Origin of the sequence: Herbiconiux aconitum (genome assembly GCF_024979235.1) — a bacterium.
Lineage (GTDB): Bacteria > Actinomycetota > Actinomycetes > Actinomycetales > Microbacteriaceae > Herbiconiux > Herbiconiux aconitum.
On sequence record NZ_JANLCM010000002.1, the window covers coordinates 1371058 to 1482559 of the forward strand.

The following is a 111502-nucleotide window of genomic DNA, read 5'->3' on the forward strand; positions in this document are numbered from 1 at the left end:
TCAGCGACAACAAGAACCAGGTCTGGACCACCGACGATCGAGCCGTTCTTCGCAGCGATCGCTAGCCGGCGAATACCGGATGCCGCCTTGGATCACCCCGCCGCAGCTCTCCTCGTCGGCGCCCTACACCCCTCAGAAACTCAGCGCGCTCGACGGCCCGCGAACAGCGCGTGCAGCAGCGGCACGACCGACACGATCATCAGCACCGTTCCGAACACCGCGTCGTCGGCCCGCAGCACAGCCCCCGCCACGAGCAACGCACCGAACAGCACCGCCGAGACGATCCGCCCCACCGACCGCTCGAGGCGCCCCACCCGCTTCTCGAGATCGGGACTCCGGAACGCCACCGACCCGTCGTCGATGCGCGTGACGAGCTCATCGATCCGCTTCGGCAAGCGCCACACGAGCCCGAGGTTCGAGACGGCCTGCTTACCGACATCCTGCACCACGTTCCCGCGCTCCTCGCGGATGAGCTGCTGCGCGTAGGGCTCGACCGAATCCCACAGGTTGAACGCCGGATCGAGCGCGCTGCACACCCCTGAGGTGAGCGACATGGCCCGGATGACGAGCAAAAAGTTCTCGGGCAGCTGGAACGGCAACGACCGCACCACGTCGCCGAACTCCACCGCGAACTCGCGGAACTCGCGCGGATCGACCTCGCGCAACTCGGCGAATCCCATCCCCCCGAACCGGCCGAACAGGTGCGTCATGGCGCGCTCGAGCTCGGAGGTGTCGGCCGTCGGAAGCAGCACACCCACCTCGCGCGCGGCCTCCACGAGCCCCTTGCCGTCGCGCGAAGCGGCCGCGATGAGCATCTTGCGAAGGCCGCTGCGCGTCGACGCACCGACCTCGCCCATCATGCCGAAGTCGATGAACGTGAGTTTCCACGGCAGCGCGTCCGAGCCATCCGCGACGGCGACGGGCGTCACGAAGATGTTCCCGGGGTGCGGATCGGCGTGGAAGAACCCGTTCGTGAAGAGCTGATCGAACATCACGGCAGCGAACACCGGAGCCACCTCGGCCGGGTCGATCCCGGCCGCAGCGAGAGCCGCGGCATCCGTGATCTTGATGGCGGTGACGTCTTCGAGGGTGAGCACGCGGCGAGTGGTGCGCTCCCACACGACTTCCGGCACCGCCACCCGCGAGTCGCCGGCGAACTCCTCGGCGAACCGCACTGAGCTCGCGGCTTCGTGCAGGTAGTCGATCTCTTCGAGCGAGGTCGCGGCAAACTCCTCGACGAGCGCCGGCGCGTCGACCCGCGAATACACGAGCCGCACATGGCTGAGCCATCCGCCCACGCGACGCAGCGCCGCCAGGTCGACCGTGACGATCGAGTCGATGCCCGGCCGCTGCACCTTGATCACCACACCGCTCAGACCGGTGTCGGCCGCGTCGAGCGGGGCGAGCCGGGCCCGATGCGCTTGACCGAGGGATGCCGCGGCGACCGGATTCGGGTCGACCCACGAGTAGGCACGCGACAGCGGCATGCCCAGCTCGGCCTCGGCGAGCTGCTGGATGAGTGGGAACGGCACGGCAGGCACTTCGTCCTGCAGCCCTTCGAGTTCTTTGGTGATCTCCGGCGGCAGCACGTCGAGGCGCGACGACATGAACTGCCCGACCTTGATCATCAACCCGCCGAGATCGACGGCGAGCACGTGGAAGCGTCGCGCGAAGCGCTGCATCCGTTTCGACCGGGTGCGCTCAGCGACCCTCGTGAGTCCGATGCGCGGCAGCAACAGCTCGTACCACCACGTCACCGCGAGGTTCCACGCCGCGAACCGAAGGATGCGGCGGTACCGCGCGCGGGCAACCCGTGCCGCGGGAACCTCGTCTCCGCGGTCGGGTCGAACCGTCGTCACCCGAGTCAGTTCTGGGCGAGGATCGAGTAGATCCGGCGGCGAGCATCCTCGAGCTCGGCCACGGCCTGCTTGACCTGCTCGGGGGTGCCGGTTCGGCCCACCTGGGCTGCGGCCTGGGCGAGCTCGAAGCCAGCCTTGGGCAGTGCGGCGAAGTCGCCCTTGTCGTCGTCGGCTCCGGTGGAGTCGGATGCCCAGGGTGCCGTTGCGCCGGCACTCGCGGCCACGGCGCGCCCGGCGTCGGTGAGGGCGTAGGTCTTGCGCCCGTTGGACTCCTCGGCGGCGATGAGACCCTCGTCGGCCAGCAGCTGAAGTGTCGGGTAGACCGATCCGGGGCTCGGCTTCCAACTGCCGCCGCTGCGCTCCTCGATCTCGTGGATGATCTGGTAGCCGTGCATCGGCCGCTCGGCGAGCAATGCGAGCACGGCGGCGCGCACGTCGCCCTTGCCGACGCGGCTGCCGACCTTCTTCTCGAATCGGGCGCGGAACTGTTCCATCGCCTGCCAGATGCCGTCTGCGGCGTTGCCTGTGCCGGTGCCGAATGCTCCGTTGGGGAATGAGTTGCCCATGGTGCCCTCCTCGATAGATCGCGAACGATACTCAACGATATACACGGGCGACTGCGAGCGACATAGGAGTTCTCCGATGCGCGAGTTATTGACAGGAAGGTGCCGGGGCCGCACGTCGGCTTGGTGCCGAGCACCCGCTGCACCCCACTACTGGGGCTGCCACGCACCACGCACTACCCATAGCCTTCACGCGGGGGTCGCACGCGATGCAGCACGGTAATCCGCCAGTGCAACCGGATCCCTCCCGATCCGATTGCGACGACCGATGACGACGGCTCTTCCTCCTGCTGGCTGGTTTCCCGATCCGCACGATGCCACGCAGCAGCGATGGTGGGACGGCACCACCTGGACAGAGTTCACGACGGCGTGGGCCACGACTGCGGGTGACCCCGCGGTGACACCTCAGGAGGCCCCTGGAACGACAGTCGCGACCGCTCCCGCTCGGTGGCGCCCGACGCCTCTGACGTGGACCGTCGGCGCGATCGCGGTCGTCTGTGGCATCGTCATCCTGCCGACGCTAGGCATCGGCGGCTTCCTGGTGGCTGTTTCCCTGTTCGCGCTCGGTGCCGGCATCTGGACGATCGTCAAGAGGCGACCGAGCTGGCTGAACCTATCCCCCACGCGCGGAGCAGGCGCGGCCGTGCTGGGCATTTCTTTCGCAATACTCCTGCTCGGCTCACTCATCGCGATCCCGCCACAACAATCGAGTTCACCCGAAACAGCGAATATCGCCGATGCGATCGACCCGGTCGCAGGAGCGGCGACCGAGCCGAGTGCCGCGGCGCACCCGAAGAAGAGTTCGTCTCCGACGGCCACCACAGCACCGACTCCGGCGCCGGTCAAGACGACGCAGATGGTCGACGTTCCCGAGCCGATCGCCTTCGCGCAAGAGAGTTACGAAGAACCGACGCTGGACATCGGAACCAACGCGGTCGTCACGGCAGGGGCGCAGGGAACGAAGATTTCGAGATGGGAGATCGCGCTGGTCGACGGTGTCGAAGTAAGCCGCGTGCTCATTTCAGAAACTGTGACCGTCCCACCGGTGAACGAAGTGACAGCGGTCGGCACCCGGCAGCCTCCCCCGGCCCCGGAGCCGGAATCCGAACAGGCTCAGGGCGATGGATGCGACCCCAACTACGAGTGGGGATGCGTCCCGATCGCCTCCGACGTCGATTGCCCAGGCGGAAGTGGCAACGGCCCCGCTTATGCGCCCGGAACAGTGCATGTCATCGGCAACGACATCTACGACCTCGACCGCGACGGCGACGGAATCGCGTGCGACTGACGCGTGGGACGTCCTCGCACTCGTGCCACCGAACCACGCGGGCGCCCCAGAAACATCGGCGACCGACGACCAAGAGCTACGATCAGGCAACGCACTAATGCAAGCGTGTCATGGGAGACACTTGGCAAGACTTGGTCAGCGTGGTGTCATCCACCCGAACGCATCTTGCTTCCGCCCCGTGGCGCTCAATCGGGGGGAAGACCATGTCAGACAACAACATCACGCCGCCGGGCTGGTATCCCGACGAGTCTCAGTCGAACCTTCAGCGCTACTGGGACGGTTCTGCTTGGACGTCGCACACGGCTCCGATCCACCCTGAGGCGGTATCGACGGCCCCACTTTCTCGTGCCCCGGGACAGCCATGGCCTCACACTTCGGGCTTTCCGCATTCCGATCGGCCCACGACGAAGGGGCCCGGAAAGGCCAAGTGGTGGTTAATCGGTTCGGGAGCGGCCGTCCTGCTTCTGGTCATCGGAATCAGTGTGGGGGCGGGGGGACGCGCCAATATCAGCTCCGGGGCAGAGGCCGCAGCAGTCGCAGAGACCACGGTTCCGTCAGATACGCCGAGCCCAACCTCGACTCCGACCCCAACCGTCGAAGCAGTTGTGCCTGCACCCGACCCCGAGCCTGTCGAGGCCCCAGTGATCGATGCAGCGGCCTTCACGGCCAGTGCGAACAGTCAACTCGACGATGTCAATAAGGACCTCAATGACATGATCATCACGCTTGACGAAGACGGCTTCTGGCGTCTGCTGTCGAACTATGGGGAACTGAGCTTCAACCTCGGCCAACTCCAGTCATTGACTCCCCCACCCAACATCGCCGCCGAGTGGAACACGCAGCTCGTGCAGCTGGAGGCAAACTTCGGAGCAATCGGTGACGCGATCTCCGCGGACCAGAAGGACGCAGTTCGTCCGGCCGTCGAGGCCGCGGCTTATCAATCCGCTACATTGCGTGAGGTTGCCTCGCGGGCAGCGCAATAGCCTTCCCGAACCGCTCAAGCTCCAGAAAAGCCTGCTCCTGACGGCTCATCGAGTCGACGCTCAAAATCTTGTCGGCCGGCTGGATGCGCGGCGGGCCCCTCAGAAATAGGCTCGGGTCATGGTGAACCACGCGCAGGCAGACCGCATGACATCGGGCAAGGGCTTCATCGCCGCACTCGACCAGAGCGGCGGGTCGACACCGAAGGCCCTGAGCCTCTACGGCATCGAGCCGAGCGAGTACTCCACCGATGCCGAGATGTTCGATCTGATGCACCAGATGCGCACCCGCATCGTCATGTCGCCCGCTTTCGGCGGCGACCGGGTGCTGGCGGCGATCCTCTTCGAAGAGACGATGAACCGCGAGTTCGGCGGCAAACCGGCGGCGCACTACCTGTGGAACGACAAGGGCGTGGTGCCTTTCCTGAAGATCGACAAGGGCCTGGCCTACGCCGCCGACGGTGTGCAGGTGATGAAGCCGATCCCGGGTCTCGATGCCCTCCTCGAGAAGGCGGTGCAGCACGGCATCTTCGGCACCAAGGCGCGTTCGGTGATCGGTGAGGCGAATGCCGCCGGCATCGCGGCGATCGTCGAGCAGCAGTTCGAGATCGCGCACCAGGTGCTGTCGCACGGCCTGATCCCCATCCTCGAACCCGAGGTCACCATCACGATCCCCGACAAGGCGGCCGCCGAAGACCTGCTGCTCGAGCACCTCACGACGCACCTCGACGCCGTGCCCGAGGGCCAGCACGTGATGGTGAAGCTGTCGCTGCCGACGGTCACGAATCACTACCGGTCGCTCACCGAGCATCCGCGAGTCATGCGCGTGGTGGCGCTCTCGGGCGGCTACACGCGCGCTGAGGCCGATGCCCTCCTCGCGCAGGACGTCGGTGAGATCGCGAGTTTCAGTCGCGCGCTCTCGGAGGGTCTGTCGGTGCAGCAGTCCGACCAGGAGTTCAACGCCACCCTCGACGAGGCCATCCAGGACATCTACGACGCGTCGGTGTCGCCGGAGTAGTTTTCGATCGGGTCAGCCGCGGCGCGGGATGTATAGTTGTAGCTATACAAGGAGCCACCGTGTCCGACCTCATCCGAACCGCCAGAGCCCGCTCGGGCATGTCGATCTACGACCTGGCACCGCGCCTCGGCGTCACAGCAGGAGCCGTCTCCCAGCTCGAGCGGTCAGAGAGGGCAGGCACGATCAAGCTGGCATCGCTCGAACGAGCTCTCGACGCCCTCGGCGAGCGCCTTCACATCTCGACGACTCCCGCGACCATGGCCGAAAAGCACCTGATGTCCGCTCGAAGCGCGGCACGAGCCATCGATGCCGAGCTCAAGGCGGCCGACCCCGCAGCTGCCCTCCGCCTCACCACGCAGGCGATCGACCACTTCCGTCGAGCTGATTCCGAGAACGAGATCGCGGATTTCCTCAAGAAACCGCCGGCGATCAGCGACCCGCGATGGGACACTCTCTTCGCGACGGCAGTCGCATGGGATGCCGCGCGACGCGGGATCACTCCCCCGCGTTGGACCATGAAGCCGGCTCTTGAGCGTGAGTGGGTTCCCGGACCGGATTCTGGCTACTCCGCCCGGTACGTCGAATTGATCAAGAGCACCGCTGAGCCCGAGTTCCTGGAACGGGGCATCGTCATTCGCGAGAAAGACCTCACGGCAGCCTGAGCGGTGCACCCCTGTTCTCCGGCGAGGAATTGCGCGATCTCCTCGACGAACTAGGCGACCGAATCCAGCGGCGAGGTGAATCGGTCGACGCGTACATCATCAGGGAACGGCCATGGCGATCGGCCTCGGGTCCCGCCGTGCGACAGAAGACATCGACGGGCTCTTCCGCCCGTTCGAGGTCGTGAAGGAAGAAGCTGCGTCGATGGCCGACGAACGCGGCCTACCGGCGGGTTGGATCAATCAAAGCGCGTTCTCTTTCATGACCTTCGAAAGCGATGACACGGATGCCCGCACGATCGAGTTCGGTGGCATGCACGTGCGGCTCGCTTCTCCGCGGTTCCTGTTGGCGATGAAGATGGCGGCCGGCCGTCTGAAAGATCACGACGACATCGTCACGCTGATCCGACACCTACGAATCACCGCGCCCGAAGAGATCGTGAATCTCACGTTCGACGTCTTCGGCGAAGACGGCGTCACGTTGACCGACAGCCGCGAGAGCGTGCTGCTCCAGGCCGAAGAGATGATTCGGCTTTCACGTCAGAGCTGATCCGGCAGACCCGCCCGACGGAGGAAGGCGGCCCGGTCCGCGTTCAGCGGGATCGGCCGGGTCGCCGTGTCATCCGACGCGCGGCCGGAGTCACCACCCTCCCACTCAGCGTCGTCTCCGAAGAGCGCAGCGATCTCAGCGGTGGCATCGCGCGACTCTCCGAAGCCTCGCGACCCCGCTGCGTCCCGCGACGCCACGACACCGAGCGGCTCGGTCGCATCCCACTGGCCCGCAGTGCCACGCGCCGACGCCGCATCCCACTGGGTCGCCGCCTCACGCGCAGCCGCCGCATCACGTGCCGCCGCCGCATCACGCCCGCCCGCGGCATCCGGCTCGGCCGCCTCCAGCGACCGCTCCCACTCCCCCATCCGCTCCGCAGCGCGCGAGGCGGCGTAGCTGCCCCACACCTCGAGGGCTTGCGAGATCACGGCTTCCTGCTGCTGCAACACGGCCTTGTTGATGCGCTTGCCGAACTTCAGCTGCCGGTCGGCACGGTCCGACGCCACGGCCACCTGCACCGAAGCCTCGACCTCGATGGCCTTGGCGCGTTCGGCGGCCCAGACGGAACCGCCCGACACTTCGCCGTCTTCGCGCACCTCCACTAGCCGGTCGTACGCCGTCGGCACACCCAGGTTCGCGAGCACCTTCACGATCACCGGCAGCAGCTCGATGCAGATGAACAGCAGCGCGATCATGATGTGCGCCACGTTCAGCAGCGGGTTCGCCTCGCCCAGCCGGAACAACGCCGACAGCCGCGAGAGCAGCCCCGCGCTGTTGTCGACGGCGCTGTCGTGGGCCGCTTGCTCGGTCGTGCGCTCATCCTGAGCCCTGGCCAGTGTGGCCTGGTCGTCGGCGAGCTGCGATTTGGCGGCGTCGAGCCGGCTCTGAGCGGATGCCTGCAGGTTCTGCGATGCCGTCGTCTCCGCTGCTTGCTCGGCGGTCTTGGCCGCATCGAGGCGGGCTTCGGCCTGCTGCACCGCCACGAGCTTCGACTGCGTCACGTCGCCGTCGCCCCGGATGCCGGTGCCACCAGTTCCGTCGATCTCGGCCAGGTAGGCGGTCTGCGCCGCGTCGTAGGCGGTCTGTGCGGCGGCGGTCGCGGCAACGGCCGCGGCGTAGTTCGGGTCGGACGACAGATCGGTCTGCAGCCCCTTGTCGACGATGGCCTGGTTCGCAGCGATCGAGTCCTGCAGGTCGGGGATGGCGGCGAACCGCGGGTCGTTGGCCATCTGCTGCTCGAACGCCGACTTCTCCTCGGCCTGCATCACCTGGATCTCCGAGTTGATCTCGGCGTTGAAGATCTGCAGTGTGAGCGGCGTCGAGATGACCGTTCCGATGATGAGCGCGAGCGCGACGCGCGGCAGGGCGAGCCCGATGTTACGCGCGACTCCCTTCTGCTTGGCCATGCCGATGATGAGCAGCCGGTCGAGGTTCAGGATGATGACACCCCAGAACACGCCGATGATCACGGCAACGGGAATGGGCGCCCCCACCGCCATCACGAGCGCGAACGTCGCTGACACCGCCGACAGGAAGGCCGTGCTCAGGATGACGCCGCCCATCGCGACGAATCGTGCACGGTCGCCGGGCGCATCCGCCAGCACGTCGAGGCGGGCGCCGCCGAGCCAGGCCATGAAGTTGGAGACGGGGTTGGAGTTGTAGCGACGAGCCATTGCGACCTTTCGGGAGGTGACGTCGGTCAGAACAACGGATGCGCGCTCGACCGCGCCCGCACGTCCTGACACGAGGAGCGAAGCTACCGCACCAGAATCTGCGTTCCCTGGCACGCCCCTGTGTTCGCCGTTTGATGCCGATTCCTGCGCGATAGTCAAGCGGTTCACGAATGGCGGTTTTCGGCGGAAGGTGGGAGGAACATCAGACGACGGGACCCCCAATGACGAACGCACGAGACATCATGACCCCCGACCCGGAGGGCATCCGGGAGAGCCACACCTTGCGCGAGGCCGCGGTGCTGATGCGCGACCTCGACGTCGGTGCGCTGCCGATCCTCGGCGACGGCGGCGCGCTGGTCGGCGTGATCACCGACCGCGACATCGTGGTGGGATGCGTGGCCGACGGCTCCGACCCCGAGACGATGCTCGTCGGCGAGCTGGCCGACCGCGAGCCCGTGACGGTCGAGGCCGACGACGACGTGCGTGAGGCCCTCAGCGCGATGCAGGAGCACCAGGTGCGGCGCGTGCCGGTGCTCGAGGGCGGGCGCCTGGTGGGCATCATCAGTCAGGCCGACATCGCGCTGTCGCTGTCGCCGATCGAGACCGGCGAGACGGTCGAGGAGATCTCCGAGTAGTCCCACGGAAGCCGCCTGCGGGCGTGCTTCGCCCAGCTCCAGGTGGACTACGGATGCAGCGTCAGCGCGACCCCGCCGATAGGCCGTTGCGCCGACGAGGAGCCGCAGACCGCGGCGGCGTGGGGCAGCCAGAATTCGGGCGGTCGTCGTTGGGACTTCGTTCCACGCGGCCGCCCGATTCGCTTCAGCGGCGCTTCAGCGGCGCTTCTTCTCGGAGCCGATGTCGCCCAGAAACTCTTCGAACGAGGGAAAGAGCCGGTCGCGCGACGCCCGCTCGGCCTCGACGCCGATGCGGATGACCTCGTGCAGCGGCACGGCATCCGCGTCGAGCCGAGCGCGCAGCTCCGCGACGCGGTCGAGCGGCGAGCGCTCCCCCGCATCGCCGGAGCTGGGAGGCGTCGAGATCCCGAGCGCCGCTTCAAGCGCTGCAAGATCGGGCAGCACGCCGAGCGATGCCGGCACAACCGGTGACGCGACGGCGATCTGCGCGGGTGCGGGCACGGGCAGCACCCGCACCACGTTGGACAGCGCGGCGACCTCCCCGTGCGCGTTGGTGGCTCGCACCCCGATCCGTCCGCTCTGGCGCGCGGTGAACCGCTCGAACACGACGCGCCCGCCGACCTCGCGCCGGATGTCGGCTCGCCCGGGCATCTCGATCGTGAGCTGCTGCGCTCCGGAGAGTTCGACTTCGAGTCGCACCTCATCGCCTTCGGCCACGAGGGCCGGGCTAACGTCGACGCGCAGAATGACGGGTGCAGCGAGGTTCTCCACGATCACGGTGCGCAGATACTGGTACCACTCGGATGCGCTGGGCCGCCCCTCAGGGTCGTCACCCAACGCGTCACGCATCATCCGCTGCCCGGTCTCATCGAGCACGCTCCGGATGCGGTCGGCGTCGCGGCTCCGCTCGAGTCCGTCGCCGGCCGGCGCGAGCACGCGCAGAATCAGCAGCCCCAGCTTGTAGCGATCGGTGGCGACAGTCTGCACCGAGGGCGCACGAGACATCGAGACATCCGTCGTTCCGTCGTCGCCGATGTCTTCGAACGTCTCGGGCGCCGCCCACCCCGCGCTGTTGCGCTGTAGGGCGCCGTCGTCGCCGAACACCGCCCCTTCGGCCCCGATGACGAACGCTTCGGCCACGTCGCCGACGCCGAAGAGCACAGACCGCTCGGACAGGTCGCCGTAAACGATCCCATGCCGATGCAGCAGCTCGAGCAGCAAGGACACCCGCGCGAGCACGGTGCTCCGTGGGACTAGATCCCGCTCCCCCGGTGCAACCGCGCCGGCCCGCCGGGCTCGCTTGGGTGCGGACACGAGCCATTTGGCATCCTGAGGCGCTTTGTCGGCGCGCTTGTCGTCGGAGGGCACGTAGTAGAACGGATGCGCGGCCAGCGGCACGAGGCATCCGACGAACGCCCCTCCGTCGTCGGCCACGAGCGCCAGGGGCCACGCGGCGACTCCGTCGAGTGTGGCGCGTTCGCTCGCGTCAAGCCCGTTCCGCCACGCGATGAGCCGTCGAAGCGTCACCGGGTGCCAGTGCTTCGCGTCGCGATCCCGGATGCGTACGAAGGCCAGTCCCCCTTGGTGCCCTGCGACGGTGAACGCGTCGAGTCGTTCGACGTCGGTGGCGGCCCCGCTCCCGATCTGCGTGCGCAGCCCCAGATCCGACTCGCGCACGACGACCACCGCGCTGCCGCCCGCGGACTTCGGCGCCCGCTCCTCTATACCGTCACGTTCCGACACGAGGAGCGAAGCTACCGCATCAGAATCTGCGTTCCCTGGAACGCTTCGGGCGAAGGCCTGCTCATCACCGGCGAAGACTCGGCAGGCCCGCGGCGAAGAGCGCGGCGGTGGCTCCGTGATCGATTGCCGGCCGGCAAGACCTCCACGGGCTCCTCTCGCACCCGACGGCAATGCCGAGTAGCGTGACGACCATGAAAAGCGGAGCCGGGCGCATAACGCTCATCGTCGTCGGTATCGTCGCTCTACTGGTCGGAGTCGTCTTCGCCGGGCAGGGCGCAAACCTGATCCCCGGAAGCTCCATGACCGGCGATAGTACCTGGCTCTACGTCGGCATCGCGCTCGCGGTCGTCGGTGTCGTGCTGCTGGTAATCGGGATCCGGCGTCGCAAAGACGGCCACTGAGCGCGCGCGAGCCTGTGGCCGAACAGCAGGAGGATGGATGCCCGCCACGAAGACGAGCACCTGCGTCGGCGCCGGCAGCGTCGGGTCTTCTCGTTGCCGGATGGCGACGGAGTCTTATCCGGTTGGAGCCATAGTCCCCCGCCCGCTGCGCGGGCTCCCGCCAATCCCGATGCCAATGGCTCCAACCGGATAACCACCATCCCCATCCTCCCGTTCGACTTCTCGCACGCCTTCACAAAAGGACGTCGCTACTCACGGTCAAATGTGATGGTCGAGGATGCGACGCCCACGCGGGTCGGGTCATCACCTGCCAAGCGCACGAGGCGCACCCCCGCCGATCGGGACCCGTTGAGGATCGGCTCCTCGACGAAGAGCTGGTAGGTGCGGTCTCCGCGCTCGCCCTCAGCCCACGCGATGACCTCGAACACATCTCTGGCGTCGCGGATGCGCCACTCCCAGGACTGCGCCGCCCACGCAGGATCCGGTTGCAGCCAGAAGTACACCCGATAGACGGGGTAGTCCTCGTCCTGCAGAACGTCTCGAGGATCGACGGGCTCGGCGATCACACTTACTCCACTTCGCTCGGTTCAAACCGGATCGTCCCGAGCACCACGTTAGACCCGACTCCATCCGGATCATCGCCGCTCGTCAGTGGGTCTCCGCAAGCCAAGGGCAGCACGAAGCCGTTCGCCGATCCTGATGCTGATCGCGGCGACCATCCCGCGGGCGGAACGGCAGTGACGCGAGCCTCACCCCAATACTGTCCCGAACCGGCCGAACATGAGGTAGCCGCATTCGCTTTGAGGTACGACGCGTTGTTCATCGAGTTCGGCGTTCCTGCCCAATCGCCACCGCCTTGCTTGTGCAAGTACAACCGAATGTAGATGCTTTCCATCCTCTGTCCGCAGTCGACCCGGCCTTCGACATTGATGGTGCCGCTCACGTGATGAGACGCATGAGGATGCGCGACTGATATCACGCAGTTGAACGCGGAGAGGCTCGCCTCTGCCGGGGAGGGACTCATCTGGCTCGCGACAGTGCCGCCGCCAAGTGCCATCGAAAACGCCGCCACCATTGACGCTCGCCGCAGCCACTTCTTCATGATCGAACCTTCCGTCGGCCCGCACTGGCGGGATGCCGGACAGCCTGCTCGCATGGAGGCGGTAGGCATTATGAGCAATTGCTACTCAACTGAAGCCACCTGGGCTGAAGAGAGATCACGATGACGCTCGGTCTCTTGCTGATCGGCTCCTCGCTGCTTGCTCGCTCACTCGAGGGGCCGCGTCAGCCGTAGATCCAAATCCGTACACCCGGAGCAGGCTGGGTAGTGGCCTGAGACCAGACCGATCAGCCACTAACCGAAGGAAAAGTCAATGGATGCACCCAGCGTGATCATCGGCATCATCGTCTACGTCGTCGGCTTCGTCGTCGCGATCCTCGTCCTGTCGGCCGTCATCCGTAATGCGGTCAGGCGCGGCGTCGAAGACGTGCTCTACACGAAGGGCAAGGACGGTCTGTGGTCGGCGAATCCGTGGGTCATCTCCATCGCCAAAGAGATCGCAGCGGAGACGCGCAAGACCGACGCCTGATCGCGGGCTGCCCAACGCCCGAGGCAGTGAGTTCCAACAGGCGGCCCGACGGCAAAGCCGAGTAGCGTGACGACCATGAGAAGCAGAGCCGGGCGCATAACGCTCATCGTCGTCGGTATCGTCGCCCTGCTGATCGGAGTCGTCTTCGCAGGACAGGGCGCGAACCTGATCCCCGGAAGCTCAATGACCGGAGACCGCACCTGGCTCTACATCGGCCTCGCGCTCGCGCTCGTCGGCGTTGTGCTGCTCGTGGCTGGCATCCGGCGTCGCGGAAGCGGTGGCTGAGGCGCTAGGCGTCCGTTCGGGGTTGCTGTAGGTGTCGCCTTAGATTCGCTCCGTGTCGCGAGGTGAGATTTGAGCGCTCCCAGGATCGAACTCTGACGAGTCCGGGCACACATCGGGTAACGTGACCCCACATACGCGCGTCTCCGACTTAGCCACGAGCGCGCTCAAACTGGGGGACACATGGGCGACGAACTCGAGCTGATTAGCGACGGCGACGGCCTCGCGATCATCGGCGAGCCGGCGGCGGTCGAGCGCTTCCTCAGCTCTGCCGGTGTCCCATCAAGGGACCTCCCACTTCAGAAGCGTCTCGGCGCTGCCCTCAGCACGGGATCCGGTGTCGCCCAGGCGGGCTCGGACATCGCTGCTAACGCAGGTCGTTGGGTCAAACTGACCGAGGAGTCAGCGAAGGCCATGAAGGTCGGCCAGCTGATGAAAGGCTCGTCGTCGGGAGTGAGTCGCGCCGTCGTCACGAACAAGGGCAAGGTCACGAAGCTTCTGGAGTTCACGAAGCCTGGTTCAATCGGCTCGATACTGACGAGCCCGGCCATGCTGGCTGGCGCTGCGGGGATCATGGCTCAGCTCGCCATGCAGCAGACGATGGAAGAGATCACCCAGTACCTCGCTGTCATCGACGAGAAGGTCGACGACATACTCCGCGCGCAGAAGGATGCGGCGATTGCGCAGATGATCGGTGTTGGTTTCGTCATCGACGACGCCATGACACTCCGGGAGCATACGGGTCGCGTGTCGGAGGTCACCTGGTCAAAGGTGCAAGGCGCCGAGCAGATAATCGCGACGACGCAGGGGTACGCACTCCGTCAGCTTGACGCCCTCGCCGAGAAGATGGAGAAGAGGTCCAAGGTCGGAGACCTGGCAAAGCTCGCGGAAGATGCCGAGACGACAGTCGAGGAATGGCTCGCGGTCCTGGCCCGGTGCTTCCAGCTCCAGGACGGGCTGGCCATCCTCGAGCTCGACCGGGTCCTCGACTCGGGAGCCGACGATCTTGACCGCCATCGCACTGGTCTGCAGTCCGCGAGGAGGAAGCGCCGTGATCAGATCGCACGCAGTACAGCACGTCTCATGGAGCGAATGGACGCGGCATCCGGCATCGCCAACACTCAAGTCCTGCTGCACCCGCTCAAGGCCGGCGCCGTCGTCAGGTCTGGTAATGAGGTGGCGGCTGACGTCATTGTCTTCAATGAACGTCTTGGCATCGAGGCGGGTCGGCGATCGCTGGAGGCGAAGCGCTGGAAACAGGCACTCGGCGAGGCAAAGGATCAGGCAGTCGAGACGGGCGTCGACGGTGTGGAACTAGCCAGGCGCCTAGGCGCCTGGACCGTCGAGGGCGCGAAGTCGGTGGCAGGGAAGGTTTCGCACGATATCGCCGAACGGTTGCCTCACCGACGCCCCGATGAATTGGACGACGACCGCGACCTCTGAGCTCGCGAGCGTGAGTTACGACTAGCAGGACTTTGCCGATTGTAGCCCTCCCGTCTTAGCACTGTTCCACTGAGGGCGCTGCAGATACCAACTAGGGAGAGGAGAGGCTCCCGGAGCGGGCGATGCATCTGAAGGACGTAGTGGTCGACGTTGGTGAACATCTCCTTGCTGCCGTTGCACGCTCCTATTGACTGACCTGCTCGCAACTGTGACTGTGCCGCTGCCTGATCGCCGATCGGTGTTGGCGATGGCGACAAAGGCGCGTCAATCGTCCGGCTTCCGGCAGAGCCAACGTGCTCGGTCTATCGATGACGGAACGCCTACCCACTGAGCCCAATGATGGGACTAGATATCGGAGGAATTGCGATTAGCAGTCAAGGCAGCTCTGCCATGGTGCGAGCGCGTCAGCCTCGGCGTCAAACCTGGCGCTTTGCCAATGTCCCCGCGCAACGAGATCGACGGGCGCAGCGCGTTCGATCCAGTCCTTGTCCACCGAGTACACGAGTTCTATCGCAGATAGGTCGTGCGAGAGAACACAAAAGACCAACTCCCACGACGAATCGCGAAGCATCGTCTGATACTCATTCCGGGAAAGATAGAACTCCGTGCGACCACGCCGAGTGGTGGATTTCACCTCAAGGTGCGTCTCTAGGTCGTCTCCCACAACCGCGATGTCATACCCGTAGCCATCTGAAATCTGCGACATATGGACGACCTGGGCTCTGCACGATTGCTCTAGAGCCTGAAGGAGCAGGCTTTCGCCCGCTGCCCCAACTTCTGACCTTCGGGCGAGATCGATGCGTGCCCAAGCGCTCGCCAGCTCCGCGTACGCTGCATTTGGGTTCAGCCCGAGAACCTCCGCGACTCCCAATGCATCGCTAGGAAGTTCGTCTGGTCCCTTAATTAGATTCCCGAAATCATGCATCCAGTTAGTGTCCCCAACACCCGCGGTGAGAAGCGAAGTTCGCCTCTTGAGCTCACCCAGTTCAAGGATTTCCGGAAGCAAGTTGGAACGGATTAGCCAGGCCAGACCTGCTTCGTGCTGTGTCGGAGTCAGGTCCGAGTATTGAGGCGCCGTACTGAGGAGCGAACGAGCTCGGGTTTCTCCACCCGGTAGGAGATCAAGCCAGCGAATTGCTGCACGAATTGTTGTGTTAGCTGGAACTGACACGAAGGTGGTCCAAAAGGCTTTGGATATCTCCAGAGTCCAAGCTGCCGCCGATCGCGGACTCTTCTGAGAGGTCCCCAAGCCGCTCTACGGCGGGATCGTCAAGAATCTGGCCCATGAATCGAAGCTTGAGCTCGAGGCGCTGATTCACCACATCATCAATCGTGCCTTCGGATGTGAGGACCGTAATCCGCGTGTCAGTATCCGGAGCCAATCCGAGTCGGTGAATGCGATCAAGCGATTGCAGAAATCGTCCTGCTGCGAAGTCACGATCGACATACACCGCATCATGGCACTCATGGTGAAGGCTGATCCCCTCGCCCAGAGTCGCTGGATTCGAGAGCAGGACGAAGCACTCCGGGTCGCTGCGAAACCGGGCAATGCTGCTTTCCCGATCTTCCGATCCCCCATAGACCAACGCAGGCGAATAGTTGCGCAGCAGCTCATTGAGTGTGGTTAAAGACCGTACGAACGTCGACCAAACGAGCGTTTTTCTCCCAGCCCGAGCGTTCTCTGCAACGATCGCAACGGTCTCTTGATACTTCGGTGAAAGTTCGTAGAGGGGCAGGTCTCGCATTAGATCAAACAGAGGCGTGCCGACTGGCGCAAGCAATGGAGGAACCTGATAAGCCAAAGGTTCGTAACGCGTAGTGCCCACTGACAATAGCGCGGGACTAGTCGCCGCCATCAACAAGTACACGACAGCTTTTCCGAGCGATCGAAGATCATCCGGCGAGCTGACACTGCGGTTTGAGACTTGAGAAACGAGCGCGTCGTACACTTCACGATGCAGTGGAGAAAGAGCAAGCGCACGCACCCGCGTTTGCTCGGGCTTGAGGCCCAATTCCTTCTTCGTGGTGCGCGTAAAGAGTGGCTTAAGGACCGTGCTCGCGTGCCTGAGGTCACCGTCAGCTACGGCTCTATTGACCGTCTGGCGTCCCTGTCCAGGCCACACAAAACCAAATAGGTTCTCGAGGTCGCGGACTCCATTTGGCGCAGGGGTTCCAGTAAGGATAAGACGGCGCTTCGCTCTAGGCCCGAGCGCCAAGCACGCAGCTCCGTAGGCCCCATCAGCGCCAAGCTTCATGCGGTGGGCCTCATCCAGAATCAACATGGACGGCCTCGCGGCCAGCCACCTCGTGAGTTCTGGAAGCGAAGCGACAAGGCGCTCGTAGTTAATGATGACGACGTCGGCGGATACCGGAGCATGGCCATCAAGGACAACAACATTGAACTTCTTGTCAAAACAACCGTCTAGCTCGTCAAGCCAAGCTTCGTAGGATGATTTCGGTCCAACAACTAGGAGCCGTTCGACTTCATCGGCATGCTTTGCGGCCGAGAATACCGCCGCTCCAACCCGTGTCTTGCCAGCGCCAGGGACTGAGAAATTCGCACCGTGCCTCATCGAAAGCAGCGCTGACACATCACGCTGTTGAAAGTCGGTTAGGGGCCCGATCCAATTAGGGCCAAGCATCGCCTGCAGATCAGCTGGCGAAATCGCCTCAGTGGCCCCACCGTGAAGCGATCTCTCTGCGTGAAGCGCGTCCGCGCTCGCACTGGTCACGACCGCAACGAGCTCCGGGGCCCACTCGACTGTATCGGGGTCCGGCCAGGACGCTAGCTCGACCAGTGAACCTAAAAGCTCGTCTAGTTCGACGTCAACCGCATCCACGCCAATCTGACGCGCCGATCGAAACTTCGGGGCCATTCGGCGCAGATCAGACTCCCAGCCGGCACCTGCCGTTAGTCGCACATGTAGCGGCCCGTCAGAAAAGGACAAACGCAGGCTCGCCTGTTTCACTGTGCTGAGTCTTCTTCCACCCGAAGGAGCCAGTCCACACCCGCGGACGAATTTGTAGCAGCTTTTCGTGTAATCCGGGCGAGGCGACCGAGGCTCTTCCTCAGTAGTACTAGGGCTTCGTCAAGCGATTCCTGGTCAACAGCTTTTGTGGCCATAGCCGCAGCGATCTCTTTGGCTGCTAGGTCTAGCTGATCAGCGGCATCTGATATCCGTTCTCCCGCCGCAACCTTGCGCTGACGCAGGCGCTCGTCTTTGCCAGCAGGCTCTAACGCGCGATCGATCGAGCTGTGAAGCGCGGCAATTACCGCGTGCGACTCGTCGGTGGGCAATGCCGTCGGACTCTGAGCAGAAGCCTTGGCGCGCAGAAGCTTGTCAGTCAAAGCTTTGACTGACTGAACATCCGACGTCGCGGCACGCACAGTCACCGGGATGCCAGGGATGGCGATCGGCGCTTCATCTGCGACTTTGTCACTCTTCAAGTTCTCCGGAAGCTTCGGTACGAGGTATTTCTGGTGGAAATCTGGTTTTGCGAGACGCACGTCTGTCTTCGAGAACCCGAGGACAATCATCGCGAGCCTCGATTCCTTTAATGACTCCGCGGTGTCACGGTTAGTCGCTACCTCTTTCACGTATGCGCGATGCAGCTCCCGAAGCTTCTCCTGATGGTCTTCGAAATCGATCAGACGCAGCGAATCACCATTCTCTAAAGCGCTCCTCGAGATTGCATCCTGGATTAATGAGTAGACCCAACGATCCCTTTCCAGCGTTTGCACCTGGATCCGAAATTCTTTCGCTATGTCCTCAGGCTTGCGGCCCTGTGCGAGCTGCTCATCCATGGCGATGAGTTGGTTTATGTAGGAGTAGTCACGCTTATTCTCCTTACGCAGCTGCAAGGAGAGTTCCACGGCGTTTACGTCGTCTCGACCCGTGTCGGGTGGCAGCACCGCAACTCTGATGTGACGAAGCCCCAGTTCGCGAAGGGCTGCGCAGCGGGTGTTGCCGTTGACGAGGATCCCCTCTTGTGTGATCAGCCCGGGCTGCTGTTGCCCAAATTGCTCGACATCGTCCCGCAAAGTCTCAAAATCCGGATCGGTTCGATCCGGATCCGAAGGCTGTGATCGCAAGAGTTTTTCCAGGTAGGCCTGCCCCTCCTTACCCCAAGGATCCTCCGCCAAGACCTTATTCTTCTCTGGGTCAATTGTTCTTTGAGCTCGAATTCGGTGAGTGTCTGGGTTGTAGAGGAGCAGGTCCACAGGCATTGATATGACGGGCAAGTGGATACGCTGATCTCGCAGCTCAACTGTCAACTTTTCACCGTTGTCCTCTTTCGCCTGCTTAAGGCGATCGGTGACAATCGAGACCACGTCAGCTGCCGTCGACGGCAACCCGAAATTCGACTCCAATGTCTGTTCCCCCCTGGGTGACAATAATGTTGCCTTTGCATGATTACACACGCATCGTCATACGCGTCGAAGTTGGAGAGTGCAAATGGAAACGCCGAATTGGACTGACCCAAAGAGCGGCGGCACGATGGCAAGGTCGGCCCTCTGGCTGCTTCAGGAAGTCGGAATTGGTGAAACATTCACTAAAGCGAACCTTCGAGATTCATTTCCAGGTGTCGCCCAGATCGATCGGAGGATGCGAGATCTCCGCAAGTATGGGTGGGCGATCGACACCAGCGCCAATGACGCGAGTTTGGCTCCAGATGAGCAGCGATTCGTGCGACAAGGAGAGCCAGTGTGGGAATCCACGTGGCACGCTCCAGCTGTATCCAACCAACCCACCTCCCGTCAGCGAAGTGCGGCATTCGAGGCCGATGACTACGTGTGCGTAGTATGTGGCATCGCCGGCGGCGAGACCTACCCCGACATTCCCTCGAAGACAGCAGTGTTGACCGCGACTCCAGTGAACACGATCGTGGGAGCTCGTTCTAGCGTCGAGTTCGTCACCAATTGTGGCGTGTGTCGTTCGGGCACACCGAGCCAGGGGTTTGAGCTTGATGAATTACGCGCCGAGCTTCGACGTCTCGATCCAGCTGAACTGAGCAAACTCAAGCGTTGGATCGCCAAATCTCGCCGAATTCCGACTCCAGCAGATCGGCTCTGGATGCAGCTAAGACGATTGCCCGCACCCGTGCGGGAGGAACTCAGCAAGTATCTGGATTAGCGGCCATGCGCGGAGAGCGCATTACTCGCGATGAGCGCGTAGATCCGATGCCTCGGCGTGCGGCGAATAGACGAGGTCAAGCGTCTAGCTGATTCGCCCTCGGTACTTCTCCATGTACAAATGCCGCTCATGGTCCTGTTGGCCGGTGAAGCCTTTGAATCTGCCGAGGCGATAGGAAGTCCCTGAAGAAGTTGTCCTCACATCGATCTGAAAATCATGGGACAGCGCAGCGAGCTTTCGTTCGATTACTGCTTGCGTATTTGACGCGTCGAGCAGATTGTGTAGATGTTCAAGCGTCACATATCCTGTCGCCGTCGCAAGCGCCTTGTATATCGGGTCGTGAACGGCAGAGTTAAGGCCAGGCACATCATGTCGCTGGCCTTCATGAAGGAGCGCCGATCTGATTGACCGGCCGATTGCCTCGGCGACTGGGGGCGGGAATGCATTCCCGATCTGGCGGTACTGCGCAGTCTTGCGACCAGCGAAGCGCCATTCGTACCCGTCGCTCCACCCCTGCAATCGCGCGACCATCGGCACAGTAAGTTTTGGCATGCGAATCGACGGATGAGGCCAATCCGAGCCTGGCGCTTCGTCTGCGACGCCACGCCCATCTACGGCGAGATTTGCCCAGGCGGCTTTTGCTCTTGTGGGACCGAGATCCGCTCCGCCGTGCTTCTTGCTTCCGCCGACCAATGTAGGCCCGATGTCGTCAGCGAGACGGGCCCAATCTTCCGCGTGCTTCCATCCATTCGAAGCCATTAGGTCTTGTAGAGCAGCACCGACGGTTACGACCTGGCCGTTCGGCTCGGGCCAGTGAAAGTAGCCGGCGTCTTCTTCCTTCATTGCAACAAGAACAAATCGGGGGCGGAGTTGAGCAACGCCGAAATCAGCGGAGTGGAGCAGCCGCCAGTCTGCGACATATCCGAACTCCGCAAGACGATCAAGTATCCGCTGCCGATATCCAGCGAATCGGTTGGAGGCGAGGCCTCGCACGTTTTCTAAAAGAAGAGCTCGAGGCTGGATCACACCCACTTGCTCGACTGCCCAAGCGAAGAGGTCTCGCTCATCCGACGATCCAAGCTGTTTTCCGGCAATTGAGAACGGCGGGCAGGGGACGCCCCCCGCCAGCAAGTCAATACCGACATAGTCGGAAGGATCCCAAACATCGATGTCAGCCACGTCACCCTCTGCGACTTTCCAAGAGGTGTTGTCGCGCAACGTCTGGCACGCGTAGGCATCAAGTTCCACGGCGAGGGCGTGACTGAATCCTGCGTTATGCAAGCCCAGCGCCTGTCCCCCTGCTCCTGCGCAGATTTCGACGACCGTCAGATCAGTTTTCATGCAGCACTCCAGGCCATCATGTGCTCGCCCGTCGCAACTCTCTTGCAGGACGAGGCGAGATTGGTACTTTGAGAATAGATGTACATCATCACCGATACCTCCGACACGCGAGACTCCCCGACCAGCGCCGGCCGATCGCGAAACATGCGCGCGATCAAACGGGTCGATACCAAACCCGAGCTCGAACTGCGATCCGCTCTGCATCGAAGAGGCTACAGATTCCGTAAGGACTTTCGAATTGACACCGCGCAGCAACGAGCCCGCCCAGACGTTGTGTTCACGAAGCGGAAGGTGGCCGTCTTTATAGATGGTTGTTTCTGGCATTCCTGCCCTGTTCACGGTCGGCGGCCCACGGTCAACCAGACCTACTGGAACCCGAAGCTAGCCAGGAACATCGATCGTGACATCGCAACGAACGACGCGCTTGTAGCCGAGGGCTGGATCGTCATTCGAGTCTGGGAACATGTCGCGCTTGCGGAGGCTGTCGACCGAATCGAGCAGGTACTCGCCGATCGCGCAGTCAATGCCCACAATTCCACGCTGAAGAGCTCGCTCGTTCAGATGAAGTGAATTCGCCCTGCGCTGAGCGTGCGTCTCTTACTTGAAGTTGGCCTTGATCCAAATCTCATCAGCGCAATCCTCAGAGCAAGCCTTCCACGGCATGATGCGCTCCTTCTTCGTCACGCGAATCCCGCAATTTCGGCATCGATACAGACGCCGTTCCTTCAATCGCGCTTCGATAAGCCGGTTCACGATTTTGCCTGCACATAGTTGGCGAGCTCCTCGGCCACGACAGCGTTTAGCTCGTCGCCGTATTGCATAGCTTTTGCTTGGGCAGCCATCCAGAGCTCCGCAGAGACCTCGACGTGAATTGTTCGAATTGTCGGTGTCATGACACCATGATATCGCTCGTCATGACACCCTGCAAGACTGAATGTCATGACACCATTGGTGCCATGCCCAATCAACCGAAGACACCGATGAAGTCCTTCAGAATTTCTGAAGACCTCTATCGATCCGCACTCTCGAAGGCCCAGTCAGAAGGGAAGTCGCTCAGCGACGTGGTGCGCGAAGCTCTGGAACGCTACGTCAGCTCATGAGTTGTGCCGCTGGCTCTCGGAGCGATCATAGGCTCTAAACTTCCTCGTCGAGTTCTTCGACGGTCCCCCGCTCCGGGAGCTGTGGCGCATCCTTGACGACTACATCGTCGGCCTTCGCGCGTCGCCAACGCTCGCCAGCAATGATGGCGCCCGAGCCGTCAGTCGACGGAACTACACGGACTGAAATGTACTCGGTAGCAGATGGCACCGGCACCGCGAGCGCCTTGGCGATGTGAGCATGGTACTTCCCACTCAGTATGACGATGCCTTCGCTCGCCAGTACTGAACGCGAGCCACCGTTTCCACGAACCCGCTTCTGAGCGTCCAGTTGCCGTGCCACGGTCGCAACAGTAGTGCGATGGACAATGCGACCTTCGGCGGCTCGGAACAGTCGATGCAGTCTCTGCGTGCCTTTCGTGCTGTCGAGGATGTGGGTGACGACGTCTTCGGGAAGCTGCAAAAGCACGTTCGGTGGCAACTGGGCCTCACGCCATAACCACTTGATGGCTGCACGGCCGGTCAGACTCAATTGACTCTTCTGGTCGCGGTTGGTCTTATCTCGGCGGTTCACTTCCGACACCCGCACGAGCCCTATGGACCAACGCGATTCGGCGTCGTCTGCAGTACCTACAAGCGCAATCTGGTCAAATACCTCCGGCGGAAGCATCCAGCCACCCATCGACTGACTCCACTTGGCGTCTACTTCATAGCCTTCGATGAAGAAGTCGAGCTTCGCACCGCCTTCGAAGGAGAACTCGCGCTGAGCATTGATTTCGAATAGCGAGCCGAAATGAGTCTTTTCGGTTTTCATCAGTTCGTCCCACTTGTAGCGGCCAGTCTCCTGGCCGTTATAGATCATGTCGAACGTGTGCCGAATCACACTGCCCCACCGCGAACCGTCAGGGTCAAGTCTCAGTAGCTCTTCCGCGATCGCCTCGAGCGGGAGGTCAACTACTGACATCGTGACTTCTTCATCATTGGACACGAGGCGAGCATACAGATCGCCCGTGCCGAACGATGCGTGGCGGCGCTGCGCACGGCGGGGTCGAGGCCGTCCGACAACACAACGATATGCCCGCCGCCGAAGTATCCGACTGGCCTCCCCGAATCAACCGGAACGAACCCGGCGACGCGATCCAGTCGGTCTGGGTGCTGTTCCAGCGCATCCGCAGCTCACTGATCTCGATGTCGCGGCCCGGCTTGTTGCCCTTTGTCTTCCACTCCCAGGCGTAGCCCGCCACCACGCGCGAGAGGCCGACCTCGCGGTCTCGACGCACGATCTCCGCACGCATCTCGGAGACGTCGTCGAACATCCGGAAGTCGTAGTCACCGGTAACCGGGACGGATGCGGGATCGAGAACCTGGCGTCATTTAGGAACTACGTGACCGACATGGGACATAGCCAGAACCCGCACACACCTGCGAACTACTCAGGATTCTAACTTGGGTCTGGGTTTAGCTCCGGGTCAAGTTCACGAACGCGCTCGAGATCACGCTCGCGCTTCATTTGATATTCGTATTCCTCTTGTGGAGTCGCCTTCCGGACCACTCGAGATTGTGCTCGGCGGTACTCATCGACGTCTTGGTAGTCACGTTCGTTTATCCGGACGCCTTGCCCATCTGAACGGATTGCTCGGCCGACCGCGATTCCATCGCGGCCGACTCTGTCTCTGCGTTCAAGCAGGGCGATGCTCCTCGCCATGCCGGACATCTGAGTAAGCAACGACTCGAGCACGTCGGCCAATTCACCGCTCGACCCGCCCGCGCTTGCGACATGTTGGAACGCGTCACGCGTTGACAACGGATTGCGAAACAGGTCCTTGTCTTCGAGCCAACTTGCGGCCTGCTGGATTGCGTTGATACTCGCGTCAACAGATGCAGGATCCGCAAGGTTGTAGACAATGGTTCGCTGGTCAGCAATGTCGAAGGGAATTGATTCACCCTCGCTGATTACCTGAATAACTGGGCGCTTATATCCGTGTGCAACTGCTAACTCGTAGAAGACGTTCGCATTGTGTCCAGTCAGATCAGCGATCACCAGATCAGCCGTGAGAATCCGTTCGACTATCTGCGTGGAGATGGAGTCAGTGCTGGTCTCCTCATCCCCACGGATAACAGTCCACTCTGGCGATGTAAGCGCCTTCCGAAATATGTATGTCAGAGCCAAATCAGACAGATGTCTCGGCTGCGTACCCTTTTGTCCAATTGGCGAAACGACGAAAGCTACCTTGCTATCGATATTCACTTCCCCGGAATCACTGCTCGTCATTGTTCCCCCCTCGATTAGATTTGCTGATCGACTCTATCCACCAGCGATCAAATAGGGATACGTCCCGTTGCCCCGCAACGACTCCGATCCCTAGGGTTTGCCGGATAAATCTCTAGCTCCAGGCGGCCTCGATCTCATTGGCGAAGGGAGCAGGGACGATTAAGCGGAGCGAATTACCTACTAGAGCCACTGCTAATCCCGCGACGCCCCTTCTGCGTTGCTGTGCGCCAACGTCCCCGGCACGCATGAACTGCCGCAGATGCACTCTTAGCGCCAGGTCGTGACCATAGACGTAGGTGCCACGAATGCCACGCGTGAGCAGCACGGCGTAGACGTTCTGGATGTACCAGAGCAGGTCGTCGTTGGAGTAGATGCGGCCGAGCGCCTTGTTCGCCTCCTTGCCCTTCTTGTCGAAGTACAAGGCGCGGTCGACGACGATGCGGCCGGTGGTCGTGTCGAAGCGGAGGTCGGGGCCGATGATCACGCCGGCATAGTTGAGGTCGTAGCCCTGCACCGTGTGGATCGAACCCACCTCGTCTAGCGAACCCGGCGACGCGATCCAGTCGGTCTGGGTGCTGTTCCAGCGCATCCGCAGCTCGCCGATCTCGATGTCGTGACCCGGCTTGTTGCCCTTCGTCTTCCACTCCCAGGCGTAGCCCGCGACCAGGCGTGAGAGGCCGACCTCGCGGTCTCGGCGCACGATCTCCGCACGCATTTCGGCGACGTCGTCGAACATCCGGAAGTCGTAGTCGCCGAAGTCGAGGATAATCGGCTGCCTTGGCGTCGGCCACGAGCCGCTCGAGAGGGATGTCGGCCGGCTTCACGCTCTGCGCGGGGTCGACCAGGAAGATCTGGTGGATGCCCTTGGCCGTGATCCAGTCGAGCTGGGTCTTCGACGTGTCGCCGTGGCCGAACAGCCTCGTCGTGATTTCGCGGAACTTGATGTTCAGTGCTGCCGCCGGCTGATTCGCGCGCTGGTTCAAGCGATGCGTCTCATCGACGATGACCACTTATCCGACGAAGCTCCGCGGTCTTTTGCGGCTCGTCGCCGGAGACTTCGGGCCCGGCGCGGGCTCGGTTTCGCGCGTGCGCACCACACGTGCAGAATAGGCAAAGGTCGACAAGTAGGCGGCCCGGAGGGGACGCCGATGAAGGCACGATCGATGGTGGCCGCAGCAGGGATCACCGCCCTGCTGCTATTGGCTGCACCCGTTGCGGCTGATGCATCCGTTTCGGTTCAGGGCCGGTCGGCTAGCCCCGCACCAGCTTCGGCGAATGAGGTCATCGCAACCGTCCAGAGCGAGCCGTATTACTACAACTCGTACGAGACGTTCATTGCCACCCCGAACAACCTTCCAGCCCCGGTTACCCCGGTCACAACAGTGCTGCATGTGGAACTGAGCGATGCGTTTCTCGCGGGAGCATCCGACAGCCTGATCTGGAAAGCGTTGAGTGTAGATGCCCTGACAGGGACCTCGATCATCGACCGAGAGGCGAAGTTCGTCGACATCGCACTTCCGGCCAACTTCTATGACCTGGCATCGACGGCGATCTGGCCTGGAACGCTGTATCTGGAAGTCTCCTCGCGTGCTAGGAGCACGGACCGCCTGCCATCCGTTCCCGCGCGATTCACCCAGGACAAGGCCTTCGGCTGGACCAGCACCACCGACTATGTGCTCAAGCTCCAACCTGCCAAGGCGGATTCCGAATCGACAGTGCAGATTCCGATGTCCAACATTCACTCTCCTGGGCCCCAACTCACCAGACTTTACTGGGCCACAACGGAAGAGGGGGCTGTCATCGACCAGACAACGACGCTCCGCTTCGTGTCTCCCGACCCGATCTGGGCGGCGTCGGGCCCGGCCACCGCACCCAGTGCCTACATTCAGCGACCATCACTCGACTGGAGCGACGGATATCGCGTTCCGACGAGCGAGCGTCCGTCGGTTTCAGCCGACAACTCGTCGATCGCGGTGCCGTTCTCCTCCGTGACCGGGCTGGACGAGCCCTCGATCGGCGGTGCCTCCATGATTCAGTTCACTGCGGGCATGGCCAATCAGTACCTCGAGGGAACGCTTGCGACCGCGGTCATTCCGATCGGCACGAACACCTCCATTGCTAGCACACGCTCGACCCGGCTGGCTGGCTCGGACCGCTACAACGGAAGCATCGCGGATGCCGCGGTCGCCTTTCCTGAGCGAACGCGACGGGTCTACCTCGCTTCCGGCCAGGTCTTCGCCGACGCCTTGAGCGCAGGGCCGGCCGCCGTTCACAACGGCGCCCCGCTCGTGCTCGTCGCGGCGTTGGATTACGCCTCGGCGTATTACCTCTCGTGGCTGCAACCCGAAGAGATAGTCGTTCTCGGCGGCCAAGCGTCAACGCCGGATGACGTGATCGCTGACATCCTTCGCGAAGCCAAGCTCGACCCCGATTCGTACACGCTGCGGCGTGATGCGGGCGCTGACCGGTACGCCGCTTCCCTCGCCATCTCGGCCTCAGAGTTTCCGGACGGCGCAGCGACCGCCTTTCTCGCATCCGGCGCCGGCTTCGCGGATGCGCTTACCGCGATCCCTGCCGCCTCCCGTGAAGACGCCCCCGTCATCCTCATCCGCGGCGATCAGCCACGACTGGATGACGCCACTCGCGACGAACTTGACCGTCTCGGGGTGTCGAAGGTCGTGATCGCCGGCGGCCCTGCCAGTGTGTCGACCGGCATCGAGAAGCAGCTGGCCCAGCTGTACCCCGGCAACGTGACACGATTCGGCGGGGCCACACGCTTCGACGTCGCCGAATCTCTCAATGCTGCCTACTTTCCGACAGCGACGACAGCCTATGTAGCGACTGGGGCCAACTTTCCGGATGCCCTGACCGGCGGCGTCCTCGCCGGCGTGAAGGACGCGCCGCTCGTTCTGGCGCGCACCGAGTGCATTCCGGCGTCGACGTGGCAGCGCCTGGCCGCGTGGGCGCCATCCAAAGTCACCTTGCTTGGCGGCCCCAACAGTCTCTCGCCCGCAATGCAGAGTCTTCCGCGGTGCAATTGAGCTCGCGGCCTGGCGGTAGTGCGGACTCGAGACCAACGAGGACTGAGTAGCAATTGCTCAGCTAGCCACTAGTAACGGGACCCGTTATTATTGAGCATGATCCACTCGTTCGCCGACCTCAACACGGAGCGGGTCTGGAATCGGCAGCACGTTCGCCGGTTCGGCAGTGATCTGCAGCGCATGGCGAACCGCAAACTCCTCATCCTCGACGCGGCTGAGGATCTCATTGAGCTTCGCATTCCGCCCGGCAACCGTCTCGAACAGTTGAAGGGCGATCGCGAAGGTCAGCACAGCATCCGGATCAACGACCAATGGCGCATCTGCTTCGTCTGGACTCCTACGGGCCCGGTCGACGTCGAGATCGTCGACTACCACTGAGAGGAGACATCATGGCAACCGCACACGCGCCGATTCATCCGGGTGAGATCCTTCTCGAGGAGTTTCTCAAGCCACTGGAGATCAGCCAGTACCGGCTCGCCCAGGCGATCAACGTGCCCGCTCGACGCATCAACGAGATCGTTCACGGCAAGCGCGGGATCTCCCCCGACACGGCGGCGCGGCTCGCTCGGGCGTTCGGCACGTCGGATCGGTTCTGGACGAACCTTCAGACCCGGTACGACCTCGAGCTCGTCACCGAAGCAAAGACCGAGGAACTCAACCGGATCGTGCCGCTGCTCAGCGCATGACTCATCAGATCAGGCTGTAACTCCGGTTCGCCTACGCGGAGGGCTGGCTGCGCTTCACCGCAATGTTCGGATTCCCAACCGCTACTCCGCGCCGGGACCGGTGTGCCCGTGCATGCAGAGGAATACACTCACCGCATGTCCGATGCCAATGGAGGCGACAGGCCACCGTTTCCGGAGAACGTGCCGGCAGCGGGCACGGGCACGCCGCAGGCAACCCACGACGGTGCGCAACAGCCACCCGCGTCGCCTGGCCAGCCGGCACCGGCTTCGCCCGCGACTCCGTCGGCGACGCGGCACCCCAAGAGGTTCTACGCGATCGGCGGCGCGATTCTGGTGGCCATCGTCGGGGCGACAGCGTCGGCCGTCATCACGCCCGAACGGCTTGACGGGCTCTTCGGGATGTTCGGCGGCGAGGCCGGCGCGGGCGTTCCGCCATCCTCTTCGACCACAGCGCCACCCCTCGAGACCAAGAGCGTGTCGAGTGGTGATAAGGCGCTTTCGTTCGCGATTCCTGCCGAATGGGGCGCACGCAACGGGAATTACAACGTGAGCCCGGATGCCGGCGCCGCCGTGATCACCGGAACCCAAGTCGACTCACCGGTCGAGTTCGGTGAAGACGGGGCCTACATCGCGGTGTCCAAAGACTTTGCGACGAGAACGGGACTGACCGGGCTCGCGGCCGACGACCTCCGCACCCGCGCCGACGATCTCGTCGGCGAAGCTGACTGGACGATCGACGGATGCATCGCCTCCGACGAGCCGTCCCGCGAAAAGGACGGCTGGCAACTCGCGACCAGGTACTGGAAAGACTGCGCGCAGATCCCCGACAGCAAGCTGTGGGAGATGGTGGCCATCGACGACGAGGGAACCATGGTCGTCACCCTGCAAGTGCTGCTCTCGCCCGACGCGTCGCCCGAGGTCGTGGACGCGATCATCGGGTCCTTCAACGTCGATCCGCGGAAGTTGACGTCTGGGCTGGGCGGCGACGTCGTGATTCCTTGAGACGAAGATTGCCGCACCAGAAGGAAGTCTTGGCGTCACTATGGACTCGAGCCGGGCCGGAACCAGGCGACGTGGGGTGGGTGATCCGGTCGCGTCATTGGCATCGGGTTTGGCGGGAGGCCGCGCAGCGGTCGGGGGACTTTGACTCGACCGGATCACCCATCCCGCGGCGCCCAACCACCCGAAACTAAACGAGCTTTGATCAGGCAATTCTGATAGAATCTCAGTATGCAGACAGCCACTCGACTCCGGGAGATCGCCGACGATCTTCGCGGCGTCGTGGGTGCGGTCGGAGCGGGGCTGGCGGGGCTGCGCGACGAGGAGTTGCTCGAGGTCATGGCCGCTTTCGAGGCGGTGGGCCGGGTGGTCTCTGCCGGGCAGGTTCGAGTTGCCGGGGAGGTCGGGGTGCGGTCGCGCAGTGAGCTCGGCGACGAGGGGCTGAGTCGGTCGCAGAACTTCACGAGCCCGGTCAAGCTCGTCGCGAGCGTCACGGGCACGTCGGCGCGCGAGAGCAAGGCGCGGCTCGAGATCGGGCGCAAGCTGCGCGGCGCCGTGCTTCTGGGTGGCGGCGAAGGTCCGGCTCCGTTCCCGGTCGTCGCACAGGGCCTCGACGAGGGCATCCTCGCCGTCGAGACGGCGTCGATCATCGTCAGCAAGTGCGCCGAACTCGCGGAGCGCGGATGCTCCCCCGACGTCGTGGCCAGTGCCGAGCAGACGCTCGTCGACGAGACCGTCACGCTCCACCTGACGACGGATCAGACGCTCAAGCTCGCCATCCACCTGCGCGAAGTGATCGACCCCGACGGAGCCGAGCCGCGGGATGAGGTGCACCAGCAGCAGCGCTCGCTCACCATCGCGCAGGCGAGCGACGGCATGATCCGCGGGCGGTTCGCCCTCACGCCCGAGCAGGGCGGAATGTGGCTGTCGAGCATCCAGGCGATGCAGAGCCCGCGCGTGTCAGATTCACTGGCCGGTGGCCCGCGATTCCTCAGCGAAGACGAGTTCGTTGCCCAGACCGCCACTGCCGACACCCGCACTCAGGCGCAGAAGAACGCCGACACCGTCACCGAACTCATCACCCGTGCCGCCGGCGCCGCCGACATGCCCCGCATCAACGGCGCCTCCACTACGGTCAACGTGCACATCTCGCTCGACGACCTCGAGGCAGGGCGCGGCGTCGGGTGGATCGACGGCGTCGACGAACCTGTCCCCGCATCCACCGTGGCGCAGCTGCGCTGCTCCTCCCCCATCACCGCGACACTCTTCGGCGACCGGGGCGAGGTGCTCTACCACGGCAAGACGAAGCGACTTTTCAGCGCAGCACAGAACCGGGCCCTCGCAGCCCGAGACGGCGGATGCGTCTCGCCCGGATGCGACCGGCCCCCGTCGTTCTGCGAGACGCACCATGCCGACGAATGGGTCTCCGACGATCATCCACCCGGCCGCACCGACATCGACAACGGGGTGCTGCTCTGCCACTTCCACCACAGCCACCTCCATCGGGCGGCGTGGAAGCTCATCATGCGCGAAGGCGTGCCCCACCTCATCCCGCCACGGTGGATCGACACCACGCAGACGCCGATCCCGACCACCCGCCGACGCACGATCCAGCGCCCAGCCGCCTGAGAAGGCGCGCCCGTCTGCGTGAACCAGCCACGGTCATCGAGGGCAAGCGCGAAGCGCGCGGCAGCCCGCCGCCGAGCCAACCACCCAGACATCCGGACATCCAGACATCCAGCCAACCACCCCCCAGGCATCCGATCGTACGCGGCTGCCGCACGCTTCGCGCTTGCCGACGATGGCCATGGCTCGGTCGATAGGTACCGCATCCCACACGGGCTGGCAATCGGCAAGCCGGTCGAGCGGGCCCGACTCAGATCTGGTGGAGTAGGCCACCGTGCCAGGGCCGCGGCGCTCACCAGGCATGCACCGCGATCTCGGCTCAGCGACCGCCTTGCGCTACGCCAAAGCCCCCGTTCGAGCGACGATGCCGGGGTCTTCTCCCGCGGATGACCGCCCGGCGCCTATGCCGACAGCTCGGCCCGGAGGAGCGCTGCGCCGGCGCCCAGGGCAGCGAGCTTTCCACGAGCCACCGTTCGAGGCAGGGGCGCCATGCCGCAGTTGGTGGAGGGGTAGAGCTTGTCGGCATCCACGAACTGAAGCGCCCGCCGCAGCGTATCGGCCACCTCATCCGGCGTCTCGATGGTGGTCGACGCCACGTCGATAGCTCCCACCATCACCTTCTTGCCTCGGATGAGCTCGATCAGATCGATGGGCACATGCGAGTGGTGCGATTCGAGCGAGACGATATCGATGTCCGACGCCTGGAGCTTCGGAAAGATCTTCTCGTATTGACGCCACTCCGAACCGAGGCTCGCCTTCCAGTCGGTATTGGCCTTGATGCCGTAGCCGTAACAGACGTGCACCGCCGTCTCGACCGTGATCCCTTCGATCGCCCTCTCCAGAGCGGCCACTCCCCAGTCGTTCACCTCGTCGAAGAAGACATTGAACGAGGGCTCATCGAACTGGATGATGTCGACGCCCGCATCCTGCAGATCCTTCGCCTCCTGATTGAGGATGGTGGCGAACTCCCACGCCAGCTTCTCGCGACTGCCGTAGTGAGCGTCGTAGAGGGTGTCGACCATGGTCATCGGGCCCGGCAACGCCCACTTGATGGGCTGGTCGGTCTGCGCTCGGAGGAACCGGGCATCATCGACGAAGACCGGCTTCTCGCGGGTCACCGCACCGACCACCGTGGGCACGGATGCGTCGTAGCGGTCGCGAATCCTGACCGTCTCACGCTTCTCGAAATCCACCCCATCGAGGTGCTCGATGAAGGTGGTGACGAAGTGCTGCCGGGTCTGCTCGCCGTCGCTCACGATGTCGATGCCCGCCTGCTGCTGGTCGGCCAGCGACAGACGCAGAGCATCCTGTCGCCCCTCTGCCAGAGCGTCGCCGTCGAGCTTCCAGGGCGACCAGAGCTTCTCGGGCTCCGCAAGCCACGAGGGCTTGGGCAGGCTACCCGCGGTGGATGTCGGAAGCAGCTTGCTCATGACCGTTCTCCTTGCAGATCGAGCTGATGGGCCGTGAACTCTGTCGACCACTCCTCGAGGGCGGCCTTGTGCGGCTCGATGAAGTGCTCCTCGGCGAACTTTCCCTGCTCGACCGCCAGCCGGCTGCGCTCCTCCCGGTCGTATTCGATCGACGTCGGCGAGAAATCCGGATTCGTCAGGCTCGCTTGATAGCTCGCCCCGGCTGTGGAGTTGGCGGTGTAGATCTCGGGGCGGTAGATCTTCTGGAAGGTCTCCATCGTGCTGATCAGCGCGGCCAGCTCGAGGTCGGTGTACTCGCCGAGCAGGTCACCGAGGTGGTAGAAGGCCAGAGGGGCCACGCTGCCCGGCGGCATGAAGAAGCGCACGCTCAAGCCCATCTTCGCGAAGTAGGCATCCGTCGGCGAGTAGTCGCTCTGCCGATACTCGACACCCAGAATCGGATGCTCGACCTCGGTGCGACTGTAGGTCCTGCTCGTCGAGACGCTCAGGCAGATGACGGGGGGCTTGTCGAAATGCTGCGCGTAGGCATCCGAGGCCAGGAAAGCCTTGAAGAGGTTTCCGTGCAGTTCTCCGAAATCAGCCGGCTTGCCGGCGGGGAGCACGATGCTGAAGTCGTAGTCGCGCACGTAGGAGGAGAAGTTGTTGCCCACGATGCCCGGGATGCGCTCACCGGAGCGCCGGTCGACGATGGTCGTCTGCAGCACCTCGATCAGCGGCACAGCGCCTCGGATGCCCTCGCCGTCGATGTCGACGCTCACCGAGATGATGTCGAGTTCGACCGTGTAGGGATCGCCGTCCTCAGCGTGTCCGTGAGCCAGTCGCGCCAGTTCGTTGAAGCGACCGTCGATCATCGTGAACGTGTTGCGCAGGTTCTCCTGGCGCTTCTCGCCCCGGGCGAGGTTCGCGAAGTTCGTCGTGATGCGGGAATTGGCGAGAGGGCGGTAGTTCTCGTCGAAACGAGTGCTCTCGATCGAGAAAGCGAGGTTCGTCATCGACAGAAGACCGCCCGGGCAAGAAGGGCGTCTCCGCCGACGAGGTGAGTTTTCATGGTTGCGACCATAGTGGTGTGCTCTTCGAATAGAGAAGCCGCGATGGCGCGACTCCACGGAATAGGGATATCGCAGGCGTGTCCCTGATCGGGACGCGAGGCCTCGTTGTGCGCACTGCCCTACCAGGCTAGGGCAATGCTGAGCGATCTTGCACCGAATGACCTTGCGTTTCGGTGTGCGTTCCTTGTACGGCCCCCGCTCAGGTCGCGAGCCGGTCAGCTCGGCTCGTAGGGCGGCGCTTCGCCCCAGCCCCAACGGGGAACAGGCGCCGCCGGCACAGGCTCGGCGCCGGGAGCCGAGTTGGCCACGGCGATTCGGGTGCCCCACTCGGCGTAGGCCATCAGCGCCGAGCGCGCTTCCGGATCGCTCGGAAGGTTCGCCTCATCCGCAGCCCGGCTGAGCAGGGTCACGAACCGGAGCCGCTGCTCCGCGCTGATGTCGAGGCCGAGGTGCTTCGACATCATGTGGGGGTAACCCCCGTGCTCGGCCGTGTACGTTGCAGGACCACCCAAGACTTCAGACCACCAAGCCGTGACCCCATCCCGATGCGCTCGGGTGACCTTTCCGCCGAACACCGGCGCCAGAAGATCATCGCCCTCGACGGCGTCGTAGAAGCAGTCCAACCAGCGCCCGACCGCGGCCGAACCACCGATCCACTCGAAGATGCTCGGGGGTTGAGCCATGGCAGAAGCCTACGCCTCGATGCACTTCTGATCGAGCTCCTACCGAAGCTCGGCGGCCGCCGCCCGGAGCTCCGCGAAGGCCTCGCGCGTGTAGGTGACCAGCTCACCCGGCGCCTCATCTCGCGCCGGAGCCGACCAGCGACGGTAACCGATGCCGAACGCCAGCACCCCGAGCTCCGCCGCCACCCGCGCCACCGACTCGGCCGCACCCCGTCGCTGCAACGCCTCCGCCATCGCCGCCGCCAGACCGATGCTCTTCATCGCATTGCGAGCTCGGAGCTCTTCGTTCGCCTCGATCGCCGCGTGCATCCGCGGGCCGATGCCGCGATTGAACTCCGTCATCGCCCCGGCCGCTCGATCGAGCCCCGCCGCGACCGCCTCGAGGGGGGTGGCGTCATCCGGAGCCGCAGCGATGCCCTCGGCCAGCAGAGCACTGAGCATCTCCTGCCCGGCCGAGAGCAGCTCGCGCTTGTCGCTGAAGTGCCGGAAGAAGGTGCTGCGGGTGAGCTCCGCACGCTCGGCGATCTGCGCCACGGTCGTCTCGTCGTAGCCCTGCTCGGTGAAGAGATCGAGAGCGGCCTCGACGAGCCGCTCGCGCGCATCCGGTTTCCATCTCGGCATACCCGCAGTCTACGCGATGCGACACTTGTCTCATCATCGTGTTACCTTGATGGGACATTAGTCGCATCACATCGTGGAGGTCACCCATGCGCGTATTCATCACCGGCGCCACCGGTCTGATCGGATCGGCCGTCGTCGCCGAGCTGCTCTCGGCCGGACACTCCGTCACCGCCCTCACCCGCTCCGAGACCTCGGCCGCCAAAGCCACAGCGGCCGGCGCCGACACCGTTCGCGGAGAGCTCGTCGACCTCGACGTGCTCCGCGCCGAAGCCGAGCGAGCCGACGGCGTCATCCACCTCGCGTTCGGCAACGACTTCAGTTCGGCCGAAGCGCTCACCGCGAACATCACCGAAGAATCCGCCGCACTCGCCACCCTCGGTGAGGCACTCATCGGCACCGGCAAGCCGCTCGTCACCGTGTCCGGCACCCCTCAGGCGGTCGGCCGACCCTCGACCGAAGACGACCCGCTGCCCACCGACGGCCCCGTCGGCGGCCGCAGCATCTCGGTGAACCGCACCCTCGCCCTGGCCTCACGGGGCGTGCGCACCGCCGCCATCCGGCTCCCCCGCACCGTGCACAACGACGGCAACGGAGGATTCGCCGGACTGCTCGCCCAGATCGCCCGGCAGAGCGGTGTCGCGGGATACCCGGGCGACGGCACCCAGCGTTGGCCCGCCGTGCACGCGCTCGATGCCGCCGTGCTGTTCCGGCTCGCACTCGAGAATTCTCCCGCCGGCCGCGCCTGGCACGCGGTGGCGGATGAGGGCGACGCCGTTCGCGACATCGTCGCGGTGATCGGACGCCGGCTCGGCCTACCGGTCGAATCGCTCCCGGTCGAGAACTTCGGCCCCATCGGGCCGGTCTTCGCGGCCGACCAGCCGGCCTCCAGCGCACTCACCCGCGCCGAGCTGGGCTGGGTGCCGACCCACCCGAGCCTGCTCGACGACCTGGAGAAGATCGAGGCCTGACCCCGGCTCCGCTCACACCCGAACGGCGAGCGCCTCCGCGTAGAACTCGGCCGGATCGTTCGCGAGCGAGGCCTTCACCAGGCGCGACCAGTCGTCGGCCAGCACCTCGATCACGCCCGCCTCCACACCGTCGAGCGAGGCGGCCGCGACCGAACGCGGGTCGATCATGGGCCCGTCGTAGCCGGCCATCATGTCGGTGTCGGCCGCGCCGAGGTGCACTCCCTGCACGAGGGTGCCCTGGCCGGCGAGCTCGAGGCGCACGCCGTTCGTCATCGCCCATTCGGCGGCCTTCGCCACGGCGTACGCGTTCGCGCCGTTGGTCGAGAACCACGACAGCGCCGAGTGGATGTCGACGATCGCTCCCCCGCCGTTGGCTGCGAGCACCGGCGCGAACGCCCGGATCACGCCGAGCGTTCCGAAGAAGTGCGTGTCGAGCTCCAGGCGGATGTTCTCGAGGTCGTTCTCACCCAGCAGGTTGGCACCGGTGGTGATGCCCGCGTTGTTGATGAGAAGGGTGAGGTCAGTGGCTCGTGCCGCGGCATCCGTCACCGACGACGCGTCGAGCAGATCGAGCCGGAGCACCTCGACGCGGGGATCGATGAACTCGCCCTCGGCCACGCGTTCGGGGCGGCGCACGGCCGCGTAGACCTTCGCCGCTCCCCGCTCGAGCAGCTCGTCGACGAAGCGCCGGCCGATTCCGCGGTTCGCTCCCGTGACAAGGGCGACGGATCCTGCGATGTTCATGGTTGTCCCTTCGACATGGGGCGGCCGCGGTCGCGGACGCCATCCGTCTTGTAGGCTAAGACCTCACGTTGACGTCAAGGGCAAGTCCACTCAACACGATTTCAGCGAACGAGAAGGATGCGCGATGCACGACATGCGAATCGGCGAGCTGGCCGAGCGCGCCCGGGTCAGCACCCGCGCGCTGCGCTACTACGGGGAGCAGGGCATCCTGCACTCCGAGCGCACGCCGAGCGGCCAGCGCGTCTATGGGGAGTCGGCCGTCGAGCGGGTGCGCCTCATCCAGCACCTGTTCTCGGCCGGGCTCGCGAGCCGCACGATCGCGCTCATCCTGCCCTGCGTCGACACCGGTCACGCGCCGCCCGAGATGCTGAGCAGCCTTCGCGCGGAGCGCGATCGCATCACGACCGTGATCGCCGATCTCGAGCAGGCCCGGCAACGCCTCGACGACGTCATCGAGCTCACCGAGCATCCGGATGCCGAGCACTGCGACCGGGTGCGGGATGCGGCGGGGCGCACGAACGCGATCCTCGCGGCGTCGGCCTAGCGCCCTCCTCCGAGCCGACGAAGCACGCACGCTCCTTACCCAGCCTCCACGACTACAGTCGAGTAGACACGATGTACCCCGTTCGGGGCACTCACGATCAAGGAGGATCACGTGTCGAGCAACAGAGCAGTCGCCTACAAGAGCCCCGGTGTCGTCGAAGTCATCGACACCGACTACCCCACCTTCGAGTTGAAAGACGGACCGGGGGTGAATCCGGCCAACGTCGGCCGGAAAGTTCCCCACGGCGCCATCGTCAAGACCATCGCCACCAACATCTGCGGCTCCGACCAGCACATGGTGCGCGGCCGCACCACCGCACCGAAAGACCTCGTGCTCGGCCACGAGATCACCGGCGAAGTCGTCGAGGTGGGCCCGGGCGTGGAATTCATCAAGGTCGGCGACATCGTCTCCGTTCCGTTCAATATCGCCTGCGGCCGCTGTCGCAACTGCAAAGAAGGCAAGACCGGCATCTGCCTCAACGTCAACCCGGATCGCCCCGGCAGCGCCTACGGCTACGTCGACATGGGCGGCTGGGTCGGCGGACAGGCCCAGTTCGTGCTCGTGCCCTACGCCGACTGGAACCTGCTGAAGTTCCCGGATCGCGACCAGGCACTCGAGAAGATCATGGACCTGACGATGCTGTCCGACATCTTCCCCACCGGATTCCACGGAGCCGTCACCGCCGGCGTCAAAGTCGGCTCGACGGTCTACATCGCCGGCGCAGGGCCTGTGGGCCTCGCCGCCGCGACGGGCGCGATGCTCCTCGGCGCCGCTGCCGTCATCGTGGGCGACATGAACGCCGAACGACTGGCCCAGGCCCGCAGCTTCGGCGCCGAGACCATCGACCTCACCAAGGGTGACCCGGGCGAGCAGATCGAGCAGATCCTCGGGGTTCCCGAAGTGGACTGCGCGGTCGACGCCGTCGGATTCGAAGCCCGCGGGCACGGCAGCGACTCGGGCCACGAAGCCCCCGCCACCGTGCTGAACTCATTGATGGACATCACCGCCGCCGGCGGAGCCCTGGGCATCCCGGGCCTCTACGTCACCGGCGACCCGGGCGGCATCGACGAGGCCGCCAAGAAGGGCTCGCTCTCGATCAGCCTCGGCACCGGATGGGCCAAGTCGCTGTCGTTCACCACCGGCCAGTGCCCCGTGATGAAGTACAACCGGGGACTGATGATGGCCATCCTGCACGACAAGGTGCAGATCGCCAAGAACGTCAACGCCACCGCCATCCCCCTCGAGGATGCGCCGCGCGGCTACGCCGAGTTCGATGCGGGCGCCGCACAGAAGTTCGTGCTGAACCCGAACGGGTACCTCGACGCCGACTAGGGCGGGCTGGGCTGGGCTGGGCTGGCCCCGCGCATCCGTCGACGGCGGGCTTCTTCTCCGGAGCCCGCCGTCGATCCGCGTGTGCGGCACGCCGACGCGGGCGGATACTGGGGCATGAGCGAGCGGATGCGTCGCGGGTTCTTGTGGGTGTTGAAGAACACCCTCAATCGACTCACGCTGCGCCTGGCGCGCGCCGGCGTCGGACCGTTCAGCCTGCTGCGGCACACCGGGCGGAAGAGCGGAAAGACGTTCGAGGTGCCGTTGATCCTCGCCGAGACGAGCGACGGCGACCTGGTCGCCGAACTCACCTACGGCACCGGTGTCAACTGGTACCGGAATCTGCTGGCCGGGGGCGATGCCGTCGTGGTGCGCGGGCGCCGCGAGTGGCGCATCGTGGGGGTCAAACACCTCGATGCCGATGAGGGGTTGCGGGCGTTCGGCAACCCGGCCGCGGTCATCCTGAAGCTGCTCGGAAAACGTGAGTTCCGGGTGCTGGGGTCGCCGCCGTGCGCTGAACCACGTGGGAACCGCCGCGATCAGCTCCGCGTATCCTCACCCGTCGGCATCGGGGCCCGGTTCGTTGGAGCTCGCCGCCGACGTCAGCGACTCGAGTCGCGGCCCGGGGCGGCCGCACAAGCGAGCGCCGCAGCCGGGAAGGCATACGGCGCATCGACATCCGGAAACTGGAGGACCGGGGCCGACGAGATGGTTGCGGTCTGGCTGCCCACCGAACGGAGGTTTCCATCGAAGGCGTCCTGCGTGGGGTCGCCCGTGGTCGCCCACGACACCAGGTAGCCGTCAGTCCTCGACGTCGACGCGATCGCTCCGGTCAGCAGCCAGACCGCGTGCTGCGGATCGGGAGCGGCGGTGAGAGCGTCGACACGTCCTGCACCACCGGGCAGAGGGTTGTCGATCGTCGCGTTCACCGCGGCCAACACAGCGGATGACGCGTCCTGGCACTCGGGGGTGTCGGCCGAGGCGCCGTCTGGGTAGTGCAGAGTTTCTGAGTCTGCGACTGCGTCCATATTCGCGTCCGCGTCGGCCGACGAAGTCGCTGGCCCCGATGTCGGCGATACGGATGCCGCATCGGAACCCGAGGCCGTCGACTCGGCCGTGCAGCCCGCGAGTGCCCCGAACAGGATGACGGAACCCGCACAGATCGCCAGCCGACTCCATCGGGGGCTGAATGTCGGAGGTCGCATGCTCACTTCTTCACGTTACCAACTCGGCGACATCTGTAGAAGCTGCCGTGCAGGTCGCGCTCCGCTCGAGACGACACAGAGAGAGATCCGCGACCGGCCTGGGCGACGGCCACCGACTTCAAACCCGGCTCTCGCCGCAGCTAGGGTGAGCGCATGCGCACCGCCGGAGTCGATCTCGCCGCCGAACCCAAGGGAACAGCGCTCGCCGTCATCGAGTGGGCTCAGGATGCCGCACGACTCGTCGAACTCCGCCTCGGTGTTGCCGATGCAGCGATCGTCGAGACGGTGGCCGGCGTGGACAAGCTCGGCATCGACTGCGCGTTCGGCTGGCCCGACGCCTTCGTGGAATTCGTCTCGGCCCACTCGGCCGGCCGCAGCGACGGCGCACCCGTCGACGGCGGCATGGAGTGGCGCCGCACGCTCGCCTACCGCGAGACCGATCGCCGTGCGCGCGCGAGCACCGGGCGGTGGCCACTCAGCGTCTCCACCGACCGGCTCGGGCTGACCGCCATGCGCTGCGCGGGTCTGCTCGCGCGGCTCGGTGAAGCGGGCATCGACGTCGATCGGTCGGGGTCCGGGCGCGTGGTCGAGGTGTATCCGGGCGCATCCCTTCGGCTATGGGGTTTCGATACGAGCGGATATCGAACGGATGCCGACTCCCGCCGGCGCGTTCTCACCCTGCTTTCCACAGAGGCGCCCTGGCTCGACCTCGCCGGATTCGCCGATCTGATGGTCGTATCCGGAGACGCCTTCGACGCCGTGATCGCGGCTCTGGCCGCCCGCAGCGCCGCTCTCGGGTTGTACGAGCCGCCGGCATCCGGAGTGCTCGAGCAGGCTCGTCGCGAAGGGTGGATCGCCTTGCCGACGGGCGCTCTCCGTGACCTGAAGACTGGTGCACACCGCCGACACCCTCACCTCGACCGTTCCGTCATCTCCCCTCCGCTCCGTTGACGCGTTCTGCTACCCGCGTCACCCGATCCCGAACACGCGCCCCTGCGACAAGCCCACGAGATAACCGCCGGCGAACTTCCAGCGCTCGTCGTAGAACGCCGGCACACTCCACAACGACGCACCCGTCACCGCGTCGAACGCTGTTCCCGTTCCGCTCTGCGGCATCGGCGACGGTGGCACATCCTGCCCCTTCTCGCTGTAGAGACCTCCCGTTCCGAAGGCGCCTTCCAGCCGATAGCGGGCGAGCTCTCCATCAGAGCCATAGTTCATCGAGGGGCGCTGGGAGACATCCACTGCCGCTCCCGAGGCATGATCGAAGCCGCATTTTCCGCCCTCGTCGTCGAACTGCACGACCACATCATCAGCGGTGAGCCAGAAACCGTAGGTGCTGAGCGCCGGCGCATCGAGTCCACTGCCGGGGCTACAGGCAGCTCCGTCGACGATCCACCGCGACTCCCCCGTCGCCCCGTCGACGAGCTCGAGCTGGGTGCCCGGTCCGACCAACAGCACCTCCGACGCGAGCTGGCTGTAGGAGCCCGGCAGCCGGGCGATCTGCACCACCGGCGCCACCGCGTAACCCGAGTCGAGGGTTCTGCTCCACATCTCATTCCCCGCGTCGTCGATGCCGGCGATCGTGCGGGCCCTCTGGTAGTCGAAAGCATCGGACGCGCGGATGGTGAACCCGTCGTAGTAGCTGTAACTCCGGTCGGTCGTCGACCCCACCATGAGTGCCCCCGAGTCGACGTCATAGACATCCACCAGACCGGGCTGCCCCGTTGTCTGGTGCGTCACCTGCAGCATCGAACTCGCGTTCGTGATCGGTTGCGTCGTCGCCTGATCCGCCTCGAACGCTGCCGACCACAGCGGAGTCGCCAGGTCGCCCGGGTTCGCCCTCATCACCGCCCACGACGTCGTCGGTTGCCCCTGCGCATCCTGTTTCTGCGCCACGAACGACACATCACCCGAATCGCCGGGCACAGGATAGAGGTCTCTCACCGTGAAGCCCTCCGGTGCGGCCACCGATGCGACAGTCGATCCAGTCGCGAGATCGAGCACCTCCTTCGGCCCGGGCCCACCACGCGGATCCCACACCAAGACCCGGCCCGAGGTTCCGAGCAGAGTCGCGGATGTCTGATCTCCGTAGGTGAACTCCCACGACCACTCCCGGCTCCACACCTCTGCACCGGTGCTCGTATCGACCAGCGTCAGCGAGAAACGGCTGGCGTCGAGATCGCAGTCGTAGTTCGAGTCCTCCGGCGGCTGCGTCGGCCCGGTCTGAACGAGGGCGTACCCCTCCGCCACGTCGGAGACCCGCGGATATTCGCACATGTCGCGCCCGCCCGGCAGCTGCACCGACCAGGTGGGCGTCACCGCCGGCTGCGTGAGAACGTCGTGGGGCGTGATCGGTTCGCCGGTGACGACGAGCGGATGCGGAACCGGCCCGGCCGGCGCATCCGTCGGCGGCGTCGTGGAAGCGGGTGCCGCCGGGGTCGGCGACTGCGACGGCGCCGCGATCACAGCCACGCCACCGAAGGGTGAGACGCCGGTCACCGCGAAGGCCACAGCCGTGCCTCCGAGCCCCAGCCCGAGCGCAGCCAGAACGGCCGCCACGGCGATGCGCACCTGACGACGGCGATCGCGCCGCGGCGACTCCTCCACCGCATCGATCAGCAGGGAACGGATGGCGGCGCTGCGCGCCTCATCGAATCGAGGTCGGTCGTTCATTTCACACCTCCGGTGACGCTCGTGTGCCCGTCGAACAGCTCGCTCGTCTGCACAGCCAGGCGCGCTTTGGCGCGGGACAGTCGCGACTTCACCGTGCCCGCGGGCACACCGAGCACCTGCGCAGCCTGCTCCATGGTGAGTTCCTCGAGCACGCAGAGCGTCATCACGTTCTGGTCGGCCTCCGTCAGCCGCGAGAAAGCGTCGCGCACCTGGGCGTCTCGCACGTTCTGATCGAGGCGGTCGCCGACGGCTTCGGCCGGGTCGGGATGATCGCTGACCGACGGTTTCGGGATGCGCTCCAGCACCGCCCGATAACGTCTCGTGCTGCGCTCCAGGTTTCGCACCACGTGGTTGGTGGTCACGAGAAGCCAACCGATCACCGACCCGTCGACGACCCTCACCGCTGAACGCTTGCGCCAGGCCTCGAGAAAGACCAGAGCTGTCACGTCTTCGGCGTCGTGCGGATCACGGATGAGCCGCAGCGCCTGCCCGAACACGCGATCACGATGCGCGTCGAACACGCGGCCGAACGCGGCGGAGTCGCCTGCCGTGGCCGCGGCCCAGTCGGCCGCCTCGCGGTGAGATTCCGTTCCCATACCCTCTAATGTCCGTTGCTCCCCAGAGGGTTCCATTCCGACTTTACCGGCGCAGAATGGCGGGGAAGCGATGGCAGGCAATCCCCCGCCCGCCGTCCGAAAGGAAGGAGACCGGCATGACCTTCACTGAAGTCATCCCCTACCTCTACTATCCCGATGCCGACGCCGCCCTCGACTGGCTTGAACGGGTGCTCGGATTCGGGCCTTCGACGCGGTGGCGGATGGGCGGCGCTCAGACGAAGGAGGCCGACATCCACGTGGGCGACAGTCGCGTCTCCGTGTCGGGTCGGGCGCCCGCGGCCGACGAAGGGGGTGGGGCACTGCTGATCGTCCACGTCGACGACATCCGGGCGCACTACGAACGCGTCCGAGCCGCCGAACCGACCGCCGCGGGGGATCCGCCCTCCAAACAACCCTACGGGCCGACGACGTTCACGGTGATCGATCCGTGGGGCTATCGATGGAACTTCTGGGAGGGCGAAGCCGACCCGCCCTAGGCCCGGCCCGCCTGACGCGAACCTCAGGTCGCGACGAAGAAGAACAGCAGAATGAACGGCACCACGGATGCCGCGATCGCGACCGTGCTCACCCACCGCGCAGCAGAGGGGCGCGAGCGGAGCACCGAGACCATGCCGAGGAACAGCCCGATCACGGCGAACCACAGCGGAATCCAAGTCGGGATGCCGACCGCGAGCAGCACGACGGCGGCGATCCCCGCGATCAGCGAGATGATCGCGAGGGCGCCGACACCTCCGCTCGGCCGCTGAAGGGTCTGCGGACGCTGTGTGGGATCGTCGAGTGCGCTGCTCATCGGGTGCTCCGTCTCGTCAGGGTGCTGCTCTCGACCCTACGACGGGCGCCGTCACGCCGGGGCGTACACGACCGCGACATCGAGAATCCACGTCACCCCGAAGCGGTCGGTGAGCATGCCGAAGCCGGGGCTCCAGGCCGACGCGGCCAAGGGCTCGACGATCGTCGCCCCCTCGGAGAGGGCTGCCCAGTAGCGCTGCACCTCGTCGAGCGCCTCGCCCCGCACCGACACGAAGAATGGCTGGTCGGTAAGGGTGACACCGTTCTCGCGAGAGGTCGAGCCTGCGACATCCGTCGACGACGCTGCCGCTGCCGACGCCGACGCCGCTGCCGGCCCGGGGATGTCGTACGCCATCACCCGGAAGCCCTCGGCGCTCTCGACCTGACCGAACACGACGTTCTGCGCTCCCGGCACCTCCGCGGGCATGCCGAAGTCGCCGTAGGTGGCGATGGTGACCTCGCCTCCGAAGACCGACTGGTAGAACTCCAGCGCCGCGCGGGCATCACCGCGGAAGTTGAGGTGGGTGGTTGCCTTGATGCTCATGACTGCTCCTAGTGAGGGATGGATGGAAGAGGAGTGGATGCCGGACTCGTGCCCGCGACATCCACTCTCGCAGTGGTGTAGGACGACTTTGGTCCTCGACTGAAACTAGGATCAGGACATGCCCTCCACCACCTCGCGACTGCTGAATCTGCTCTCACTGCTGCAGACCCGCCGCGACTGGCCGGGCGCGCTTCTCGCCGAACGCCTGGAGATCAGTCACCGAACCGTGCGCCGCGACGTCGAACGATTGCGGGAGATGGGCTACCGCATCCAGGCGACGATGGGGCCCGACGGCGGCTACCGACTCGACGCGGGCAGCGAACTACCACCCCTGCTGTTCGACGACGACCAGGCCATCGCCCTCGCCGTCGCACTGCAAGGCGCTTCCGCCACCGGCGCGGGCATCGAGGAGGCGGCACTCCGGGCATTGACCACCGTGCGGCAAGTGATGCCCCCACGATTACGCAACCGGCTGCAATCGCTCGAGTTCACGACGATCCCCGACGGGCACGCGGGTGGCGGGGGCACCGAGCAGGTGGCTCCGGATGTGCTCGTCGCGGTGTCGACGGCGGTTCGGGCCCGTGAGGTGCTGCGGTTCGACTACGCGAACCGCGCGCCGGTCAGTGGCCCTGGCCACGAGCCCGACACCACCCCACCACCACGCCGCGTGGAGCCGCACCACCTCGTCACCTCCCGCGGACGCTGGTACCTGGTGGCCTGGGATCTCGACCACGACAACTGGCGCATCTTTCGAGCCGACCGCATCCGCCCCCGCATCCCGACCGGGCCCCGCTTCGCACCGCGGGAGGTGCCGGGCGGCGACGTGCGGGAGTATGTTTCCGCCCGCTTCAAGGGGTCGGACACCCGTGACCGGTGGCCGTGCACGGGCAAGGTCGAGCTCGGCCTTCCGGCGAGCGCCGTTCTCCCGTTCGCCGGCGACGGGATCGTCGAAGATCTGGGGCCCGATCGATGCAGCCTCGAGGTCGGCTCCTGGTCGTGGATCGCTCTGGCCGCCTCGCTCGGCCGGTTCGACACGGGCATCGACGTCGTCGGTCCGCCCGAGCTGACGGCCGCCTTCGGCGAGCTCGCTGAGCGCTACGCACGCACCGCCGCACGGCGCATGTGAGACCTGCCTTCCGCCCTAGAAGCAGGCGTAGCGTTGACCCATGGCACGCAGATGGGTTGCAGAAGACTACGGAGACCTCGACGTCTTCGCCGAGATCGACGCCGAGGTTCCGGCGCCGGGTAAGGGCGAAGTGACCATCGAGGTCAGAGCCGCCGGTATGAATCCGGCCGACTACAAGCGCGTGGCCTACGGCGACGACCGCAGCCTGCTGCCGATGCCCGTGGGCTACGAGTGCTCCGGCGTCATCTCCGCGCTGGGCCCCGACACCGAGATCGCCTCCGGCGGCGGTGCCGTGGGCGACGAGGTGCTGGCGTTCCGGGTGCAGGGCGCCTACGCCACCGAGCTCACCGTGCGCGCGTCCGACGTGTTCGCGAAGCCCGCGTCGCTGCCCTTCGCCGACGCCGCCTGCCTCCTGCTCGTCGGAACGACCGCGGCCGAGATGCTGCACGTCACCGGCGTGAAAGCGGGTGACACCGTGCTCGTACACGGCGCATCCGGAGCGGTCGGCGTCAGCGTGCTGCAGCAGGCCGCTCTGCTCGGCGCCCACGTCATCGGCACCGCGAGCGTCGCCAACTTCGACCTGGTGGGCCGGTTCGGCGGCGAACCCGTCACCTACGGCCCAGGCCTCGAACAGCGGGTTCAGGATGCCGCGCCCGGCGGTATCGACGCGGCCCTCGACACCGTGGGCACCGCCGAAGCGGTCGACACCTCGCTCGCGCTCGTGAGCGACCGCGGACGGATCGTCACGATCGCGGCTGCAGGCCGGGCCGCTGCAGACGGGTTCCACGCCATCGGAGGGTCGATGCCGGCGAGCCTCGCGTTCCGCGACGGCGTTCGGGCGCGGCTCATCGACCTCGCCGCTCGCGGTGAGCTCGTCGTACCGATCGCCCGAAGTTACCCGCTGTCGGAGGCCCGGGCGGCCCTTGCGGAGCTGAAGGGGCAGCACCCTGGCGGCAAACTGGTGCTGATTCCGTAGGCCGGCGCGGCAGTCGGGGAACTGCCAGGTTCGCAAGCCGTGAGCGGGAATACCAGAGCCCCCTGAGCGTTGAACTTGAGCGTAAGGCACTCAAGTTTGACAACCCAGGAGGTTTCGTGCCCGAGAACTTCAACCCCACCGAGGGTAACAACGCCGAGGGCGGCAGCAACTCGTTCGACGAGTTCCTGGCCCGCTACCTCGAAGGCGAGCGCGCCGCCCGCGCCGGGCGCTCGATCGACCTGAGCAAGCTCATCAGCCGGCGCACCCAGGAACTGCTGGCCGAGGCCGGACAGTACGCGATCCAGCACGGACACCGCGAGCTCGACGCCCTCCACATCCTGCGCACCGTCGCGCCGCAGCAGCCCGCTTCCGACGCCATCCGCGGTGTCGGCGCCGACCCGGCCAAGATCGCCGCGGCCGCCGAACAGCGACTCCCCGCGAACAGCAGCGAGCGCATCACCCAGCCGGCGCTGACACAGTCGGCCCAGCGCGCGCTCTTCCACGCCTACCAGGTGGCTCGCGCCGCCGGTTCGACCTACATCGACCCCGAGCACCTCTTCTTCGCGCTCGTGATCAACCAGGACTCCCCCGCCGGCCAGGTTCTGGCCCAGGCGGGCGTCACCCCCGACGCCCTTCAGGAAGGGATGCGCCAGAACGTGAACGCAAGCCCCGACGGCGCCACCAACGGCGACCCGACCCAGACGGCCAACGGAGCGACAGAAGACGCATCCGAGACCCCGACGCTCGACAAGTTCGGCACCGACCTGACCGAGCTGGCCCGTAACGGCGAGCTCGACCCGGTGATCGGCCGCCTCGACGAGATCGAGCAGACCATCGAGATCCTCTCTCGCCGCACCAAGAACAACCCTGTTCTGGTGGGCGAGGCGGGCGTCGGCAAGACCGCGATCGTCGACGGCATCGCCCAGGCGATCGTCGACGGCGTCGTGCCCGAGCAGCTGCGCGACAAGCGCGTCGTCTCGCTCGACCTGCCCGCCATGCTGGCCGGAACCCGCTTCCGCGGTGACTTCGAAGAGCGCCTCACCAACCTGATGGACGAGATCTCGGCCCACAAGAACGAGATCATCGTGTTCATCGACGAGATCCACACCGTCGTCGGCGCCGGAGGTTCGGGCGAGGGCGGAATGGATGCCGGAAACATCCTGAAGCCCCGCCTCGCCCGCGGCGACCTGCACCTCGTGGGCGCCACGACGCTGAAGGAGTACCGCGGCATCGAGAAGGACCCGGCGCTGGAGCGTCGCTTCTCTCCCGTGACCGTCGGTGAGCCGTCGGAGGCCGATTCGGTGCTCATCCTGCAGGGTCTCCGCCCCGCCTACGAGGAGCACCACGGTGTCTCCTACACCGACGCCGCGCTGACCGCTGCGGTCGAGCTGTCGGCCCGGTACGTGAGCGATCGCTTCCTGCCCGACAAGGCCATCGACCTGATCGACCAGGCGGGTGCGCGACTGCGTCTCTCGCTCGGCAAGATCCCGACGGTCGTCGACATCTCCGCTCTGCAGGCCGACCTGGCTTCGCTCGAGAGCGCGAAGAACGCCGCCGTCTCGGCCGAGCACTACGAGGAGGCGTCGCGCATCCGTGACGAGATCGAAGACGTGCAGCAGCAGCTGGCCGAGGCCACCACGGTCTCGCGTCGTGTGGCTTCTGAGCGCGCCGCCGGTGGAGTCGATCTGGATGCCGTCGTCGACGAAGCCGAGATCGCTGCGGTGATCTCGCGGGCCACCGGCATCCCGGTGTCACGCATCGGCGAGGTCGACCGTGAGCGTCTGGCCGCCCTCGAGGGCGAGCTGCACGAGCACGTGGTCGGGCAAGACGACGCCGTGACCGTCGTGGCCAAGGCCGTGCGCCGCAACCGCACGGGCATGGGCGACGCGCACCGGCCGATCGGTTCGTTCCTCTTCCTGGGGCCCACGGGTGTCGGCAAGACCGAGCTGGCGAAGACCCTCGCGGCCTCGCTGTTCGGGTCGGCGTCGAACATGATACGTTTCGACATGTCAGAGTTCGGCGAGCGCCACACGGTGTCCCGTCTGGTCGGTGCCCCTCCCGGATACGTCGGCTACGACGAGGCCGGTCAGCTGACCGAGCGCGTTCGTCGCAACCCCTACTCGGTGGTGCTGTTCGACGAGATCGAGAAGGCGCACCCGGATGTCTTCAACCTGCTTCTGCAGGTGCTGGACGACGGACGCCTGACCGACGGTCAGGGTCGCACGGTCGACTTCCGCAACACGGTCGTCATCATGACCTCGAACCTGGGGTCGGAGTTCCTGGCCTCGCGGTCGGGGGCCATGGGATTCGTGGCGGCCTCGGCCGACGGCTCGGACGGCAACGGTTTCGGATCGGACAAGGCTCTGCGCGACCGCGTGATGGGCAAGCTCCGTGAGGCCATGCGGCCCGAGTTCCTGAACCGGATCGACGAGATCGTGCTGTTCAGGAAGCTCGAGAAGGCGCAGCTGCGTGAGATCGTCTCGCTGCTGCTGGGCGCCACCCGCGCTCGGCTCGACGCACACGAGATCACGCTGACGGTGACGGATGCGGCGATCGACTGGATGGCTTCGAACGGGTACGAGCCGGAGTACGGTGCGCGGCCGTTGCGTCGGGTGATCCAGCGCAACGTCGACGACGCGATCGCCGATCTGCTGGTGACGGGTTCGCTCGTCGACGGCGGTGCGGTCACGGTCGACGCGGCTTCCGGGTCGCTGTCGGTCACGGCCGATGCCGAGGTCTTCGCCCAAGCGGCGTAAGCACTCCCACAATAAGCACTCCCTCGGGGGCCGGGCACTCAGGTGCCCGGCCCCTTCGTCGTGTCTGGACGGATGTCGGTGGTGCGCGCCATACTCGGGGCATCGAGACGAAGGGACACCCCATGAGCACGCACCTCACCTCCATCGACCCGCCGTCGATTCCGCAGAGCCCCGTCTTCGCGCAGGGCATGATCATTCCGGCCGGGCCGACCCTCTACGTCGGCGGCCAGAACGGCATCGACAGCGACGGCACCCTACTGAAGGGGCTCCGAGCGCAGACCGAGCAGGCGCTGCGGAACGTGCTCGCGGTGCTGGCCGAGGCAGGCACGGGCCCAGAACACGTCGCCAAGCTCACGATCTACCTCACCAGCGGCGTCGACCCGAACGAGGCCTATGCGGCGAGCGCCGCTGTCTGGACCGAGCGCACCGCGGTCACCGTGGTCTCCGTGGTGATGTCGCGCCCCGGCGTCCTGGTCGAGATCGAGGCGGTGGCGGCGATCCCGGTGAAGTGACCGCTTGCGCTCGTGGCACCTGGGTACCGCGGATGGGGTTGCTGGGGCGACGGATCTCCACCTTTAGGAGGATTCGCACGCTCGGGCCGCACGCGACGATGGAGGAACCGGCAGGGAGCCGGCCGGAGAGCGTGAAGCGTGGAGGTTCGACATGGCACAGGTGTGGTGCATCGTGAGCGACGACAACGAGACAGCTCGAGAACTCGCCGAACCGCTGCTGCGCGACGGACGCCAGGTGGCCCTGCTCTCGCCCGACGTCAGCTCGTTCGCGATGCTCGTCAACGAGTGGGGCGATGCGGTGCTGTCGGCCGAGATCCGTGAGCCGAGCATCCTGTCGCTCACCGACGCGCTCTGGCAGATCGAGGAGAACTTCGGTTGCGTCGACGTCATCGCCCTCGTCGACGACTCCCGCGAGCCCGCCCGGGTGCAGGATGCGGTGCACTTCTTCGCGTCGCGCTGGCCCGGGGCCGACGTCGTGATCGTCGCCCCGGCCACGGCGCCGCACTGATCCGCCGGCGCCGGCGTTCGCGTCAACTCAAAGCGCCCACGGGTTGACGATGTCGATCCCGAGGTCGTCGAAATCCCGCTCGTTCCGGGTGGCGAGCGTCGCGCCGTGGGTGCGGCAGATCGCGGCGATCATCCCGTCTTCGACGCTGAGGGCACGGCCCGCGCCGCGCCGCTTTTCCGACAGCTCGGCATACGCCCGCGCCGAGGCTTCGCCGTAGGGCAGGATGTCGTGCCGAAAGGCTCGCACGATCGATTCGATTCCCTCGATGAGCTCAGCACGACGACGCCCATTGGGGAGAAAACGGGCGCCGCAGAGAATCTCGCCGACACTCACCGCCGTGATGGCTGCCGGCTCGTCGAGGGCGGCGAGCCAGTCGAGCACGGCCGGCGACGGCCTCGGCCGTAGCGGCTCCGACAGAACGTTCGTGTCGAGGACGATCACGAGAGGTCGAGGTCGCGCGGAAGAGAGCGCGCGGGAAGATCGAGTTCTGGCACTCCGTTCGCGTCGGACCGTAACTGGTCGGTCAGCGACAACCAGGCATCGACGAACCGGTTCTGCGAGACGGCCGAGGTCAGGATCGCGCGCGCCTCCGCCTCCATGGAGCGGTTGTTGGCGGTTGCGCGCTCCTTGATACGGCGACGCACCTCGTCGTCGAGATTGCGAACGATGATCGCAGCCATGGCACTCCTTCGTTCCCCGGAACGCTATCAACGCTAGCAGTTCGTGATGCAACATGGGAGTGGGAGTCCCATTGCGAAAGGACTAATCTCGATGCGACCGGGCGACGACTGCCCGTCAGCGGATCGGGGGGCGACACGTGGAACCGATCGGGCGCGCCACCCTCCCCCTGCGCATCGTGGGCGTCGCGGGGATCGTGCTGGGCATCCTCGCGCTCCTCGGCACAATTCTCATTCCCCACAGCATGACCTGCACCAGCGCCGGCGACTGCCGCTCAGGCAACGACCTGCTCTACGTGATCGCGTCGCTGGGCCGAATCGTCGGGGCACCCTTCGCCGCGGCCGGCACCTTCGCCATCGGGCTGAGCCTGCTCACGACCGCCTTTCGGCCCAGGGCCGCTCCCGACCTCGATTCCGACCCACGCCCGGAGGCGACCGTGACCACCGAACCTGCACACGCCGACTCCCCCGCACCCGTCCTCGCTCCGGCTCAGGCCCTGTGGACGTTCGCCGGCGTGCTCTTCACGTTCTGCGCCGCAGCCGCCGTGTTCTACTCGCTGCCCATTGCACAGCTCGCCTTCGGCGCCGATTGCGACGAGAACGGATGCTCCTACTCGCCCCTGGCGCTCGCCGCGCAGATCGCCGGATTCCTTGCCCCGAGTGTGATGATCGCCTCCCTGCTCATCGCCGTGCTGGCCGTCGTGGCGAGCACGGTCAATCGCCACGGAGGCATCCGGGTCGGCCGGGCCTCCGAGCGCGACAGGCGAGACGGAGGTGGGCGCGACGAGCACGACCGCCATGACCGTCGTGACCGTCGAGACCCGGACGCCGAGCTCGACGAGCTCCTCGGCACGGCCACCGACGACCTCGACCAGGCCCGCTCCCGCGGCACGATGACCTGGCGCGGCCGCGACCTCAGCCCCTTCATGCGCCCACCCGCCGGAGACGGGCACGACGGCCGCGACTGAGCGGCGAGGCATGCGAGGCGCGCGCGGCATGCGCGCGAGGCGCGACGCCCGACGGGTGCGTACGACGCCCGGCTGAGCCTCAGACCCGCGCCATGCCCATGTTGATCGGCGCCACCACGCGCAGCACCGATCCGAGCGACTCGTCGGAGTAGAGCACCACCGCGTAGGCGTTCGGCGCCTCGAAGGCCGGCTCGTCGGGGCCCCGACTCGCCCCGAACTCCACCGCCACCTCGTAGGGGAAGGCACCGATCACTGTGCCTTCGCTTTCGAGAACGGTGCCGAGATCCTGACCCACCACGAAGCCCGGCGCCGTCGTCACCGACACGTCGTCGGCCACCGCGGGCGCGGTCGCCACCACCGAGAACTCGTGGCCCTGACCGTCGGCCGGGTTCGCGGGGCGTTCGTCGTCGACCACGCTGAATCCATCCCAGCGGTATTCGACCCCTGGATGCGTCTCGAGACTCCCCTCGAACGGCACCTCCTCGGGCTGTCCGCCGAACACCACCGCGAGAGCCTCGACCACCGACACCACGTCGTCGTCGTAGGAGAACTCGGCGAGCAGGTCACCGGATGCCCCGGCCAGTTCGAGCTGGTCGGGCCGGATCACGAGGGTGGTCACCGCCGTGAGCGGATGCGCAGGCTCATCACTTGCGAACGGCGCCGGCGTCCCGGCACCCGGGCCGGTCGTCGCACCGGCCGTGGCAGTGGAAGCGGGAGAGGACGGCGAGGACGACTCCGCGCATCCGGTCAGCACGACCGCGACGAGGGAGGCGAGCACGGCAGCTGCGGAAGTCGAGCGCATGAGCCCTCCTGTCGAGTGTCGAGTGTGAGTGCCGGAACGAGTGTCGAGTGTCGGAGCGAGAATCGGGAACGAGGAACGATCCGATCAGTCGTCAGTATGACGGGCCGCGACGCCGATCGACACTGCTCGCCGATAACGAATCCACATCATCGGAAGCGCCCGGCGGCCGTGCACCCGGTGCCCGGAAGGCCAAAGGAGAGCGATCCGCCCCCGCCGCCGGCAGGTGCTCGAGAGCCGGGCCGATGCCGGCCGAGGCCGGCACGCGCCTCCGCGGCGTCTCCATCCGATTCGGTCGCCACACGCGCCGCGCCGCGCCGAAGCCGCCGGCGGCGCCCGCAGCGGCGGCCACCACGATGGTGATGGTCGTGCCCTGCCACGATCCGAGCAGCAGAGAGAGCACGATCCACGGAACGGCCGTGCCGATGGCCACGATGTGCAGCACCGAGAATCCGCGGCGACGGAGGGCGCGCACCGGCGACCCCGCATCGACAACGTGCCGTTGCGCCCGCCGCCTCGCCTGCCCGTTCAGCACCGGCCAGGCGAGCAGGGCGACGAGCGCGGTCCACACACCCGCGCAGAGGCCCACCACCAGGCCCGCGAAGTTCACCGACGGCCGGGCGTTCGCCGCACCGTCGGCGACCAGCATCACGGCCAGCTGATAGGAGAGCAGGGCCGCCACTGCCGACGCGGCCGCACCGTGCAAGACGAACCAGCCGCTCCGGTTGTCCGAGCCGGTGTCGGTTGTCGTGCGGGACTCCGCTGCCGCACCGGGCGCATCCGTTCGTCCACCTGTTTTCGGGAACCCCTTTGTTCCGCGCATGTGTTTCCTCGCTTCTTGCCCCGGCGACGCTGCCGGTTCGGGTCGACCCCGTGCGAAACGGGGCCGGAACGGATGCGCACCAGGGTCGGCACGCATCCATCCGTTAACCCAGTCTTACCGCGCGAGGAACCCGGCGTCCACCGGCAACGCCACGCCGGTCACGTATCGGGCTTCGTCGCTGACCAGCCAGGCGATGGCATTGGAGATGTCGACGGCCTCGATCATCGGCACCGGCAAGAGGTTCGCCATGGCCGCCCCCATGCCCGGATTCGCCTGCAGGAACGCCTGCATCGCGTCGTTCACCACCATGGGCGTGTTGACCCCGGTCGGATGCACGGTGTTCACCCGGATGCTGTATTTCGCCAGCCAGTTCGTGTAGGTGTGCATGAGACCCACGACGCCGTGCTTCGCAGCCGCGTAGCCGGAGCCGCCTCCGCTGCCGTCGCCGCCTGCGCCGCTGAGGCCCTGCGTGGAGCTGGTGAGCACGATCGCGCCGCCCTCCCCCTTCTCGATCATCGACGGCACCGCCGCTTGCACCGTGTTGGCGACGCCGACGAGGTTCACCTCGATCACGTCGCGGAACGCCCGCGCGTCGTCGGCTTTGTCTCCGCCCATCGGGGCGATGCCGGCGTTGGCCAGGATGATGTCGACCGGCCCGAGTTCGGCGATGCCCTTCGCCACGGCGGCGTCGAGTGCGGCACGATCGCGCACGTCGGCCTGCACCGCCACGATCCGGCGGTCGAGCGCCTCGACCTGCGCCACGGTCTCGTCGAGATCGGCCGGGGTGGCCATCGGATACGGCACCGAATCGATCTGCTCGCAGATGTCGACGGCGATGATGTTCGCGCCCTCCTGCGCGAGACGGATGGCGTGACTCCGGCCCTGCCCGCGAGCAGCACCGGTGATGAAGGCGACTTTGCCCTCCAGCTTTCCCATTGCGTATCCCTTCCTCGAACGTCCTCGACAGCACGAGGGCTCGCCCGATGGAAGATCGAGCAACGCCGCTCGTTTCGGCACTGAGTGCCGTTATAGGGAGGCTAGCGAGGTGGCGCGAGGGTTACAAGGGCCGCCGATTCAGTGCAGCCCGCAGGAATCCCGCACCGTCAGCCCGACCGGCACGACCGTCGAGTGCTCGTAGCGGGCATCCGGAGCGTTGAACCGCTGCAGTGCCCGCGTGGCGGCGAGTTGCCCGAGTCGGGCCGGATCTTGATCGATGACGCTGACGGCCGGGGTGAGCCGGTCGGCCATCGGAAAGTCACCGAAGCCGACGAACGCCAGCCCCGCGGTCTTCAGTCCGGTGAAGGAGTGCATGGTGACCCGCGCGTTCGACGAGAACGCGGCCGTGGGCGGATCGGCCAGCCGCGCCAGGCGCTCGAGTTCACGGCCGGCGCCGTCGTCGCTGCCGGCGTCGAAGGCGATCAGCTGTTCGTCGAGCGGCAGCCCGGCATCGGCCAACGCCTCGGTGTAGCCGTCGAGACGACGTCGGGTGCTCGGCGGATGCGTTTGGTCGCCGAGGAAGGCGACCCGGCGGTGCCCGTGCTGCAGCAGGTGATGGGTGGCCAGGTAGGAGCCGTGGCGGTCGTCTTCGACGAACGAGTCGGCGTCGAGATCGACCGGCGCCCGGTCGACGAACTCGATCGGGGTGTGTTCCGTCCACGGGGCGAGCCAGGCGTGGTCGGCCGCCACCGGGGCGAGGATGAGCCCCATCAACTGCGTGCGCAGCAGCGCCTCGAGCACGGGGCGCTCCCGTGCGGGATCGTCGCCGATGCTCGCCACGAGCGTGGTGATGCCGCTCGCCGAGCAGACCCGCTCGACCGCCCGCACGATGGCGGCGAAGAACGGGTCGACCACGTCGGGCACGGCGACGCCGACGCTCGTCGACCGCCCGGCCCGGAAGGTGCGTGCCAGCACGTTCGGCACGTAGTTGAGGCTGCGCATCGCCTCCTCGACCCGGGTGCGGGTCTCGGGGAGCACGTGCGGGTCGTCGTTGAAGACGCGCGAGACGGTCTTGGCACTGACGCCGGCCCGTTGGGCCACGTCTTGCATCGTCGCCACTCGCGCTCCGTCCGTGCTGTTTCGGCGCGGTCCCAGCTCGGTCGCGCCGTCTCCCGCGGGCGACGACACGCATCCGTCGCCGCCCGTGAGAGTCTACGACGCGACTACCGGCGTGAAGCCCCGACCGGTCCGGCGAGCACGCCGTCGATCACGGCTTCGAGTTCGAGCAGGCGCGGCAGCGCGAGGCCGGTGAGGCGGTCTTCGCGGGTCTCGGACGAGATGGAGAGGCTGTCTTTCCAGAGCGAGCGGCCGGCCATGGCGCCACGGGCGCCGCACTCGACGGCGGTGCGCACCTGCACCACGAAGGTCTCGTGGTCGACACCTGCCGACAGCACCGCCCACGGAACGCCCTGGGCAGCGGCGGTGACGGCGGAGCATCCGTCGGCCGATCCGGCGTACTGCAGCTTCAGCACCTTCGCACCGGCAGCCACGGAGAGCTCGGCGGCACCCTCGATGAGCGAGGGGAAGACCGCGGCGTACTCCTCGTCGGTCTCGCCGTCGAGCTGGTAGGTGAGGATCTCGACGATGAGCAGCACGCCCTCGGCCTCGCACTCCTTCACGAGACGCGCGATGTCGTCGAGCACGACGGCCTCCTCGTCGCGACGGTCGGCGCGCAGGTACCAGAGCATCTTCGCGGCGTCGCCTCCGAGGTCGCGCACCTTGCGCGCGCTCATGCCCTCGACGTAGCGGGTGCGCTTGAGGCCGTTCTCGGTGGCGAAACCGGAGGCGTCCATGCCGACCACGAGGCCGGTGTCACGGCCGAGGGTGCCGTCGTCGACCACGCGGGGCAGGGCCACCTCGGGGTCGAGCAGGATGGCGGGAGCTGCGTTTCCGAGGTGGCGCAACAGGTCGGACTTGGCGTCGGCCAGTCCGTCGACGGTGATGGAGTCGGCGCCGCCGGGGGCGTCTTTCATGACGGCCTTCATGCCGTTGCGCTGGTCGGCGGCGACGATGAGCATGCCGCCGCCGGGCGTCGAGATCTTGGCCATGGCGCGGCGTTCGAGAGAGGTGAGTTCGTTCACGGGAGGTTCTCCTTGGTGAGGGGGTGGGACAGGATCGGGGTGAGCAGGCGGCCGGCGAAGAGCGCGGCGCCGTAGGCGGTGTCTTGCGAGCGGTCGGAGACGCGCACGTTCGGCAGCACCTGTTCGCGGGCTCGGCGAACGGAGCGCATGCCCGCCCAGCCGCCGGTGAGCAGAGCGGATGTCGCGGGCGGCACCTCGCGGTCCATCGCGTCGATGAGAACGGCGATCTCGTCGTTGCCGTGCCGGAGCACCGCGCTGAAGAGGTCGGCGGGGCCCGCACCGTCGGCGTGCATGGAGAGGCGCAGCACGCCGTCGTCGTTGCGGGCGCCGGCCACGTCGACGTCGCCTGATTGCAGCGTGCCCTCGAAGGGCTGCTCCATCACGGCGGCGTCGAGGGCGTCGCGTCCGGCGCGGTCGTTCACACCCACGAGGTGCAAGGTGCGGCGCATGAGCAGCCCGGTCTTCACGCCCGCGACGAGCACCCAGCGGTCGGGCACGACGTGCCGCACGCAGTTGATGAAGTGCTCGGCCAGGCGGTCGCGGGCGTCGAACGGGAGCGGTGCGTCCAGCACCCGCAGCAGAACTTCGGCCGTGCCCATGGAGACGTGGTAGCGGTCGTCCGCGAACTCCCCGGTCGACACGGCGGAGACGAGGTGGTCGTGGCCGGCCACCGTCAGCCGGGCGCCGGCGACGGAGGCCGGGAGACCGGCGGCGCAGGCCTCGCCGAGGGGTGTGCCGGCGTCGACGAAAGGGGGCAGGAAGTCGTCGGTCACGCCGAGGTGGGCCATCAGCTCGGGCCAGGGCGCGCCGGTGTCCTGGTCGAGGAGGCCGGTGCGAGAGCTCAGGGAGTACTCCGCGGCCGCCCGCCCTCCGAGACTCGCCACGACGAACTCGGGCAGGTTCAGCCATTGGGCGCCGCACAGCTCGAGACCGTTGTCGCGCAGGTGCAGCAGCTTGATCGCGGAGACCTGCACGCCGAGCGGCAGCCCGGTGCGGCCGGCGAAGGAGCTGCGGATGCTCGCGGGCAGCGCCTCCACCTGCTCGGAGCCGCGCGGGTCGAACCACGCGATGGCCGGCGAGATCGGGGCGCCGTCGGGGCCGAGCACGATGCCCGACTCCCCCATGCCCGACACGGCGATGGCGTCGATGCGCGCTTCCGGGCCACGGAGGTCGGCGAGCCCCTCGGCGGCGAGGGCGAGCAGCGCGTGCACGGTGGCGAGGAGGTCGGCGGCGTGCATGGTGGTGGTGCCGCCCGCTCCGGATCGCCACGGGGTGGGGAGCTGACGGATGAGCACCTCGGCGCCCGCGTCGTCGGCGACGAGGATCTTCACGCCGGTGCTGCCGAGGTCGAGGCCGGCGACGATCGTGCTTGTCACGTGAGCTCCCTTGGTCATGTCATCGATGTCATGGCGACACTAACACACCCATGTCATCGATGTCATGCCTTTTTTTCGACCGCTCAGCTCGCGTTTGCCCGAGGCGCATCGGTTTCGGGAGGAGCAGCGTGAACCGACGCCCAAATACGGGCGTCGTGTCACGCAGCTCCTCCCGAAAACGCGCCAGTCGGGCTGGTGCCGGGTCAGACGGCCGTGTAGCCGCCGTCGATCACGATGCTCTGCCCGGTGAGGTACGACGAGACATCCGACGCGAGGTAGAGCGCCAGCCCGTGCAGGTCTTCGGGCTCCCCCATCCGGCCCGCCGGGATCGTGCTGATCCACTGCGCCGCCAGGTCGGGATTCGCTTCGGTGAACTCCCGCGTCATGTCGGAGAGGAAGTAACCCGGCGCGATCGCGTTCACCCGGATGCCCGCGGGCGCCCACTCCACGGCGAGCGACGACGCGAGGTGGCTGACGGCCGCCTTCGACGCGTTATAGGAGGCTTGGAACTGCGGCTGGTTCACGATGAACGCCGACATCGACGAGATGAACACCGCGGAGGCCGGCCGACCCGCGGCCAGCGCCCGGCGGCCGAACGACTGAGCCGCGAAGAAGGTGCCGTCGAGGTTCACCGAGAGCACCTTGCGCCACGTCTCGGCCGGCACGTCGACGCTGTCGCCCCAGATCGTGATGCCCGCCGCGGTCACGAGGAGCGACGCGGTGCCGAGCTCGTGCTCGGCCCTCGCGAACGCGGCGTCGACGGCAGCAGCGTCGGTCACGTCGACCACGTAGCCGCGGGTCTGCACCCCCGAATCCGCTGCGAGTCGCTCAGCCGACTGCTCGACGATCGGCAGCAGGTCGAGCAGGGCGACGTTCACGCCCTGCCCCGCCAACGCGCTCGCCAGCGAGTAGCCGAGCCCGCGGGCTCCGCCGGTGACGACCGCGGTGCGGCCGGTCAAGTCGTCGAACATGGGGTCTCCTTCGTGAGCGTGGCGATCGCGGTGGTGGCAGTGGCGGCGGTGGCGGTGGCGGTGGCGGTGGCGGTGGCGGTGGCGATTCTGGCGGATGTGGGGCGCACGGCTCAGATCTCCTGATCGGTCGGCAAGATCACGAGATCGCGAATGGTGACGTGCCGCGGACGGGTGAGCATGTAGAGCACCGCGTCGGCGACATCCTCCGACCGGATGCCCGTGCGATCGCCGACCTTCTGGTTGACGCCGTCGGCACCCTCCGCGAATCCCCACAGCTCGTTCAGCACCACGCCGGGCGCCACGGCACCAGCCCGCACCCCGGTGCCCACGAGCTGTCGCCGGAGCGTGTGCACGAACGACTGCATCGCGTGTTTCGTGGCGGAGTAGACGGGCTCCCAATGGATGTCCTGGTGGCCAGAGACCGAGCTCGTCACCAGCACGTCACCGGTACCCGCCGCGATGAGGTGCGGCACTGCGGCGCGCACGGTGGCCATGGCTCCGAACACGTTCACCGACACCAGTTGTTCGATGGTGGCCGGATCGGTGTCGACGAAGTCGCCGCCGGTGTAGAGACCCGCGTTCGCGAGCACATCGTCGAGCCGGCAGAACTCGGCGAGCGCCACGCGAACGGCCTCCTCCGACACGGAGAAATCGGCAACATCACCGGCGACGAACCGCGCCGGCGACGGGAGGGCGTCGGCCACCTGCCGGAGCCGCTCCTCCGAGCGACCCACGAGCACGAGCTGCGCCCCTTCGGCCGACAGCGCGTGGGCATACGAGCGCCCGATGCCCGAACTCGCCCCGGTGATCAGGGCCACCCGGCCGCGCATTCGCCCCGGCAGATCGGTGGGTGCGGCGGATGTCGCGGTAGCAGCGGAGGCGTCGTGCGCGTTCGTGGCGGTCATCGGGGGGTCGCTCCATCCAGGGTGGGGTCGGGCGGGTCGGGCAGGTCAGGGGTCGCCGCTCGACGCAGCGCCGCCCGACGCAGGAGCTCGTCGGGACGGGTGTCGATGCGCGCCACGTCGGCGGCGTCGAGGAAGGTGGGGCCGCCAGCGGCGAGGGACCCGAGGATGACGTCCGCCACTTTCACCGCCATCTCGGTGATCCGCAGCACTTCGGCGGTGTCCGCGCCGAGGGCGAACATGCCGTGGTTCTGCAGGTACAGCACCTTCGGGGCCGCGCCCGTCTCGGCGATACGGTCGTGGAGCGTCCGTCGCACCACCCGGGCGAGTGTGAGACCCGGGTCGACGTACGGCACCAGAAGCGGATCGGTGCCGAGAACCACGATCTGGTCGGGGAACAGCGACCCCTCCACCAGCAGCGACGCGCGCGGGGAACAGAGCAGCGCGTTCACCGACACCGGATGCGTGTGCCCGACCGCCTCGACGCCCGGGATGTCGAGGCACACGGCGTGCAGCAGTGCCTCCACCGAGGGGCGTCGCGCTCCGCGTGCGGCCACCGCGAAGAGCGCCCGCACGGCGTCGTCGTCGTGTGCTGCCGATGACGAAGCGCCGCCGGCGGGCGCATCCACCAGTCGCAGCACCTCGACCCCGTCCATCTCCACGAAGTCGCTCGCCTCGGCGATCGCCATCGATGCTCCGGATGCTTTCACCAGCATCCGCCCGTCGCCGAGCGCCACCGAGGTGTTGCCCTCGGCGAGCACGGCCCAGCGGCGGTCGGGGCGGCCGAGCTGCCGGGAGAGGTCGACGAGGGAGGCGAGCGCGGCTTGCGGAGCTTGCGACGCGGGAGAGGGGTGCGGGGTTTGCGAGGCCTGCGACGCGTGGGGGGCTTGCGACGTGTGCGAGGCATCCGACGTGGGCGGGGCGAGCCCGGTGCGCGAAGCGGGCCCGACGGATGAGGCCCCAGCGGCGTCGCGGGAAGCAGCGGCGGGTTCGTAGCGGAGCGTCCCACCGCCCGCCGACCCGCCGGCCGCGTAGACCGCCGCGACGGTCGGGAACTCCCCCGCCGCCACGAGCTGCACGGCGAGGTTGCCGAACGCCGACGCCTCCGCAGGTCCCGCGATCACGGGCAGTCCGGTGCGCTCCGCGGTGCGGCGGCAGAGCAGCTCGTTGCGCGATCCGCCGCCGACGATCCGCACCTGACGGACCGGCGATCCGGTCAATCGCGCGACCGACAGCGCCACATCGGCGTAGGCCGCGGCCAGGCTCTCGACGATGCTCCGCACCGTTCCGAGCCTGCCCTCGGGCGGTGTCTGGCCCGACTCCGCGCAGAGCCGCGCTATCCGGGCGGGCATGTCGCCGGGGGCGAGCAGCCGCTCGTCGCCGACATCGAAGACGGGCGCCGCGAGGTCGTCACGCGTCGAGGCCTCCTGAACCAGCGCGATCGGATCGCGCGGATGCCCGAGCTCGCGCGACCATTGCCGCGCGCACTCCTCCAGCAGCCACATCCCGGCCAGATTGCGCAGCACGAGAGTGGTGCCGCCGACGCCGCCCTCGTTGGTGAAACCGGCCTGGAGAGCTTCCTCGCCGAGCACGGGCGACGCCAGACTCACCCCGGCGAGCGACCAGCTGCCGCTCGAGACCAGCAGTTGCCCGGCATCCGGTTCGGCGAAGGCCAGCGCCGAGGCGGTGTCATGCTCCGCGACGCGGAACACCGGCACGGCAGCGTCGGCGCCGATCCGAGCGGTGATCGACGGCAGAGTGACGCCCGCGACGGTTCCGGCGGCGATCGGATGCGGGAAGTCGAACGCACCGAGATCCCAACCGTCGAGAAGCTGCGGCGACCAGCGACCCGAGCGCGCGTCGAGCAACTGCGTGGTCGACGCGATGGTGCGTTCGGCACCGACGACACCGGTGAGGAGGAACACCCAGAGGTCGGGCACCAGCAACACGGTGCCACCGGATGCGCCCGCGCGCCGCTCGGCGCGCAAGCGGTAGGAGGTGTTGATCGGATGCGGCGGGATGCCCGTGATCGCATACGCCCGAGCGGCGGCGACCGCCGTCTCAGCTTCGGCGGGGCCGGTCGGGTCGGCGCCGCGGTGGTGGTCGACCCTTCCGGAGAACGGCACCGAGGCGTCGTGCCCGGAGTTCTCGAGTACCGTGCGGTCGAGCACGGTGTAGTCGACGCCCCAGCTGTCCACACCGATGCCCGCGAGCACCCGGCCCTCCGTGTCGGCCGCTAGCACCGCTGCCGCGAGGCCGACGAGCGTCTCGTGGAACAGTCGCTCGATGTCCCAGCCCAGCGGGACGCCCGGGCTCGGCGAAGCGCCCGGGCTCGACGACGCGCGCGGGCCGTTCGCGAAACGGTGCACCTCTGTCATCCGCACGACACCGCCGTCGACCGTGCCGAGCATCACCCGACCGCTCGTCGCTCCCAGATCGACTGCCGCGTAGGCGCGGGGCGGGGGTGCGGCGGTGGGCATGTCACTCCCTCGTGAACGGCGTTGTCAGAACGCGGGATGTTATTTCTTGTGAAATGTAGCATTGACGCACAACCAGCGGCAAGGTAGATCGACGGCGGAATCACCATCGGAATCGACACCACGACCGACGAAGGAGCATCGGATGGCACTGAAGGGCACCCTCGACGGCGAGACCCGCCGCGCGGCTCTGCTCGACCTCACCGACGAGCGCGGCCGCCTTCAGCTGGCCGAGGCCGCCGAGCTCTGGAACGTGCATCCGATGACTATCCGCCGCGACTTCGAACTGCTCGAGAGCCTCGGCCGGGTGCGCCGGGTGCGCGGCGGCATCGTGCCCGTGCAGGTCGATGCGTTCAGCACGCGGCAGGGGCGCAACCCACGGGCCAAGGAGCGGATCGCGGCCAAGATCGTGCCGCTCCTGCCCGACGGCGGGGCGATCGGACTCGACTCCTCCACCACAGCCTTCGCCCTCGCCGATTCGCTGCCGCCGAGCAGCCGGTTCACGATGGTGACCAACGGTCTGAGCGCGTTCGAGGCGCTCTCCCGTCGACCGGAGGTGCGCGGCTACCTCACCGGCGGCGAGCGCGAGGAGCAGAACCTCAGCCTCGTCGGCGCCCTCACGCTCTCGGCGTTCTCGGCGTTCCACTTCGACTGCTCGATCATCTCCGCGCTCGGCCTGCACGGCGAGAGCGGCACGAGCGAGAGCACGCTGGCGCAGGCGGCGGTGAAGGATGCGATGGCTCGCGCATCCTCATCGGTAGTGCTCGCGGTCGACGCGTCGAAGCTGCAGTCACGGGCGCGCGTGCGCGCGCTGACGCTCGACCGCATCGACGTGCTGGTGACCGAACTCGACCCGGGCGACGCCCGACTCGACCCCTACCGCTCGGTGGTGCCGCGCATCCTGTGACCCGCATCCTGTGAGACGCACTGCATCGAGTGGGCACGATTTGTCGCCCGAGCGGCGTTTCGGCAACGAAACGTGCCCACTCGATGAGATCGGGACCGAGATCGGGACGGGATCGCGCGAGCGAGCGCGCGAGCTCAGGTCGCGGGCTCGGTGAGCGGCGTCGCGGGGTCGGGGTCGAAGGTGAGCAGCGCCGGGGCCGCCTCCGCGACCGAAGAGAGCAGCGTCGTGGCCTGCGACACGGCGAGCGCGCCCCAGGATGCCGCGAGCTGCACGCCCGCGGGTACGTCGACAGTGCCGTCGTCGCGCCACGATCCCACCAGAAATCCGGCCAGCGACGCGTCGCCCGCCCCGGCCGTGTTGACGACGGTCGCCGCCGCCTTCGCGTGCTGCACCCCGGCGGCTGAGACGCAGAGCGCACCGTCGGCGCCCATGCTGACGTAGACGAACTCGCACCCGGCCTCGTGCAGCCGGCGGGCGCCATCCGTCACGTCGCCGATGGTGCGGAGCGGTGATCCGGTGAGCTCGGCGAGCTCGTGGGTGTTGGGTTTGATCAGCGACACCGCGCGGAGGTCGGCCGCGACCGCGCTCAAAGCCGCGCCGGCCGTGTCGACAGCGACGCGCACGCCCCGCTCCGACGCGCGCCGCACCAGATCGAGGAAGGGCACCGGATGCCCCGACTCCGCGAGCGGCGGGATCGAGCCCGAGATCACGAGCCACGCGGCGTCGAGGCGTTCGAGTTCTGACTCGGTGCGATCGACCAGTGCGGCCCACAGGGCGGAGTCGACCGGCACGGATGCCTCGTTGACCTTGGTGGTGACCCCCGACGCATCGAGCAGGGTGGTGTTGACGCGGGTGCGGCCCTCGTCGGGCACACCGGCGACCAGATCGGCGAAGCCGCCTTCCTCGGCGAGCGCCGCTCCCTGCGCTCCCAGGGCGAGCACGGCCGAAACCGGAACCGGCGAGAGAGCGATGGCCCGAGCCACGTTCACACCCTTACCGCTCAACTCGGTGTGCACGGCCGTGGCCCGATTGACCTCGCCGAGCTGGAGCCGGCCGAGGTGGTAGGTGAGATCGATCGCCGGCGCCGGCGTGAGCGTGACGATGCCGCTCATGCCCCGACCCCTTCGAGAACGCGCACGTCGACGCCGTGTTCGGCGAGCGAGCGCACGATGGTCGGCGTGCCCGCCGCGGGGTCGAGCACGGCGCGATGCACCCGGGAGAACGGGATCGACCCGGCGAGACCGGTGCCGGCCAGCCCGCGGGGTCCGGAGACCATCAGCACGGTGTCGGCCGCGTCGGCCGCGGATTCGGTGACGGCCGCGCGATCCGGATCAGCCGCGAGCAGACGGCCCCCCGCTCCGATGCCGGTCGGTTCGACGACAGCGACCTCGAGGTTGAGAGCCGAAGCGAGTTCGCGCGGCCCGTGTCCGGTCGCCGTGCCGTCGGCGCCCACGACGCCGCCGAGGAAGTGGATCTCGGGTGGGTCTCCGAGCGCCGCCGCCGCCAGGGCGACCGGCACCGAGGCCGTGACGATGCGGATGCGCCGCCCGACGGGTAGGAGCGCCGCGAGCGCCTCGCTCACCGGTCCGCCGTCGAGGTAGACGCCGGAGGCTACGGGGAGCAGTTCGAGAACGGCTGCCGCGACCGCGCGGATACCCTCGGCTTCGGCAACGACGCCCGCACCGGCCGGGATCGCCCCGCCGTGCGCGCGCACCAGCAGACCCTCCGACTCGAGCGAGCGGAGATCGCGGCGCACTGTCTCCTCGGCCACGCCGAGCGTGCGTGCCAGTTCGCCCACGTCGACCCGGCCCGCTTCGGCGAGGGCGGTGAGGATGCCGGCCCGTCGCGCCTGCATGGAGCCCGTCGTGGTCGCGGCGACGCTCATGCCCCGGCCGCCCTTGCCGTCGGAGCCGCCGCATCCGCCTGGCCGGTGGCTGCCGGCCCCGCAGTGTCCGCCGGCCCCGCAGCATCCGCCGGCCCTACCGCATCCGCCGGCCCCGCCGCATCCGCCGAACCGGCCGCGTCCGCCGCCTCGGCCCGGGCGCGCGCCGCCCACCAGGGCACGAGCGCCTCCGTCGCCTCGTCGAACGACAGGATCACCCCGGCCCAGTAGCCCGCCGACGCCTCGGTCGGCACGACGGGCGCCGAGCGCTCCACGAGCTCCTGCGCCGCCTCGACCGACTCGAACAGGCCCACCGCGGTGCCGGCGACTGCGGCCGCACCGAAAGCTCCCGCCTCCTCGTTCTGCACGACCGTCACCGGGGAGCGCAGCGCATTCGCCACCAGCTGCACGTAGAGCGGTGCCCGGGCGATCCCGCCGCCCAGCACCACGGGCTCCTCCCAGTCGAAGCGTTCGGCGAGGGCGCGGGTGTGCCAGACGTGCATCAGCACGATGCCCTCGAGGGTGCCGCGCAGCACGTGCGCGGGCGTGTGCCAACCCCGCACTCCGGCGAGGGCGGCCGAACTCGCGGCGCCGAGCGGCGAGTCGAAGAGGAACGGCAGCACGAGCGGAACCTGCTCCTCCGGATCGAGCGCGGCAGCCTCGGCGAAAAGGCGGTCGCGAGCCGCATCGTCATGAACCCCCAACAGGCGCAGCACCCAGTCGAGCGACGGCGAGGCGGTGGCGGATGTCGACATGGCGATGCGCAGATCGGGCCGGATGGACAGCCGCGACTGCCAGCGCGGGTCGACGTCGGCGCGCGTGGTGGTGACTCCATTGGTGCTGAACGAGCCGGCCACGAGAGCGAGTCGGCCCGGAACGAGCGCACCCATGCCGATCGATGCGGCCTGCACGTCATGCATGCCGGCGATGACGGGGGTTCCCGCCGCGAGCCCGGTGAGTGCCGCCGCCTCCGGCAGCACGTGCCCCACGATGTCGCCGCTCGAGTGCAGAGCCGGCAGCAGGCGCATGAGGTCGGCGGGCAGACCGTAGGCCTCGAGAACCTCGGGGCTCCAGCTCGCGGTCGCGGTGTCGAGGAACGAGGCGGTGGCGTCGGAGTAGTCGGTGGCGATTCCGCCGGCCAGCCGCAGCCGGATGACGTCTTTGCTGAAGAGCATCGCCTCCGCCGCCCGCACCCGCTCCGGGTCGTGCCGCAACAGCCAGCGCAGCAGGTTTCCCGCGGCGCCCGGCGTCGGTTCCTGGCCGGAGCGCTCGAGCACGACGCGCATCCGGTCGGCGTCGGCGGAAAGCTCGGCCGCTTCGGCATGGGCGCGGGAATCCATCGCCGTGATCGCGGGGCCGACCGGCGCTCCGGCCGCGTCGACCAGATGCAGCCCGTCGCCGTGGCCGGTGATGCCCACCGCGACGATCTGCCGCGGGTCGACGCCCGACGACGCCACGGCTTCGGCTATGGCCTCGGCCGCCGCACCCCAGAGCGCATCCTGGGGTCGCTCGGCGTGGCGAGGTACGGTTCGATCCACGGGGCTCGAGCGCCGACCGATGCCGACCGCACGCAATCGCTCGTCGTGCACCACGGCCTTCACGGCGGTCTGACCGGCGTCGACACCGAGCACGTACCGTTCCGTGCGATCTGCAGCCATGCCGTTCTCCGATCGATGCACAGCGGATGCCCGCAGCCCGAGCACGACGCCCGACCTTGCCCGCTTTGCTCAGCATATCAACCCATTCGGGCATTTCAGAGGGATATTTCGGGCACATTCGGCTAGAGTCGTCGCATGTACCCCGCGGAACGGCACGCCGCCATCCTGGCCGCCGCGCACGCACAGGCCGGCGACGTGGGTGTGCAGGAACTCAGCGAGGCGCTCGGCGTCACCCCCGAGACGGTGCGGCGCGACCTCGGCACGCTCGAACGGCGCGGCCTCGTGCGCCGCCGCCACGGCGGCGCGGTGCTCGTGCCCCGCGCCCCGTTCGAACCCACCCTCGAGCAGCGCGGTCTCGCCGAGGCCGACGAACGCCGGTCGGTCGCCGACGTCGTCGTGGCCGAGCTCCCCGACGAGGGCGTGCTGCTGCTCGACTCAGGATCGATGACGCTCGAGATCGCCGCCGTGCTCGCGGCCGGCCGGCGGTCGCTCGTCGTGGTGACCAACAGCCTGCCGGTCGCCGCCCTGCTCGCACCCCACCCGACCGTCACCGTGCTGGCCCTCCCCGGCAGCGTCCGCGCCGTCACCGACGCCGTCGTCGGGCCGTGGACCGAACGCCGACTCGCCGAGCTGCACGCCGACGTCGCCGTGCTCGGAGCGAACGGCGTCGTCGCCGGCGAGGGCGCCTTCACGACGCTGCCCGACGAGGCGGCGGTGAAGCAGCGGATGATCGCGGCGGCTTCGCGGCGCATCCTCGCCGTCACCGCCACCAAGTTCGGCACGCGCTCGCTCTGCCGTTTCGCCGGCCTCGACCGTTTCGACCTGGTCGTCACCGACGCCCGCCTCGACCCCGCGACCGCCGAAGCCGTCGGTGCCGACGGACCCGTCGTGGTGCGCGCCCCCGTTCTGACCCACCCCTGAGAGGAACCCGATGACCCTCGTCTCCACCGGCGACATCCTGAACCATGAGCGAGCCGTTCTGGCGTTCAACGTCATTCAGCTCGAGCACGCCGAAGCGATCGTGCGCGGCGCGGAAGCCGCCCGGAGACCCGTGGTGCTGCAGATCTCCGAGAACGCTGCCCGCTACCACGCGGGACTCGCGCCGATCCTCACCGCGACGCTTCGGCTCGCCCAGGAGTCGCGCGTCGACACCGCGGTGCACCTCGACCACGCCGAAGACGAGGCGCTCGTGCTCGAAGCGGTGGAACTCGGGGCCACCTCGGTCATGTTCGACGCGGCCACGCTGCCCGATGACGAGAACATCGCCCGCACCGCCGCGATCGCCCACACCGCCCGGGCGCGCAGCGTGTGGGTGGAGGCCGAGCTCGGCGCGATCGGCGGCAAGGGCGGTGCGCACACCCCCGGCGTGCGCACCGATCCGGCTGAGGCCGCCTCGTTCGTGGCGGCGACCGGCGTCGACGGACTCGCCGTGGCGGTGGGCAGCTCGCACGCGATGACCTCGCGGAGCGCCACCCTCGACTTCAGCCTCATCGCCGATCTCGCCGCGGCAGTTCCGGTGCCGCTCGTGCTGCACGGATCGAGCGGTGTGAGCGACGCCGACCTGGTGCGCGCGATCGAACACGGGATGCGCAAGATCAACATCTCGACGCACATCAACGGCATCTTCACCCGCCGCATCCGCGAGATCCTCGACGCCGACGACGCGCTGGTCGACCCGCGCAAGTACCTGGGCCCGGCCCGAGACGCGGTGGCCGAGGAGGTGCAGCGCCTCCTCCAACTGGTGGCCTGACCGGCCGGGTACCGCCTCACCGCGTTCTCCGCGCCCGGCAGGCCTTCGGCCTGTCAGGCGCTCATTGCCGGCGCCGCTACTGCTTTCCCGCGATGCGCGGCCTGCGGTCGCACGTCGCTCACTGCTCGCGCCGCCGCTACTGCGGCGCGAGGCGACATGTTCGCGTGAGGTCGCTGACGCGGCCTCGCGCTCACCCTGGGTCGTCGAAAAAGGCCCGCAGCGTGCATTGCCGTCCCAATCGTTCTGGGAAGTGCAATGAAAGCGGCGGGCCTTTTCGACGGCACGAGACCGAACGCGACAGGCCGCTCCCGGACGACCCAGGGTGACGGCGAGGCCGCGCAAGCGACCTCACCGTCACATGTCGCGCGGCGCCGGGCAGGGACCGGCGCGGCCCGTGGACGCCGCGCGAAGCACGGCGCCCACGGCAGCCAACTCAGCAGCTGGACTTGTAGACCGCGTCGGCTCCTTCACCGTCGATGTTGTCCTTCGTGAGGATGGTGAATCCGGTCTGGATCTCCGCCTCGGTCGGGTCGCCGTTCAACGCGGCGATGGCCTGCTCCACGCCGTCCTGGCCGATGGTGGCGGGCTCTTGGGCGACGAGCGCCTGAACCGTGCCGGCCTTCAGCTGCTCCACCTGGGCGGGGCCTGCGTCGAAGCCGACGATGGTCACGGAGTCCTGCTTGCCGGCCTGCTGGACACCGGTCGCGGTGCCTTCAGCGGCGAACAGGTTCGCGGCGAAGATACCCACGATGTCGGGGTCCTTCTGCAGCGCGGCCGTCACGATCTCGGCAGCGGTGGCCGGCTCGTTGTGGCTGTACTGCACACCGAGGTAGTCGAATCCGTCGGCTGCTTCAGCGGCCTTCTGGAATCCCTCGACACGGGCGTCGGTGGTGGAGATGCCGGGGTCGACCGAGACCACGAGCACCTTGCCTCCGTCGGGGTGGGCTTCCTGGATGGCTTCAAAGGCGGCCTTTCCACCGCCCACGTTGTCCGATGCGATGGCTGACACGGCGAACGACGGGTCTTCGACCGTGGTGTCGACGAGCACGACCTTGATGCCCGCGTCGGCCGCAGCCTTCAGCGGTGCCTCCATGGCGGTGACGTCGGTGGGTGCGATGAGCAGCGCATCCGGCTTGGAAGCCACGATCGAGTCGACGATCGGCTTCTGCAGCGTCGGGTCGAACTTCTCGGGGCCCTGCGTGGTGACCGTCGCGCCGGCTTCTTCGGCCGCCGCTTCGATGCCGCACTGCATGGAGATGTAGAACTCGTCGCCGGCGACGCCCTGCACGAAGGCGATCTTGAAGCCGTCGCTCGCGCCGGCGGTGCTCGAAGACGAGCCACCTCCGCCGCTCGAACAGCCCACGAGTGCGAGACCGACGGTCGCGCCGAGGGCGACCACGCCGAGAGCCTTTTTGTTCCACTTCATTGTGATACCTGTCCTTCTTCTCGTGATTCCTTCTAGTGGTGCATTCAGGAGTGGTGCTGTATTCACTTGTTCTTCCGTCTGGCGAAGTGCCGCCAGAGGCTTGTGGAGGCCCCTCGGGCCGCGGAGGCCCTCCTGACCTGGTCGACGTAGACCGCGGCGATCAGCACGGCGCCGACAGCGACCTGCTGCCAGAACGGCTGCACGCCGGTGATCACGAAGCCGTTCTGCAGAACGGCCGGGATGAACAGACCCACGACGGTGCCGAAGATCGTTCCGTAGCCGCCGAAGAGCGAGGTTCCGCCGATGACGACCGCCGCGATGACGTTCAGGTTGGTCTGCGACTGACCTGCGATCGCGGTGGTGCTGAACTGCGAGAGCGAGAGGATGCCGGCGAGACCCGCGAGCGCACCCGACATCCCGTAGACCTTGATGAGGTGCCGGTCGACCTTCACACCGACGCGTCGTGCTGCTTCCTCGCTCGACCCCACCGCGTAGGTGTAGAGGCCGAAGCGCGTCTTGTGCAGCAGGAACGCGCCCAACAGGATGATGACCAGGGCGATCACGGAGATCACCGGGATACCGCCGAAGATGTTGCCGTAGCCGATGGTGGTGGTCAGCACCGAGGGCACCTGCCGGATGTCGACACCGCCCGTGATGATCTGCGCGAGACCGAGCGCCATTCCGAGCGAACCCAGCGTCACGATCAGCGGAGGCACTTTGGCCTTCGAGATCAGCAGGCCGTTGAAGATGCCCCAGGCGAGGCCCGATGCGATCGCCACCAGGATGCCGATGGTCGCCACTCCCCATCCGTCGCCACCGATGGCCCGCATCACCATCGCCGACACGACGCCGGAGAACACCAGCACCGAGCCGACCGACAGGTCGATGCCCGAGGTGATGATGATGAAGGTCATGCCGACGCCGAGCACCGCGAGGATGGAGGCGTTCTGCACCACGAGGCGCAGGTTCGACAGCTGCGCGAAGGTGTCGGGCGCCATGATGCTGAATATGATGACGATCACGATCAGAACGATGAAGATCTGGAACGCCTGCGCCTTGAAGATCCGGGGAACCCGGCTCTTGCTCTCCCGGTCGACGGCCATGTTGATCGACGTCGTCTCGGGCCCGGCTTCGGGGCCGAACTCGGCCTTCTTGATGTCGTCTTCTCTGACGTCGTCGCTCATGCCACACCCCTTGTGCTCGCGCCGGTCATCAGACCGACGAGTTCTTCCATGTTCGTGTCCTTGGTCTCGATCGACGCCGCGCGGTGACCGAGGCGGAGCACCTGGATGCGGTCGGAGACGTCCATCACGTGCGGCATCGAGTGGCTGATGAACACCACGGCGATGCCTTTGTCGCGAACGCGGCGGATGGTCTCCAGCACGTTCTTCGTCTGCCGCACGCCGAGGGCGGCGGTGGGCTCGTCGAGGAAGACCACCTTGTTCGCCCAGTGCACCGCACGGGCGATGGCGATGGCCTGTCGCTGGCCACCGGACATCGACCCGACGGGCGAGGTGAGCGAGCGCACGGTGGCGCCCAGTTCATCGAACGCGCGGCGCGACTCCTTGGCCATCGCCTTCGTGTTCATCGTGCCGAGAAACCCGCCGAGGCCCTTGTTCATCACCTCGCGGCCCAGGTACATGTTCTGCACCGGGTCGAGGTGGGGCGCCAGAGCGAGATCCTGGTGCACGGTCTCGATGCCGAGCGCGCTCGCCTGCATCGGCGAGGTGAGCTGGATCTCCTTGCCCTCGAACTTGATGGTGCCCGTGTCGATGGCGAGGTTGCCCGACAGGGCTTTCACCAGGGTCGACTTGCCGGCGCCGTTGTCGCCGATCAGGGCGGTGACTTCGCCCGGGTAGACCTCGAAGTCCACGTCGTCGAGCGCTCGGACGTGTCCGAACGCCCGGGAGAGGCCGTGTGCCTCCAATACCGGTGTGCTCATGTCAGTTCACTCCTTTCCGGCCGTCGTCGGCCTGGGGGTGGTTCGTGGTGTGGTCATGGGGTGCTCCGTGGTCCGAGTCGCCGGGAGAGATCATGTGACCACCCCTTCGGCGAGCGATCGGGGCCAGCCGACACCGGGGGTGGCGATCAGCACGCTTGTCGGGCCGACCACCTCCCAGGCACCGAATCCGGCGGGAACGGCGAGGGCTTGGCCGCTGTGGACGGGGATCTCCTCGTCGCCCGCGAGCACGCCGTCGCCGGCCAGCACGAGAACCACGGAGTATCCGGCGGCGATGGGTACGCCGCGCGATCCGGGCGCTGCGTGCAGCACCCGGAAGTAGGGGTCGGCGGCCGGCGCGAGCATGCTCTCCGCGCGGTCGCTCCGGCCGTCGAGGTCGGATCGGGTGATCAGGCCGGCGAGCGCTTCGGGGCCCAGGGCGGCGGTCGAGACGGCCGGCATCACCTCGTCGAAGCCGAGCCCGAGGTGGGACTCTTCGCGTGTCGAGGTGGTGATCGACCACTCCAGCACGATCGAGAAGTCGGTGGGCTCCTGCACTTCGGCCACGAAGATGCCGGCGTCGATCGCGTGCACGGTGCCGGCGGGCACCACCACGCCCATGCCGCGGGAGACCTCGATGCGGTTCATCCGCGAGAGCATCCACTCCGAATCCTGCGCATCGCGGCGGCGATCGAGTTCGTCGCGATCGACCGCTTCCTTCCAACCGAGGTGAACGGCCGAGCCGGGCTCGGCGTCGAGCACGAACCACGCCTCGGTCTTGCCGTAGGGGCAGTCGAGGTGGGTCGCAGCGAAAGCGCGCGCGGGATGCACGTGCACGGGGAGGCGCTGACGGGCGTCGAGCAGCTTCACCAGGATGCCGGTGTCGGATGCGTTCGCCGCGTCGGCGTGATCCGCTCCCACCCAGCCGGCCGGGTCGTGCGCCACGAGGTCGCGCAGCAGCTCGCCGCCGTCGGTGCGGGCCAGCCCGATGTCGCTCTGGCCGGCGCGCGACACGGTGGCCGCCAGCCATTCCTCGGGCTGGTGGTCGGAGGTCTGCTCGATGCCGCGAAGGCGCGCGATCCGGTCGCCACCTCGATAGAAGTGGTCGATCAGGTTGGGGGCCAGGAAAGCCGGTCTCATCGAGCGCCTCCTCGGGTCGCGGTTGCCGTTGCGGTTTCGGTTGCCGTTGCGGTTCCGGTTTCGGAGGTGGTCACGGGGGCGGGGATCTCGCCCGAGCCGCGCTGCAGCAGTGCGGTCGGCACGATCCATTCGCGGGGTTCGTCCGACGACGATTCGCGCCGGGCGAGCAGGCGCTCGAAGGCCGCGTTGCCGATGAGGAACGGGTCTTGGTCGATGCAGCTGACGCCCGGGCGCACCACGTCGGCGAAGGAGAAGTCGCCGAAGGCGATCATCGCCGTGTGCTGACGGTGGCTGCGGTGCAGGGCAGCGGTCAGCCCGATGGCCGCCTTCGCGTTCGAGGCGAAGAACGCGGTGGCGGGCCGGTCGAGCCCGAGCAGCCGGTCGGCCTCGCTCCGGTAGTCGAGGCTGCCGTCGACGGTCTCAGACACCAGCTCCGGGTCGAACGGGAGCCCCGCCTCGCGCAGCACGTCGAGGTAGCCGCTCATCCGTCGTTCGATCGTGGAGAAGCGCTGGTCGCGGTCGAAGAAGGCGATGCGTTCGTGGCCGAGGTCGACGAATTGCTGCACGGCGAGCACCGTGGCGCCGCGGTCGTCGACGACGATGCTGTCGAAGCCGGCGCGGGAGCGGTCGACGGCCACCACCGGGGTGACGGTGCGGTAGGCGTCGAGGTAGGGATGCTCGGCCGCCACGGGGGCGAAGATGACGCCCGCCACCTGGTGGCCGGCGACGAGGCTGAGGAGCTGGTCGCGCTCCTGATCGCTGTCGAGGTTCGACGACGCCACGAGCACGCTGAGGCCCTCAGCGAGGGCGCGGGTCTCGATGGCGCTCACCAGGGCGGCGAAGAACGGGTCGGCCAGGGAGTCGATGACCACGCCGATCGCTCCCCCGGTGCCCGACTTGAGCGAACGCGCCGCCGTGTTGGGCACGTAACCGAGCACCTGGATGGCGTGCAGAACGCGGGCGCGGGTCTCGGGGTGCACCGCCTCTTCGGCGTTCACGACTCGCGAGACGGTCTTGATACTGACCCCGGCGCTGGCGGCCACGTCTTTGATGCCCGGGCGGCGGATCATGCGACCACCTCGCGAGCGCGGCTCCGCGCTGACGGCAGTGGGACCGCGCGGCGCGATCCGTGAATCTCCGTCATTCGGTCCACCTCCTGTGACAGCGTTGTCATTACCGGTCGGATGGGAATTCCCACACCGCGTCCTTGCGTTGTCCGCCTATACTGGCCACACGGCGACAACGTTGTCAAGTGGTCGCCAGGTCTCGATTCGATAACCCCGGGAGCTGCATGATCGTCATCGTCGCCGGCGCAGCGGGCAGCGGCAAGAGCACCCTCGGCCGGGAACTGGCCCGATCGCTCGGCGCCGCGCTGCTCGACCTCGATTCGCTCACCAACCCGCTGCTCGAAGGTCTCGGTTCCGAACTCGCGGGCGACGCCCACTGGAACGACGCCCGACTCCGGAGCGTCGTGCGGCCCGCCCGTTATGCAGCCCTCCGCGCCATGGTGGCCGACCAGGTTCTGGTCGGCGGCAGCGCGGTGCTGGTGGCACCGTTCACGGCCGAGTTGCTCGGCGGCATCGAGTGGCAGCACCTGGTGGGGGCAGCCGGCACGCCGCCGCGCGTGGTATGGATGCGGGCCAGCCCGGAGCTGCTCGCCGAGCGTCGCCGCATCCGTTCGGCCGAGCGGGATGCGCACGTGGTCGACCCGCCGGCCGACCACGCGCCGCTCGTGCCGCACCTGAGCGTCGACGCATCGTTGCCGACAGCGGAGCAGCTCGCCGACGTGCTCGGGCAGCTCGGTGTCGACCCGCGGCGCGACGACGGCCACGACCGCCACGGCCGCGTCGACGGCCTCGGCACCCCGCCCGTCGGCGGCCTTGACGCCCACGGCCGCGCAGACCGCCTCGACGCTCGCGGCGCCCCGCCCGTCGAGGGCGACCGGTCGCTGCCGGCCGACTCCCCCGTCTTCGCCCGCACCTTCGCTGCGGGGCTGTTCGATCTCGACGGCACGCTGATCGACTCGACGCCCGCCGTGCTCCGCTCCTGGGCGCAGCTCAGCGAGGAGTACGGGCTCGAGACCGACCTGCTCGCCTCGGGCCACGGCCGCCCGGCCTCGCAGGTCATCGCCGCCGGCTTCCCCGAGCATCTGGCCGCCGAGGCGCTCGCCCGCGTCACCGAGATCGAGGCCGCCGATCTCGACGGCATCGTCGCGCTCGACGGCGCGGCGCGCCTGCTCGATTCCCTGCCCGATTCGGCGCGCGCCATCGTCACGAGCGGCACCCGCCTCATCGCGGGCAATCGCATCGGCGCCGCCGGCCTCACGCCGCCGGCCGTGCTCGTGACGTTCGACGACGTCACGAACGGCAAGCCGCATCCGGAGCCATTCCTCCTCGCCGCGTCGCGTCTCGGCGTCGACCCCGCGAACTGCGTCGTGTTCGAAGACGCCCCCGCCGGTCTCGCCGCCGCGAAGGCCGCCGGATGCGCGACCGTGGGCATCGTGGGCACCCACGACGAGCACGAGCTCGACGCCGACCTGCTGGTCGACGGCCTCTTCCAGCTGCGGGTCGTGCTCCAGCCCGGCGGCGGGTTCCGCCTCGCGCCCGCTCACCTCGACCCCCACCACCCCTGAGCTTCGCGAGGTCGCGCTAAGTCGGCTCTCGACGCCCCGCAGGGGCGACATAGCGCTACTTCGCGATCAACGATTCGAGGGCGCCTCTGGCGCCGAGGGCGGCGAGGCGGGCCCGCGCCTCCACGAAGGCGGTGCGGAGGCGTTCGTCGGAGCCGAGGTCGCCGAAGACCGCGGCGTAGTCGAGGAACGAGCCCGGCGCATCCGATTCGCCTGCCACGGCCGCCTGCAGGTCGTCGAGGCGTTTGTCGACCGGCTCGAGGATGCGGCCGTTGTCGGCGACACCCTCAAGAAACCGGCTCCAGGCCGCCAGCACGAGCACCGTGCGCTCGATCGGGCCACCGGTGCGGAGCTGCTCGCGGAGCACCGGCAGCAGGAACTTCGGGATGCGCTCGGAGCCGTCGACGATCTGCCGCATCAGCGTGTCGCGGATGGCCTCGCTCGAGAAGCGTCGCATGAGCTCGGCCGTGTAGTCGTCGAGATCGACGCCGGGCACGGGCGCGAGCGTGGGCCGGGCCTCTTCGTTCATGTAGCCGAGGAGGAAGTCGGCGAACAGCGGATCGCGGGTCACCTCGTGCACGTAGTCGGCTCCGGAGAGCAGCCCGAGGTAGCTCATCGCCTGGTGCGAGGCGTTCAGGAGCCGCAGCTTCATCACCTCGTAGGGTTCGACGTCGGCGACGAGCTGAACCCCCACCTCGCCGAATTCCGGCCGCCCGGCCGTGAAGTCGTCTTCGAGCACCCACTGCACGAACGATTCGGAGAGCACGGGCCAGCGGTCGTCGATGCCGAACTCCCGCGACACCCGTTCGAGGCCCGCCTGAGTGGTGGCCGGCGTGATGCGGTCGACCATGGAGTTGGGAAAACTCACCTCGGCGGCGATCCAGTCGGCGAGCTCCGGGTCGATCCGCGCGGCGAAGGCGAGTACGGCCGCGCGGGCCACTCGGCCGTTGCCCTGGATGTTGTCGCACGACATCACGGTGAACGGCGTCGCCCCGGCGTCGCGACGCTCGCGGAGCCCGATCACCAGAAAGCCGAGAGCGCTCGTGGGGGCGGCCCCTTCGGGCAGCGCCTCGAGGTCGGCCAAGGTCGAGGGGTCGCGGGGTTCGAACGCGCCGGTCGCGTCGTTGATGCCGTAGCCGCCCTCGGTCACGGTGAGTGAGGCGATGCGCATGCGAGGGTCGCGGAGGGCCGCGAGCACCGCATCCGCCTGTTCGGGTGCGAAGAAGTAGTCGATGATCGAGCCGATGACGCGCACCTCGGCCACGCCCTCGGGGTCGGTGGTGACGAGGGTGTAGAGCCCGTCTTGCGCGCCGAGGGCGTCGCGCATCGCGCGGTCGCCGGGCAGGGTGCCGACGCCCACGATGCCCCAATCGGATGCGCCGTGCCGCAGCACCCGGTCGACGAACATCGCCTCGTGGGAGCGGTGGAAGGCGCCGACACCGAAGTGCACGATGCCGGGGCTCACCGCGCTGCGGTCGTAGCCGGGGAGGGCGACAGCGGGGTCGAGGGAGCCCAGGGTGTGGGCGTCGAGGGTGGTCATCGTGTCCTCCGGTCGAGGTGGGTCGGCGGGTGTGGTGGCGGGCGGGTGGTCGGGGTGGCGGGAGGCGGCGGTCGGGAGGTCGGGTGGCGGCTGGCGGGAGTCGGATGCGGGCGGGCGGCGCGCTCAGAGCACCGTGGTCAGGTGCAGCAGCAGGCCGGCGTTGCCCCGGGTGGCATCGACCACCGTGGCGTTCTTCTCGTCGACGTCGTGCACCCACCGGGCGGAGTCGGCCGGCGAGTGTCCGTAGGAGACGCGGCGGCGAACCAGCCTGTCGTGGCGGAGCTCCGGCGAGACGTCGACGAACCACGACTCGTGCAGGTGCTCGCGCACGGCGCGCCAGCCGTGGTCGTCGGCCAGAAGGTAGTTGCCCTCGGTGATCACGAGCGGCACGGATGCCGGCACCGGAACCGCGCTGCCGATCGACTCCTCGAGTGCGCGATCGAAGACCGGCGCGTAGACCGTGCTACCACCGGTGTCACCGAGCCGACTGAGCAGAGCGACGAAGCCGCCCACGTCGAAGGTGTCGGGGGCGCCTTTGCGGTCGCGGCGGCCGAGGCGTTCGAGTTCCTGATTGGCGAAATGGAAGCCGTCCTGCCCCACGAGCACCGCCTGCCCCTCGAGGCCGGCGATGAGCGCGGCGCAGAGTGTCGACTTGCCGGCTCCCGGAGTGCCGGCGATGCCGAGGATGCGTCGCTCGCCGCTCGCGATGAGCGCGCGGCAGCGGTCGAGCAGCTCGTCGAGGGTGACGGCGGTCGCCTCGGTCTGATCGCTCACTGCTGTTCTCCTGGTCGTCGTCGACGGATTCGGAACGTGCCGGGATGACAGTCCGCCGGGCCCACCGTACGCAGGCTACTGCTCCGCTGTCAATCGAAATGACACCGGTGACACGAATATTCATGACACGGGTGTCATCCGCGTCATTCCGTGGTTATGATGGTGCGGCCATCACCTCTCGTTCGAACGGAAGAACCATGACTGACTTCAACGGCCGCACCATCCTCGTCACCGGGGCATCCGGCGGCATCGGAGGCGCGACGGTGCGCCACCTTGTCGAGGCGAACGCCACGGTGCTGGCCGCAGGCCGCAACGTCGAGCAGCTCGAGAGGGTGGCCGCCGAGACCGGCGCGACGCCGCTGCCCTTCGATCTCACGAGCGAGGAGAGCATCCGCGACGCCATCGAGGGCCGCGACATCTGGGGCGTCGTCAACTCGGGCGGCTGGGGCGGCGAGATCGCCACTCCGCAGGAGTCCGACATCGAAGTCTTCGACAAGGTCATGGCCATCAACGCCCGTGGTTCGCTGCTGGTCACGAAATACGCGTCGCGCGAGATGATCCGGCAGGAGAAGGGCGGGGCCATCGTCAACATCTCGAGCCAGGCCAGCCTCGTCGCCCTCGTCGGCCACATCGCCTACGGCTCGTCGAAGGCCGCGCTCGACAACATCACGCGCGTCTCGGCGCTCGAACTCGGGCCGTTCAACATCCGCGTGAACAGCGTGAACCCCACGGTCATCATGACGCCCATGTCGGCCTGGTACTGGGGCCGGCCCGAGATCGAGGGGCCCTACCTCGAGCAGATGCCCCTCGGCCGGTGGGCGACCGTCGACGAGATCGCCGCCCCCGTGGTCTTTCTGCTGAGCGACGCCGCGACCATGATCTCGGGCGTCTCGCTGCCCATCGACGGAGGGTACACGGCCCGCTGATCCGCCGATCCACTGGGCTGCTGATGCAGATCCGCAGATTCACTGATCCGCTTATCCGCTTATCCGCTTATCCACTCATCCGCTGACCCGCCCAACGAGGTGACCCCGCCTCGCCACTGAATCGAACGGATGCCCACCAGCCGGCGGGCGCCAGACCCCGGGAGGTCGCATGGCCACGATGCGTGAGGTGGCGGCCGCGGCGGGCGTGAGCCCGAAGACCGTGTCGCGCGTGCTCAACGACGACCCCCACGTGCTGCCGGCCACCCGACGGCAGGTCGAGGAGTCGATGCGCGCGCTCGACTACGTGCCGAACCTCTTCGCCACGGCGTTCCGATCGGGGCGCTCACCCGTTGTGGGCGTGGCCGTTCCCGACATCGTCGACCCGTTCTTCGCGGCGATCGTGAACGCGGTCGAAGAGGCGGCCCTCGCCGAAGACCTGTCGACGCTCGTCACGAGCCTCGGGCACGATCCGGCGCGGGAGCGGCCCGCCCTCGAGTCGGTGCTGCGCCGGCAGCTCTCGGGGCTGGTGGTGGCGCCGATCACGAACGACCACGCCTTCCTCAAGCCCTGGGCGGCACGCATCCCGATCGCCTTCGTCGACCGCGCGCCGGGAGGGCTGGTGGCCGACGCCTTCCTCCAAGACGACCGCGGCGGTGCCCGGGAAGCCACCGCGCATCTGATCGGGCACGGGCACACGCGCATCGGCTTTCTCGGCGACGCGCTCTCGGCCCCCACCATCGCCGCGCGTCTCGAGGGCTACCAGGAAGCGCTGGCCGACGCCGGGCTCTCGTTCGATCCCGCGCTCGTGGCGCTCGGTGCGGCAACCCGCCCCGGCGCGGCCGACGCGCTCGCCCGCCTCCGCGCTACTGGGCTGGGCGTGACCGCGGTGTTCTCGTCGGATGCCCGCTGCACGATGGCCGCCGTGCCCGCCATCACGGCGCATCCGATCGCCCTCACGGCCTTCGGCGACTTCCCGCTCGCCGATTCGCTCACCCCCTCGATCACCGTCGTCGCCCAAGATCCGGCGACGCTCGGCCGACTCGCCGCCGCGCGTCTGGTGGAGCGGGCGGCGCATCCGGGCCGCCGCCTCCGCCGGCGCACGGTGCTCCCGGTCGCCCTCGTCGAGCGCGACTCCTGCCGCATCCCGGCCTGACGCCCGCCCTCGTCGAGCGCGACTCCTGCCGCATCCCGGCCCGACGCCCGCCCTCGTCGAGCGCGACTCCTGCCGCATCCCGGCCCGACGCCCGCCCTCGCCCTCGTCTTGGCCCCGCTCCCCTCCTCTCCCCGTTCCCTCTCCCCCAGTTCCGCCTCTGTCGCCCGAAACGACGGAGGAATCGGACGGGGAGACGAAACGACGGAGCCTGCGCCCGTCGTGGGCGCAGAACTCCGTTTCGACGCACGCCGCCGGCAGGGCGGAGCAAGGCGGGCCGGGGCGGCGCGTCACAGGGTGACCGCGCGGCCCTCCTCGTGCGACTGGAGCGCGGCCCGGTAGATGTCGTGCGTGAGCGCCGCCTCCTCGGGGCGGGCCGCCCCGAATCGGTCGCCCAGCGAACCGTGCCGCTCGGCGAGGAACGCGGCCCACATCTGCAGGATGGAGTCGGAGAATCCTGACTCGAAGATGGCGCCAGTCACCGTCGGCCACACCGACTGGCTCCCGACATCGATCTGCTGCCACACCTGCTCGCGCCCACCGCCCGGGATGTCGCGCACCGCGAACACCTCCACCGACTTCGGGTTCTTGGTGCTGAATCGCACCCCGCCGTCGAGTCCGATCGCCTCGAACTCCCAGGTGTTCTTCTGCCCCGGAGCGATCCGTTTCGTCTCAGTGGTCAGCGGGAAACGCACCCCGTCGTGCCGCGCCCAGCTGTGGAGCACCGCGTTCTCCCAGGTGTCGCAGGGCACGAGCGTGCCGTCGGGGCCGGGCCGTTCGGGCACGAGATCCTGCAGCACCGCGTACACCGACTCGGGCGCCCAGCCCAGCCGCAGCGGAACATGCCAGGTGTGCATGCCGAGGTCGTTCATCACCCCGGCCTCGCCGCAGAATTTCACCTGCCGCTTCCAGTTCACGGGCTTCGAGAGGTCGAGATCGCTGGAGTGCAAGAAGCTGTTGCGAGCCTCGATGATGGTTCCGAGCGCGCCGGAACGCACGTAATCGATGGCCAGCTGCGCGCCGGGGAAGAAGGGCATCTCGCTCGAGCAACGCACGAAGCTTTCCGGATGCGCGTCCAGCTCCGCGAGAACGGCCTGCGCCGCCGCCCGGTCGATGCCGAACGGCTTCTCGGCGAGCAGGCTCTTGCCGCTCGCGATCACATCGCGGTAGATCTTCTCGTGCAGGTCGTGCCGCACGGCGACGTACACCACGTCGATGCTGTCGTCGGAGAGGATGTCGGCGTAGTCGGTGGTGGTCGTGACCACTGTGTCGATCTCTTCGAACCAGCCCAGCGCGGCGGGGTTGATGTCGCACACGGCGGTCAGCCGTGGACGCACCGGATGATCGATCAGCGCGGGCCAGCGCTGGATGGCGGCGGCGATCTCACGCCCCATGAGCCCCCCACCGACGATGGCGACGTTGACACGTTCGGCGGTCATGCCGACGCCCCGTTCCGCCCGGCGAGCGACGCATCCGCGTGCGACGCACCCGCGCGCGACGCATCCGCGTGCGATGCATCCGACTCGGCCAGAATCGCCAGGCCCTGTTCCACATCCGCCCCGTCGTGCAGCACCGCGAGCAGTGCCGCCGTGATTCCGGCCGGGTTCTCGTGCTGCACGATGTTGCGGCCGTAGACGATGCCCCGCGCGCCCGCCGCGAGCACCGCGACGGTGCGCTCGAGCAGCGTGCGGTCATCCACTCGCCCGCCGCCGCGCACGAGCACCGGCACGTCGCCCGCCACCTCGATCACGCGCCCGTACTCGCCGAGGTCTGTGCTCGGATCGGCCTTGATCAGGTCGGCGCCGAGCTCGACGCCCTGGCGCACGAGGGTCACGATCTTGTCGATGTCGCCGTCGACCATGTAGCCGCCGGCCGTCGAGTTGTCCTGCATCACGAGCGGCTCGATCATGAGCGGCATGCCGTAGCGCGTGGCCTCGCGTCGCAGTTCGAGGATGGAGCGGATGTTCGCCTCGCGCACCTCCGGGTGCCCGGGCAACTCCATGAGGTTGACGCATACGGCGACGGCGTCGAGCCGCACGGCCTCCTCGATGGCGTGCGGCACATGGATGCTGAACAGCTGCGCATCGAGCGGATTGCCGTAGACGTTCGCGATGTCGGTGCGGAGTACGAGGCCCGGCTTCTGCTTGCCGGGCACGCTCTGCAGGCGCCTGGCCTGCCCGATGGTGAGCTGCACGGCGTCGGGGCCGGCGTCGACCAGGGTGCTCACGACCGCATCCATGTTCTCGATGCCCGTGAGGAAGGAGCGTTCGCCGAAGAAGCCGTGATCGACGGCCACGTCGAGCGCTCGGCCGGAGCGGGGATTGAAGAGGCGATTGAGGCGGTACAGCGTCATTGCGGTGGCTCCTGCTCGTGGGGGTGGATCGCGGATCGATCGTCGGGGGTTTCGTCAACCCCTCTCGATGTGCCACAGTAATCGTGTGAGACAACGTTGTCTAGCCGGAATTCCGGCCCATCTCGACCCGGAAGGAGCCCCATGACCGCGATCGTGGTGGCCGGGCACATCTGCGTCGACCTGACGCCGCAACTCGGCGCGAGCGCCCATTCCGACTCCGATCGACTGCTCGAGCCCGGCCGGCTGATCGGCGTCGGCGCCCTGCAGATCGGGCTCGGCGGATGCGTTGCGAACACCGGCCTCGCCCTGGCCGACCTCGGAGCCGAGGTCAGCCTGCACTCGACGGTCGGAGACGACGACCTCGGCCGCATCGTCGCCGACACGGTGAACCGGATGCCGCGTCTGCACTCCGATCTCCAGGTGACGCCTGATCACGCCACCTCGTACAGCCTCGTGCTCGAGCCCGCCGGACACGACCGCACCTTCTGGCACCACACCGGCGCCAACACCGACTTCACCGGCGAGCACCTCGACGTCGGTGACGCACCCCTGCTGCACCTCGGCTATCCGCCGCTGCTGCCGGGCCTCCTCGCCGATGGCGGAGAGCCGCTCGAGCGGATGCTCGCCCGAGCCCGCGAGCGCGGCGCCACCACCTCGCTCGACCTGGCCGTCGTCGACCCCTCGTCGGAGGTCGGCGCCGTCGACTGGACCACCATCCTGCGCCGGGCCGCTGCGGTGACCGACATCCTGAGCCCGAGTCTCGACGACCTGACCTCGGCGCTCGGTGCGACATCCGGCATCCCACCCCTGCCCGCCGCCACCGCCGCTCTGGCCTACGCCGACCTGCTGCTCGGCTGGGGCGCCGCCGTGGTCGCCATCTCCGCCGGCAGCGACGGGCTCCTCATGCGCACGGCCGGCGCCGATCGCCTCGAGCGCGGCGGTCGCCTCCTGGCGCCCCTCGCCGCGCGCTGGGCCGACACGTCGCTCCGGGTTCGCCCGTTCGCGGTCGACCGGGTCGAGACCACGAACGGCGCCGGCGACGCGTCGACGGCGGGCCTGCTCTTCGCCCTCTCGCGCGGGGCGTCGCCGACCCTGGCGGCCCACGCCGCCACCGCGGCTGCCGCGGCCGTGGTCTCGGGACGGCGGCCGACACCCGAGGTGATGTCGGGCATGCTCCCGGCCGGGGTGCATCTGTTCCCGGCGACGGAGGCACCATGATCGACCGGCGCAAGCCGCCCACGATGAACGATGTCGCCGCGGCCGCCGGGGTGAGCCTCAAGACGGTGTCACGCCATGTGAACGGCGCCACCAACATCGACCCCGCGCTGGCCGAGCGCATCTCCGCGGCCATCGTCGCGCTCGGCTACCGGCACAACCTGGCGGCGGCGAGCATCCGTCCCGGGCGCTCGGCGAAGGTCGTGGGCCTCGTGATCAGCGACCTCGCGAACCCCTACTGGGCGGCGCTCGCGCGTTCGGTCGAGCGGGTGCTGAGCGCGAACGGCTATCTGCTGATGACGGTGAGTTCGGAGGAGGACGAGGTTCAGCATCGCCTGCTCGTCGACCGCCTGATCGCCCAGCGGGTCGACGGATTGATCGCGGCTCCTCCACGGCGCGACGGGATCGACTGGGCGGTGTCGGCGGCCGAGGCGCTGCCGCTCGTGGCCGTCGACCGGCCGGTGCTGGCGGTGGGGGCCTTGCCCGCGCAGGCGGTGGGGGCTCTGCCTGCGCAGACGCCACCCCTTTCCGCCCTCGCAGTTGCGACCGTGCTCGCCGACAACGCCGGCGGCGCCGAGGCAGCCACGCGCGAATTGCTGCGCCACGGCGCTCGACGCGTGCTCTTCCTCGGCGACTCGCTGGAGCTCTACACGATGCGCGAGCGCCTCGAGGGGTATCGCCGCGCCCTGCGGAGCGCCGGCATCGCACCCGAAGACGAGCTCGTGGTCACGTCGGCGCATTCCGCCGCGGAGGCCGCCGAGATCGTGCGGTCGCTCCTCGGCACCGGCCGCGTCGATGCCGTCTTCGCGGCGAACAACCGGTCGTCGATCGGCGCCGTCGACGCGTTCACGCGTGCCGGCATCCGTCTGCCGCTGATCGGATTCGACGACTTCGAGTCGGCGACGCTCGTGCGCCCGGGCGTCTCGGTGGTGGCCCAGGATGTCGCCCTGATGGGAGAGACAGCGGCCCGCGCGGTGCTCGCCCGCCTCGCGGGCACGGCCCCGCCCTCCGCGGTCACGGTGCTGCCAACGCACCTGGTGCTGCGCGGTTCGGAGCGCCCCTGACGGGTGCCGCCTCCCGCCCGCACCCGGGCGACTATTGGCGCTCGCGAGGGAGCGTCCGGCGTGTCGAGCGGAACGGTGCGCTCGCGGGCGGGGGGACTCAGGCGGCCGCGGCGACTCGGGCGGAACGGTGCGCTGGCGGGCGGGGCGACGCGGGCGGGCATGGCAACTCGGGCGGGCGCGGCGACTCGCGCGGGCGCGGCGACGCGGTCAGGCGCCGTCGACGTCGAGGCGGATGCGCCCTCCCGCGATGCCGCGATCACCGTCGGGCGTCGGAGCGGGTGCCACCAGCCGCTGCTCCACGTCGATCGATTCGCGCGCCAGCATCGCGTGCGGGTTGAACACCTCGTCGTAGGCGGCCGTCATGAGTCCGGCGCCGGGCGCGCTCGCCCCGCGCCTCGACGGGTGCCGCCGATACCAGGCGCCAAGCGCGAAGAGGCCGACCACGACGGCCGCGAGCGCGACCAGCACTCCGACGACCACCAGCGTTCCCGACATGACACGAGGGTACCCCGACGTAACAATGACCTCAGCCTCCCTCCGCTCGGCTAGTGTCGACCGAACACCTCCCCGGCGCCTTGGCGGAGTGGCTACGCAGCGGTCTGCAAAACCGTATACACGGGTTCGAATCCCGTAGGTGCCTCTGATTGATCTCGTTTCGTCCGCAGAAGCGGCGGTATCATGGATTCCATGTCGCAGATTCGGATCAAAGACGCCGCCGCCTTCCTCGGCGTCAGCGACGACACCGTGCGTCGCTGGATCGACTCGGGCCTGCTCGCCAGCGACAAAGACAGTTCCGGTCGCAGCACTGTCGACGGCCTCTCCCTCGCGCACCTCGCCCGCACGAACGCCGTGCTGCCGGCCGACCCGTCGGAAATCGGCCGCAGTGCCCGCAACCGTTTCGTGGGCCTCGTCACCGAAATCACCCTCGACACGGTGATGGCCCAGGTGGAGCTGCAGTGCGGTCCACATCGCGTCGTCTCGCTCATGTCGAGCGAGGCCGTGCGCGAGCTCGGGCTCGAACTCGGCTCCGTCGCCATCGCCGTCGTGAAGGCCACGACCGTCATCATCGAGACGCCGGGGGGCAACGGATGAGCAGCTCGGTCAGGCGAAACCCGCGCGCCCACTTCGCCATCGGACTGCTCGCCGCATCCGTCATCGCCCTGCTGGCCGGATGCGCCGGGTCGGGTGCCGCTTCAGGCTCCGGAGGCGCCGACCCCTCGTCCGCGACATCCCCCTCCCCCACCGGCCCTGCCCTCGAGGGCTCGATCACCGTCTTCGCCGCCGCGTCGCTCACGCAGACCTTCACCGAGCTCGCCGCACGCTTCGAGGGCGAGAACCCGGGCACCACCGTCGCACTGAACTTCGCCGGATCGAGCGACCTCGTGACCCAGATCACCGAGGGCGCCCCCGCCGACGTCTTCGCCTCGGCCGACGACAAGAACATGGCCAAGCTGACCGACGCTGCACTCGTCGACCCGGCAGCACCCATCGGCTTCGCCACCAATGTGCTCGAGATCGCCGTGCCGCCCGCGAACCCGGCCGGCATCACGTCGTTCGCCGACCTCGCCGCGCCCGGCGTGAAGCTGGTCGTCTGCGCCCCGCAGGTGCCGTGCGGGGCGGCCGCTGCCGCCGTGGAGCAGGCCGCCGGCGTGACACTCAGCCCGGTGAGCGAGGAATCGTCGGTCACCGACGTGCTCGGCAAGGTCACCTCGGGCGAAGCGGATGCCGGACTCGTGTACGTCACCGACGTCAAGGCCGCGGGTGACGCGGTGAAGGGGATCGAGTTCCCGGAGTCGAGCGGAGCGGTGAATACGTATCCGATCGCCGTGGTGAAGGACTCGAAGGCGGCCGACGTGGCGCAGGCCTTCGTCGACTACGTCGCCGGACCCGTGGGTCAGGGTGTGCTCGCCGACGCCGGCTTCGGGGTGCCGTAGGCCGCGCTGCGACGGGATGTCGTAACCGCGACTCGACGAGCTGCCCTAGGCCGCGTCTCGATGAGGCTCCTCCGATTCGGGAGGACGTACGACGAACGAAGCCCGTATACGACCGTCGTTACACGCTCCTCCTCCCGAAAATCACCGCAACACCGATCGTGAGGCTCCGATGACCGCCACCGCTTCCGCCACCGCCCGGTATTCCGGCGTGCCGCGGTGGGTGGCGATGGTGGCCGTGCTGGGCGCCCTCTTCGTGGTGGTGCCGCTGGTGGGCATGGTGGTGCGGGTGAACTGGGCGGATTTCATCCCGCTCATCACCTCCGAGTCTTCGATCGCCGCCCTCGGGCTCAGCCTCCGCACCTCGCTCACCGCCACAGCGCTCTGCATCGTGCTCGGGGTGCCCATGGCCATCGTGCTGGCGCGCACACAGTTCTGGGGGCAGAAGATCCTGAGGTCGCTGGTGCTCTTACCGCTCGTACTGCCGCCGGTGGTGGGAGGCATCGCGCTGCTCTACACCTTCGGACGACGGGGCCTCTTGGGGTCGACGTTCGAGGTGCTCGGCATCCCGATCGCGTTCTCGACCACTGCCGTCGTGCTCGCGCAGACCTTCGTGGCCCTGCCGTTCCTCGTGCTCAGCCTCGAGGGGGCGCTGCGCACGGTGGGCACGCGGTACGAGGCCGTAGGGGCGACGCTCGGGGCGGCGCCCACGACGGTCCTGCGCCGGATCACGCTGCCCCTCGTGCTCCCCGCCCTCATCTCGGGCGCTGTGCTGTCGTTCGCACGCGCGCTCGGCGAATTCGGCGCGACGCTGACCTTCGCCGGAAGCCTGCAAGGGGTCACCCGCACGTTGCCGCTCGAGATCTACTTGCAGCGGGAGACCGATCCGGATGCCGCGGTGGCGCTTTCTCTGGTGCTGGTGGTGGTGGCGATCGTCGTTGTGAGTATCGCGCACCAGGCCGGGGAGTCGGGGGCGCTGCGGGGCGGGCCGCGGGCGGCGGCTTCGGCGGGGGCACCAGCGCGGAAGGGAGCGGCGCAATGAGCCTCGAGTTCACCGCGCGGCTCGACGACCGCGGGTTCGACGTCTCGTTGACGGTCTCCGAGGGCGAGACGGTGGCGGTGCTGGGGCCGAATGGCGCCGGCAAGTCGACTCTGCTGAACGTGCTCGCGGGGCTCGTGCGCCCCGACGCCGGGCGGGCGGTATTGGGCGGCACGGTGCTGTTCGACGTGGGCGCGCGCTCCCGCACCCGCGCCCGCACAACCACCCGCTCCCGCTCAACCACCGACTCCCGCTCCGAAAAATACGACGGAGATTCTGCGGGACGCGCCGTCGCCGTGCAGGCGGGCGCAGCGGGTCGGCCCGAGTCGCCGTCGTTTTCGACATGGGGGGCTCCGCCGTCGAGGAGCCGGTGGCTGCCGCCGCACGAACGTGGGGTGTCTCTTCTCGCGCAGGAGGCGCTGCTGTTTCCGCACCTGAGCGTGCTCGACAACGTCGCGTTCGGGCCGCGCAGCCGCCACGGAGGCGCCCCAGCCGGCCGCGCCGGCCGCACCGCACGCCTGAGCAAACCCGCGGCCGACGACCTCGCCGCGCGGTGGCTCGACGAGGTCGACGCCGCCGACCTCGCCGACCGCAAGCCCGCCCAGCTCTCGGGCGGACAGGCCCAACGCATTGCGGTCGCTCGCGCCCTCGCCTCCGACCCCCGCCTCCTGCTGCTCGACGAACCGATGGCCGCCCTCGACATCGCCGTGGCACCGGCCCTGCGCCGCATGCTTCGTCGCGTGCTCGAGGAGCGCACGGCGATCATCGTCACCCACGACATCCTCGACGCCTTCATGCTCGCCGATCGGGTCGTGGTGATGGACGGCGGCCGCATCGTCGACATCGGATCCACCCGCGCCGTGCTCGAACGCCCCTCGAACCAGTTCACCGCCGGATTGGCCGCTCTCAACGTGCTCATCGGTGTGGCGGATGCGTCGCGGGTGGATGCGCGCCGTGCCGGCCCGGAATCCGGCGGCGCGGGTTCCCGCACGCCGGAGTGGGGAACGATCGTCATCGAGGGCGGCCGGCGTATCGTCGCGGCGACTGACGCGCCCCTCGTGCCAGGCGCGCGGGCGGCCGTCGCGGTGCGGCCGGCACTCGTTTCGGTGGCAACGTCGCCGCACTCCACGACCGGCACCAGCACCGGCACCAGCACCAGCACCAGCACCAGCACCAGCACCAGCACCAGCAAGCGCAACGGCGCGGGCATCAGCCCCGGCACCGCCACCGGCCTCGGCACAGGCACGAACGTCGTGCCCGGCACCGTTCTCGACCTCGAGCCCCGGGGCGACGTCGTGCGCGTGCGCACCGAACACATCGCCGCCGACCTCGCACCCAACCGGGTCGCCGAACTCGACCTCGCCCCGGGCACGCCCGTCTGGTGCGCGTTCGAACCCAGTGCGGCCGTCGCCTACCCCCTCTGAGCACCGGCTGCACCTAGGCTCGACCCGTGGAAATCGGTGTGCAGGTGGCGAGTTGGGAGCAGCAGTGCTGCGGAGAAAGGTTCGCAGTCGGCGACCGGATCGAGTGGCAGATCTTCGCCGCCGACGCCGTCGGATTCCTCGGACCCGAGAAAGGGCACGACGTGCGCTTCGGCGAATCACACCACGGCGGACTCGATTTCGAAACCATGGCCGTGGCCGGCGAGATCACCGGCATCCGTGAGGTCCGGCAAGCCGTGCGGCGAGCCGGCGACGGCGAGCCCTGGACCACCGTGATCGGTTCGTCGACCGGGATCGACGTCGACCACGTGGCGGGCCGGGAAACGATCGATCCCGGCGAGCCGGAATCCGCACCCGCGATCGCCCCACCCGCATCCGCATCCGCTCGCCCAGCCGCGCCCAACAGACCCGCCCCACAGGGCACCTGGACGATCGGCCCGTCCCGCCGCGAGCGCCCCGATCCCGCCGACGCGCACGTGGGCTGGGTCGTGCGCCTGCGCGTGGACGACGGAACGCCGCTTCCGCGGGCGGGCGGGGCTCGGTAACCTGGGGCCAGCCGATCGAGGAGGATCGCATGCCACGCGGATACGCAGCCGACACCGTCGAGGACTACCTCACCGCCGTGCCCGACGATCAACGCGCGACCCTCGCCACGGTGCGCGGGTCGTTGCTGGCGGCGATCCCGGATGCGACGGAGGGCATTTCCTACCAGATTCCGATCTTCTCCTACCGCGGCAAAGGCCTCCTCGGCCTCTCGGCCGCCCAGAAGCACTGCAGTCTGCACCTCATGAGCCCGCCGCTCGCGAAAGCCCTGAAGGCCGAGGGCGACCTCAGCGAAGGAACGCTCTCCGGTGCCACCCTGCAATTCCCCAACGACGCCCCGCTGAGCGACGCCACCGTGCGCCTGATCGTCGAACGCCGCATCGCCGAAGTGGATGCGCGATGAGCGCGGCCGACGCAGCGCCCACACCGCGCGCCACCGGCCACCTGGCCGAGGGTGGCCCCACCTCGCTCGCCTACGAACGCCGCTTCGCCGCCACGATCGCCGAGATCTGGGCCGAGGTGACCGAATCCGCTCGGCTCGGCCGCTGGCTCGGCACCTGGACCGGCGATCCGGCGAGCGGCCGCATCACCTTCCAGATGATCGCCGAAGGAGATGTGCCGGCCGAGGAGTACCGCATCCGCGAGTGCTCACCACCGAACCGCCTCGTCGTCGACACCGCCCTCGAACCGGGCCCGATGACCTGGCACCTCACCGTCGAGCTGGCCGAAGTCGTGGGCGGCACCGACGCCAGCACCGGCTCCGGCTCTGGCACCGGCCCCGGCCCCGGCCCCGGCCCCGAGACCATCCTCACCTTCTCGCACGAGCTCGAGAACATCGCCGACGCCGTGCACTACGGCTCCGGTTGGGACTACTACCTCGACCGGCTGGTGGTGGCGCAGGCCGGCGGCGACGCCTCCGTCGTCGACTGGGCGACGTACTCCCCCGCCCTCGACGAGCACTACGCTCGGCTCGGCCCGCGTTCCTGACGCAGCAGGGTGTAGGTGTACTCGAGGTTCGCGATGGCGTGCAGCACGCATCCGGTGCCCACCACGACGAGCGCGAACAGGTTGAGCCCTGCGTTACCGGGCCAGAACGACGCGATCACGAGCAGCAACGGAAACCCCACCATGAGCAGCACGGTGCGGAACCGGCCGATCCACCGCACCTTCACGATGCCGGGCTTCCGCACCAGGATCGTGATGCCGAGCAGCAGGTCGCTCAGCAGGATGACGATCGCCATCCACAGCGGCACGAGGCCCGCCACCACGAGCGTCGCGCAGACGACGAACTGGCTGATGCGGTCGGCGATCGGGTCGAGCTTCTTGCCCAGGTCGGTCTGCTGATCGAAGCGCCGAGCGATGAAGCCGTCGGCCCAGTCGGTGATGCCGAGCACGATGAGGGTGATGAGCGCCAGCAACGGATTGCGGAACACCAGCAGCAGCACCACGAACAACGGGGTGAGGATGAGGAGTCGCCCGAACGAGATGGCGTTGGGCACGTTCACGCGTCGGGCAGCGCCTCGGTCGTGATGATGGACCCCGTCCAGCCCTTCTGGGCCGCGATCACGCCGGTGAGTTCGGCGTTGATGTAGAGGATGCCCCCATCGGCCCCCGCGGTGTGGAAATAGGAGTCGGCGAAGACACTGTCGCTCAGCACGACTCGCACGTTCGGATACGTCTGCACGATGCGTGCGATGGCGCGTTCCGGGTCGGACATCACTCCCCCTCTCCGCAGGCAGCACGTTCGATAGCCTGGGGACAGCATACTTCCAGGGGGTACACATCGATGGAGTTCACGACCGAATCGCTCGGCGGCGGCATCGCGGTGATCCGCGGCGACGGGCGGCTGAACATGGTCTCCGGGCCGGCGCTCCGCGACACCGTGAAGCGCCGGATCGATGCGGGTGACTCACGGATCGTGGTCGATCTGAGCCGGGTTCCGTTCATGGACTCCTCCGGGCTCGGGGCGCTGATCAGTTGCCTCAAGACCGCTCGCGAGGCATCCGGAGACCTGCGGATCGTGTCTCCCTCGGCGCAGGTGACGATGGTGCTGACACTCTCGAACGTCGACAAGATCCTCACCCCCTACGAATCGGTCGAGGCGGCCTACCGTGACTGAGGAGCGCGCGAGCCTCGTGTTCAGCTCACCGCCCGACGGTGTCGACACGGTGCACGAGTTCCTCGAGTCGGTGTGGTCGGCGAACCCCGACGTGAGCGAGCTCGAGCGGATGGCGTTCGAGACGGCGCTCATCGAACTCGCCTCGAATGTCATCCAGCACGCCGGGGGCAGCGGCGGGGTGACCTGCGTGCTCTCGGTCACGGCCGACGAGACGGGCCTCGCAGCATCGCTCGCCGACACGGCCGACGAGGGCGGCATCGTGCTGATGGGTCGCGAGATGCCGGATGCGCTCTCGGAGTCGGGCCGCGGCATCCCCCTCATCCGAGCACTCGTCGACGAGCTGCGCTACGAGCGCCTCGACGAGCGCAACGTCTGGACCATCACCCGCGCCCGCGCGCACTGAGTTCGCGAGGTCGCGCTAAGTGGGCCCCGGACGCGCCGCAGAGGCGACTTAGCGCGACCTGGCGAGCTGTGGCGGGGCTGGCGGGGCTGGCTGGGCTCAGGGGCGGCGGGCGACGACGACGACGGTGACGTCGTCGGAGGCGCGGGTGGCCGCGGTGAGCTCGGCGAAGCGGGCGAGCGCGTCGTGCGGCGACGGAGCCGCGCGCACGATGGCCGCCACTTCGTCGAGGGAGGCCAGGGTGCCGTCGAAGAGGTCGAGCACCCCGTCGGTGAAGGTGACGAGCCGGTCGCCGGGGGCGAGTTCCGCGCGGCCGCGCGTCCACTCCCCCTCCGCCACGATGCCGATCGGCAAGCCGGTCGCTTCGAGGCGCTCGGCCGCGCCGTCACGGCGCACGATCACCGAGAGGCCGTGCCCGGCATCCGCGTAGTCGATGCGACCGGAGGCGGTGTCGATGGTGGCGTGGAAGAGGGTGGCGAAGCTGCCGATGCCGCCGAGGTCGTCGGCGAGTTGCGCGTTCACCCCGGAGACGGCGCCCACGACGTCGGCGCCGGTGCGCGACTGGAACGCCGCCCGCACCGCGGCGGCCATGATGGCGCCGGCCGCACCCTTGCCCATCACGTCGGCGAGGGTGAGCTCGATGACGGTGCCGGCACTCGCACCGTCGCCGTCTCCGTACCAGGCGTAGAAGTCGCCGCCGACGGTCTTCGCGGGCAGGCAGATGCCGGCCACGTCGTAGTCGGGCCAGCTCGGCTGATCCTGCGGCAGCAGGCCTTGCTGCACCTCGGCGGCGCGGTCGAGGTCGGCGGTGTCCTGCAGCTCGCGCTCGACCCACTGCCCCATCTCGTCGAGCAGGCGCATCTGATCGGCGCCGAACTCGCGCGGCGTGGTGTCGACCAGGCACAACGTGCCCACGCGCAGGTCGTCGCCGAGGCTCAGCGGCCGCCCGGCATAGAAGCGGACGTGCCGTTCGTCGGTGACCGGATGCCGGTGGGCGAACCGCTCATCACGCGTCGCATCCGGAACCACCACCATGTCGGGTTGCTCGATCGTGACCTCGCAGAACGATTCCGTTCGCACGAGGTTCGGTGACCTCCCCGGAATCTGGGGCGATTTCGTGAACTGCCGCTCGTCGTCGATCAGATTGATCGCGGCCATCGGAACGTCGAAGAGCTCGCGGGCGATGCGGGTGATGCGGTCGAAGCGTTCCTCAGCCGGGGTGTCGAGAAGGTCGAGCCGCTCGACGGCCGCCACCCGGAGACGCTCGAAGTCGTCGTGATCCCCGGTTTCGTGCGCACCCAACCCCATGGTCGCCAGCGTAGCCGGGGTCAGGGCCTCGGCGTGAGTCGGAAGATGCGCAGGGTGCGACCGGATGCGCGTTCGTAGCCTCGATATCCCGGCCACTGCCGCTCGATGTACGCCCACACGGCTTCCCGCTCGTCGTCGCCGATCAGGGTCGCGTGCACGTCGACGCGCTTTCCGTGGAGGCTCACCCAGGCATCAGGATGCGCGATGAGGTTCGAACTCCACGCCGGGTGGTTCGCGCCGGCGAAGTTGCTGCCGGTGACGAGCATCCGCCGGCCGGGCTCGGGGCAGTACATCAGCGCGGTCTCGCGCGGAAGGCCCGACTTCGCACCCGTGGTGTGGAGCACGAGCGAGGGCACGAGCAGCCCACTCAGTTGCACACGACCGCGGGTGAGCCAGGCCATGCCGCGTTCGAGCGGCGGCATGATCGTGGGGCCGACGCGACGGAAGAAGCGGCTGCGCGAGAACCGCGCCACCACCCTCCGCACACCCCGAACGACCGACGCCATGCCCTCACGGTAGCCTGAACCCGTGCTCTCGATCGTGACCCGCACACTCCGCCTCGTCGCGGCGCGCTGGCCTGTGCTCCTGGCCTGGTATCTCGCGGGCTGGCTCGCGCGCTACCTCTTCATCGAACTCGCCGCCTATTTCGGTGCCACGAGTGCTCTGCTCGGCTTCCTCATCCTGCCGCTCGCCATCCTGGCGCGGCTCGGCAGCTACATCGCCATGTTCCTGGTGCTGCGCGGATCGATGCCCGCGTTCCAGAGCGTCAGCGACAAGGATGCCGACGCGATCGACCGCACACCCCGCACCGAGGCCCGGCAGCGGGTGGTCGACATCTTCTTGGTGAGCATCCTCCCGTTCTTCGCGTTCTACGCCGCCTGGCAGCTGCTGAAAGACGACACGCAGCAGTACGCGTCGGCCGCCCTTGCGAACGTGAACTTCTTCGCCGAGGGTCCGGCCCCCACGGGCAACGTGCTCGACCTGCAGCTCGACGGCTGGAGCATCGCGGTGATCATCATCGCCTTCGCCGGCCGTTTCCTCATCAAGCGCTACAGCGCCAAGCTCCCCCGGTGGACGAACCTCGTGGCCGTCTACCTCGAGTCGGTCTGGGTGTTCCTCACCCTGTTCCTCATCAGCACCTACACCACCGGCATCCAGGAGTGGATCGGGAGCCGCGCTGCGATCCAGTGGTACGAGACCGTCAAGGCGGACGTGTTCTCGCTGTTCGCGCCGTTCGGCTGGATCTGGAACGGCATCGAGTGGGCGATCAACGAGACCGGGGCGCTCGTGCTGCTCCCGCTCGCCTGGCTCACCCTGGCCGGCATCGTCTACGGACGAGCGCTCGCGAAGCCGACCATCGCCTACCGCCCGGGCCACCGCTATTACACCGGCGTGCGCGACCGGGTCGCCGCCCTGCCCAACGGGGTGCGGCGACGGCTGAAGGATGTCGGCGACGACGTCACGGGTCGGTGGCGGCCGCTCGCCAACGCGTTCCTCCTGATCTGGCGGGCCGGCGTGGTGCCGATGGCGCTGTTCGTGCTCGGCTACACGGTGATCGAGGCGGCATCAGGATGGCTGCTGTTCGCGGGGGTGCGACTGATCGGACCGCACGACCTGAACTCGTGGTGGATGAACTTCGACGACATCCTGGTGTTCGTGGTGGGCGTCATCCTGGAGCCCGTGCGCTTGTGCCTGATCGCTGCCGCATACGACTTCTGCCTGCGGAAACTCGAGGAACGCCGGGAGGCAGCGGATGCCGCGGGCGCGGCGGCGGCACCAGGCGCGGCAGCGGCGGGCGCAGCGCCCGCTCCCGCCTAGAGCGCGAAGCGCAGGTAGCGGGGCAGTTCGTCGACGCTCTCCAGCTGCACCGCCAGCTCGTCGGTGGCGCCGCTCGGCACCACGAACAGGGTCTCGAAGGTGTAGTCGCCGGTCTCGTCGCTCGAACAACCCGAACCGACATCCGGATCGCGGTCGTAGTCGATGTCGGCGAAGGTGGCGTCTTTCCAGCTCCGCACCACCTCGGAGCCGCGCATCTCGTCGAGCTGCAGATCGCAGTAGGGCGACTTGCCGTCGGCGTCGAGTTCGCGGGGCGAGACCGCGACGGTGACGACCACGAGATCGGTGCCGGCGGGCAGGCGGGACGCGGCGCCCTCTTCGCTCGTGGCGGGGATGCGCCGCGAATCGAGCACCCGCCAGCCGGCGCCCGCGAAGTCGATGCTGTCGCCGGTGGCGACGGTGATCGGCTGGCTCGGGCGTTCGGCATAGTAGCGACCCCACTCGGCCTGGAAGGTCACGGCGATGGTGGTCGGCACGAGCACGGCGACGGCCACGAGTCCGATCGCATTGCGACGCCACCAGCCGCGCCGGAGGCCGGCGACCCGGGTCACGGCGCACCCCAGGAGGGCTCGTCGGTCTCGATCGAGGGCTCGACCGGTAGGGCCGTGAGGTCGACGGGAACCACGACCAGCGAGTCGACGCGGGGGTCGGAGTCGACCGCCAGCTGGATCTGCGCATCCCGGGCCGCCGCGTCGGAGAGGATGTCGCGGGGCACCTCGAACATCAGCGGTCCGGTGCTCGGGATGCCGGTGTAGAGCGACTTCTGCGCGATGGTGCCGTAGTCGGGGCGCTCCGACGCGCTGTAGACGCGGTCGCCGATCTGCAGCTGCGCGGTGCCGAGCAAGGTGCCGTAGTCGGTGACGACGGTGGCAACGGATGCGTCGACGACCACCCAGACGCCGGTGGTCTCCCCGGTCCATCCGGTGCTCGCCGTAACGGATTCGGCCGCTCGCACCCGGGTGACGGTGGCCTGGATGTTGCGGCCGGTCACCGGCTCGCCGAGGGCGCCGGTGACCGGAACCGGCGACTGCCAGAAGGCCTCGGTGGGCGCGGTGTGCGACACGACGCCGGCGACCACGAGCACCGCCACGAGGGCGAGAGCGTTGAGGGCGTGGCGCCACCAGGGGGTGCGGCGCGCGGGGGCGGACGGCTCGGGGGTTCCGTCGGCCACGATGGGGGCGCTCATCCGGCCGCCGCCGTCTCCGCGGCGTCTGCCGCGTCCGGCGCATCGGGCGCACCCGGCGAATCCGGCGCATCCGCGTCAGAGTCCGGCTCCGGCTCCGCTCCGGCGCCGACGTCGTCGATCGGCAGCTCGGCGTAGGCGGCCACGACCGGGTTGTCGAAGCGTTCGCCGAAGGTCACGAAGCCCTCGGCCTGGTAGCTCTTGTCGTAGACGTCGACGCGCACGGGGTCGCCGTCGGCGAGCGCATCCCTGTCGACGTCCCAGATGAACGCGAGCTGGATCGGCACGCCGGGTTGCAGCTCGGGGTACTGCGATCCGTCGCTCAGCACGGCCACCGTGCGCGGAGCGGAATCGGCGGCGATGCCGGTGACTCCCACCGGGCGCAGGTTGTCGGCGGCACCGATGGAGGCGAGGGTGGAGACCGGTTTGGTCCAGACATCCTCCACCGTCGCGACCACCACGAGCAGCCGCTTGCCCTCGTCGGGCACGATGTTCTGCTCGGGGAACGCGTCGATCAGCACGGCACGGTCGACTGCGATGCGCAGCTGGGCGCCGGTGAACGCATCGCCCGCCGCCAAGACGGGCAGGGGCGTGGGCGCCGCGTCATTCAGGCCGCCGAACGCGGCGGACACGATGAGGAAGGTTCCGACGAGCCCGGACACGAGCCATTTCGTGGGCACCTTCGCCGAGGCGGCGCTCGCGCGCGCCCTCAACCCCGACGGGGGCGTGGCGGGCGAGGGTGTCGTCACCCCCACATGCTAGCGGGGGCGCTGCCGACAGCACGAAGGCTCGTCCCGAATCGTGCCGAACCACGAGGGTTGAGACGATTCGGGACGAGCCCAGGGGTGATCAATGGATCAGTACCAGTTCACCGACTGCGAGTGACCCCACGCGGCGCAGGGCGTGCCGTAGCCGCGAGCGATGTAGTCGAGTCCCCAGGTGATCTGGGTGACGGCGTTGGTCGACCAGTCGCCGGCGATCGACGACATCTTGCTGCCCGGGAGCGACTGCGGGATGCCGAAGGCGCCGCTTCCGGCGTTCTCGGCCTGGTAGTTCCAGCCGGATTCCTTGGTCCAGAGCGAGTCGAGGCACTGGAACTGGTCGGAACCCCAGCCGTATTGCGAGGAAGCCATCTGTGCGGCGACGGTTCGCGCACCGTCGGGCGTGTTCGCCAGGGCCTGTGCCTCGGCGGCGGCCTGCGCGGCAGCGGCGGCCTGTGCGGCCTCGGCAGCTGCCTGTGCTGCGGCGGCGGCTGCGGCATCCGCTGCGGCCTTGTCGGCGGCGGCGGCCTGCGCCTGGGTCTGCGTGGTCACGGCGACGGCGGTGTTCGTGAGGGTCTGCACCGTGGTGGTGTCGAGGTACTGGTAGTTCGCGAGCGACGCGACCGAGGAGATGAGCGGGGCGGTGTCGACCTTGCCCTTCGCCGTGGCCACGACGGCGTTCGCCTGATCGATGGTCTTCTCGGCGCGGGTGTCGGCCCGCTCGGTGGTGCGCTGCAGCAGTTCTGCATGCTCGTCGACCTTCGGGGCGGTGGTCGCGCTGGCCGCGCCGGTCGCGCCGGCGGCGTTCTGGGCGTTGGCGACGGCCGGATTGGCGAAGGAGGCCAGGGTCACGAGCACGGCGGCCGCGGCGATTCCGGCGAACGGGGCGAAGGCCGAGCCTCGACGGGGGCGCAGCGAGCGCCGGGTTGTTTCGGGGGTGAGCGTTTCGGGCGTGGACTGGTGTGGAGCGTTGAACATGTTTTCCAATGGTTGAGCCAGTGGGTGCATGCGCACGGAGGCGCTCGGGAGCACTCCTGCCGCAGAAACTCGCTTCACGAGCGGGGGCGACGAACAGCGCGACGAATTGTCGGGGGTCCGCGCGGCAGTTGGCGGTGACGGTCGGTGTCGGGTGACTGCGAAGCCGTCACGGCCTCGCCAGCCGACGTTCGCGACGATTCCGGGCGGGTCAGGTGTTCAGGTTTCCCGGGGCGAACGATTGAAGCAACAAGTATGTGGGGCGTTCCTGAGAGGTTTCTCCATGCGACGGATCAGCTCAGCCGGTAGAACCGCCAGAAGTCGTGGGCGACGGGCAGGGTCTCGAACCCGCCGAACCCCGCTTCGGCAGCCCAGCGCCGAACGGTCGGCACCCGTAGAACGGTGCCGTTCGCGACGCTCGCCGACTCCGCCATCGTGGCGGGCAGGCAGTGCAACACACTGAACGCGTACTGCATCCGCTCCTCGTCGCTCGACGGCGCGGTGAACACGTCTCCGACCTTCTCGTCGGCCACGAGTACGGCTCCGCCGGGGGCGAGGGCACGGCGGAACGACGCCAGAGCACGCACCGGCTCCCCCATGTCGTGCAGCGCTTCGAACACGGTCACGAGGTCGACCGTCCCCTCGACGGATGCCGCCGCGTCGACGGTCTCGAACCGCACCCGGCGGGGGTCGAGACCCGCCGCGGCGGCGTTGGCGCGCGCCTCGGCCACCGAGGCCTGGTCGAGGTCGACGCCGATCACCGTCGCGTTCGGGAAGGCCCGGGCGAGAGCGAGGGTCGACCAGCCGAACCCGCACCCCGCGTCGAGCGCGGTGCCTCCGGCGTCCAGCCGGGCGGCAAGGTCGGGCAGGGCGTCGACCCACCTCCGCAGCTCATGGGTGAATCCGGGACGGTTGAGCGCGGCGATGCCGAAGCGGAGTTCGGCGCCGAAGGCGGAGTAGGGCACGCCGTCGCCGGTGCGGTAGGCGCGCTCGACCTGCGGCAGGGCGGCGGCGAGACTGTAGACGATGGGTGGCACCCCGAGGAGGTAGAGCGGATGCTCGGGGTCGAGCAGCAGGGGCTCGAGAGCGGCGGGCAGCGCGTACTCGCGCTCGGCGGCCGCGGTGTCGGTGATGCTGACGGCGGCGGTGTCGGAGAGGCTGACGGCGGCGGAGTCGGAGAGGCTGATGGCCGCGGAGTCAACAGTGGATTCGTCGCCACCACGGGCCCGGCCACCGGTGTCGCGGTGTCGGCGCCGGTGACGCTCATGGGCGGGAACGTCACCGGCAACGGCGGTGGAATGTCCGCGGTGGGGATGGTCGCGACGTCGGCGCGAGTGCTTGTCGTCCTGGGTCTGGTCGCGGCCGCCGTCATCCTCGACGTGGGCACGATGTTCACGGTGGGCGCGGCGACGGCGGGCGTGCTCGGCGAGCACGAGCGGTGCATCCGGGGGCACCACGTCGAGGATGCCGGCTGCCGCCTGCTGCTCGAGCCACTCCCGGGCGTAGCGCTCGGCGATGCCGGCGCGGATGCCGAGGTGCTCGGCGTTCGTGGGCGTTCCCCCGGCGAGCGCCTGGTAGAGGCCGAGGCGACGGCCGAGGTCGATGGTGAGGATCTCGGCGCTCGCGGTGAGTCCGCCGAGCATCCGCTCTGCGAACTGAGTCTGCCGAACCTCGTCGTCGGACATGCACCGAATCGTACTCGTTGGGCCCAGCGGGCACCACGACCGGTTCGGCTCCAGCGGTTGCGTCGATGCGGGGAGCGACCCAAGATGAGGGGATGATCCGCGGATACACCGCCCAGCAGGTGCGCGACGCCGAGAGGCCGCACCTGGCGGCCGGCGAGCCGCTCATGCAGCGGGCCGCCCGTGCCCTCGCCGAGCGCATCCTGGTGCTGCTCGATCAGCGTTCGGCTCAGGCAGGCCACACCTCCCCACCACGGGTGCTGCTGCTCGTCGGATCGGGCGACAACGGCGGCGACACCCTGTTCGCCGGAGCCCAGGTGGCGCGGTCGGGCGTCTTCGCCGGGGCCGACTTGCCGCGGGCGACCGTCGTGGTCGACGCGCTCGGCGTCGGATCGCGGATGCACGAAGCTGGCCTCGCCGAGGCCACCGCGGCGGGGGTGCGGGTGCTCGACGCCGATGCGGCCACGATCGACGCGCTCGCAGGGGCCGTCGCCCGCTACGACGTGATCGTCGACGGGATCATCGGCACCGGCACCTCGACGGGCTCCCCCGCCCTGCGGGGAACGGCCCGCGACGCGGTGCTGGCGATCCGGGCCGGTCTCCGCGACACCGGAAACGGCACCGGCACCGGCACCAGCACCAGCACCAATGCGAGCGACGCGGGCCGAATGGATGTCGCACCGATCGTCGTGGCCGTCGACATCCCGAGCGGGATCGACCCCGACACGGGCGCGGTCGCCGACGAGGCCGTGCTGCCGGCCGACGTGACGGTGACCTTCGGCGGCGTGAAGGCCGGACTCCTGCTCGGCGTCGGGGCCCGCCTGGCCGGAACCATCGACCTCGTCGAGATCGGCATCGAGGCCGACCTCGCGGCCATGACCCCGGTGGTTGACCTCCCCTGACCCGGCCGACCCCGGCGAGAACCGACCGACCTAACCCACGACGGCTGGCCCGCGTCGGCGCCGCACAGCCTCCTTGAACCAGGCCGTGTCGGGAATACGCGCCAGGAACGGCCCGACCACCACCGTGATCAGAACGTACGCGGTCGCGAGCGGTGCCAGTCGGGGCTCCACCCCCGCGCTCAGCGCCAGCCCGGCGATCACGATCGAGAACTCACCGCGGGGCGTGAGTGCCAGACCGGTGCGCCAGCGCCCGGGCACCCCGATGCCGGCTCGGCGCGCGGCGATGTACCCCGACGCCACCTTCGTCGCCATGGTCGCGACGGCCAGCAGGGCGGCGGGGACGAGCATCGAGACGAGCTCGCTCGCATCCGTGGTCAGTCCGAAGAACACGAAGAACACCGCCGCGAACAGATCGCGCAGCGGCGTCAGCACCTGGCTCGCCCGCTGCGCCACCCGACCCGACACGGCGATGCCGACGAGGAACGCGCCGACCGCCGACGACACGTTCACCTCGGCCGCGAGACCCGCGACGAGCATGGTGAGGCCGAGAACCCCGAGCAGGAGCGGCTCCGGATGCTCGGGAGTGAAGATGCGCGAGATCACCGAGCCGTGCCGCAGCGCGATGTAGAGGATGATCGCCACAACCCCCACGGCCACGGCCACGGTGATCGCCCCCTGCAAGAGACTCACTCCGACCACGAGCGCAGCGAGGATCGGCAGGTAGAACGCCATCGCCAGATCTTCGATCACCAGGATCGCGAGCACCACCGGTGTCTCCCGGTTGCTCAGCCGCCCGAGGTCGCGCAGCAGTTTCGCCACCACGCCCGACGACGAGACCCAGGTCACACCGGCGAGCGCCACCGCCGCCACCGGCCCCCAACCGAGGATCAGAGCGAGGAGAGCTCCCGGGAGCGCGTTGAACAAGCCGTCGATCAACCCCGCCGTGCGCGCCTGCCGGAGGTTCGTCAGCAGCTCCTGCGCCGTGTATTCCAGGCCCAGCAGCGCGAGCAGCAGGATGACGCCGATCTCGGAGCCGACCTGGAAGAAATCTTCACTCGCATCCAAGGGCAGGATGCCGCCCTCGCCGAAGAGCAGGCCCACCACGAGGTAGAACGGGATCGGCGAGATGCCGATGCGGATGGCGAGGCGACCCAGCAGACTCATTCCCAGCAGGAGCGCGCCGACCTCGATCAGGATGAGCGTCGTCTCATGCATGGGCGGGCCTCTAGCCTGGGCCGTTGGCGATGATGTGGCTGAGGGCGTCGAGCCCGTGCCGGGTTCCGACCGCGATGATGACGTCGCCCGGCCGCAGCACGTCGGCCGGCGTCGGCGACGGGATGACCCCGGCGTCGCGCACGATCGCCACGATCGAGACCCGTGTGCGGGTGCGCGCCTTCGTGTCGCCGAGCGGGCGGTTGAGGTAGGGCGAGTCGGTGGGCAGCTGCAGCTGCTCGGTGAACAGGCCCGCCGCGTCTCCCGCGAGGCTCGTGAGTCGGCTCATCGTCACCGAGCTGCCGAGCAGGTCGGCGAGCGCCGCCGCCTCATCGTCGGTGAGAGGCACGGAGTCGCTCGAGGAGTCAGGATCGTCGACGTCGAAGAGGGCGAGATCCCGGTCGCCGTCGCGATGCGACACGACGCTCACGCGACGCCCGTTCTCGGTCAGCAGGTCGTGCCGGACACCGATGCCCGGCAGGTCGACCTTCTCGATTCGTACGCCCACGAGGCAACGGTAGCAGCAGGGGCATGCCTCCCGATCCGTCACGAGACACGGTGTGGGGGTTGCGAACTCGGCGAAGGGGCGCACGATGGAGGGAGGCGCATCCCGCTCAGTCCGACGACCTCCTGATCGGAGACCTCATGAACAAGATCCTCCTCATCCTCGTATTCGCTCTCGGCTATGTGCTCGGCGCCCGCGCCGGACGCAAGCGCTACGAGCAGATCCGCGAGAAGGCGCAGCAGCTCTGGCAGGCCGACCAGGTGCAATCAGCCGTGCACAGTGCCGGCGATCTGCTCGAGAACGCCGCCGAACGCGTCGGCGAGAAGGCGGGCGACGTGATCGGCAAGGCGCGCTCGAAGGGTCGGGATGCCTGATTCCCGCCGCACGTCGACGAACGGCGCTGCGCCGCCCGTCGAGCCCGAATCCGAACCCGCCGCGGCCGACGAACGATCCACTGCTCGGCTGATCTCCGACCTCCCGCGCCTGATCGTCGATCTCGTTCAGGACGAACTGGCCGCCCTGAAGAAGGAGATCTCCGCCCGGATCGCCCGCCTCGGCATCGGCGCCGGGCTCATCGCAGGAGCGGCGTTCGTCGGGTTCTTCGCACTGGCCGTGTTCGTGGCCGCCGCGGTGATCGCGCTCTCACTGGTGCTGCCGGCCTGGGCCGCCGCGCTCATCGTGGTGGGTGGGCTGCTGCTCGTCGCGGCGATCCTCGCGGCGATCGGGGCGCGCACCCTCAAGAAGAAGACCGGGCCCGACGCCACCCACGATGCACGAGGAGACGGATGATGGCCGGCAAGAAATCGAAGAAGGACGCCGCGGCGAGCGACGAGCTGAGCATCCCCGCGGCGGTCGCCGAAGTCGCCAAAGCGGCCGTGGCGGCCCGCTCCGTGCGGCCCGATCCGCCCGAGCACGACCCCGATCCGGCGGCGGAGGCTGCCGAGAAGGTCCCCGAACGCTCGCGCGAGGAGGTGCAGGCCGACATCGTCGCCCACCGTGCCGAGCTCGCGGCCGTGCTTACCGAGCTCGAGCGGCGCCTCGACGTGCCGACCCGGGTGAAGACCTCGGTGGGTGAGATCGTGAGCGATCCCGTGCAGGGGGCTCGCAAACATCCGAAGACCGTGGCGCTCGCCGTCGCAGCGGCCGCCGGGCTCGTGACGGGCGTCGTCTTGCTCGTGCGCGCCATCGCGAAATAGCGGCGCGGTCAGTCGGTCACGCGCTCACGGCGCCCACCCCGCGCTGGGTGGTCAGACGCTCACGGCGCCCACCCTGCGCTGCGTGGTCAGGCGCCCACGGCTCCCGCCATGCGGTCGAGGAACGCCACCACGACCACCCGCTCCTCGGGGGTGAGCGACTCGGCCACCTCACGCATCCGATCGTGCGCCTCCGCGAGGGCCGCCCGAACGTCGTCATCGGCGTTCGGCGTGGGCATCAGGATGAGGGCGCGTCGGTCGGTCGGGTGCGGGCGCCGCTCGATGTGCCCCGACTTCTCGAGCCGGTCGATCAACGTCGTGGTGGAGGCGGAGGAGATGCCGAGCAGTTCGGCCAGATCTTTCGGGCTGATGAAATGACCGGTCTGCCGACCGCGGATCACGTGCCGCACGGCGAGGATGTCGTTCTCGCCCATCCGCATCTCCTGGCGGGTGCGTGCGCGCATCCGGGTCTCGGCGGTGCGGTACCGTCGGAGTGCCTGCAGCACGTCGACCGCGGCCTGGGACTCGGGGTCACCCGTGTACCAGAAGTGCGTGGCAGAATCTCGCTCGGGCGCATCCATATGCCCAAGAGTAGACCGATTCCACGACACTGCTTGTTTGTATCGTAATCAGTTTGTCTAGGGAGCTTGGCCGGGGAACTCTGCGACCGCCCCACTCCCGCGCCGGGGCTGTCGTGACCGGCCCGATCAGAGCATGATCGAGTCATGGCCTCCACCGCCCTCGCCACAGCCGCCGCCGTCTCCCCCATGCTCGCGAAGGCGGTCGACACCGTTCCCGAGCCCGACCGCGTCGACGGCGGATTGAGCTACGAACCGAAGTGGGACGGCTTCCGTGGCATCGTGTCCTTCGACGGCACGACCGTCGAGATCGCCAGCCGCGGCGCCAAACCGCTCACCCGCTACTTTCCCGAATTGGTGGAGGCCTTCACGCGACTTCTGCCCGAGCCCTGCGTTCTCGACGGCGAGATCGTGGTGCGCAACAGCTCCTCGGGCCGCGGTGAGAAGCTCGACTGGGAGCTGCTGACTCAGCGAATCCACCCGGCCGAGAGCCGCATCACGATGCTCGCCGAGCAGACTCCCGCGATGTTCGTGGCCTTCGACCTGCTCGCGCTCGGCGATGAGTCGCTGCTCGACGCCCCGTTCGCCGAGCGCCGGGCCACCCTCGAGCGGTTCGCGGCCGGCCTCGGCGACCCGATCCACGTGACGCAGGCGACCACGGATGTCGAGCTCGCCCGCCGCTGGCTGGTCGAGTTCGAAGGAGCCGGCCTCGACGGCGTGGTGGCGAAGCCGCTCGCCGCCGCCTACGCGCCCGGCAAGCGCCTCATGTTCAAGGTGAAGCACCACCGCACCGCCGACGTCGTGGTGCTCGGCTACCGCGTGCACAAGAGCGGACAGGGCGTCGGATCACTGCTGCTCGGCCTCTACGACTCCGACGGGGAGCTCCGCAACGTGGGCGGCGCCTCGGCGTTCAGCGACGCCCGGCGCCGGGAACTCGTCGACGAGCTGGCCCCGCTCGTGCTGCACGACGCATCCGGAGCGCAGGTCACGGGCGAGACCGAGCGCAGCCGTTTCTCGTCGGGCAAGGACGTGTCGTTCGTGCGGCTCGAGCCCACTCGGGTGATGGAGGTGCGCTACGACCAGATGGAGGGGATGCGCTTTCGCCACACCGTGCAGTTCGCGCGCTGGCGGCCCGACCGCGATGCCCGGTCGTGCACCTTCGAGCAACTGGAGCGGCCGATCGCCTACGACCTGAGCGACGTCTTGGTGTGAGAGGCAGCGGTGGGGCCGCGCGTCACTCCGCCGCGGGCTCCTTCTTCGCCCGGCTCGGTTGCACGCGTGGCGGCTCGCCCGGCATCTTCGGGTAGTCGGGCGGGAAGGGCAGTTCACCGAGGCCCGATTCGAGGTCGCGGGTCCACCAGCCGAGCGCTTTTTCGATGGTTCCCGGATGCGCGCCGAAGTCGGCCCACGGGTCGCCCACCGTCGCGAGCCGCTCGGGCATCGTGAGGATGGTGAAGGCGCGGGGGTCGGCGTTCTCCAGCTCGTCCCACGTGATCGGGCAGGAGACGGGGGCGTGCGCGAGTGCGCGCGGACTGTAGGCACCGGCCATGGTGCGGTCGCGATTGGCCTGGTTGAAGTCGACGAAGATGCGCTCGCCGCGCTCCTCCTTCCACCAGTTCGTGGTGACCTTGTCGGGCATCCGTCGTTCCAGCTCACGGGCGATCGCGATGACCGCGTGCCGCACGTCGAGGAACTCGTGGGTGGGCTCGATGGGCGCGAACACGTGGAGGCCCCGGTTGCCGGAGGTCTTGATGAAGGCGGTGAGACCGGCCTCCTCGAGCACCTCGCGCAGGGCGATCGCGGCCGGGATCGCGTCGTCGAAGTCGGTGCCGGGCTGCGGATCGAGATCGATGCGCAGCTGGTCGGGGAAGTCGGAGGTCTCGGCGCGGGAGGGCCACGGGTGGAACACGACCGTGTTCATCTGCACCGCCCACACCGCGGCGGCCGGTTCGTCGATGACGAGCTGCGGATGCGAGCGCGCGCTCGGGTAGACCACCATGACCGAGCGGATGTAGTCGGGCGCGCCCTTGGGCGGGTTCTTCGAGAAGAACTGCTCGCCGTCGATGCCGCTCGAGAAGCGCTGGAGCGACAGCGGTCTGTCGCCGTTCGCCGCCACGAATGCCTCGCCCACCGTGATGATGTACTGCGCGAGATCGCGCTTCGTGATGCCGACCTCCGGCCAGATCACGCGCGAGGGGCTCGACAGCCGCACCTCCCGCTCCCCGTGCGGCCCCGCCACGGTCAGCATCTCGACTTCGCTCGCCATGAGCACACGCTACCGGGCGCATCCCCATTCGTCACCGACTCGTCCCTAACTGAGCCAAAACCGGGCGGCCTGCCCCGTTAGGGACGAGTGGGTCTACTCGGCGGGAGTTGCGGGCGCGGGAAGGGTGGAGCGGGACGGGGTGGCGGGGGCGGGAGCGGGGGTGGCCTGCGCGAACGCGGCGCCGGCCGCGGCACCCGTGACGCGGCCCGTCACGATCTCGGCGATGTCGATGCCCACGAGGTCTTTCACGAGCTGCATCGACGTGGCGAGCTGACTCGCCACGTTGTCGCCGACCTGGCCCGCGCCGTCGCTGGAAATCACGGTCATGTTCGAGATCGCCGCGAGCGGCTCGGATGCGGCACGCACGATGGCGGGCAGCTGCCCGATCACCTGCTGCCGCAGCAGGTCGTCGGCACGCTCCTCGAGTGCATCCGCCTGCGCTCGGGTGGCCTCCGCCTCGGCGGCACCCTTCACGCGGATCGAGTTCGCCTCGGCCTCACCTTCGGCCCGCAGCGCCTCCGCGGCGGCGATGCGCCGGTTCTTCTCGGCGATACCTTCGGCCTCGGTCGCCTCCGCCGCCGAGCGACGGCGGTTGCGCTCGGCGATACCCTCGGCCTCCACGGCCTCGGCCTGCGCTTTACGACGGTCGCGCTCGGCGTTCGCGGCGGCGACGGCGGCCGCGGCATCCGCCTGCGCCTTCTTCTCGAGGGAGTAGGCCTCGGCGTCGGCGACCGCGCGGATCTCGGCGTCGAGCTCCTGCTTGCGAAGGCCGACGCGCTTGCCGGCGGTGATCTCCTGCTGGGCGATGACCTCCTGCTGCGAGATCGCCTCGGCCAACGGACGTGACGCGGATGCCTCGGCGCGGGCCTTATCGGTCTCCTTCTGGATCTCGGCGTTCCGCAGGTCGAGCTTGCGCTGCTGCTCGGCCACGGCCTGATCGGCCTCGATGCGGGCCTCCTCCGAGGTGCGGCGGGCCACCGACTCGGCCACCTCGGCGACCTGCTTCACACGGGCGGCCTCCGCACGACCGAGGTCGCGGATGTACCCGTTGTCGTCGTCGATCTCCTTGATCTGCAGCGTGTCGATCTGCAACCCCTGCACGTCAAGCGACTCCCGCACCGCGTCGAGCACCTGACCCTGCAGCGCCTGCCGGTTCGTGATGATCTCGGTCACCGTCAGCTGGCCGACGATGGACCGCACCGAGCCGCTGAGCACCTCTTCGGTGGAGGTCTCGATCTGGTCCTGCTGGTTGAGGAACCGCTGGGCGGCGGCACGCACCATCGACTCCGAACCACCCACCTTCACCACGGCGACGGCGTTGACCTTGATGGTGATGGCATCCTTCGTCTGCGCCGTGGCCTGCACGTTCAGCTGACGACTGCGGAGCGACAGCTTGAAGTGTGCTTCGACGATCGGCTTCACGAACACGCGCGATCCGAACACCACGCGCTGCCCCGCGTTCTCGGTCTCCTCCAGCGCGGTCTGGCCGGCTTTGACCGCCTTCTGGCGGGAGGTGACGATGATCGCCTCGTCGGGCTTGGCCACCTTGATGCCGCGGAGCAACGTGATCAGCACGATCAGCAGGATGATCACCGCCACGGCGACGAGCGCAGCGATGACGAGGGAGTCGAACGAGAACATGGGCGGCCTTCCTGGCGGGAGCGGTCGTGGCGGGGAAATCGTTCGGGGTCGATTCCAGTGCCTCCAGTATGTCGGGTCGTCGCGGCCGCGCGCCCGCCCTGTGCGTCGATGTGTGCCAAGATGGGCGCGCCACCGAACTGTTGGAGGACCGATGCCGAGCGATGAGACCGCCAGTGAATTCGTGCGGAGTCTCTCCGGCGCTCCGACACTCGAGGAGCTTCCCGAGATCGTCGACCCGGTGAGTCGCGCGCCGCAGAACCCACCCCGAGACATCCAAGAGAAGTTCGTCGGCGCCAACTACGAAGCCGCCTACGCCGAGGCCGAGCGCTTCGTCGACCGCGCCTTCGAGCAGTGGCCGGAGGGCGACGTCACCACTCAGGCGGTGCTCGACTTCGGCTCCGGCTGGGGCCGGATCAGCCGGATGCTACTGCGCCGGCTGCGTGCCGACCAGGTCTGGTCGAGCGACGTCGACTCGAGCATGTCGGTGCTGTTGCAGAGCACACTGCCCGGGCTCAATGCGGTCACCAACGCGCCCTGGCCGCCGACGGTGTTCCGTGAGGGCACCTTCGACGCCATCACCGCGTTCAGCGTGTTCTCCCACCTCTCCGAAGAAGCGCATCGGCAGTGGGCCACCGAGTTCGCCCGGCTCACGCATCCGGGTTCGCGCGTCTACATCACCGTGCTCGAAGCCCAGTTCCTCGCCGTCGTCGCCGGCGCGCAGGCCGCCGTGGCCGCAGGCGAGGCCGACAAGTTCGCCACCAACCTCGCCAAGGTGGTTCCGGATGCGACGGCCAGCGCCAAGGCCGCAGGGCACGGTCAGTTCGTGTTCGCCGGTGGCGGGGCAGACGACGACGGGCCACGGTCGCGCAGCTTCTACGCTTGGGCCGTCGCTCCGCGCAGCTGGGTGGAACAGGTCTGGGGCGAGGCCGGGTTCTCGCTCGAGTCGTGGGTGCCCACCGGCGAACTCTTCGACCAGGCGATGGCCGTGCTGGTGCGCCAGGACGACACGTGGAACGCCCCACGCGTGCGCCAGTCCGGCGGCCGCAGCGTCGTGCAGCGCGGCGCCCGCAAGGTCGGCCGCGGCATCTCGAAACTCCGCGGCCGCGGCTGACGGACGGCGCCGACCCACCCGGTCAGCCGCCCGCCCGCCAGCCAGCCCACTCCAGCGCCGCTACCGCGCCGTGGCTGTGCCAGTCCTGTCCACGCCGCTACCGCGCCGTGTACCCACCATCCATCGGCAGGTTGACCCCGGTCACCCAACTCGCCTCGTCGGAGGCCAGGTACAGCACCCCGTAGGCGACATCGAGGGGCCGCCCGAGCCTCCGGATCGACTGGTTCGCCGTCATCATCTCCTCATAGGCGAACAGCCCGCCCGGGTACTCGGCGGCGATGCCCTCCACCAGCGGCGTCAGCACCGTCGACGGGTTCACCGAATTCACCCGGATGTTGTAGCGCCCGTACGACGCCGCATCCTGCCGCGTCTGCATCGTCACCGCCCCTTTGGCCACGTGGTAGGGCGTGAACTCGTCGTTGCCGATGAGTCCGTAGATCGACGAGAAGTTCACGATCGACCCGCCGCCCCGCTCGATCAGGTGCGGAACGGCGTGCTTCGTGGCGAAGAACACGCCCTTCACGTCGACCGCGAACAGCGCATCCCATTCCTCCTCCGTCACCTCGTGGGTCGGTTTGTCGACCCCGATGATGCCGGCGCAGTTGATCAGGATGTCGAGGCCTCCGAACTCCGATGCGGCTGCTGCGACGACGGATGCGACACTCGCCTCCCGCGACACGTCCATCTCCCAGAACCGCGCCACTCCCCCGGCCGCCACGATGTCGTCGGCGACCGAGGCCCCGAGGGTGGCGTTGAAGTCGGTGACCGCGACGGCCGCGTCTTCCGACGCGAACAGCTCCGCGGTCGCCCGTCCCATCCCGGAGGCCGCGCCGGTGATCAGCGCGACCTTGCCCTCGAGACGGCCGGCGATGCCGCCGCCCGTCATGCGCGCACCGAGCCGGCCGGCTGCGACGCGGCGAGGAACGACGCGTAGCCCTCCTCGGCCACCCGGCGGCAGTGCTCCTGGTAGACCTGCCCGCCTCCCATGTACACCTGGAACGCTTCGGGCTTCCCGGGAACGTTGTCACCGAGGAACCAGGCCTTGGCCTTCTTGCCCTCGCTGTACATCACGGTGGCCTTTCCGGTGCGCTCGGTCTCGAGCGCCCACCACTCCTCCGACTCAGGGGTCGCCTCGAACGCGTCGACGCCGTTCTCCTCGGCCCACACCAGCGCCCGCTGCAGCCACTGCGCGCCGAGCTGGATCGGCACCACGAGGTTCGAGTAGGGCGTCTGCGGCCCGAGCGACATGAAGAAGTTCGGGAAGCCGTTGGCGTTGATGCCGAGGTTCGAACGGAGGCCCTCGGTGGCCCACTTCTCGCGCAGGGTGCGGCCGCCGCGGCCCACGATATCGATGTTGGTGAGGGTGCCGGTCATCGCGTCGAATCCGGTGGCGAAGATGATGACGTCGAGTTCATATTCGGTGTCGCCCACCTTCACTCCGCGCGGGGTGATCTCGGTGATCGGGTCGGTCGCCGTGTCGACGAGGTGCACGTGCGGCAGGTTGAAGGTGTTGTAGTACCCGTGCCCGGTCGGCACGCGCTTGCCGTTGAAGGAGTACGTCTTCGGCGAGAGCAGGTCGGCGACTTCCGGGTCTTTCACGATCTCGCGGATCTTCGACCGGATGAACTCCGACGCCAGCTCCGAAGCCTCGTGGTTGGTGGCGAGGTCGTTGAAGCACTCGTTCGCGAAATGGAATCCGCCCTCGTTCCACTTGGCCTCGAAGATCTCGCGACGCTGCTCGGGCGAGACCTCGAGCGCGCTGTACTGCGCCGGCTCCATGGCGACGCCGAAGGGATGGTTCGCCGCCTTCTCGAAGATGGCGTCGTAGTTCTCGCGGGTGTGCAGCATCTCCTCGGTGGAGACCGCGTCGTTGTTGGTCTCCACGATGAAGTTCGGCGTGCGCTGGAACACGTAGAACTCGTCGACCTCGGGCGCGATGACCGGAACGATCTGGATGCCGGACGCCCCCAGCCCGATCAGCCCCACCTTCTTGCCGGCCAGGTCGACACCCGACCGCGGCCAGTGCGCCGTGTGGTACTTCTCACCCTGGAAGCTGTCGATCCCCGGGATGTCGGGATAGATCGCCTGCGAGAGCGCCCCCATGCCGCTGACCAGGTATTTCGTGGTGAGCGACGAGCCGTCGGCGAGGTGCACGGTCCACAGGTTCGCGCCTTCGTCGTACACGGCGGAGTCGACGCGGGTGTTCAGCCGGATGTCTTTGCGCAGGTCGAGGCGGTCGGCCACGAAGTTGAGGTAATCGAGCACTTCGGGGCCCGAGGGGTAGCGCTGCGTCCAGGTCCACTCGTCGCGGACCTCTTTCGAGAACGAGAAGGAGTAGTAGCTGTACTCGCTGTCGGTGCGAACCCCCGGGTACCGGTTCACCCACCAGGTGCCGCCGATGCCGTCTTCGCCGTCGACCACGAGCGTCGTCAGGCCGATCTCCCGCAGGTGATGCAGCAGCGCGAGGCCGGAGAAGCCCGCGCCGATGACCACGG

118 protein-coding genes, 1 tRNA gene and 1 pseudogene (2 of these 120 running past the window's edge) are annotated in these 111502 nt (G+C 68.1%); 56 read left to right on the forward strand and 64 right to left on the reverse strand.

Going from position 1 to position 111502, the window contains the following annotated elements; all coding sequences use genetic code 11:
* Positions 1-65, forward strand: the 3' portion of a protein-coding gene (locus tag N1027_RS17895) for a hypothetical protein (RefSeq protein WP_259509697.1). The gene continues 229 nt to the left of window position 1, outside the view; 65 of the gene's 294 nt are visible here — the last part of the coding sequence; its start codon lies beyond the left edge, outside the window; it ends in the stop codon at positions 63-65.
* Between the two features lie 75 nt (positions 66-140).
* Here N1027_RS17895 and N1027_RS17900 read toward each other — a convergent pair whose 3' ends face one another.
* Both N1027_RS17900 and N1027_RS17905 read right to left on the reverse strand, forming a co-directional pair.
* Positions 141-1859 (reverse strand): ABC1 kinase family protein, encoded by a 1719-nt coding sequence (locus N1027_RS17900; protein WP_259509698.1) that lies wholly within the window; start codon positions 1857-1859, stop codon positions 141-143.
* Positions 1860-1864: 5 nt separating this feature from the next.
* Positions 1865-2425 carry a PadR family transcriptional regulator gene (locus N1027_RS17905; RefSeq protein ID WP_259509700.1) on the reverse strand — a complete coding sequence of 187 codons (561 nt, stop codon included), beginning with the start codon at positions 2423-2425 and terminating at the stop codon, positions 1865-1867.
* A 265-nt stretch (positions 2426-2690) separates the two neighbouring features.
* Between N1027_RS17905 and N1027_RS17910 the strand changes: the two genes are divergently transcribed.
* From N1027_RS17910 to N1027_RS17935, 5 genes are all read left to right on the forward strand, one after another.
* On the forward strand, positions 2691-3710 hold the full coding sequence (locus N1027_RS17910; protein ID WP_259509709.1) for a G5 domain-containing protein: 1020 nt from the start codon (positions 2691-2693) through the stop codon (positions 3708-3710).
* Between the two features lie 203 nt (positions 3711-3913).
* Positions 3914-4693: a DUF2510 domain-containing protein gene (locus tag N1027_RS20275; RefSeq protein WP_284439061.1), complete on the forward strand. Its 780-nt coding sequence runs from the start codon at positions 3914-3916 to the stop codon at positions 4691-4693.
* Positions 4694-4811: 118 nt separating this feature from the next.
* Positions 4812-5708 (forward strand): fructose bisphosphate aldolase, encoded by an 897-nt coding sequence (locus tag N1027_RS17925; RefSeq protein WP_259509711.1) that lies wholly within the window; start codon positions 4812-4814, stop codon positions 5706-5708.
* Positions 5709-5767: 59 nt separating this feature from the next.
* The gene (locus N1027_RS17930) at positions 5768-6370 is read left to right on the forward strand and encodes a helix-turn-helix domain-containing protein (protein WP_259509719.1); all 603 of its coding nucleotides are present in this window, start codon (positions 5768-5770) and stop codon (positions 6368-6370) included.
* Between the two features lie 202 nt (positions 6371-6572).
* On the forward strand, positions 6573-6917 hold the full coding sequence (locus tag N1027_RS17935; RefSeq protein WP_259509721.1) for a hypothetical protein: 345 nt from the start codon (positions 6573-6575) through the stop codon (positions 6915-6917).
* Here N1027_RS17935 and N1027_RS17940 read toward each other — a convergent pair.
* Positions 6908-8662 (reverse strand): DUF4407 domain-containing protein, encoded by a 1755-nt coding sequence (locus N1027_RS17940; RefSeq protein WP_259509723.1) that lies wholly within the window; start codon positions 8660-8662, stop codon positions 6908-6910. The two genes, N1027_RS17935 and N1027_RS17940, sit on opposite strands and share 10 nt — an antisense overlap.
* A gap of 149 nt (positions 8663-8811) precedes the next feature.
* On the opposite strand from N1027_RS17940, the gene N1027_RS17945 reads away from it, so the two are divergent.
* Positions 8812-9225 carry a CBS domain-containing protein gene (locus N1027_RS17945; RefSeq protein WP_259509725.1) on the forward strand — a complete coding sequence of 138 codons (414 nt, stop codon included), beginning with the start codon at positions 8812-8814 and terminating at the stop codon, positions 9223-9225.
* 195 nt (positions 9226-9420) lie between these two features.
* Here N1027_RS17945 and N1027_RS17950 read toward each other — a convergent pair whose 3' ends face one another.
* On the reverse strand, positions 9421-10968 hold the full coding sequence (locus tag N1027_RS17950; protein ID WP_259509727.1) for a protein kinase family protein: 1548 nt from the start codon (positions 10966-10968) through the stop codon (positions 9421-9423).
* A 191-nt stretch (positions 10969-11159) separates the two neighbouring features.
* Between N1027_RS17950 and N1027_RS17955 the strand changes: the two genes are divergently transcribed.
* The gene (locus N1027_RS17955) at positions 11160-11369 is read left to right on the forward strand and encodes an LPXTG cell wall anchor domain-containing protein (protein WP_259509729.1); all 210 of its coding nucleotides are present in this window, start codon (positions 11160-11162) and stop codon (positions 11367-11369) included.
* A 248-nt stretch (positions 11370-11617) separates the two neighbouring features.
* On the opposite strand, the gene N1027_RS17960 is transcribed toward N1027_RS17955, so the two are convergent.
* Positions 11618-11935 (reverse strand): hypothetical protein, encoded by a 318-nt coding sequence (locus N1027_RS17960; RefSeq protein ID WP_259509731.1) that lies wholly within the window; start codon positions 11933-11935, stop codon positions 11618-11620.
* A 2-nt stretch (positions 11936-11937) separates the two neighbouring features.
* Positions 11938-12471 carry a hypothetical protein gene (locus tag N1027_RS17965; RefSeq protein WP_259509734.1) on the reverse strand — a complete coding sequence of 178 codons (534 nt, stop codon included), beginning with the start codon at positions 12469-12471 and terminating at the stop codon, positions 11938-11940.
* 271 nt (positions 12472-12742) lie between these two features.
* On the opposite strand from N1027_RS17965, the gene N1027_RS17970 reads away from it, so the two are divergent.
* The 3 genes from N1027_RS17970 to N1027_RS17980 all read left to right on the forward strand — a co-directional run bounded on the left by N1027_RS17970 (position 12743) and on the right by N1027_RS17980 (position 14683).
* Positions 12743-12958, forward strand: coding sequence for a hypothetical protein (locus tag N1027_RS17970; protein WP_259509736.1), 216 nt, complete (start codon positions 12743-12745; stop codon positions 12956-12958).
* 75 nt (positions 12959-13033) lie between these two features.
* Positions 13034-13243: a hypothetical protein gene (locus N1027_RS17975; RefSeq protein WP_259509738.1), complete on the forward strand. Its 210-nt coding sequence runs from the start codon at positions 13034-13036 to the stop codon at positions 13241-13243.
* 180 nt (positions 13244-13423) lie between these two features.
* Entirely contained in the window at positions 13424-14683 is a 1260-nt protein-coding gene (locus tag N1027_RS17980; RefSeq protein ID WP_259509740.1) for a hypothetical protein, read from the forward strand.
* A gap of 367 nt (positions 14684-15050) precedes the next feature.
* Here the strand turns inward: N1027_RS17980 and N1027_RS20255 are convergent, their stop codons facing one another.
* From N1027_RS20255 to N1027_RS17990, 3 genes are all read right to left on the reverse strand, one after another.
* On the reverse strand, positions 15051-15608 hold the full coding sequence (locus N1027_RS20255; RefSeq protein ID WP_372499765.1) for a protein NO VEIN domain-containing protein: 558 nt from the start codon (positions 15606-15608) through the stop codon (positions 15051-15053).
* A gap of 229 nt (positions 15609-15837) precedes the next feature.
* A complete protein-coding gene (locus N1027_RS17985) occupies positions 15838-17652 on the reverse strand; it encodes a DEAD/DEAH box helicase (RefSeq protein WP_259509742.1) in 1815 nt (604 codons plus the stop codon).
* A complete protein-coding gene (locus N1027_RS17990) occupies positions 17649-19037 on the reverse strand; it encodes a ParB/RepB/Spo0J family partition protein (protein ID WP_259509744.1) in 1389 nt (462 codons plus the stop codon). The genes N1027_RS17985 and N1027_RS17990 overlap by 4 nt, the downstream gene beginning before the upstream one ends.
* A 103-nt stretch (positions 19038-19140) precedes the next feature.
* Between N1027_RS17990 and N1027_RS17995 the strand changes: the two genes are divergently transcribed.
* Complete coding sequence (locus N1027_RS17995; RefSeq protein ID WP_259509745.1) at positions 19141-19818, forward strand: KpnI family restriction enzyme N-terminal domain-containing protein; 678 nt, start codon at positions 19141-19143, stop codon at positions 19816-19818.
* 84 nt (positions 19819-19902) lie between these two features.
* Here N1027_RS17995 and N1027_RS18000 read toward each other — a convergent pair whose 3' ends face one another.
* On the reverse strand, positions 19903-21159 hold the full coding sequence (locus N1027_RS18000) for a DNA cytosine methyltransferase (RefSeq protein ID WP_259509747.1): 1257 nt from the start codon (positions 21157-21159) through the stop codon (positions 19903-19905).
* 78 nt (positions 21160-21237) lie between these two features.
* On the opposite strand from N1027_RS18000, the gene N1027_RS18005 reads away from it, so the two are divergent.
* A complete protein-coding gene (locus N1027_RS18005; RefSeq protein WP_259509749.1) occupies positions 21238-21729 on the forward strand; it encodes a very short patch repair endonuclease in 492 nt (163 codons plus the stop codon).
* Positions 21730-21908: 179 nt separating this feature from the next.
* Here the strand turns inward: N1027_RS18005 and N1027_RS18010 are convergent, their stop codons facing one another.
* The 5 genes and pseudogenes from N1027_RS18010 to N1027_RS18030 form a co-directional block, all read right to left on the reverse strand.
* Complete coding sequence (locus N1027_RS18010; RefSeq protein ID WP_259509751.1) at positions 21909-22052, reverse strand: hypothetical protein; 144 nt, start codon at positions 22050-22052, stop codon at positions 21909-21911.
* Between the two features lie 241 nt (positions 22053-22293).
* On the reverse strand, positions 22294-23244 hold the full coding sequence (locus tag N1027_RS18015; protein WP_259509753.1) for a NaeI family type II restriction endonuclease: 951 nt from the start codon (positions 23242-23244) through the stop codon (positions 22294-22296).
* Positions 23234-23581 (reverse strand): annotated as a pseudogene (locus N1027_RS18020) (DNA/RNA helicase domain-containing protein); the annotation flags it as partial. The pseudogene N1027_RS18020 and the gene N1027_RS18015, both read right to left, overlap by 11 nt.
* Before the next feature lie 116 nt (positions 23582-23697).
* Entirely contained in the window at positions 23698-24528 is an 831-nt protein-coding gene (locus N1027_RS18025; RefSeq protein ID WP_259509755.1) for a hypothetical protein, read from the reverse strand.
* 112 nt (positions 24529-24640) lie between these two features.
* Positions 24641-25264, reverse strand: a complete 624-nt coding sequence (locus tag N1027_RS18030) for a DNA/RNA helicase domain-containing protein (protein WP_259509758.1) — start codon at positions 25262-25264, stop codon at positions 24641-24643.
* Between the two features lie 41 nt (positions 25265-25305).
* Here N1027_RS18030 and N1027_RS18035 point away from each other — a divergent pair, with 41 nt between their 5' ends.
* From N1027_RS18035 to N1027_RS18060, 6 genes are all read left to right on the forward strand, one after another.
* Positions 25306-25494: a hypothetical protein gene (locus tag N1027_RS18035; protein WP_259509760.1), complete on the forward strand. Its 189-nt coding sequence runs from the start codon at positions 25306-25308 to the stop codon at positions 25492-25494.
* Positions 25495-25676: 182 nt separating this feature from the next.
* Positions 25677-27569, forward strand: coding sequence for a cell wall-binding repeat-containing protein (locus N1027_RS18040; protein ID WP_259509761.1), 1893 nt, complete (start codon positions 25677-25679; stop codon positions 27567-27569).
* A 96-nt stretch (positions 27570-27665) separates the two neighbouring features.
* Positions 27666-27947: a type II toxin-antitoxin system RelE/ParE family toxin gene (locus N1027_RS18045; protein WP_259509763.1), complete on the forward strand. Its 282-nt coding sequence runs from the start codon at positions 27666-27668 to the stop codon at positions 27945-27947.
* An 11-nt stretch (positions 27948-27958) separates the two neighbouring features.
* Positions 27959-28255 (forward strand): HigA family addiction module antitoxin, encoded by a 297-nt coding sequence (locus tag N1027_RS18050; RefSeq protein ID WP_259509765.1) that lies wholly within the window; start codon positions 27959-27961, stop codon positions 28253-28255.
* 135 nt (positions 28256-28390) lie between these two features.
* Positions 28391-29257, forward strand: a complete 867-nt coding sequence (locus N1027_RS18055; protein WP_259509767.1) for a hypothetical protein — start codon at positions 28391-28393, stop codon at positions 29255-29257.
* Between the two features lie 228 nt (positions 29258-29485).
* A complete protein-coding gene (locus N1027_RS18060; protein WP_259509769.1) occupies positions 29486-30883 on the forward strand; it encodes an HNH endonuclease signature motif containing protein in 1398 nt (465 codons plus the stop codon).
* 398 nt (positions 30884-31281) lie between these two features.
* Here N1027_RS18060 and N1027_RS18065 read toward each other — a convergent pair whose 3' ends face one another.
* The 4 genes from N1027_RS18065 to N1027_RS18080 all read right to left on the reverse strand — a co-directional run bounded on the left by N1027_RS18065 (position 31282) and on the right by N1027_RS18080 (position 34663).
* Positions 31282-32310: a methionine synthase gene (locus N1027_RS18065; protein ID WP_259509772.1), complete on the reverse strand. Its 1029-nt coding sequence runs from the start codon at positions 32308-32310 to the stop codon at positions 31282-31284.
* A complete protein-coding gene (locus tag N1027_RS18070) occupies positions 32307-33302 on the reverse strand; it encodes a putative oxygenase MesX (protein ID WP_259509774.1) in 996 nt (331 codons plus the stop codon). Before N1027_RS18070 ends, N1027_RS18065 begins: the two co-directional genes overlap by 4 nt.
* A 272-nt stretch (positions 33303-33574) precedes the next feature.
* The gene (locus N1027_RS18075; RefSeq protein ID WP_259509776.1) at positions 33575-34042 is read right to left on the reverse strand and encodes a group II truncated hemoglobin; all 468 of its coding nucleotides are present in this window, start codon (positions 34040-34042) and stop codon (positions 33575-33577) included.
* 39 nt (positions 34043-34081) lie between these two features.
* The gene (locus tag N1027_RS18080) at positions 34082-34663 is read right to left on the reverse strand and encodes a TetR/AcrR family transcriptional regulator (RefSeq protein ID WP_259509779.1); all 582 of its coding nucleotides are present in this window, start codon (positions 34661-34663) and stop codon (positions 34082-34084) included.
* Between the two features lie 86 nt (positions 34664-34749).
* Between N1027_RS18080 and N1027_RS18085 the strand changes: the two genes are divergently transcribed.
* Positions 34750-35631 (forward strand): SDR family oxidoreductase, encoded by an 882-nt coding sequence (locus tag N1027_RS18085; protein WP_259509780.1) that lies wholly within the window; start codon positions 34750-34752, stop codon positions 35629-35631.
* A 12-nt stretch (positions 35632-35643) separates the two neighbouring features.
* Here the strand turns inward: N1027_RS18085 and N1027_RS18090 are convergent, their stop codons facing one another.
* Complete coding sequence (locus tag N1027_RS18090; protein WP_259509782.1) at positions 35644-36375, reverse strand: SDR family oxidoreductase; 732 nt, start codon at positions 36373-36375, stop codon at positions 35644-35646.
* Between the two features lie 124 nt (positions 36376-36499).
* On the opposite strand from N1027_RS18090, the gene N1027_RS18095 reads away from it, so the two are divergent.
* The 4 genes from N1027_RS18095 to N1027_RS18110 all read left to right on the forward strand — a co-directional run bounded on the left by N1027_RS18095 (position 36500) and on the right by N1027_RS18110 (position 40404).
* Complete coding sequence (locus N1027_RS18095; RefSeq protein ID WP_259509790.1) at positions 36500-36919, forward strand: MerR family transcriptional regulator; 420 nt, start codon at positions 36500-36502, stop codon at positions 36917-36919.
* A 111-nt stretch (positions 36920-37030) separates the two neighbouring features.
* Positions 37031-38251, forward strand: coding sequence for a formaldehyde dehydrogenase, glutathione-independent (gene fdhA, locus N1027_RS18100; protein WP_259509791.1), 1221 nt, complete (start codon positions 37031-37033; stop codon positions 38249-38251).
* 81 nt (positions 38252-38332) lie between these two features.
* Positions 38333-39046, forward strand: coding sequence for a PNPOx family protein (locus N1027_RS18105; protein ID WP_259509792.1), 714 nt, complete (start codon positions 38333-38335; stop codon positions 39044-39046).
* A 560-nt stretch (positions 39047-39606) separates the two neighbouring features.
* Positions 39607-40404 (forward strand): DUF429 domain-containing protein, encoded by a 798-nt coding sequence (locus N1027_RS18110; protein ID WP_259509794.1) that lies wholly within the window; start codon positions 39607-39609, stop codon positions 40402-40404.
* Between the two features lie 18 nt (positions 40405-40422).
* Here the strand turns inward: N1027_RS18110 and N1027_RS18115 are convergent, their stop codons facing one another.
* Together N1027_RS18115 and N1027_RS18120 are read right to left on the reverse strand one after the other, a co-directional pair.
* A complete protein-coding gene (locus N1027_RS18115; RefSeq protein WP_259509803.1) occupies positions 40423-42129 on the reverse strand; it encodes a hypothetical protein in 1707 nt (568 codons plus the stop codon).
* The gene (locus tag N1027_RS18120) at positions 42126-42725 is read right to left on the reverse strand and encodes an RNA polymerase sigma factor (protein ID WP_259509805.1); all 600 of its coding nucleotides are present in this window, start codon (positions 42723-42725) and stop codon (positions 42126-42128) included. The genes N1027_RS18115 and N1027_RS18120 overlap by 4 nt, the downstream gene beginning before the upstream one ends.
* Positions 42726-42841: 116 nt before the next feature.
* Between N1027_RS18120 and N1027_RS18125 the strand changes: the two genes are divergently transcribed.
* Positions 42842-43222: a VOC family protein gene (locus tag N1027_RS18125; RefSeq protein WP_259509807.1), complete on the forward strand. Its 381-nt coding sequence runs from the start codon at positions 42842-42844 to the stop codon at positions 43220-43222.
* 23 nt (positions 43223-43245) lie between these two features.
* Here the strand turns inward: N1027_RS18125 and N1027_RS18130 are convergent, their stop codons facing one another.
* A complete protein-coding gene (locus tag N1027_RS18130) occupies positions 43246-43536 on the reverse strand; it encodes a hypothetical protein (RefSeq protein ID WP_259509809.1) in 291 nt (96 codons plus the stop codon).
* Between the two features lie 51 nt (positions 43537-43587).
* Complete coding sequence (locus N1027_RS18135) at positions 43588-44079, reverse strand: VOC family protein (protein ID WP_259509811.1); 492 nt, start codon at positions 44077-44079, stop codon at positions 43588-43590.
* A gap of 118 nt (positions 44080-44197) precedes the next feature.
* Here N1027_RS18135 and N1027_RS18140 point away from each other — a divergent pair, with 118 nt between their 5' ends.
* From N1027_RS18140 to N1027_RS18160, 5 genes are all read left to right on the forward strand, one after another.
* Entirely contained in the window at positions 44198-45205 is a 1008-nt protein-coding gene (locus N1027_RS18140) for a helix-turn-helix transcriptional regulator (protein WP_259509821.1), read from the forward strand.
* A gap of 40 nt (positions 45206-45245) precedes the next feature.
* A complete protein-coding gene (locus N1027_RS18145) occupies positions 45246-46181 on the forward strand; it encodes an NADP-dependent oxidoreductase (RefSeq protein WP_259509822.1) in 936 nt (311 codons plus the stop codon).
* A gap of 116 nt (positions 46182-46297) precedes the next feature.
* Positions 46298-48937: an ATP-dependent Clp protease ATP-binding subunit gene (locus tag N1027_RS18150; protein WP_259509824.1), complete on the forward strand. Its 2640-nt coding sequence runs from the start codon at positions 46298-46300 to the stop codon at positions 48935-48937.
* A gap of 122 nt (positions 48938-49059) precedes the next feature.
* Entirely contained in the window at positions 49060-49449 is a 390-nt protein-coding gene (locus N1027_RS18155) for a RidA family protein (protein ID WP_259509827.1), read from the forward strand.
* Between the two features lie 151 nt (positions 49450-49600).
* Positions 49601-49957 (forward strand): hypothetical protein, encoded by a 357-nt coding sequence (locus N1027_RS18160; protein WP_259509829.1) that lies wholly within the window; start codon positions 49601-49603, stop codon positions 49955-49957.
* 27 nt (positions 49958-49984) lie between these two features.
* Here N1027_RS18160 and N1027_RS18165 read toward each other — a convergent pair whose 3' ends face one another.
* Both N1027_RS18165 and N1027_RS18170 read right to left on the reverse strand, forming a co-directional pair.
* On the reverse strand, positions 49985-50398 hold the full coding sequence (locus N1027_RS18165; protein ID WP_259509831.1) for a type II toxin-antitoxin system VapC family toxin: 414 nt from the start codon (positions 50396-50398) through the stop codon (positions 49985-49987).
* A complete protein-coding gene (locus N1027_RS18170; protein ID WP_259509832.1) occupies positions 50395-50637 on the reverse strand; it encodes a FitA-like ribbon-helix-helix domain-containing protein in 243 nt (80 codons plus the stop codon). Before N1027_RS18170 ends, N1027_RS18165 begins: the two co-directional genes overlap by 4 nt.
* A 137-nt stretch (positions 50638-50774) precedes the next feature.
* Here N1027_RS18170 and N1027_RS18175 point away from each other — a divergent pair, with 137 nt between their 5' ends.
* Positions 50775-51602 carry a hypothetical protein gene (locus tag N1027_RS18175; protein WP_259509835.1) on the forward strand — a complete coding sequence of 276 codons (828 nt, stop codon included), beginning with the start codon at positions 50775-50777 and terminating at the stop codon, positions 51600-51602.
* A 79-nt stretch (positions 51603-51681) separates the two neighbouring features.
* On the opposite strand, the gene N1027_RS18180 is transcribed toward N1027_RS18175, so the two are convergent.
* The 9 genes from N1027_RS18180 to N1027_RS18220 form a co-directional block, all read right to left on the reverse strand.
* A complete protein-coding gene (locus N1027_RS18180) occupies positions 51682-52404 on the reverse strand; it encodes a hypothetical protein (RefSeq protein ID WP_259509837.1) in 723 nt (240 codons plus the stop codon).
* A gap of 91 nt (positions 52405-52495) precedes the next feature.
* A complete protein-coding gene (locus tag N1027_RS18185) occupies positions 52496-53224 on the reverse strand; it encodes a hypothetical protein (RefSeq protein ID WP_259509839.1) in 729 nt (242 codons plus the stop codon).
* Positions 53225-53338: 114 nt separating this feature from the next.
* Positions 53339-54160, reverse strand: a complete 822-nt coding sequence (locus N1027_RS18190; protein ID WP_259509841.1) for a mycofactocin-coupled SDR family oxidoreductase — start codon at positions 54158-54160, stop codon at positions 53339-53341.
* Between the two features lie 138 nt (positions 54161-54298).
* Positions 54299-55270, reverse strand: a complete 972-nt coding sequence (locus N1027_RS18195; RefSeq protein ID WP_259510482.1) for a LacI family DNA-binding transcriptional regulator — start codon at positions 55268-55270, stop codon at positions 54299-54301.
* Between the two features lie 113 nt (positions 55271-55383).
* Entirely contained in the window at positions 55384-56301 is a 918-nt protein-coding gene (locus N1027_RS18200; RefSeq protein ID WP_259509843.1) for a hypothetical protein, read from the reverse strand.
* Positions 56298-57677: an FGGY family carbohydrate kinase gene (locus tag N1027_RS18205; RefSeq protein ID WP_259509845.1), complete on the reverse strand. Its 1380-nt coding sequence runs from the start codon at positions 57675-57677 to the stop codon at positions 56298-56300. Before N1027_RS18205 ends, N1027_RS18200 begins: the two co-directional genes overlap by 4 nt.
* A 203-nt stretch (positions 57678-57880) precedes the next feature.
* Positions 57881-58648 carry an SDR family oxidoreductase gene (locus N1027_RS18210; RefSeq protein ID WP_259509847.1) on the reverse strand — a complete coding sequence of 256 codons (768 nt, stop codon included), beginning with the start codon at positions 58646-58648 and terminating at the stop codon, positions 57881-57883.
* Between the two features lie 110 nt (positions 58649-58758).
* Complete coding sequence (locus tag N1027_RS18215) at positions 58759-59553, reverse strand: SDR family oxidoreductase (RefSeq protein WP_259509849.1); 795 nt, start codon at positions 59551-59553, stop codon at positions 58759-58761.
* Positions 59550-62030: an FGGY-family carbohydrate kinase gene (locus N1027_RS18220; protein WP_259509850.1), complete on the reverse strand. Its 2481-nt coding sequence runs from the start codon at positions 62028-62030 to the stop codon at positions 59550-59552. The genes N1027_RS18215 and N1027_RS18220 overlap by 4 nt, the downstream gene beginning before the upstream one ends.
* Before the next feature lie 142 nt (positions 62031-62172).
* Between N1027_RS18220 and N1027_RS18225 the strand changes: the two genes are divergently transcribed.
* Complete coding sequence (locus N1027_RS18225; protein ID WP_259509852.1) at positions 62173-62934, forward strand: DeoR/GlpR family DNA-binding transcription regulator; 762 nt, start codon at positions 62173-62175, stop codon at positions 62932-62934.
* Positions 62935-63068: 134 nt separating this feature from the next.
* Here the strand turns inward: N1027_RS18225 and N1027_RS18230 are convergent, their stop codons facing one another.
* From N1027_RS18230 to N1027_RS18240, 3 genes are read right to left on the reverse strand one after another with little or no spacing between them, the layout of a single operon-like run.
* Positions 63069-64046, reverse strand: a complete 978-nt coding sequence (locus N1027_RS18230; protein WP_259509854.1) for a 1-phosphofructokinase family hexose kinase — start codon at positions 64044-64046, stop codon at positions 63069-63071.
* Positions 64043-64819: a DeoR family transcriptional regulator gene (locus N1027_RS18235; protein ID WP_259509856.1), complete on the reverse strand. Its 777-nt coding sequence runs from the start codon at positions 64817-64819 to the stop codon at positions 64043-64045. Before N1027_RS18235 ends, N1027_RS18230 begins: the two co-directional genes overlap by 4 nt.
* Entirely contained in the window at positions 64816-66474 is a 1659-nt protein-coding gene (locus N1027_RS18240) for an FGGY-family carbohydrate kinase (protein WP_259509864.1), read from the reverse strand. The genes N1027_RS18235 and N1027_RS18240 overlap by 4 nt, the downstream gene beginning before the upstream one ends.
* 135 nt (positions 66475-66609) lie before the next feature.
* On the opposite strand from N1027_RS18240, the gene N1027_RS18245 reads away from it, so the two are divergent.
* Positions 66610-67395: a DeoR/GlpR family DNA-binding transcription regulator gene (locus N1027_RS18245; RefSeq protein ID WP_259509872.1), complete on the forward strand. Its 786-nt coding sequence runs from the start codon at positions 66610-66612 to the stop codon at positions 67393-67395.
* A 10-nt stretch (positions 67396-67405) separates the two neighbouring features.
* Positions 67406-68224, forward strand: coding sequence for a class II fructose-bisphosphate aldolase (locus N1027_RS18250; RefSeq protein WP_259509873.1), 819 nt, complete (start codon positions 67406-67408; stop codon positions 68222-68224).
* 433 nt (positions 68225-68657) lie between these two features.
* On the opposite strand, the gene N1027_RS18255 is transcribed toward N1027_RS18250, so the two are convergent.
* The 5 genes from N1027_RS18255 to N1027_RS18275 all read right to left on the reverse strand — a co-directional run bounded on the left by N1027_RS18255 (position 68658) and on the right by N1027_RS18275 (position 73799).
* Positions 68658-69650 (reverse strand): ABC transporter substrate-binding protein, encoded by a 993-nt coding sequence (locus tag N1027_RS18255; protein WP_259509874.1) that lies wholly within the window; start codon positions 69648-69650, stop codon positions 68658-68660.
* Between the two features lie 62 nt (positions 69651-69712).
* Positions 69713-70834, reverse strand: a complete 1122-nt coding sequence (locus N1027_RS18260) for an ABC transporter permease (RefSeq protein ID WP_259509876.1) — start codon at positions 70832-70834, stop codon at positions 69713-69715.
* The gene (locus N1027_RS18265; protein WP_259509878.1) at positions 70831-71592 is read right to left on the reverse strand and encodes an ATP-binding cassette domain-containing protein; all 762 of its coding nucleotides are present in this window, start codon (positions 71590-71592) and stop codon (positions 70831-70833) included. Before N1027_RS18265 ends, N1027_RS18260 begins: the two co-directional genes overlap by 4 nt.
* A gap of 90 nt (positions 71593-71682) precedes the next feature.
* Complete coding sequence (locus tag N1027_RS18270; protein WP_259509879.1) at positions 71683-72729, reverse strand: class I mannose-6-phosphate isomerase; 1047 nt, start codon at positions 72727-72729, stop codon at positions 71683-71685.
* Complete coding sequence (locus N1027_RS18275; protein WP_259509881.1) at positions 72726-73799, reverse strand: LacI family DNA-binding transcriptional regulator; 1074 nt, start codon at positions 73797-73799, stop codon at positions 72726-72728. Before N1027_RS18275 ends, N1027_RS18270 begins: the two co-directional genes overlap by 4 nt.
* Before the next feature lie 221 nt (positions 73800-74020).
* On the opposite strand from N1027_RS18275, the gene N1027_RS18280 reads away from it, so the two are divergent.
* Positions 74021-75361: an HAD-IA family hydrolase gene (locus tag N1027_RS18280; RefSeq protein ID WP_259509888.1), complete on the forward strand. Its 1341-nt coding sequence runs from the start codon at positions 74021-74023 to the stop codon at positions 75359-75361.
* Positions 75362-75416: 55 nt separating this feature from the next.
* Here N1027_RS18280 and N1027_RS18285 read toward each other — a convergent pair whose 3' ends face one another.
* Both N1027_RS18285 and N1027_RS18290 read right to left on the reverse strand, forming a co-directional pair.
* The gene (locus N1027_RS18285; RefSeq protein ID WP_259509896.1) at positions 75417-76898 is read right to left on the reverse strand and encodes a mannitol dehydrogenase family protein; all 1482 of its coding nucleotides are present in this window, start codon (positions 76896-76898) and stop codon (positions 75417-75419) included.
* Between the two features lie 123 nt (positions 76899-77021).
* Positions 77022-77672: a nucleoside/nucleotide kinase family protein gene (locus tag N1027_RS18290; protein ID WP_259509898.1), complete on the reverse strand. Its 651-nt coding sequence runs from the start codon at positions 77670-77672 to the stop codon at positions 77022-77024.
* Positions 77673-77869: 197 nt separating this feature from the next.
* On the opposite strand from N1027_RS18290, the gene N1027_RS18295 reads away from it, so the two are divergent.
* A complete protein-coding gene (locus N1027_RS18295; RefSeq protein ID WP_259509899.1) occupies positions 77870-78598 on the forward strand; it encodes an SDR family oxidoreductase in 729 nt (242 codons plus the stop codon).
* A 169-nt stretch (positions 78599-78767) separates the two neighbouring features.
* Positions 78768-79751 carry a LacI family DNA-binding transcriptional regulator gene (locus N1027_RS18300; protein WP_259509901.1) on the forward strand — a complete coding sequence of 328 codons (984 nt, stop codon included), beginning with the start codon at positions 78768-78770 and terminating at the stop codon, positions 79749-79751.
* 287 nt (positions 79752-80038) lie between these two features.
* Here N1027_RS18300 and N1027_RS18305 read toward each other — a convergent pair whose 3' ends face one another.
* Positions 80039-81187 carry a Gfo/Idh/MocA family protein gene (locus tag N1027_RS18305; protein WP_259509903.1) on the reverse strand — a complete coding sequence of 383 codons (1149 nt, stop codon included), beginning with the start codon at positions 81185-81187 and terminating at the stop codon, positions 80039-80041.
* Positions 81184-82101, reverse strand: a complete 918-nt coding sequence (locus tag N1027_RS18310) for a class I fructose-bisphosphate aldolase (RefSeq protein ID WP_259509905.1) — start codon at positions 82099-82101, stop codon at positions 81184-81186. Before N1027_RS18310 ends, N1027_RS18305 begins: the two co-directional genes overlap by 4 nt.
* Before the next feature lie 141 nt (positions 82102-82242).
* On the opposite strand from N1027_RS18310, the gene N1027_RS18315 reads away from it, so the two are divergent.
* Entirely contained in the window at positions 82243-83319 is a 1077-nt protein-coding gene (locus N1027_RS18315) for a carbohydrate kinase family protein (protein ID WP_259509907.1), read from the forward strand.
* Positions 83316-84380 (forward strand): LacI family DNA-binding transcriptional regulator, encoded by a 1065-nt coding sequence (locus N1027_RS18320; protein ID WP_259509909.1) that lies wholly within the window; start codon positions 83316-83318, stop codon positions 84378-84380. Before N1027_RS18315 ends, N1027_RS18320 begins: the two co-directional genes overlap by 4 nt.
* 207 nt (positions 84381-84587) lie before the next feature.
* Here N1027_RS18320 and N1027_RS18325 read toward each other — a convergent pair whose 3' ends face one another.
* A complete protein-coding gene (locus tag N1027_RS18325; RefSeq protein ID WP_259509911.1) occupies positions 84588-84875 on the reverse strand; it encodes a hypothetical protein in 288 nt (95 codons plus the stop codon).
* Positions 84876-84949: 74 nt separating this feature from the next.
* Here N1027_RS18325 and N1027_RS18330 point away from each other — a divergent pair.
* From N1027_RS18330 to N1027_RS18365, 8 genes are all read left to right on the forward strand, one after another.
* Positions 84950-85020, forward strand: a tRNA-Cys gene (locus tag N1027_RS18330).
* Positions 85021-85067: 47 nt separating this feature from the next.
* The gene (locus N1027_RS18335) at positions 85068-85472 is read left to right on the forward strand and encodes a TOBE domain-containing protein (protein ID WP_259509913.1); all 405 of its coding nucleotides are present in this window, start codon (positions 85068-85070) and stop codon (positions 85470-85472) included.
* A complete protein-coding gene (modA, locus tag N1027_RS18340) occupies positions 85469-86314 on the forward strand; it encodes a molybdate ABC transporter substrate-binding protein (RefSeq protein ID WP_259509915.1) in 846 nt (281 codons plus the stop codon). Before N1027_RS18335 ends, modA begins: the two co-directional genes overlap by 4 nt.
* A 169-nt stretch (positions 86315-86483) precedes the next feature.
* Positions 86484-87353, forward strand: a complete 870-nt coding sequence (locus N1027_RS18345; RefSeq protein WP_259509917.1) for an ABC transporter permease — start codon at positions 86484-86486, stop codon at positions 87351-87353.
* On the forward strand, positions 87350-88774 hold the full coding sequence (locus tag N1027_RS18350; protein ID WP_259509919.1) for a sulfate/molybdate ABC transporter ATP-binding protein: 1425 nt from the start codon (positions 87350-87352) through the stop codon (positions 88772-88774). Before N1027_RS18345 ends, N1027_RS18350 begins: the two co-directional genes overlap by 4 nt.
* Before the next feature lie 26 nt (positions 88775-88800).
* Complete coding sequence (locus N1027_RS18355) at positions 88801-89337, forward strand: DUF6578 domain-containing protein (protein WP_259509921.1); 537 nt, start codon at positions 88801-88803, stop codon at positions 89335-89337.
* A 29-nt stretch (positions 89338-89366) separates the two neighbouring features.
* Positions 89367-89738, forward strand: a complete 372-nt coding sequence (locus tag N1027_RS18360) for an iron chaperone (RefSeq protein WP_259509922.1) — start codon at positions 89367-89369, stop codon at positions 89736-89738.
* Entirely contained in the window at positions 89735-90322 is a 588-nt protein-coding gene (locus N1027_RS18365; protein ID WP_259509924.1) for an SRPBCC domain-containing protein, read from the forward strand. Before N1027_RS18360 ends, N1027_RS18365 begins: the two co-directional genes overlap by 4 nt.
* On the opposite strand, the gene N1027_RS18370 is transcribed toward N1027_RS18365, so the two are convergent.
* Both N1027_RS18370 and N1027_RS18375 read right to left on the reverse strand, forming a co-directional pair.
* Positions 90295-90840, reverse strand: coding sequence for a CDP-alcohol phosphatidyltransferase family protein (locus tag N1027_RS18370; RefSeq protein ID WP_259509925.1), 546 nt, complete (start codon positions 90838-90840; stop codon positions 90295-90297). The genes N1027_RS18365 and N1027_RS18370 overlap by 28 nt on opposite strands.
* Positions 90837-91052, reverse strand: coding sequence for a hypothetical protein (locus tag N1027_RS18375; protein ID WP_259509927.1), 216 nt, complete (start codon positions 91050-91052; stop codon positions 90837-90839). The genes N1027_RS18370 and N1027_RS18375 overlap by 4 nt, the downstream gene beginning before the upstream one ends.
* 69 nt (positions 91053-91121) lie before the next feature.
* Here N1027_RS18375 and N1027_RS18380 point away from each other — a divergent pair, with 69 nt between their 5' ends.
* The gene (locus N1027_RS18380) at positions 91122-91454 is read left to right on the forward strand and encodes an STAS domain-containing protein (RefSeq protein WP_259509929.1); all 333 of its coding nucleotides are present in this window, start codon (positions 91122-91124) and stop codon (positions 91452-91454) included.
* On the forward strand, positions 91447-91857 hold the full coding sequence (locus N1027_RS18385) for an ATP-binding protein (RefSeq protein ID WP_259509931.1): 411 nt from the start codon (positions 91447-91449) through the stop codon (positions 91855-91857). The genes N1027_RS18380 and N1027_RS18385 overlap by 8 nt, the downstream gene beginning before the upstream one ends.
* A gap of 96 nt (positions 91858-91953) precedes the next feature.
* Here N1027_RS18385 and N1027_RS18390 read toward each other — a convergent pair whose 3' ends face one another.
* The gene (locus N1027_RS18390; RefSeq protein WP_259509933.1) at positions 91954-93162 is read right to left on the reverse strand and encodes a PP2C family protein-serine/threonine phosphatase; all 1209 of its coding nucleotides are present in this window, start codon (positions 93160-93162) and stop codon (positions 91954-91956) included.
* Between the two features lie 20 nt (positions 93163-93182).
* Positions 93183-93668, reverse strand: coding sequence for a nitroreductase family deazaflavin-dependent oxidoreductase (locus N1027_RS18395; RefSeq protein WP_259509935.1), 486 nt, complete (start codon positions 93666-93668; stop codon positions 93183-93185).
* Positions 93669-93690: 22 nt separating this feature from the next.
* Between N1027_RS18395 and N1027_RS18400 the strand changes: the two genes are divergently transcribed.
* Positions 93691-94980, forward strand: a complete 1290-nt coding sequence (locus tag N1027_RS18400) for a hypothetical protein (protein WP_259509937.1) — start codon at positions 93691-93693, stop codon at positions 94978-94980.
* Here N1027_RS18400 and N1027_RS18405 read toward each other — a convergent pair.
* The 5 genes from N1027_RS18405 to N1027_RS18425 form a co-directional block, all read right to left on the reverse strand.
* Positions 94977-95549: a hypothetical protein gene (locus N1027_RS18405; protein ID WP_259509939.1), complete on the reverse strand. Its 573-nt coding sequence runs from the start codon at positions 95547-95549 to the stop codon at positions 94977-94979. The two genes, N1027_RS18400 and N1027_RS18405, sit on opposite strands and share 4 nt — an antisense overlap.
* Positions 95546-96184, reverse strand: coding sequence for a hypothetical protein (locus N1027_RS18410; protein ID WP_259509941.1), 639 nt, complete (start codon positions 96182-96184; stop codon positions 95546-95548). Before N1027_RS18410 ends, N1027_RS18405 begins: the two co-directional genes overlap by 4 nt.
* Positions 96181-96930 carry a hypothetical protein gene (locus N1027_RS18415; RefSeq protein ID WP_259509942.1) on the reverse strand — a complete coding sequence of 250 codons (750 nt, stop codon included), beginning with the start codon at positions 96928-96930 and terminating at the stop codon, positions 96181-96183. Before N1027_RS18415 ends, N1027_RS18410 begins: the two co-directional genes overlap by 4 nt.
* A 108-nt stretch (positions 96931-97038) precedes the next feature.
* Complete coding sequence (locus N1027_RS18420) at positions 97039-97920, reverse strand: aggregation-promoting factor C-terminal-like domain-containing protein (RefSeq protein ID WP_259509944.1); 882 nt, start codon at positions 97918-97920, stop codon at positions 97039-97041.
* Positions 97921-98210: 290 nt separating this feature from the next.
* The gene (locus N1027_RS18425) at positions 98211-99602 is read right to left on the reverse strand and encodes a class I SAM-dependent methyltransferase (RefSeq protein WP_259509947.1); all 1392 of its coding nucleotides are present in this window, start codon (positions 99600-99602) and stop codon (positions 98211-98213) included.
* Positions 99603-99694: 92 nt separating this feature from the next.
* Between N1027_RS18425 and N1027_RS18430 the strand changes: the two genes are divergently transcribed.
* Positions 99695-100501, forward strand: coding sequence for an NAD(P)H-hydrate epimerase (locus N1027_RS18430; protein WP_259509948.1), 807 nt, complete (start codon positions 99695-99697; stop codon positions 100499-100501).
* A 30-nt stretch (positions 100502-100531) separates the two neighbouring features.
* Here N1027_RS18430 and N1027_RS18435 read toward each other — a convergent pair whose 3' ends face one another.
* Together N1027_RS18435 and N1027_RS18440 are read right to left on the reverse strand one after the other, a co-directional pair.
* Positions 100532-101716: a cation:proton antiporter gene (locus N1027_RS18435; RefSeq protein ID WP_259509949.1), complete on the reverse strand. Its 1185-nt coding sequence runs from the start codon at positions 101714-101716 to the stop codon at positions 100532-100534.
* 10 nt (positions 101717-101726) lie between these two features.
* Positions 101727-102221 carry a cation:proton antiporter regulatory subunit gene (locus N1027_RS18440; protein ID WP_259509951.1) on the reverse strand — a complete coding sequence of 165 codons (495 nt, stop codon included), beginning with the start codon at positions 102219-102221 and terminating at the stop codon, positions 101727-101729.
* 137 nt (positions 102222-102358) lie between these two features.
* Here N1027_RS18440 and N1027_RS18445 point away from each other — a divergent pair, with 137 nt between their 5' ends.
* The 3 genes from N1027_RS18445 to N1027_RS18455 are packed head-to-tail and all read left to right on the forward strand — an operon-like array spanning position 102359 to position 103414.
* The gene (locus N1027_RS18445) at positions 102359-102592 is read left to right on the forward strand and encodes a hypothetical protein (protein WP_259509953.1); all 234 of its coding nucleotides are present in this window, start codon (positions 102359-102361) and stop codon (positions 102590-102592) included.
* Positions 102585-103007, forward strand: coding sequence for a phage holin family protein (locus N1027_RS18450; protein ID WP_259509955.1), 423 nt, complete (start codon positions 102585-102587; stop codon positions 103005-103007). Before N1027_RS18445 ends, N1027_RS18450 begins: the two co-directional genes overlap by 8 nt.
* A complete protein-coding gene (locus N1027_RS18455; protein WP_259509956.1) occupies positions 103007-103414 on the forward strand; it encodes a DUF3618 domain-containing protein in 408 nt (135 codons plus the stop codon). The genes N1027_RS18450 and N1027_RS18455 overlap by 1 nt, the downstream gene beginning before the upstream one ends.
* A gap of 86 nt (positions 103415-103500) precedes the next feature.
* Here the strand turns inward: N1027_RS18455 and N1027_RS18460 are convergent, their stop codons facing one another.
* Entirely contained in the window at positions 103501-103992 is a 492-nt protein-coding gene (locus N1027_RS18460) for a MarR family winged helix-turn-helix transcriptional regulator (RefSeq protein WP_259509958.1), read from the reverse strand.
* A gap of 144 nt (positions 103993-104136) precedes the next feature.
* On the opposite strand from N1027_RS18460, the gene N1027_RS18465 reads away from it, so the two are divergent.
* Positions 104137-105201: an ATP-dependent DNA ligase gene (locus N1027_RS18465; protein WP_259509960.1), complete on the forward strand. Its 1065-nt coding sequence runs from the start codon at positions 104137-104139 to the stop codon at positions 105199-105201.
* Between the two features lie 22 nt (positions 105202-105223).
* Here the strand turns inward: N1027_RS18465 and ligD are convergent, their stop codons facing one another.
* Positions 105224-106255 (reverse strand): non-homologous end-joining DNA ligase, encoded by a 1032-nt coding sequence (ligD, locus tag N1027_RS18470; RefSeq protein ID WP_259509962.1) that lies wholly within the window; start codon positions 106253-106255, stop codon positions 105224-105226.
* A gap of 93 nt (positions 106256-106348) precedes the next feature.
* On the reverse strand, positions 106349-107896 hold the full coding sequence (locus tag N1027_RS18475; protein ID WP_259509970.1) for an SPFH domain-containing protein: 1548 nt from the start codon (positions 107894-107896) through the stop codon (positions 106349-106351).
* A gap of 151 nt (positions 107897-108047) precedes the next feature.
* On the opposite strand from N1027_RS18475, the gene N1027_RS18480 reads away from it, so the two are divergent.
* Entirely contained in the window at positions 108048-109007 is a 960-nt protein-coding gene (locus N1027_RS18480; protein WP_259509971.1) for a class I SAM-dependent methyltransferase, read from the forward strand.
* A 97-nt stretch (positions 109008-109104) separates the two neighbouring features.
* On the opposite strand, the gene N1027_RS18485 is transcribed toward N1027_RS18480, so the two are convergent.
* Positions 109105-109893: an SDR family NAD(P)-dependent oxidoreductase gene (locus N1027_RS18485; RefSeq protein ID WP_259509973.1), complete on the reverse strand. Its 789-nt coding sequence runs from the start codon at positions 109891-109893 to the stop codon at positions 109105-109107.
* On the reverse strand, positions 109890-111502 hold the 3' portion of the coding sequence (locus N1027_RS18490; RefSeq protein ID WP_259509974.1) for a flavin-containing monooxygenase. Its footprint extends 46 nt past the window's final position; only the last 1613 of its 1659 coding nucleotides appear in the window; its start codon lies beyond the right edge, outside the window — the gene reads right to left on this strand; its stop codon occupies positions 109890-109892. The genes N1027_RS18485 and N1027_RS18490 overlap by 4 nt, the downstream gene beginning before the upstream one ends.

Bases quoted from the DNA above. Each gene is read 5' to 3' on its own strand.
- N1027_RS18375 (WP_259509927.1), bottom strand. From the start codon at position 91,052: ATGTCCGACCCGGAACGCGCCATCGCACGCATCGTGCAGACGTATCCG.
- N1027_RS18030 (WP_259509758.1), bottom strand. From the start codon at position 25,264: ATGTTCGACGACGTCGCCGAAATGCGTGCGGAGATCGTGCGCCGAGAC.
- N1027_RS18000 (WP_259509747.1), bottom strand. From the start codon at position 21,159: ATGAAAACTGATCTGACGGTCGTCGAAATCTGCGCAGGAGCAGGGGGA.
- N1027_RS18245 (WP_259509872.1), top strand. From the start codon at position 66,610: ATGTACCCCGCGGAACGGCACGCCGCCATCCTGGCCGCCGCGCACGCA.
- N1027_RS18485 (WP_259509973.1), bottom strand. From the start codon at position 109,893: ATGACGGGCGGCGGCATCGCCGGCCGTCTCGAGGGCAAGGTCGCGCTG.
- N1027_RS18295 (WP_259509899.1), top strand. From the start codon at position 77,870: ATGACTGACTTCAACGGCCGCACCATCCTCGTCACCGGGGCATCCGGC.
- N1027_RS18465 (WP_259509960.1), top strand. From the start codon at position 104,137: ATGGCCTCCACCGCCCTCGCCACAGCCGCCGCCGTCTCCCCCATGCTC.
- N1027_RS18145 (WP_259509822.1), top strand. From the start codon at position 45,246: ATGGCACGCAGATGGGTTGCAGAAGACTACGGAGACCTCGACGTCTTC.
- N1027_RS17975 (WP_259509738.1), top strand. From the start codon at position 13,034: ATGAGAAGCAGAGCCGGGCGCATAACGCTCATCGTCGTCGGTATCGTC.
- N1027_RS17910 (WP_259509709.1), top strand. From the start codon at position 2,691: ATGACGACGGCTCTTCCTCCTGCTGGCTGGTTTCCCGATCCGCACGAT.
- N1027_RS20275 (WP_284439061.1), top strand. From the start codon at position 3,914: ATGTCAGACAACAACATCACGCCGCCGGGCTGGTATCCCGACGAGTCT.
- N1027_RS17935 (WP_259509721.1), top strand. From the start codon at position 6,573: ATGGCCGACGAACGCGGCCTACCGGCGGGTTGGATCAATCAAAGCGCG.
- ligD (WP_259509962.1), bottom strand. From the start codon at position 106,255: ATGGCGAGCGAAGTCGAGATGCTGACCGTGGCGGGGCCGCACGGGGAG.
- N1027_RS18475 (WP_259509970.1), bottom strand. From the start codon at position 107,896: ATGTTCTCGTTCGACTCCCTCGTCATCGCTGCGCTCGTCGCCGTGGCG.
- N1027_RS18110 (WP_259509794.1), top strand. From the start codon at position 39,607: ATGCGCACCGCCGGAGTCGATCTCGCCGCCGAACCCAAGGGAACAGCG.
- N1027_RS18180 (WP_259509837.1), bottom strand. From the start codon at position 52,404: ATGCGCTCGACTTCCGCAGCTGCCGTGCTCGCCTCCCTCGTCGCGGTC.
- N1027_RS18065 (WP_259509772.1), bottom strand. From the start codon at position 32,310: ATGAGCAAGCTGCTTCCGACATCCACCGCGGGTAGCCTGCCCAAGCCC.
- N1027_RS18130 (WP_259509809.1), bottom strand. From the start codon at position 43,536: ATGAGCAGCGCACTCGACGATCCCACACAGCGTCCGCAGACCCTTCAG.
- N1027_RS18255 (WP_259509874.1), bottom strand. From the start codon at position 69,650: ATGAAGTGGAACAAAAAGGCTCTCGGCGTGGTCGCCCTCGGCGCGACC.
- N1027_RS18220 (WP_259509850.1), bottom strand. From the start codon at position 62,030: ATGCCCACCGCCGCACCCCCGCCCCGCGCCTACGCGGCAGTCGATCTG.
- N1027_RS18410 (WP_259509941.1), bottom strand. From the start codon at position 96,184: ATGAGCGCCCCCATCGTGGCCGACGGAACCCCCGAGCCGTCCGCCCCC.
- N1027_RS18320 (WP_259509909.1), top strand. From the start codon at position 83,316: ATGATCGACCGGCGCAAGCCGCCCACGATGAACGATGTCGCCGCGGCC.
- N1027_RS18360 (WP_259509922.1), top strand. From the start codon at position 89,367: ATGCCACGCGGATACGCAGCCGACACCGTCGAGGACTACCTCACCGCC.
- N1027_RS18085 (WP_259509780.1), top strand. From the start codon at position 34,750: ATGCGCGTATTCATCACCGGCGCCACCGGTCTGATCGGATCGGCCGTC.
- N1027_RS18270 (WP_259509879.1), bottom strand. From the start codon at position 72,729: ATGAGACCGGCTTTCCTGGCCCCCAACCTGATCGACCACTTCTATCGA.
- N1027_RS18460 (WP_259509958.1), bottom strand. From the start codon at position 103,992: ATGGATGCGCCCGAGCGAGATTCTGCCACGCACTTCTGGTACACGGGT.
- N1027_RS18435 (WP_259509949.1), bottom strand. From the start codon at position 101,716: ATGCATGAGACGACGCTCATCCTGATCGAGGTCGGCGCGCTCCTGCTG.
- N1027_RS18125 (WP_259509807.1), top strand. From the start codon at position 42,842: ATGACCTTCACTGAAGTCATCCCCTACCTCTACTATCCCGATGCCGAC.
- N1027_RS18140 (WP_259509821.1), top strand. From the start codon at position 44,198: ATGCCCTCCACCACCTCGCGACTGCTGAATCTGCTCTCACTGCTGCAG.
- N1027_RS18215 (WP_259509849.1), bottom strand. From the start codon at position 59,553: ATGACCGCCACGAACGCGCACGACGCCTCCGCTGCTACCGCGACATCC.
- N1027_RS18040 (WP_259509761.1), top strand. From the start codon at position 25,677: ATGAAGGCACGATCGATGGTGGCCGCAGCAGGGATCACCGCCCTGCTG.
- N1027_RS18300 (WP_259509901.1), top strand. From the start codon at position 78,768: ATGGCCACGATGCGTGAGGTGGCGGCCGCGGCGGGCGTGAGCCCGAAG.
- N1027_RS18240 (WP_259509864.1), bottom strand. From the start codon at position 66,474: ATGGCTGCAGATCGCACGGAACGGTACGTGCTCGGTGTCGACGCCGGT.
- N1027_RS18155 (WP_259509827.1), top strand. From the start codon at position 49,060: ATGAGCACGCACCTCACCTCCATCGACCCGCCGTCGATTCCGCAGAGC.
- N1027_RS18190 (WP_259509841.1), bottom strand. From the start codon at position 54,160: ATGGGAAAGCTGGAGGGCAAAGTCGCCTTCATCACCGGTGCTGCTCGC.
- N1027_RS17905 (WP_259509700.1), bottom strand. From the start codon at position 2,425: ATGGGCAACTCATTCCCCAACGGAGCATTCGGCACCGGCACAGGCAAC.
- N1027_RS18445 (WP_259509953.1), top strand. From the start codon at position 102,359: ATGAACAAGATCCTCCTCATCCTCGTATTCGCTCTCGGCTATGTGCTC.
- N1027_RS17955 (WP_259509729.1), top strand. From the start codon at position 11,160: ATGAAAAGCGGAGCCGGGCGCATAACGCTCATCGTCGTCGGTATCGTC.
- N1027_RS18185 (WP_259509839.1), bottom strand. From the start codon at position 53,224: ATGCGCGGAACAAAGGGGTTCCCGAAAACAGGTGGACGAACGGATGCG.
- N1027_RS18265 (WP_259509878.1), bottom strand. From the start codon at position 71,592: ATGAGCACACCGGTATTGGAGGCACACGGCCTCTCCCGGGCGTTCGGA.
- N1027_RS18425 (WP_259509947.1), bottom strand. From the start codon at position 99,602: ATGTCCGACGACGAGGTTCGGCAGACTCAGTTCGCAGAGCGGATGCTC.
- N1027_RS18325 (WP_259509911.1), bottom strand. From the start codon at position 84,875: ATGTCGGGAACGCTGGTGGTCGTCGGAGTGCTGGTCGCGCTCGCGGCC.
- N1027_RS18210 (WP_259509847.1), bottom strand. From the start codon at position 58,648: ATGTTCGACGACTTGACCGGCCGCACCGCGGTCGTCACCGGCGGAGCC.
- N1027_RS17970 (WP_259509736.1), top strand. From the start codon at position 12,743: ATGGATGCACCCAGCGTGATCATCGGCATCATCGTCTACGTCGTCGGC.
- N1027_RS18430 (WP_259509948.1), top strand. From the start codon at position 99,695: ATGATCCGCGGATACACCGCCCAGCAGGTGCGCGACGCCGAGAGGCCG.
- N1027_RS18170 (WP_259509832.1), bottom strand. From the start codon at position 50,637: ATGGCTGCGATCATCGTTCGCAATCTCGACGACGAGGTGCGTCGCCGT.
- N1027_RS18250 (WP_259509873.1), top strand. From the start codon at position 67,406: ATGACCCTCGTCTCCACCGGCGACATCCTGAACCATGAGCGAGCCGTT.
- N1027_RS18010 (WP_259509751.1), bottom strand. From the start codon at position 22,052: ATGACACCGACAATTCGAACAATTCACGTCGAGGTCTCTGCGGAGCTC.
- N1027_RS18350 (WP_259509919.1), top strand. From the start codon at position 87,350: ATGAGCCTCGAGTTCACCGCGCGGCTCGACGACCGCGGGTTCGACGTC.
- N1027_RS18280 (WP_259509888.1), top strand. From the start codon at position 74,021: ATGATCGTCATCGTCGCCGGCGCAGCGGGCAGCGGCAAGAGCACCCTC.
- N1027_RS18060 (WP_259509769.1), top strand. From the start codon at position 29,486: ATGCAGACAGCCACTCGACTCCGGGAGATCGCCGACGATCTTCGCGGC.
- N1027_RS18230 (WP_259509854.1), bottom strand. From the start codon at position 64,046: ATGAGCGGCATCGTCACGCTCACGCCGGCGCCGGCGATCGATCTCACC.
- N1027_RS18365 (WP_259509924.1), top strand. From the start codon at position 89,735: ATGAGCGCGGCCGACGCAGCGCCCACACCGCGCGCCACCGGCCACCTG.
- N1027_RS18075 (WP_259509776.1), bottom strand. From the start codon at position 34,042: ATGGCTCAACCCCCGAGCATCTTCGAGTGGATCGGTGGTTCGGCCGCG.
- N1027_RS18045 (WP_259509763.1), top strand. From the start codon at position 27,666: ATGATCCACTCGTTCGCCGACCTCAACACGGAGCGGGTCTGGAATCGG.
- N1027_RS17965 (WP_259509734.1), bottom strand. From the start codon at position 12,471: ATGAAGAAGTGGCTGCGGCGAGCGTCAATGGTGGCGGCGTTTTCGATG.
- N1027_RS20255 (WP_372499765.1), bottom strand. From the start codon at position 15,608: ATGCATGATTTCGGGAATCTAATTAAGGGACCAGACGAACTTCCTAGC.
- N1027_RS18195 (WP_259510482.1), bottom strand. From the start codon at position 55,270: ATGCAAGACGTGGCCCAACGGGCCGGCGTCAGTGCCAAGACCGTCTCG.
- N1027_RS18080 (WP_259509779.1), bottom strand. From the start codon at position 34,663: ATGCCGAGATGGAAACCGGATGCGCGCGAGCGGCTCGTCGAGGCCGCT.
- N1027_RS18455 (WP_259509956.1), top strand. From the start codon at position 103,007: ATGGCCGGCAAGAAATCGAAGAAGGACGCCGCGGCGAGCGACGAGCTG.
- N1027_RS18305 (WP_259509903.1), bottom strand. From the start codon at position 81,187: ATGACCGCCGAACGTGTCAACGTCGCCATCGTCGGTGGGGGGCTCATG.
- N1027_RS18055 (WP_259509767.1), top strand. From the start codon at position 28,391: ATGTCCGATGCCAATGGAGGCGACAGGCCACCGTTTCCGGAGAACGTG.
- N1027_RS18480 (WP_259509971.1), top strand. From the start codon at position 108,048: ATGCCGAGCGATGAGACCGCCAGTGAATTCGTGCGGAGTCTCTCCGGC.
- N1027_RS17925 (WP_259509711.1), top strand. From the start codon at position 4,812: ATGGTGAACCACGCGCAGGCAGACCGCATGACATCGGGCAAGGGCTTC.
- N1027_RS18225 (WP_259509852.1), top strand. From the start codon at position 62,173: ATGGCACTGAAGGGCACCCTCGACGGCGAGACCCGCCGCGCGGCTCTG.
- N1027_RS18380 (WP_259509929.1), top strand. From the start codon at position 91,122: ATGGAGTTCACGACCGAATCGCTCGGCGGCGGCATCGCGGTGATCCGC.
- N1027_RS18420 (WP_259509944.1), bottom strand. From the start codon at position 97,920: ATGTTCAACGCTCCACACCAGTCCACGCCCGAAACGCTCACCCCCGAA.
- N1027_RS18160 (WP_259509829.1), top strand. From the start codon at position 49,601: ATGGCACAGGTGTGGTGCATCGTGAGCGACGACAACGAGACAGCTCGA.
- N1027_RS18310 (WP_259509905.1), bottom strand. From the start codon at position 82,101: ATGACGCTGTACCGCCTCAATCGCCTCTTCAATCCCCGCTCCGGCCGA.
- N1027_RS18275 (WP_259509881.1), bottom strand. From the start codon at position 73,799: ATGATCCGCCGCCCGGGCATCAAAGACGTGGCCGCCAGCGCCGGGGTC.
- N1027_RS18025 (WP_259509755.1), bottom strand. From the start codon at position 24,528: ATGACGAGCAGTGATTCCGGGGAAGTGAATATCGATAGCAAGGTAGCT.
- N1027_RS18450 (WP_259509955.1), top strand. From the start codon at position 102,585: ATGCCTGATTCCCGCCGCACGTCGACGAACGGCGCTGCGCCGCCCGTC.
- N1027_RS18120 (WP_259509805.1), bottom strand. From the start codon at position 42,725: ATGGGAACGGAATCTCACCGCGAGGCGGCCGACTGGGCCGCGGCCACG.
- N1027_RS18395 (WP_259509935.1), bottom strand. From the start codon at position 93,668: ATGGCGTCGGTCGTTCGGGGTGTGCGGAGGGTGGTGGCGCGGTTCTCG.
- N1027_RS18090 (WP_259509782.1), bottom strand. From the start codon at position 36,375: ATGAACATCGCAGGATCCGTCGCCCTTGTCACGGGAGCGAACCGCGGA.
- N1027_RS18005 (WP_259509749.1), top strand. From the start codon at position 21,238: ATGTACATCATCACCGATACCTCCGACACGCGAGACTCCCCGACCAGC.
- N1027_RS18285 (WP_259509896.1), bottom strand. From the start codon at position 76,898: ATGACCACCCTCGACGCCCACACCCTGGGCTCCCTCGACCCCGCTGTC.
- N1027_RS18335 (WP_259509913.1), top strand. From the start codon at position 85,068: ATGTCGCAGATTCGGATCAAAGACGCCGCCGCCTTCCTCGGCGTCAGC.
- N1027_RS18235 (WP_259509856.1), bottom strand. From the start codon at position 64,819: ATGAGCGTCGCCGCGACCACGACGGGCTCCATGCAGGCGCGACGGGCC.
- N1027_RS18115 (WP_259509803.1), bottom strand. From the start codon at position 42,129: ATGAACGACCGACCTCGATTCGATGAGGCGCGCAGCGCCGCCATCCGT.
- N1027_RS18260 (WP_259509876.1), bottom strand. From the start codon at position 70,834: ATGAGCGACGACGTCAGAGAAGACGACATCAAGAAGGCCGAGTTCGGC.
- modA (WP_259509915.1), top strand. From the start codon at position 85,469: ATGAGCAGCTCGGTCAGGCGAAACCCGCGCGCCCACTTCGCCATCGGA.
- N1027_RS17945 (WP_259509725.1), top strand. From the start codon at position 8,812: ATGACGAACGCACGAGACATCATGACCCCCGACCCGGAGGGCATCCGG.
- N1027_RS18315 (WP_259509907.1), top strand. From the start codon at position 82,243: ATGACCGCGATCGTGGTGGCCGGGCACATCTGCGTCGACCTGACGCCG.
- N1027_RS18095 (WP_259509790.1), top strand. From the start codon at position 36,500: ATGCACGACATGCGAATCGGCGAGCTGGCCGAGCGCGCCCGGGTCAGC.
- N1027_RS18050 (WP_259509765.1), top strand. From the start codon at position 27,959: ATGGCAACCGCACACGCGCCGATTCATCCGGGTGAGATCCTTCTCGAG.
- N1027_RS17995 (WP_259509745.1), top strand. From the start codon at position 19,141: ATGGAAACGCCGAATTGGACTGACCCAAAGAGCGGCGGCACGATGGCA.
- N1027_RS18135 (WP_259509811.1), bottom strand. From the start codon at position 44,079: ATGAGCATCAAGGCAACCACCCACCTCAACTTCCGCGGTGATGCCCGC.
- N1027_RS17980 (WP_259509740.1), top strand. From the start codon at position 13,424: ATGGGCGACGAACTCGAGCTGATTAGCGACGGCGACGGCCTCGCGATC.
- N1027_RS18390 (WP_259509933.1), bottom strand. From the start codon at position 93,162: ATGGGGTTGGGTGCGCACGAAACCGGGGATCACGACGACTTCGAGCGT.
- N1027_RS18070 (WP_259509774.1), bottom strand. From the start codon at position 33,302: ATGACGAACCTCGCTTTCTCGATCGAGAGCACTCGTTTCGACGAGAAC.
- N1027_RS18345 (WP_259509917.1), top strand. From the start codon at position 86,484: ATGACCGCCACCGCTTCCGCCACCGCCCGGTATTCCGGCGTGCCGCGG.